Origin of the sequence: Neorhizobium descurainiae (assembly GCF_051400715.1) — a bacterium.
Lineage (GTDB): Bacteria > Pseudomonadota > Alphaproteobacteria > Rhizobiales > Rhizobiaceae > Neorhizobium.
In genome coordinates this window covers 56,102-159,721 of sequence record NZ_JBLFFK010000012.1, presented here as the reverse complement: position 1 = coordinate 159,721, position 103,620 = coordinate 56,102, and the positions used below count along the sequence as shown (strand labels likewise).

The following is a 103,620-nucleotide window of genomic DNA, read 5'->3' as shown; positions in this document are numbered from 1 at the left end:
ACAGCATGCTCGGGCCGTTCCTTAAGAGCTACGGCATCGAAATCCTCTTCGCCGTGCCGGGCATCGTGCTCGCCACCGTCTTCGTCACCTTTCCCTTCGTGGCGCGCGAACTGATCCCGCTGATGCAGGACCAGGGCACCGGCGACGAGGAGGCGGCGCTGTCGCTCGGCGCCTCCGGCTGGCAGACCTTCCGGTACGTGACGCTGCCGAACATCAAATGGGGCCTGCTCTACGGCGTGCTCCTCTGCAACGCCCGCGCGATGGGCGAATTCGGGGCCGTTTCCGTCGTCTCCGGCCGCATCCGCGGACTCACGAACACCATGCCGCTGCATGTCGAGATACTTTATAATGAGTATAACATGGTCGCGGCCTTCGCGGTGGCTTCGCTGCTCGCGTTCCTGGCGCTCGTCACGCTCGCGCTCAAAACATTTCTCGAACTTCGGTTCGGTGCCGGTGCCACCGGCGGCAGGCATTAAGAGGTCCTATGGAAGTCACCATCAGCAATATCCGCAAGGAGTTCGAACGCTTCCCGGCGTTGAACGACGTGTCGCTCAAGATCGCCTCCGGCGAGCTGATCGCGCTGCTCGGCCCCTCCGGCTCCGGCAAGACGACGCTTCTGCGGCTGATCGCCGGGCTCGATTTTCCGACCGGCGGCAAGATATTCTTCGGCGAGGAGGATGCGTCGCACCGCTCGGTGCAGGAGCGCAATGTCGGCTTCGTCTTCCAGCACTATGCGCTTTTCCGCCATATGACCGTCGCGGAGAATGTCAGTTTCGGCCTGAAGGTGCGCCCTTCCTCGAACCGTCCGCCGAAGGGAGAGATCCGCCGCCGCGTTCTGGAGCTCTTGGACATGGTCCAGCTCGGCGGGCTTGAAAAGCGCTACCCGCACCAGCTTTCCGGCGGCCAGCGCCAGCGCGTGGCGCTCGCCCGCGCCATGGCGATCGAGCCGCATATCCTGCTTCTCGACGAGCCTTTCGGCGCTCTCGATGCGAAGGTGCGCAAGGAGCTGCGCCGCTGGCTGCGTGAGTTCCACGACCGCACCGGCCACACGACGGTCTTCGTCACCCACGACCAGGAAGAGGCCCTGGAGCTCGCCGACCGCGTCGTCGTCATGAGCCAGGGCAGGATCGAGCAGGTCGGTTCGGCGGACGACGTCTACGATCGCCCCGGCTCGCCCTTCGTCTTCTCCTTCATCGGAGAGTCCTCGCAGCTGCCGATCGAGGTCAGGGGCGGCACGGTCCTCTTCCAGGGACAGCCGATCGGCATCTCCGATGCGGCCGGCGGAGAGGGGGAGCTGTTCTTCCGCCCCGAGGACGTGGTGCTCGTCGATGCGCCAGACGCGCTGTTCGGCAAGGTGACCGCCTGCCGCCGCCTTGCCGGCACCCGCATTGCCGAGATCGACATCGCCAATGACGGTCATGCGCCCTATCACGTCGAGGTGGAGGTGCCGCTGCATGCGCCGGTCGAACTGCGCAGCGAATTGCGCTTCCGCCCGACCCGCTGGAAGATTTTCCGCAAATAGCCGTGTTCAGGCCCGCCAGGCTCCTGTGCGCGGGCGGGCCCGCAGACGATGAACTGACATTCAATAAGGTGTGAAACCTCTGGTCATCGGTGGCGGCTTCCACATCTTCCGGGATATGATCGCCGCAAAAGGAGAGCCGTCATGCCCAGCCCTTCGATCACCCGCATTCTTGCCGGAGTTGCCATGGCCGCGGCCGTTGCCGGCTCTGCCGCCGCCCATCATGGCTGGTCCTGGGCCGAGGCCGACCAGATGGAGCTCAGGGGCACCATCCATTCCATCTCGTTCGCGCCGCCGCATCCGACGCTGGAGGTCCGCGCCGAAGACGGCGTCTGGCGCGTCGAGCTCGGCAATCCGAACCAGACGCAGCGGGCGGGTTTCGTCGAGGGCCAGGCCAAGGTGGGCGACGAGATCGTCGCCACCGGCAACCGCTCCGAAGACCGCGACGAAAAGCGCATGAAGGCGGTGCGGATCGTCGTCGCCGGCAAGACCTTCGACATCTATCCGGAACGTATCCGGACGAACTGAGCCAGGAACAGTATCCTATATGGAGTTTCTCGCCCCGCTTGCCGAGACGCCGCTCGCGCGGGCGCTGATCTCGTCCTCGACGATATATCTTCTGGTCAACGCAGCGCACATTCTCGGAATCGGCATGCTGTTCGGCGCGATCCTGGCGTTGGATCTCAGGCTCCTGGGGCTTGCGCAGGCCGTGCCGCTGCCGGCCGTCGCCCTTTATCTGTCGCGCATGGCCGGCGCCGGCGTCGTGCTGGCGATCGTCACCGGGCTCTGTCTCTTCACCGTCAAGCCGGTGGAATATGTCCGCAACCCCGCCTTCCTCTTCAAATTGGGGCTTGTTGGGCTAGGCCTCGTCAACGTGATGATCGTCCATTTTGGCGCCGGCTGGAAAGCGATGCTTGCGGGAGAAAAGCCGAGCGCCATCCTTCGTCTATCAGCTGCGTTTTCCACGCTGATCTGGATCGCCGCAGTGATCGCGGGGCGGTGGATCGGGTTTCTGTAGTCGGACTTGATAACAACATGCATCACATGCATATTGCATCGCAATTGCGATGCATGGAGCAATGTCATGAAAACTGCGACGATCCCCTCTCTGCGCGTCGATCCGGAACTGCGTGCCGCTGCCGAAAGCGTGCTCAAGGAAGGGGAGACCTTGTCCGCTTTCGTCGAAGAGTCCTTAAGGCGACAGATCGACTATCGAAAGACTCAGACGGAATTTATCGCTCGAGGGCTAAAGGCTCGTGAGGAAGCCAAGCGTACAGGAATATATTACAGCTCAGAGGATGTGCTGAACATGATGCGTGAGAAATTGGAAAAGGCAAAGGCGCGCCGAGCTCAATGAGTCGTCGCCTTCGATACACGCCCGAGTTTTATGAGGACTTCGAGAGGTATTATGGCCATCTCGCTGAAATCGACATTCAGCTCGCTGAGCGGGCCTTCGATGCCATGCAGAAGGCTATGAGGGTGCTGGAGGACTTCCCTTTCGTAGGGCGTAGGGCTTTAACCGATAGTATTTTTGCGCGGGAGTTGATCGTTCCTTTCGGCTCTAGCGGATACATTCTGCTCTATGAAGTGGAGGATGAAGAAACCGTCACAATCCTCGCCGTTCGTCATCAGCGCGAAGAAGACTATCACTGATCACCGGTCGCTCACCGCCGCGCGCGGATTGACCCAGGGCTGCTGGTTGCTGCGCGGCAGGGGCTGCTTGCCGAGGATGTGGTCGGACGCCTTCTCGCCGGTCATGATCGAGGGGCCGTTCAGGTTGCCGTAGGTCACGTGCGGGAAGATCGAGCTGTCCGCCACCCGCAACCCGTCCACGCCGATCACCCGGCATTCGGGATCGACCACGGCGAGAGGATCGTCCGCCCGGCCCATGCGGCAGGTGCCGCAAGGATGATAGGCGCTTTCCAGGTGCTCGCGCAGGAAAGCATCGATCTCCTCGTCGGTTTGCACCTTCTCGCCCGGTTGGATTTCCGGGCCGCGATATTGGTCGAAGGCCTTCTGGCCGAAAATCTCGCGCGTCAGCCTCACGCAGTGACGGAATTTCTCCCAGTCCTCCGGATGGCTCATATAGTTGAAGCGCAGCACCGGATCGGCCTTCGGATCGGGTGAGCGAAGCGTCACGCTGCCGCGGGATTTCGATAGATTATATCCCACATGCACCTGGAATCCGTGGGTATTGGCCGCGGCACGCCCGTCGTAGGAAATCGCCACGGGCAGGAAATGGTACTGGATGTCCGGCTGTTTCAGCCCGGCTTGGGAGCGCAGGAAGGCGCAGGCCTCGAACTGATTGGAGGCGCCGAGCCCGCTTTTCGACAGCAGCCATTGCGCGCCGGCCACGCCCTGCCAGAACCACGGCAGCCAGGAATAAAGCGACACCGGCTTCAACGAGATCTGCTGGAAATAGAATTCCATATGGTCCTGCAGATTGGCACCGACGCCGGGCCGATCGGCCTTCACCTCGATGCCCCTCTCCTTCAGATGTTCGGCCGGGCCGATGCCGGAGAGCATCAGGAGCTTCGGCGAGTTGAAGGCGGAGGCGGAGACGACGACCTCGCGGTTCGCGCGAATGATTTCCTTCACGCCCCGCCGCTCGATCTCGACGCCCACCGCGCGGCCGTTCTCGATCACGATCCTGTTCGCGAACCCATGGACCAGCTCGACATTCGGCCGTTTCAGCGCCGGCTTCAGATAGGCATTGGCCGCGGACCAGCGGCGGCCCCGATGGATGGTCTGCTCCATCAGCCCGAAGCCTTCCTGCTTCGAGCCGTTGTAGTCGTCGGTCAGTTCGAAGCCGGCTTGGCTGCCAGCCTGGATGAAGGCGTGGAAGAGCGGGTTCTTCACCGGCCCGCGCTTGACATGCAGCGGCCCGTCGGTGCCGCGCCAGCCTTCCTCGCCGCCCTCGGAATTCTCCATCCGCTTGAAATAGGGAAGTACGTCGGCATAGGCCCAGCCGGTCGCGCCGAGCTCCTCCCAGCGGTTGAAATCCTCCGCGTGGCCGCGGACATAAACAAGTCCGTTGATGGAGGAAGATCCACCGATCACCCTGCCGCGCGGCGCGGTGATGCGGCGGTTGTTGAGATTGGGTTCGGGTTCGGAAAGATAACCCCAATTGTAGCGCTTCATGCTCATCGGCCAGGCGAGCGCGCCGGGCATCTGGATGAACGGCCCGACATCCGATCCGCCCGCTTCGATGACGATCACCGAATGCCTGCCGTCCTCCGACAGGCGGTAGGTCATGGCGGAGCCCGCCGAGCCCGAACCGATGATGACGAAATCTGCCTGAAGCATGTCAGTTCTCTCCAGACCGTCTCTCTATGTCGTGCCGTGTCAGCCCCCCTCTGGCCTGCCGGCCATCTCCCCCACAGGTGGGGAGATCACAGGCCGCTTGGCCTTCCCGCCACGTGAACGGTGCGCTCGCTGCCGCGGCTTTTTGTTTGGGGAAGCCGGTGCGCCCATCCAATCTCCCCACCTGTGGGGGAGATGGCCGGCAGGCCAGAGGGGGGCGATCTTGCGCGACGGCCATAGTGAACATCAATACGGCGCCTCGACTGGCCCCATGCCCACATAGACCGTCTTCAATTCCGAATAATGCTCCAGCGCGGCGAGCGAGTTCTCCCGCCCGAAGCCGGATTGTTTTGAACCGCCGAAGGGGATTTCCACCGGGCAGAGATTGTAGCTGTTGATCCACAACGTACCGGCCTGAAGTTGGTCCACCACCCGGTGCCCGCGCGAAAGATCGGCGGTGAAGACGCCTGCCGAAAGGCCGAATTCGGTGGCATTGGCCCGCGCGATCACCTCGTCTTCGTCGTCGAAATCGAGCACGCACATGACCGGCCCGAAGATTTCCTCCCGCGCGATGGTCATCCCATCCGTCACATCGGCAAATACGGTCGGCTGCACGTAATAGCCTTCGCCGGTCACGTGGTTCGGAATGCCGCCGCCGGTGACGAGCGTCGCGCCCTCGGCCTTGCCCTTGTCGATATAGGAAAGCACCTTCTGGCGCTGGTCGAAGGAGACCATCGGCCCGAGCTGCGTCGCCTCGTCCATCGGGTCGCCGATGACGATCCTCTCGGTCCGCTCCTTCAGGCGCGACAGGAACTTCTCCTTCACACCGCGTGCCACGAAGACCCGCGTGCCGTTCGAGCAGACCTGGCCGGTCGAGTAGAAATTGCCGAGCATGGCGCCGCCGATGGCGCTGTCGAGGTCCGCATCCTCGAAGACGATCAGCGGCGACTTGCCGCCGAGCTCCATCGTCACATGCTTGAGGCTGCCGGCGGCGGCGGCGGCCACCTTGCGCCCGGTCGGCACGGAACCGGTGAGCGACACCTTGGCAACATCCGGATGGTTGACGAGCAGCGGTCCGGTATTCCGGTCGCCCTGGATGACGTTATAGAGCCCCTTGGGAAGGCCGGCTTCCACCAGGATTTCGGCGATCTTCAGCGCCCCGAGCGGCGTATTTTCCGATGGTTTGAAGACCATCGCATTGCCGGCCGCCAGCGCCGGCGCGCCCTTCCAGCAGGCGATCTGCTGCGGATAGTTCCAGGCGCCGATGCCGACGCAGACGCCGAGCGGCACACGCTTGGTATAGGCGAAGTCGCGGCCGAGCGGGATATAGTCGCCGTTGAGGCCCGCCGCGATCACGCCGCCGAAGAATTCGAAACTGTCCGCTCCCGAGGTCGGGTCGGCGACGATCGTCTCCTGGATCGGTTTGCCCGTATCGAGCGTCTCCAGTTCCGAAAGTTCGCGATTGCGCTTGCGCATGATCTCGGCGGCGCGTTTCAGGATGCGGCCGCGGGCCGTCGGGCTCATCGCCGCCCATTCCGGCTGGGCGCGCTTGGCCGCCGCGATCGCCTTCTCGACGATCGCAGGCGTCGCCGCATGCAGCCTTGCGATGACCTCCCCGGTCGCCGGATAGAGGCTTTCGATGACGGCGCCGGCTTCGTCCTCGACATAGTCGCCGTCGATGAAATGGCTGGCGATCGGCTGGGCTTTCATCTCATTCGCCTCTCGGGTAACGCTTCGATTCCTCGAGATTGTCGAGGTTCATGTGGTTGCGCATATAGCGCTCGGATGCCTTTTGCAGAGGCTGGTGATCCCAGGGGTAATAGGCACCGTTCCTGAGCGCCTCGTAGACCACCCAGCGGCGCGCCTGGCTTTCGCGCACGGCGGCGTCGAAGGCGGCCATGTCCCATTTGGCACTTCGCTTTTTCCTGAACCCTTCGAGGATATCGGCAAAGGCGGGATCGCCGGCAAGGTTCGTGAGCTCCTTCGGGTCGGCCTCCAGATCGAAGAGCTGTTCCGGGTCGAGCTCGCAATGGATGTATTTCCATTTGCCCTCGCGGACGGCGACAAGCGGCGCGTGAGAAGCCTCGGCCGCATATTCCATCAGCACCGGGCTCGTGCGCGGTGTGCCGTCCATCATCGGCTTGAGGCTTTCACCGTCCGTCCAGGGCTCGATCTCCTCCATGGAGATGCCGGCGAGGTCGCAGAGCGTCGGCGTCACGTCGAGATTGGAAACCGGCGCCGTATGCAGGGCAGGGGTGATGCCGGGGCCGGCGATCATCAGCGGCACGCGGGCCGAGCCTTCGAAGAAGTTCATCTTGAACCAAAGGCCGCGCTCGCCCAGCATGTCGCCGTGGTCGGAGCAGAACAGGATCAGCGTGTCGTCCAGCATCCGCGTGCGGGTGAGCGTATCGATCAGCTCGCCCACCTTCTCGTCGATATAGGAGATGTTGGCGAAATAGGCCCGGCGCGAGCGGCGGATATCTTCTTCCGTCACATCGAAGCTCTTGTAATCGCAGGAGAGGATGATCCGCTTCGAATGCGGGTCCTGGTCTTCGATCGGGATTTCCCCGGCCTGGGGAGCCAGGTGCTCGCAATCCTCGTAGAGGTCCCAGAACTTTTTCCGGGCCACATAGGGATCGTGCGGATGGGTGAAGGAGACGGTGAGGCACCACGGCCGCCGGTCCTCGTCATCGTTCTCCCGCGCGAGCTGATAAAGTTTCTGGCCGGCGAGAAAGGCCACCTCGTCGTCATATTCCATCTGGTTGGTGATCTCGGCGACGCCTGCACCCGTAACCGAACCGAGATTGTGGTACCACCAGTCGATCCGCTCGCCCGGCTTGCGGTAATCCGGCGTCCAGCCGAAATCGGCCGGATAGATGTCGGTCGTCAGCCGCTCCTCGAAGCCGTGGAGCTGGTCCGGCCCGACGAAATGCATCTTCCCCGAAAGCGCGGTGTAATAGCCGGCGCGGCGCAGGTGATGCGCATAGGTCGGGATCGAGGAGACGTATTCCGCCGCATTGTCATAGACGCCTGTCCGGCTCGGCAATTGCCCGGCCATGAAGGAGGCGCGCGCCGGCGCGCAGAGCGGCGAGGAGGTGTAGTTGTTGGCGAACCGCGCCGATCGGGCCGCAAGCGCCTTCAGGTGCGGAACATGCAGCCAGTCCGCCGGCCCGTCCGGAAAAAGCGTGCCGTTCAACTGATCGACCATGACGATGAGGATATTCGGCTTGGTCATGCGTATGGTCCTTTAATAGCCCGATCGGCATATGGTGGATCGAAGCTGTTGCCCACGGCGGACATGTTCACACAGCTCGTCTGTGGGCAGATCCTCGGGACAAGCCCGAGGATGACGGAGTGTATGGCGCGGGCTGGCAGGACAAGAGCCGTCGCAACTTGCTCAAGGCTCTCCAAAAGGACCTGAGGCACGGTCTCTCCGCCGTCATCCTCGGGCTTGTCCCGAGGATCTACCCACAAACAATGCTGGAGATAGATCGCGATGTCGTACGTGCTAACCCTACCCCTGAGGCGAAGCATTGGTATGCATTGCCGTCCTGCTGTGACCATATTGAAATCGCCTTAGATTCCCTCAGCAAATTGAGTTATTTTCGATCTCGACGGCAATCAAGAATGGTTTGCGAACCTTCCTGTCTCAAAAACGCAGGCTGTGGCACATGATCATGCTGATGACCAAGCGTAAGCCGGCGACGGTCGGGGAAATCCTTGTCGAGGAGTTCTTGGAGCCCATGGGCTTGACCCAGGGCGCCTTGGCCGAGGCCATGGGCGTGCCGCGCAAGCATGTGAACGAACTCTGCAACGACCGCCGCAACATCACCGCGCCGACCGCGCTCATTCTTGCGCGGGTATTCGGCAACAGCCCGGATTTCTGGTTGAACATCCAGCGGCGCAACGACCTGTGGAATACGATGCACAATCCGAAGGAGCTTGAGCGGATCGGGCGTGCCCGCCCGATCCATCACGCCGCATGACGAGTGCCGTTGACCTCCGTCAAGCCTGCTCCACATCTTATCCGATAGCTTCGGGTAAGGCTTTGCGGAAAGGGGATGGACATGACATTCGGTCTGGATACGCCATCGATCTCGATGGTTCGCGATAAATGGGGCTGGTTCCTCGCCCTCGGCATTCTTCTTCTCGTCTTCGGCATCATCGCTTTCGCCAATCTCTTCGTGGCGACGGTCGCTTCGGTCTTTTATATCGGCATGATGATGCTGATCGGCGGCGTCGCCTATCTCGTCCATGCCTTTCAGGTGAAGGGCTGGGAGCAGATCCTGTTCTGGGCCTTGAGCGGCGTTCTCTATACGATTGCCGGCCTGCTCGCCTTCTGGAACCCGGCCCTGACGGCGGTCGTGCTGACCTTCCTCATGGCGGTGGCGCTGGTGGTCGCCGGCATTTTCCGCCTCTGGATAGGCTTCAAGATGCGTCCGATGAAGGGCGCCGGCTGGGTCATCGTCGGCGGCGTCGTCACCATCCTGGCGGGCCTGATCATCGCCATCGGCTGGCCGGTCAACAGCCTCTGGATACTGGGGCTTTTCCTGGCGATCGACCTCATCATGCAAGGTTGGGCGCTCATTGCGGTGGCTCTCGCCGCAAGAAACGGGGGCGCTGCGCCTCCCGTTGCCGATAAGTCTCTATAATATTGAATAAAAACGGATTTTTCCGTCATGAAACTTTCACTGAATCGTCATCATTGGGAAAGGGATTTTTGACGAATTGCTGTGAGCCTGACATTCGTGTTTTAGGCCATTGCGCAGTGGAGTAGTGAGTATGTCGTCTGCGGCCATTCTTGAACCGGGCGTCTTCCGGCGATACGCGAGCGACCAGCTGGTCACCCTTGCGAAGCTGGTTCTGGAAAATGCCTTCCAGCCGATCGTCGAGGTGGGGACCGGTTCCGTTTTCGGATACGAATCCCTGTTGCGCGGCCAGGAACGGATCGGCTTCTCCTCACCGCTCGAACTGCTCGACCAGGCCCAGGAGACCGGCCAGCTCCTGGCTCTGGAACAGATGATGGCGAACCGGGCGCTGGCGAAATTCGCCAGCCTGCCGGATTTCTCCTCCGCGACGCTCTTCCTCAATCTCGATGTGCGGCTGATCCGCCATGGCCAGTATTTCCTCGAAAAGCTGGTGCAGCACCTGCGCAAGGCGAATATCGCGCCGTCTTCCGTCTGCTTCGAGTTCTCCGAGCGGTTCGACAACACCAGCGTGCCGGAATTCGCCGATCTGGTGACGCAGATGCGGAAGGAGGGCTTCAAGCTCGCGATCGACGATTTCGGCGTCGGACACGGCGAGATGAAGCTGCTCTGCGACTATCCCGTCGATTATCTCAAGATCGACAGGCACTTCGTCGCCGGCATCGACAGGAGCCCGCGCAAGCGCCATCTCGTCAAGAACATCGTCAACATCGCCCATGTGCTCGGCATCCGGGTGATCGCCGAGGGCATCGAGACGGAAGCGGAATTCCTCGCCTGCCGCGAATATGGCGTCGATCTCGTGCAGGGCTGGTTCATCGCCCGGCCGACGACCTTCGTCTCCGAACTGCAGACGTCCTTTCCCTATCTCGCCGATATCGGCCGCAGCCGCCGCTCCAGCCAGTCGCTCGACGAGATCCTGATCCGCAAGCAGATCGAGCACCTGCCGACGGTCTACGAGAACGAGAGCATCGACAGCGTGTTCGAACTCTTCCGCCGCAATCCGCGCCAGGCCTTCTTCCCCGTGCTGAATGCCAATGGCGAGCCGCGCGGCGTCATCAACGAATATCACCTGAAGGAATACATCTATCAGCCCTTCGGCCGCGACCTGTTGAAGAACAAGGTCTACGAGCGTTCCATCTCGCATTTCGTCGATCGCGCGCCGATCATCGGGCTCGATGCGGAAGCCGAAGAGCTGATGAGCCTTTTCGCCAATATGGACAACAGCGCCTGCGTCATCCTCACGGAAAACATGCGCTATGCGGGCGTGGTCTCCGCCGCCTCGCTCATCAAGGTCATCAACGAGAAGCAGTTGAAGATCGCCCAGGACCAGAACCCGCTAACGGGCCTGCCGGGCAACCGCGCCATCCGCGATTTCATGCAGGAGGCCGGTCGCGACGACGAGGAAACCCGTTTCTTCTGCTATTGCGACTTCGACAACTTCAAGCCGTTCAACGACCATTACGGTTTTCACATGGGCGATCATGCGATCTCCCTCTTCGCGGCCCTGATGAAGCGCTACTTCTTCTCGGATGGCGATTTCCTCGGCCATGTGGGCGGCGACGACTTCTTCATCGGGGTGCGCGACTGGACCCGCGAGGAATTGAACGAAATCCTCGAGCGGCTGCTGTCCGATTTCCACGACGATGTGGCCGAACTTTATTCGCCGGAAGAGCGCGCCGCCGGAAAGATCCGCGGTCACGACCGCTCCGGCGCCGAGCGGGATTTCCCGCTGCTGCGCTGCTCGATCGGGGTTCTGGAATTGCCGCAGGGCCTGCTGCTCGACGATTTCGGCCGCATCGGCGCCGAGATCGCCGCGGTCAAGGCCGAAGCCAAGGACAGCGAGGGCGGCCTGGTCTTCGCCGCCTTCGGCGAGACGAAATGAGCGCATGACCTTTTCATGGCGCGGCGCCGTTGCGGCGGTCGGTCGCCTTCCTATGATGGCGGGCATGTCCTAAGTCAGTGATTCAGCCACTGAGAGGAGACCTCGTCATGCCGCTTCCCGCCGAAATGCGTTTCATCGATCTGCCGTCCTTCGGAAAACCGGAGGCCATGACCGTCGCCAGAGGGCCGCTGCCGGCCGTCAGGCCCGGCGAAATCCTGGTCAAGGTAGCGGCGGCCGGCGTCAACCGGCCCGACGTGGCGCAGCGCCAGGGAACTTATCCTCCGCCGAAGGACGCAAGCCCCATCCTCGGGCTGGAGATCGCTGGCGAAGTGGCGGCGCTTGGCGAAGGCGTCACCGAATTCAAGCTGGGCGACCAGGTCTGTGCGCTGGCGAATGGTGGCGGTTATGCCGATTATTGCGCTGTGCCGGCCGGGCAGGCGCTGCCTTGGCCGAAGGGATATGACGCCGTCAAGGCGGCCGCGCTCTGCGAGACCTTCTTCACCGTCTGGGCCAACCTCTTCCAGATGGCCGGACTGACGGAAGGCGAAAGCGTGCTGATCCATGGCGGCACGAGCGGCATCGGCACGACCGCGATCCAGCTTGCGAGAGCCTTCGGCGCGACCGTCTATGCGACTGCCGGGTCCAAGGAAAAATGCGAGGCTTGCGAAAAGCTGGGTGCCACGAGAGGCATAAACTACAGGACCGAAGATTTCGCCGAGGTCATCAAGGCGGAAACCGGCGGCCGGGGCGTGGACGTGGTGCTCGACATGATCGGCGCCGCTTACTTCGAAAAGAACCTGTCCGTGCTGGCGAAGGACGGCTGCCTGTCGATCATCGCCTTTCTGGGGGGCAGCATGGCCGAAAAGGTCAGTCTCGCGCCGATCATGGTGAAGCGCCTGACGGTGACCGGCTCCACCATGCGGCCGCGTACGGCGGACGAGAAGCGCGCCATCCGTGACGATCTTCTGGCTCAGGTCTGGCCGCTTTTGGACGAAGGCAAGGTCACGCCGGTCATCCACGCGGTCCTGCCGTTCGGCGAGGTCGCCGAGGCCCATCGGCTGATGGAGACCAGCAACCATATCGGCAAGATCGTGCTGAAGCTTTAGCCGGCTTGTAAAGTAGAGGCCGATTTCGGTATGACGGCATGGGAAAGGATTATTTTCCGTCACCTCGGGATCAATTGGGCATGGCTTCCGGTCAGACAGACAATTCTCTCATTCATAATGAGCGAATGAAACTGCTTGCTACGTTTCTCAATGGAATAGCGGTTGCGATCTTTGCCGTTGGCGGCCTCGCACCGCTGTTCTCCAGCCTATACGTCGCAGAGCGTGGCCCGACGCTGTTCCTTATGTTCGTGAGCGTCGTTTGTTTTTTGACGACATGTATACTACATTACGTGGCGAGCCTGGTGCTCAAGAGGATGCGACCATGACATCGCTCGAAATGACATCGCTGTTGCTGATGCCTGTTGCCGGTTTGATCATTGGCGCTGTTGCGCTGTATATCGTCACGTCGCACGAAAATCGCCGTCGGCATCATCTGCATCCCGGCGAATAATCCACCCCGTCGCCATCATAACCGATACCCTTGCTGACGTCGCGAGGCCTTGTCCAAGATCCTCATCCACTGAGCGAGGCAGGGGTGTTGGGAAGCGCCTTGTCGTTCGGGCGAGGCTTTCCATTTGGTCTTCCAGGCGGTCCGGTAAATTAATTGCGCGTTTATTCACATAAAGTGCCTTGCAGACTCGGATATCCCTGCCTACCTTGCTTTCATCGTCAACGTAACGAAAGGAAGGTGATCCAATGTCTAGTGAGATTTCGGTCTGCGTAACGGGCAATGGAAAGGTGATGGTCTCGACGGGGCAGCCCTCGGCCTGAACTTCATCTTCCTTCGAGACGTTCGAGAAACGGCTCGGGTTCGTTCAACCGGACCAAACTCATGGAAGGGTCGCCTCGTGCGACCCTTTTCCTTTTTGGGGTGATGTCCTCCTTTTTCCGCTCTTCCCTCGATCGATATGTCTGACCCTATGCGTTTAGCGCATGGGTGGCGTGTAAGTTGAGCACTTTTAGAGCAATCGGGATGAGCCTACATACCGGCCATCGAAGCAACTGAGAGCGCCAAGGACTGGCAGCTAGGCTTCGAAAATCCCAGGAAAGGGGAACCATCATGAACGTCGCACGCACTCTCAACAATTGGCGCAAATACCGTCAGACGGTTGCCGAACTGGGCCGTATGACCCCGCGCGAACTGAGCGATCTCGGCATTGAGCAGAACGACATCCGCCGCGTCGCACGCGCCGCCGTCGGCTTCTGATCGCAATCCGAGCAGCATAGTGGGAAACGCCTGCGTCATCGCGGGCGTTTTGCATTTTATGCATAGCTGCTCTTCAAATTCCGATGCGCCCAACGGCCGGCACCTTGATGCCGGGGTTTGCGAAGTCGAGACCAGCCACCAGCCCCAGGAAATGCACTTCGAAGCCGCTGCGCAGACCCGCCGAAAAGCCGACCAGGCCGCGTAAGGTCACGTGCAGATCCCTCCAGTCGTCGTCGAGATGCACGAACTCGCCGTCCGGCAGGTAGTCGCGCCCGACGGCATGCGGCGGCAGGACGGCGTCGAGCTCCGGCACGCTGCGCAGCACATGGGCCACGAACGTGTTGGAATTCGGTCCCGGCCAGATCGTGTAGCCGCCCGGCTCCGCGTAAGGGTAGGCGGCGATCGCGCCCTCGATCTTCGGGATCAGCAGTTCGGCCCTTGATCCAGTCACCGAGGTCACGAGCTCGGGCGGATTGGAGTACCAGTAGGCATCCGGCGGCCGGTGGTTGCGGCGGATCGGCGTGCCCCAGCCGACCTTGTCGTAGCGCGTATAGCTGTTCGCGCCCTTCTCCTTGATGACGATCCAGGCATGGCTCGCGACCGCGCCCTTGAGCCCGCCGGTCATGGCCGAGAAGATGTAGACGGCCGCGTCCCCGTTCGCCGAAGCTTTCGGCAGGATACCGGCCGAGGTCCAGCGCGCCTCGCTCCAGCGGGCCGGCCGGTCTTTCATCGCCCAGAGCCCTGCCGAGGCGAAAGTCGGCGCCAGATAGACGACGAAGATCGCCAGAAACAGCCGTTTAACCGATTTCATGCTAGGTCCCCGATGAAAATCCCGCCGGACTCGTTTATGAGCCCGTGATGGGCATCATTGAAAACGGCAAATTCAGGATCGGCCATGCAAAATCCCGTTACCGTCGAAGTCACCAGAGGCAAGCTGGTCGAGAGCCGCCACCGCGGCATGGGCGTGGTCGTCGATGGCGACGGCAAGACCGTCTTCTCCTTCGGCGAGGCGGAAGCGGCCGTTTTCCCGCGCTCGGCCTGCAAGGCCATACAGGCCCTGCCGCTTGTCGAAAGCGGCGCGGCGGATGCCTACGGCTTCGGAAACGTGGAACTGGCGCTTGCCTGCTCTTCGCACTCCGGCGAGGATGCGCATGTGGCGACCGCCGCCGCCATGCTGGCGAAGGCCGGCCGCGACGACGGCGCGCTCGAATGCGGCGCCCATTGGGCCTCGGACCAGACGGTGCTGATCCATCAGGCGCGCACGATCGAAAAGCCGACCGCTCTCCACAACAACTGCTCGGGAAAACATTCCGGGTTCGTCTGCACCTGCATCCATTCGGGGCTGGAGGTGAGGGGCTACGTCGGTTACGACCATCCGCTGCAAGCGGAAATCCGCGGCACGATGGAAGTGCTGACGGGGTCGATTCTCGGCCATCAGAACTGCGGCACGGACGGCTGCTCGATCCCGAGCTATGCCGTGCCGCTCAGGGGGCTGGCGCACGGTTTCGCCAAGATGGCGACGGGCAATACCCTGTCCGCCGAGCGCGCCAGAGCATCGCGCCGGCTGATGCAGGCCTGCATGGCCGAACCCTTCTATGTCGCCGGCACCAATCGCGCCTGCACCAGGCTGATGCAGGTGGCGCCCGGAAAGATTTTCGCCAAGACCGGTGCGGAAGGCGTCTTCGTCGCGGCGCTGCCGGACGAGGGCCTCGCCATGGCGGTCAAATGCGAGGACGGCACGACGCGCGCCGCAGAGGCCATGATCTTCGCACTGATCTCCCGTTATTTCGAAAAGGGCGGCGAGGTGCACGCGAAACTTCTCTCCATGGCCAACAAGTCGATGAAGAACTGGAACGGCATCCATGTCGGCGATATCCGCGTCACGGATGCGCTGTTCGCTTGATTGCAGCCCCGTCGTTTGAGGCTTTCCGCTTCGGGAAACCGTGCTAGAACAACGCGGTCAATCGGAGGGTCGTCATGTATACGCTGTTCTTCTCGCCCAATGCCTGCTCGCTCGCCAGCCACATCGCGCTCGCCGAATCCGGCCTGCCCTATGAGATCAGGCGGGTGAAATTCGCCGAGAACGAACAGCAGTCGGAAGCCTATCTGAAGATCAATCCGAAGGGCCGCGTGCCGGCTCTGATGACGGACAGGGGTGTCTTGACCGAAACCGTCGCGATCCTCGCCTTCGTCGCCCAGGCCGCGCCGGAGGCGAAGCTTGCGCCGCTTAACGATCCGTTCCTGTTCGGCAGGATGCAGGCCTTCAACGCTTATATCGCCTCGACGGTGCATGTCGCCTATGCCCATTGGCGCCGCAGTTACCGCTGGGCGGACAGCCAGGCATCCTTCGACGACATGATGGCCAAGGCGCCGAAGAATTTTCACGACTGCTTTCAGCTTATCGAGGACGATTTCCTCGAAGGCCCCTATGTGCTCGGCGAGGCCTATTCGGTCGCCGATCCCTATCTCTACCTGATGACGAGCTGGCTGCCGAACCTGAAGCTCGACCGTACCGATTTCCCGAAGGTGAACGCCCATTTCGAGCGGATGAAGGAGCGCCCGGCCGTGCAGCGCGCCGAAGCCGAGCAGGCGGCTGCGGCTTAGCCTCCATAGCCGGCGAGCCTCCTCGGTCGTTCGACGATGGAGCCGGCGTCTTCCGCCTTGGGAGCCTCAGGCGCATTTCGCGAGCGACGCCTTCCCGCAGGGCAATTCTTCTCGGAAGATGCCGGGGAAGGGCAGGTCGGCAAGCTGCCGGAGGTTCATCTCGCGAATGTCCGGATGGCGGAAAGGGTCGTCCGCCTGCATCTCCGCCTCGGTTGCCGTTGCTTCGAGCCGGGCTTTCAGGTTCAAGAAAAACTTCAGCGGTGTCATGGGTGTCACCTCGCAAATTTATATCATTTGCCTGGAGAATATCGGCCTGAAAGCGTGATCTTTCAATTGAGTTCTTGAGCCTCAGGCTTTAGAAAATCTATATGAACAACCTGAACCTGGTGCATCTCAACGGCTTGCGTGCGCTGGAAGCGGTGGGCCGTCTCGGTTCCCTGCAGGCGGCGGCGGTGGAGCTCGGCGTGTCGGTCGGCGCGGTCAGCCAGCAGGTCATCAAGGCGGAGGCCCAGCTCGGCCAGCCGGTCTTTCACCGCCTGCCGAAGGGCATGGTGCCGGTGGATGCGGCACGGCCCATGCTGGCGCGGCTGACCGAGGGTTTCCATTCGCTTTCGGAGGCGGTGGGGATCGGCAAGCGGCGCGACGATACGCTGCTGACGATCTCGGTGGCGCCCGTCTTCGCGGCCCGTTTCCTCGTCCACCGGCTCGACCGGTTCTCGGCGCTCCATCCGGATATCCGGCTGCGCATCGATGCGACGACGGCCATGGCCGATTTCGTTACGGATGGGGTGGATCTCGGCATCCGCGTCGGAGCGGGCAGGTGGCCGGGCGTGGATGCGCAGCTCCTGCTGCCGCAGCTCGTCTTTCCCGTCTGCGCGCCGGCTCTGGCCGCGAAGCTGAAGGAGCCGAAGGACGTCCTGCAACTGCCGGCGATCATCGACGGCCCCTCGATGTTTTCCTGGGATGTCTGGTTCGAGGCGGCCGGCATCGAGCCGAGGCCGATGGCGGTGCGGCACGTCTTCAACGAGGCTTCGCTGTGCCTCGACGCGACGATGGCGGGCGAGGGCGTGATGCTCGCCTGGCAGACGCTGGCGGCCTATGCGCTCGACCAGGGAAAGCTTGTCGAGCCGTTCTCGATCCGGGCGGCGACCGGCTTCGGGCACTATTTCGTCACCCGCGCCGGCACGCGTCCGCCGCCCAAGGTCAGGGCCTTCCATGTCTGGTTGAAGGCCGAGCTCGCCAAGCTGGAAGAGCCTGGGTAGCGCGGGATGCCGGAAACCGTGTGTGGTTTTCGGGAGCCATCCCGCTCCAAGACCGGATTACGCCGGTTCGGCGGTGCGCTTCTCCCACATCGCCTTGAAGCCGGGGCGTGCCTGGGCCGCTTCGATCCAGGCCTTCAATGCCGGGCGGCTTTCGAAGAGCGGCGCGTGGCCCTGGGCATAGCGCACGACTTCCGCGACATTGATATCCGCGGCGGTGAAGCGGCCGCCGACCATGTGGCCGTTCTTGGCAAGATGCTTTTCGAGCACGTCGAAAGGCCGCTTCAGGAGGCGGGCGGCGACGTCGATCTCCGTCTTGCCTTCCTCGGCATCCTGCTTGCCGCCGGCGACCGTCGAGGAGATCTTGAGCGCGGGCGTCTCGATGCTGGTCGCGCCGAACAGCGACCATTGCACCATCAGCGCCTCTTCGCCGATGTCCTTCGGGCCGAGCTCGCCGCCGTATTTGCGGGCGAGATAGAGCGTGATCGCAAGCGACTCGTGCAGCACGAAGCCGTCGTCGTCCATCGAGGGGATCGAGCCCATCGGGTTGATCGCCAGGAATTCCGGCGACAGCGTGTTGATCCGCGCGCCGGGCGCCATGGGTTCCGGCAGGCGGTAGCCCTGGATGATCGGCACATGCTCGAACGGGATTCCGAGTTCCTCGACGAGCCAGAGCGGGCGCGTGGCCCGCGAGCGATAGACACCATAGATTTTCAGCATTCGACATTCCTTCTTGGGCATGCCGTGCGATCACGACATGCAAAAATGCCATCTGGGGCGCGCTGGATGGTTTGCCTTCCCGCATCGCGCCTCCAATGGAGACCGCAAGCTAGGGGCATGCGTTGCGAAACGGAAGTCCAATCCGCGTTGGACGGTGATGAAAGTTTTCGATGATTGGGGCAGTTAGGAGATCCGGTTGTTCTCGATCGTCAGATGCTTGAAATCCCGGTTCCCGCCGCGGCCGAGTTCGGTGGTGGAGGGCGCCTTCCACCGGTAGCCGATCACCGCGCCATCCGTGACCTGTTCGAACAGATTGCCCGAGATCATGGCGCTGCCCGCGCCCTCGACCACGGTCACCGCGCAGCCGACTCTCGCCTGCCGCACGATGTTGCCGGTCGCGATGACGTTGCGCAGATAGGGGCCGAAGCCGAGCGCGATTCCCCAGAGCGGCACGTTCTCGATCACATTCCCGCTGACCGCCGTGTCCGCCTCGACGCTGATGCCGACGCCGAAGATCGCCCCGTCCAGCACATAGGGACCGGTCGGTTGCAAGTTGCGGACGATATTGTTGGCGACGGTCGCGAGCCGCCCGCCCTCGTTGAAGTTGACGACCGAGATGCCGTTGGCGGCACCATCGATGATATTGGCGGAAACCATCGCGCCTTCGAAGGCGAATTCCGCGTAGATCGCCGTTTCACCGGAGGCGAGGCACTGGTTGTTGGCGATCTGGGCGTTCGAGGCGCTGTTGGCGCGGATCGCCGAAAAGGCCGATTGCGAGATGTGGTTGCCCGTCACCATCACGTTGTCGGCACGGAAGAGGTTGATCGCATTGCCGTATTGGCCGGTGCCGCCGTTGGTCGCCCCGATCCGGGCGATACGGTTGCCGGAAACGATCGTGCCGTCGGCGCCCTTCGTCCAGCGATGGATGAGGATGCCGCCGTTGCCGCAATCGAGGACGGTGTTGCCGGTGACGGAAAGGCCCGTGCTTTCGACGGCGAAGAGGCCGTATTCGGCGGCGCCTGAAATGCGGCTTCGCTCGATCCGGCCGCCGGAGCGTTCGAGCTGCACGGCAGTCTTGCGCGAGCCGATGATCTCGCAATTGTCGATCGTCACCTCGCCGACGCCGCGCATCTGGACGAGTGCCCGGCTCTGCTCGTCGAGCCGGCGGTTCGCGCCGTCGATGACGAGGTTGGAAAGTTCTATGCGGCGCGCACCCTCGGCCCTGATGAGATATCCGTCGCCCGAATAGATGAGCCTCGAGGCGCCTGGCACGCCGGTGATGCGGGCGCCTTCGGGCAGGTCGAGATTGGAGACCTGGTAATTGCCGGGCGGCAGGAAGACCTGCATGTTCTGGCGCGCCGCCTTGGCGACGACCTCGCCGAGCTTGCGGCTCTGCCCGTCGCCGCCTTCCGGCACGACGCCGTGTTCGCGGGCATCGATCGAGCCGCGCAGGTCGATCGTCGAGAAACCCTCGGGCGCCGAAAGGGCGCGGCGCGGCAGGATGCCGGCGGCGGTGCCGGCGATCGTCGTCAATGCTGCCCGTCTCGAAATCATCCAGTGCTTCTCCCTGTCGTCAACGAAGCATTTTCCATGCCGGCCCTTTGCATGGTCGTTATGCGAAATAGCTTGCAGTGAGCGAGTGGAATAGACTTTTGTACAAACTTCAAGCGTGGCAATTTCACGATGTTTTTAAGCAACGATAAGGAACTCTCCGCCATGCTATGGAAGCAACAGGCGGCGGGTTTTCGTGCATTTTTCTGATGAAAAAGGAGACGCAGGGATGGTGGAACCCCTGTCACATGGCGTGCCCCTGGCCTTTTCCGCCGATCCGCTGGAGGAACTGTGCAGCCGTCTGCTCCGTATTTCCACCGAGAGCGACGACGATTTCGACGTAGCGCTTGTGAGGCGCGAGCTTGAGACGGGCACGCTTCTCGATCATCTTCCGGATTTCGTTTATGTGAAGGACCGCCGCAGCCGTTTTGTCTTCGCCAATGCCGCCGCCCGCAACGGCAGGTTCCACCTCGGCTCGGACATGATCGGCAAGACCGATTTCGACATTCTCGATCATGGAACCGCGCGTGAGCTCTTTGCCGTCGAACAGGAGGTCATGTCGACGGGCGTGGCGGTCGAGGGCCGGGAGGAACGGGTCAAGCTTTCCGATGGACGCGTGCTGTGGCTCATCACGTCGAAGATGCCGTTGCGCAATCCGGACGGCCAGATCGTCGGCCTGGTCGGCATCTCGCGGGACATCACCGAGCGCAAGCGCCAGGACGACCGTCGCCATGGCCATGCCCGTCTGCTGGAGATGATCGCCCGCGGCCAGCCGCTTCAGGCGGTGCTGAATGCGCTGGTCCATACGGTGGAGGACGAACTCGACGGCATCACCGCGTCCGTCCTTTTTCTTGAGGAGGATCGCCTGCGCCACGGAGCCGCGACCAGGCTGCCGCCGGCCTATGTGAAGCTTATCGATGGCATTCGGATCGGCCCCAGGGTCGGTTCCTGCGGCACGGCCGCCTGGCGGCGCTCGCCGGTCTTCGTCAAGGACGTCCTGGCCGACCCTCTCTGGCAGGATTACCGCGAACTCGCGATCAGGTTCGGCTTCCGCTCCTGTTGGTCGACTCCCATCCTGGCGCCCGATGGCCGGGTGCTGGGCACGTTCGGGCTCTATTCCGACACTCCCCGGGAGCCGACGGATCTCGAACTCGAACTGACGGCCATGGCGACCGATATCGCCGGCATCGCCGTCGAGCGCGCCCGCAACGAGGAGCGTATCCGGCATATGGCCCATCACGATCCCCTGACCGGCCTGCCGAACCGGACGCTGTTCTGGACGCAATTCGGCCGCGCCCTGCATGAGGCCCGTCGCGAAAACCGCAAGGTCACCGTCGCCTATATCGACCTCGACAATTTCAAGCGGATCAACGATACGCTCGGCCATGCTGCCGGAGACGAAGTGCTCAAGACGCTGGCCTCCCGCATGGTGGGCTGCATTCGCGCGACCGATCTTCTGGTCCGTCTTGGAGGCGACGAGTTCGCGATCGTCTTCAGCAATCCCAACCAGGACGAAGCGGGCGTGCTGCGCCGGTTGCAGGATCTGCGTGCCGCAATCGCGAGTCCCGTCGCCATCGAAGGGAAGAGCGTCGTCGCGACGTGCAGCATGGGGATCGCCTTCTTCCCGCAGGATGGCGACACGCCCGAAGCCCTGCTCGCCCGTGCCGACCGCGCCATGTACGAGGCGAAGGACATGGGCCGTGACAGGCTGTGCGTGTCGGCAGGCGAGGGGGGGTAGCCTTCGTCTTCGGCTTCGGTATCGATGCCGAAATGCTTTTCGGCATCGCGATGGCTTTCGAGGATGTTGACCACCTGAAAGCGGTTGCCGGCGTAGCGGAAGTAAATGCTATATCCCCGGTGCGCGACACTTCTTAAATCATGCCCGAGCTCGGAGCGGTCACGGCCCATGGTCCCGGGCAAGCTGGCCAGATGCCGACATTTTTGCCGAAGGGCTTCAACAAATTTCTGTGCGGTTGCGATGCTGCCGCTTTCTCTGGCGACATAATCGAAAATGTTCCCGAAATCCGCGTGAGCGCTATCGAGATATTGAACGCGAGGCACTCAACGATAACCTTCCTTGCGCAGTTCTTCTGTGACTGCTTCAAGCGAAGCATCGAGCTCTTCTTCGCTGACGTCGCCGCCCGCCTCGATCGACCGCTGCAGCGTCTCCCTGAGCGCCGAAAGCTTTGCCTCGCGCTCTTCGACGAGCCGCAGGCCTTCGCGCACGATTTCGCTGGCGGAGCCGTAGCGGCCGTCCTGCACCGCTTCCTCGATGAATTTTTCCCAGCGGGGACCGATCGAAACGTTCATGCTCTTGCCTCCGATCTTTTCCCTTCAAGAGTACCGGAATGCTAATTTATGCGCAATCTCTGACATCGTCAGGAGGCGTCGGAAAGCTGCAGCTCCGGGGGCTTCTCCGCCGTCACGTAAAGCGCTTCGAAGCGCGAGACGAACTTATCGAACAGCAGCGAAAAGGCGCTGAGCTCGTCTTCCGGCCAGTCCTCCAGCACGCGGGCGAGCAGCGCGCGTTTGACGGCGCGGATCTCGGCCAGCAGGTTGTCGCCGAATTCCGTCCTGACGACGAGGGAACGGCGTCCGTCGGTCTGGGATGCGTCGCGGCGCAGGATGCCGCGGGCGACGAGATCGGCCACCAGCCGGCTGCCGCGGGAGGGGTCGATGCGCATGGCTTCGGCGATCGCTCCGACCGTCACCTCGCCCTCGATGCGGCGCATCACGTCCAGCACGTCGAGATGCGAGATTTCCAGGCCGGGCGCGATATTGGCGATCGCGGTGCGGCCGATGATGCGCCGGCCGATCAACAATCGCATGCGGCCGAGTGTTTCGCTGATGCGTGCCACGTCTTCCTGGGAGGGGGCGGCCGCGGTTTCCTGGTTCAAGAGGCTCTTGGTCGTCATCCTCAAATCATACCAGAGCATCCGCCTCATTCCAACAGTTCCTTGCTTTTCACATCAACGTGCCATTGACAATCATATGCATAAGTCACATAAATTTTGGATACTTTGGATTGACCTATGGATATGACCCGCCCGGCCCACGTGCCGCTCGTCGCCAGCCACCGTCAGCGGCTGGCGATCTTCTGCTTCTTGCTGACTGCGCTGTTCATGGCGACGCTGGACAATCAGATCGTCTCGACCGCCCTGCCGACGATCATCGGCGAGTTCGGTGAGCTGGAGCGTTTCGGCTGGGTCGGCTCGGCCTATCTTCTTGCCAGCAGTGCTTCGATGCCGATCTACGGCAAGCTCGGCGATCTTTTCGGCCGCAAATATGTGATGCTGGCGGCGATCGTCATCTTCACCATCGGATCTTTGACCTGCGGGCTCGCCTGGTCGATGGATTCGCTCATCGCCTCGCGCGTGCTCCAGGGCCTCGGGGGCGGCGGCATCATGGTGTCGATCTTCTCGATCAATGCGGATCTCTTCGAGCCGCGCGAACGGGCGAAATACCAGAGCTATTCGAGCCTCGTCATCATGGCGTCCGGCAGCCTCGGCCCGCTGCTCGGCGGCACGATGAGCGAACTTTTCGGCTGGCGGTCGATCTTCCTCATCAACCTGCCGGTCGGCATCGTCGCGCTGACCGGCATTTCGCTCCTGCTTCCCTATAGCCGTCCCGTCCGCAAGCCGAAGATCGATTATCTCGGCGCGCTGCTCCTGGCGGGCACGGTGGCGAGCATCGTCGTCTGGGCCGACAGCGTCACCCTGTTCGGCTCTCTGGTCGCCTGGCAGTCCATGGTCGTCGTTGCTGCGGGTGCCGCCTGCGCCATTCTCTGGGTTTTCGTCGAGGGCCGGGTGCCGGAGCCGATCGTGCCCCTGAAGCTCTTCCGGGATTCGACCTTTTCGCTCTTCCTTGTCGTTTCCTTCTGCACGGGATCGGTGGCGATCGGCATGGCGAACTATTTCGCCCTCTTCCTGCAGACGACGACGGGCCTTTCGCCGACCGCCGCGAGCTTCTGCTTCGTCGCCACCACCGTCGGCATCGTCATCGGCTCCATCTCCACCGGCCGCCTGATCTCGATCACCGGCCGTTACAAGCCTTTCACGCTCATCGGCCTGTCGATGAACGTCGTGGCGCTGTTCATCTTCTCGCAGCTTCCTGTCGGAACCCCGGTTCCGGTCATCCTTGGCTTCATGCTGATGCAGGGGCTGGCGATCGGTTTCGGCCAGCAGGCGCCGATCATCGGCGTGCAGAATTCCGCGCCGCGGGAAGACGTCGGCGCGGCGACCGGTGCCGTGACGCTGATGCGCATGGCCGGCGCCTCGATCGCGATCTCCATCTACGGCGCGATCGTCGCCGCCGGCATCCGGGGCGTCGGCACCAGCATTCCCGGTGTGGCGGATATCGGCTCCCTGACGCCCACGATGATGCTGGCACTGCCGGAAGCGTCGCGCATCGCCGTTCACACGCTTTATACGAACGCGTTCATACCGGTCTTCCTGACCGGGAGCGTGATGGCGGTGATCGGTCTCGTTGCCGGCTGCATGCTGAAACCGGTCCGCTTGCCGCCGGCTGTGGTGCGGAGCGAGAGTCCTTCCACGTCTGCAACTTGATGCAACCAAAAGTTATTTATTGATATATTTAAAACTATAAGTATAATTACCCTCTGCTTTGAGCGGGGGCTTTGCAATGGCTAACGATGATCCTGGCCAGGATGCTGGCGGCAACGGCAACGCCGCCGATCCTCAGAACCCGGCACCGAACGGGCCGGGAGGCGGAGGGGGTGGAGGAAATGGACAGGGGCCGGGCGGCGGCGGAATTCCTCCCCATCTGACCAGCATAGCGATCGCGGTCGGGCTGCTGATGATCGTCGGAGGTGTGTCCGCCGGCTTTCTCGATCAGAAATCCCTTTTGACGACATTGATTGCCTGTGCCGGCGTGGCGGTCGTCCTGTCGGCCTTCGGCGCTCAGGCGCAGGGGGCCTGGCGGGGATGGACGATGGGCGGATCGGTTGCGATAGCGTTCGCCATGTTCCTGCTTCTGCAGGCCTATGACACGCCGCCCATGCTCTACAAAACCGGTTCGATCAGCGGCGACATCGACAAACTGAGCGACCTCGTCATCCTCGATGACGATCCGATGTACCAGTATCGTGATCACAACGCCAAGGAGATCAAGTTCATCCTGACCAATAACGGCTTCCGGAAGTCGAACATCCGCATCAGGGTGACCACGCTCGACAGCGGTCAGCCCCGTTCGGAATTCACGATGGTCGCCAGCGCCGACCGCATCGCCAAGGCGCATCTGGGGCCGCTTTTCGGCAACAACAAGAATATCGATTGGGACTTCGACCTCGGCCGCCGGGTGGTGACCGAAAATGGCGAGGCCGTCTTCAAGGAAGTGCGCTCCCTGCAGGATCTGGCGATCGCCATTCCTGCAGTCGCTGCTCCTTCCTCCCGCATTTGCCCAGTTCCTGCCGCTGTACATCGATCCGGCGATATTCGATCGTCTGCAGGACGACGACGCCTCCATTCGCCGCAGCACGCGTGACAATCTGGCGGCACTCGGCCCGGCGGCGGTCCCGGCCATGCTGCGGCACCTGAGGCAGGATCAGGACGATTACCGGACCAAGCTCGGCATAACCTACGCGCTGGCCGAGATGATGCGCCGCTCGCCGACGGCCGAAACGAGGCAGGCCATATCCGCCAATCTCAAGGAGGAGGATTTCCCGATCCTGGTGGCGGCGGCGCAGGATGACGACGACACCGTCCGGCTGCAGGCGGGAGAGTTTCTCTATCTCCTGCAGGATCAGCGGTCCATCCGGCCGAGCATCGATGCGGCAGCCTCGGCATTGGATGAGATCAAGGCGGCGGACCAGGTATTGATCATCCGCGAGGCCGGCAAGAACCTTTCCTCGGACGAGAAGCTCAGGGTCATCGAATCCCTGAACGACCCGGGTGCGGTCAACAACCTGATCAAGAACAAGGATGCGCTGACCAAAATCCTGAAATGGCAATAGCGTGCGGTCGGCGCGGCCGGTCTGGCGTCATGCCGTTTTTGCCCTATCTTCAAGGACATGAAACCCGAGGCGCTGCTTCATCCCACCCCGGCCGGGCTGTTCTGTCCCATCGGCCGCTTCCATGTCGATCCGGTGCGTCCCGTCGAGCGGGCGTTGATCACCCATGGCCATTCCGACCATGCCCGTGCCGGCCACGGCGCGGTGCTGGCGACCCGCCAGACGCTCGACATCATGCGGCTGCGTTATGGCGACGGCTTCTCGGGATCGGAACAGGCCGTCGCCTTCGGTGAGGAGATCGACCTCGATGGCGTCCGGATAAGCTTCCACCCCGCCGGTCACGTGCTCGGCTCGGCGCAGATCGCCATCGAGAAGGATGGACTGCGCATCGTCGTTTCGGGCGATTACAAGCGCAGCACCGACCCAACCTGCGCGCCGTTCGTGCCGGTCGCCTGCGATATCTTCATCACCGAGGCGACTTTCGGATTGCCGGTCTTCCACCATCCCGACCCCAGGGCCGAGATCGGAAAGCTCTTCACCTCGCTCGAACAGTTTCCGGAACGCAGCCATTTGATCGGCGCCTATGCGCTCGGCAAGGCGCAGCGCGTGATAAGGCTGATCCGCGATTGCGGCTATTCCGAACCGATCTTCATCCACGGCGCGCTGGCGAAGCTTTGCGACTATTACGCCGGGCAGGGGATCGATCTCGGCGACATAAGGCCCGCGACCACGGAAAAGAGCGACCCTTCCGCCTTCAGGGGCGCCGTCATCGTCGGCCCGCCCTCTGCCTTTCAGGATCGCTGGGCGCGGCGCTTCAACGAGCCGCTGATCGCCTTCGCCTCCGGCTGGATGCTGATCCGCCAGCGGGCGAAACAGGGCGGCGTCGAACTGCCGCTGGTCATTTCCGACCATTGCGACTGGCCTGAACTGCTTGCCACCATCGAGGAGATCGGCCCGTCCGAGGTCTGGGTCACCCATGGCCGCGAGGAGGCGCTGGTGCGCTGGTGCGAGCTCAAAAACATCCCCGCCCGGCCGCTGCATCTCGTTGGTTATGAGGATGAGGGGGATTGATGGTGGTTCGCAGCGTTTCCACCTCCGATGAGAGAAGCCCTCGTCAAGGAAGCCCCCCTCTGGCCTGCCGGCCATCTCCCCCACAAGGGGGGAGAAAACCTGGGGCGCGACCTGACCTCCATTTCGACGGGAGCGCGAGGCAGCAAAGCCCCTCCCCCTTGTGGGGAGGGGTTGGGGAGGGGATATTTGGGGAGGCGCCACAATGAAACCCTTCGCCACCCTCCTCGACCGCCTCGTGCTCACCCCGTCGCGCAACGGCAAGCTCACCCTTCTCGCCGACTACTTCCGCGATACGCCCGATCCGGACCGGGGCTATGGTCTCGCCGCACTCGCCGGCGCGCTGGACCTGAAAAGCGTCAAGCCGGCCATGCTGCGTGATCTGGTGCTGGAGCGCATGGACCCGATCCTCTTCCAGTATTCCTACGACTATGTCGGCGATCTCGCCGAGACCATCTCGCTCGTCTGGGATGGCGGCCGGAAGGATACGATCGACGACGAGCACCAGCCGCGCCTCGGCGAGGTGGTGACGCGCATGAACTCGCTCGGCCGCACCGAGGTTCGCTCGGCCGTCCGCGACCTGCTCGACCGGCTCGATACGTCGAGCCGCTTCGCCTTCCTGAAGCTTGCCACCGGAGCGCTGCGCATCGGCGTTTCGGCCCGGCTCGCCAAGCAGGCGCTGTCGGACATGAGCGGCCCCGGAGAGAACAAAAAGGATGTGACCGAGATCGAGACCCTCTGGCACGGGCTGACGCCGCCCTACGAGCCGCTCTTCGCCTGGCTGGAGGGCAGGGCGGAAAAGCCGGTGCTCGCGACGCCCGCCATCTTCCATTCCGTCATGCTGGCCAATCCGGTGGAGGAGGGCGATCTCGAAAAGCTCGATCCGGCCGATTACGCCGCCGAATGGAAATGGGACGGCATCCGCGTGCAGATGTCGAGCTACGGCGGCACGCGAAAACTCTATTCCCGCTCCGGCGACGACATCACCGGCGCCTTTCCGGACATCGTCGGCGCGATCAATTTCGAAGGCGTCATCGATGGCGAACTGCTGGTCGGCGGCACGGCGCGCTCCAACAGCCCGACGCGCACCTTTTCCGACCTGCAGCAGCGGCTGAACCGAAAGACGGTGACCGGAAAGATGCTGGACGATTATCCGGCCTTCGTGCGCGCCTACGACCTGCTTTTCCGGGGCGACGAAGACATCCGCGCCGAGACCTTCTTCGAGCGCCGCCGGCACCTCGGCGACGTCATCGAGAAGGCGCCGCACGACCGTTTCGACCTTTCCGAACTCGTGCCTTTCTCCACCTGGGACGAGCTCGACCGGCTGCGCATCGCCCCGCCCGATCCGGTCATCGAAGGCGTGATGATCAAGAAGAAGGACAGTTCCTATCAGGCCGGCCGCCTCAAGGGGCCGTGGTTCAAGTGGAAGCGCGATCCCTACAATATCGACGCGGTGATGCTCTATGCCCAGCGCGGCCACGGCAAGCGGTCGAGCTACTATTCCGACTTCACCTTCGGTGTGTGGGCGCAGACGCCGGACGGCGAGGAACTGGTGCCGGTCGGCAAGGCCTATTTCGGCTTCACCGATGCGGAGCTCGAAGTGCTCGACAAGTTCGTGCGCGACAACACGGTCGATCGCTTCGGGCCGGTGCGGGCCGTGCGCGCCGAACCGGATTTCGGCTTCGTGCTGGAAGTCGCCTTCGAAGGCATCAACCGCTCGACCCGCCACAAATCCGGCGTCGCCATGCGTTTCCCCCGGATCGCCCGCCTGCGCCAGGACAAGCTGCCCCGCGACGCCGACCGGCTTTCGACGTTGACGGCCATGGTGGAGGCGAGGGAAGGATAATCATTGCCTGATATCGTATATGATATTACTATAGGTGTATGATTGTAGCGGATACCAACGTGATCGTCAGAGGCATCCGCTCTCCGCAGGGCGCATCCGGCCACGTTCTCAAGGGGATGCTGAGAGGCTCGACACCCTTTGCGATCTCTCCGGCTGTCGTCTTGGAGTATGAGGATGTCCTGTTCCGGGCCGGCATGCTCGGAGAGCCGCCGGTTGCTTCGAGAGAAGAGGTCGATATCATCATCGATGCCATCTGCACGATGGCATTCAAGGTATCCTCCTACTTTCGGTTTCGCCCGTTTCTGGACGATCCAAAGGACGACCTGTTCGTGGAATGTGCCTTTGCTGCCGGCGCAAGGATTATCGTGACGGATGACCGGCATTTTCGGTATGGCGCGCTTGACGCATTTGGCGTGAGAGCGATGAGCGCCCGCCAGTTCATTTTGGAAATGAGACCAGGAGAGCAATGATGAGCCAGTACCCCCTCAGGGTTCCCGATTATCTGATGGAGCAGGCCCGCACTGCTGCTGAAGAGGAGAACGTCTCAATCAATCAACTGCTCGTTTCGTTCATCGCTGAAGGCATAGGGCAACGTAAAGCTTGGAGGGCCTTGCAGAAGAGAGCCGGTCGTGGCGATCCCAAGAAGGCTCTGGCTATTCTCGAATCCTTGAATGGACAAGCGCCCGAGCCAGGTGATGATATGCCGGATATTTCGAAACGCTGATCAGGCCCGGCAGATATGGCAGACGACCGCATCTTCTCCTCGAAACCCTCTTCGGAAAATGGCGGTCTGAGCCGCCGCACGTTGCTCGCTGCGGCCGCCGGGCTCTCGGCCGTGGCGATGCTGCCGGCTGCGGCGCTGGCCGACTTTCCCATTCCGGAAGTCCCGCCGCTCGAACGGCTGGATTACGGGGAGGCGAGGAAGCGGTTCCATACGAACCTTTTGCGGAAGGGGCCGTCGCCGGAGAAGTCCGAGCCGCTCGGCACGCCGTCCGGAGCAAGGCGCGTCACCTACCACGGTGGGCCGGACGGTTCAATCGAACTGATCGCCTGGATCTCGCCTTACGAGCCTTCTTCGAAGCTGAAGCCCGCGGTGCTCTTCCTGCACGGCGGCAACGCGACCGGAGACGGCCACTGGGAACTGATGAAGCCCTATTGGGAGGCCGGCTTCGTCGTCATGCTGCCCTCGTTCCGTGGCGAGAACGGCCAGGCGGGCGATTTCTCCGGCTTCTACGACGAGACGGCCGATGCGCTGGCAGCCGCCGGCTATCTGGAGCAATTGCCGGGGATCGACAGGAACCGCCTCTTCCTGGCCGGGCACTCGAATGGCGGCACGCTGGCGCTGCTTGCCGCCATGAGCCGGACGTTCCGCGCCGCCGCGCCGATTTCGGCGGGCGTCAATTCCTGGCGGTTCTTCAACCGTTACGAACGGGAAATCCGCTTCGACGCAAGCGATCCCAAGGAGTTCGTCATGCGCTCGTCGGTCTGCTTCAGCCCGAGCCTCAAATGCCCGACGCTTTTGCTGCGCGGCAGCGAGGAGCGGCCGTTCGACAAGGACCACCAGCTCCTGATCACCCGCGCCCGCTCGGCCGGCATTCCGATCGAGGCGAAGACATTGCCGGGAACCCATAACGGCGTGGTACCCGGCGCCGTTGCCGAAAGCATCCGCTTCTTCGGTCAGGTGGCGGGATAGGCCCGGGTCTGTCTTTTCCCTGGTTTTCGCACTATGTTTCGGAAATGGAAACCGCGCAGGACCGCACTATTGTCCCCGCTGACTATCCGGAGCTGAAACAGCTCGTCTGGAGCCGCGACCCGTTGCGCCCGATTCCGGCCGGGGAGGTCCTCGCGATCTACGAGCGCAACTGGCGTTTTGTCGATGAGGAGCGCCTGACGAAACGGGAGGCCGACCTCATTCGCGATCTGGTCGCCGAATTCGGCCACGGCGTCTTGCTGAAATCCTGATGAAGACATTTCTGCGCCCCGAGCACCGGATCATTGCCGAAGCGCTGGCGCTGATGGATCACGCCTGCCTGCTGGCAAATGAATGCTGGTTCGGTGGCGGAACGGCGATTGTACTCAAGTTCGGAGAATATCGGCATTCTCTGGATATCGATTTTCTCTGCGCGTCGGCGGCGGGTTATCGCGAGCTTCGCACTGCTGCGACGGAGCGGGGCCTTGCCGCTTTTTTCCCGGAGACTGTAAAGGGACTGCGGGATTCAGGATCGATCAATACGGGCTCAGGACGATTCTCGAGTTCAAAGGGCAGCAGATCAAATTCGAGATCATTCGCGAAGCGCGGATTGCCTTAAGCGGTGGAATGGATTCCGATCTGGGCGTGCCGGTCCTTGGGCCGGAGGATATGTTTACCGAGAAGCTGCTTGCCAATGCGGATTGGTGTCAGGACCGTTCGGTCGCCTACAGGGATGCCTTCGATCTCGGCATGCTGGTCGAACATTTCGGCGCGCTTCCGGCCGGGGCCGTCGAAAAGGCGGCGGCCGCTTACGGGGCGGATGTCGAGCGGAAGCTGGCCTGGGTGGTGAACCGGCTGCGGGATGAGGCAGAGCGGAATGCTGCCGCCGACGCCCTGACCATGCAGCGTGAAAGGGCGTCGGATGCCATCTCCGCGCTGCGCCGTGAGGTCAGGCGGCTTTGGCCCCGGCTTGAAGTCCGTGCCTGAGCATCGCTCGTCTGGCCTCAGCCGGTTGCCAAAAAGCATCCGCTAGAACGCCCCGAACATCAGGAAGCGATGTGCCGCGGTTCCTGCCATCGCACCGTCCCCGACCGCGAGTGCCACCGATCCCGCGGCCCGGGCTGCATCGCCGCACGCGAAGACGCCGGCAATGCTGGTCTGCTTCGTCTCGTCGGTGCGGATGAACCGCCCCATCGGGCCGTCCTCCAGAGCGCAGCCGAGCTCTTCGGCGATCGGGCTGCCGATCTCGGTGCGCGGCATGGTGAAGAGCCCCGCGAAGGAAAGCGTCCGGCCGTCCTGCAGATGCACGTCGGCATGGCCGCCGATGGAACGGATCGGGCTTTCCTCGATCCTCGTGCCGCGTCGGGAAAGCTCGCGCAGTGCCTTGCCGTCGGGCTGGAACGCGCCGTTCAGCAGCAGCGTCGTCGGTCCCCAGTCCGGCAGCATCAGGCCGTGGTGCAGCGATGCGGGCGAAACCGCGATCACGCCGACCGCCCCCTGGTTCAGTTCGTAGCCGTGGCAATAGGGGCAATGGAAAACGCTTCTTCCCCACCGTTCCCGGAGCCCCGGTATCTCCGGCAGATGGTCCTTCACGCCGGTCGCGAGCACCAGCGCCTTTCCGGCCATGTCCTTGCCTCCGATGGAGACGGCGAAGCCGTCGCTTTCCTTGCGGGCGCTGTCCGCGCGTCCATCGATCCAGTCGACGGTCGGATAGGCCATAAGCTGCGCGCGCGCCTTTCCGGCGATCGCGCCGGGCTCTTCGCCGTCCTGCGTCAGGAAACCGTGCGAGTGCTCGGCAAACCGGTTGCGGCGGATGCCTTCGTCGATCACGAGAATCCGCCGGCGGGCGCGGGCGAGGGGAAGGCCCGCGGAGAGGCCGGCATAGCTGCCGCCGACAATGATGGCGTCATAGGTCATCGGTTCGCTCCTTCGAAATGTCTCGATACTCATAAAGTTACATGAATAGCCTTATGTCAAGCGATTTGTAACTTATCTTGTTGCGTGATGTTTCTTGAGCTAGAATGGTGAGGTGAGATCGATAAGGGAAGAACCCGATGAGACATGACGGCCGCCTTTCGCGCATGCTGCACGTGCTGATCCATATGGACCGCCACCAGGGAACGGCGACGTCGGAGACGATCGCCGCAATGCTGAATACCAACCCCGTGGTGATCCGCCGCACCATGGCCGGCTTGCGGGAGAAGGGATATGTCCGTTCCGAAAAGGGCCATGGCGGCGGCTGGACACTCGACCGCCGCCTGGAGGAGATGACGCTTCTCGATATCTACCGCGCGGTGGGCGAGCCGCCGGTTTTTGCCGTCGGCCCTGCCTGTGACAGGCCGGAATGCCTGGTGGAGCAGGCGGTCGATGCCGCCCTTGCCGATGCCTTCGAAGAAGCGGAAAGACTGCTCCTGGAGCGCTTCGCCCATGTGACGCTGGCGGACATCGCCCGCGATTTCGACAGCCGGATGTCGAGGCGTCCGGCAGCCCCGGCGGTCCCGGCCGGCGCCGACTGCCCTTCGTGAGCCTTTCCATAAGCTTCGCGCCAGCCGCGCCTGCCATTGTCGCTTGGACGTCATCTGCCGGAAGCGGGTTTCCATGCCATTTTCTTCTCAGCCTTTCCGCCGAATCCCCGGCCTCTCGCTGGTCGTTGCCGCGGCCGCCGCCTTGGCCGGTTGTCAGGTCCCTTTCGTCACCGATACGAGCCGGATGAACCCGGATGTCTTCGTCCAGGAGACGGCGCCGGTCTTCTATATCCCCCCTTACGAGGACCCGCCGAGCAATCTGCCCCCGCCCATGCCGGGCGGAATTCCGCACAAGCGTCAGCTCTACCCGTCGGATTTCCATCAGAAATATGGCCTGCCGGTCTCCAACCCCGTGCATCGGATGATGTACGGCGTCGTCCGCGACGAAGGGCACACGCTTCCGGAGATTCCCTATTCCCGCATAGACGCCCGCTATCTGCGCCAGGAAGTCGATTACCGCACGAACGAGGCGCCGGGCACGATCGTCGTCGATACCCGCGCGCATTTCCTCTATCTCGTCCAGCCGGAGGGCAGGGCGATCCGCTACGGCGTCGGTCTCGGCAAGGCGGGCTTCGGCTGGTCGGGCCGCGGCGTCATCCAGCGCAAGGCGAAATGGCCGCGCTGGACGCCGCCGGACGACATGGTCGCGCGCCAGCCGGAACTGCGCCAGTTCGCCGCTTCCAACGGCGGCGCCGATCCCGGCCTCAACAATCCGCTCGGCGCCCGCGCGCTTTATATCTTCCAGGACGGCAAGGATACGCTCTACCGCGTCCACGGCACGCCGGACTGGCAGTCGGTCGGCAAGGCGACGTCCTCCGGTTGCGTGCGCATGCTCAATCAGGATGTGATCGATCTCTTCGACCGGGTTCCGTCCGGCACGCCGATCGTGGTCATCTGACGTTGATGCAGCCCAAGCATCTAAGACGTTGATCTTGCAGATCCTCGGCACAGGGCCGAGGATGAGGACGCGTGTGTGCCGAAAGGTTTGTCAGCAGTCTGGCAGCGGCTTCGGCCGCTCTTTTCGTTTTTCATCCCGCGAGTTTGAAACGTCGTGTAGGTGTCGTGAATAGTTGCTTAATTACCGCAGACCTATGTTTTGAAGGCTGCGGAACGGGTTAGGAACCTTTAAGCCACCTTTCCGTTGAAGTATGCTTTTTGCTGTCCACGCGTTTTCATCGAGCGGTTCTCCACACATGATCCTGAACACTCCCTATTCCCGCCGAGGCTTTCTTTCTCTCCTGGGCGTGGGCACGGCATCGACCTTGGCCGGCTGCGCTTCGCCGGGCCCCGCACCCGGCGACACGATCATCAGCTATCGCGATGGCGGCAGCATCCGCCGGCCGGCCATCCTCCCCGGCAGCTCCCCGGAACTGGATCAGATGTATGGCACCGTCGTCGATGGCGGCTTCGTCATTCCGGCGGTCCCCTATCAGCAGATCAACCCGCGCTATTATCGCCAGCGGGTGGTGGACCCGACCGGCGAGCGTCCGGGCACGGTGGTGGTGGATACGCCCTCCCGCTTCCTCTATCTCGTCGAGCCCGGCGGTTCGGCGATGCGTTATGGCGTCGGCATCGGCCGCGAGGGTTTCTCCTGGTCGGGTGACGGCGTCATCCAGTGGCGGCAGAAATGGCCGAAATGGACGCCGCCGAACGAAATGATCGCCCGCCAGCCGGAACTTGCGCGATATTCGGCGGACAACGGCGGCATGCCGCCGGGTCTCACGAACCCGCTCGGCGCCCGCGCGCTCTATATCTTCCAGAACGGTCAGGATACGCTTTACCGCCTGCACGGATCGCCGGAATGGAATTCCATCGGCCGCGCGGTTTCGTCGGGCTGCGTGCGCCTGATGAACCAGGATATCATCGATCTCTACGACCGCGTGCCCCAGAAAGCCCGCATCGTCGTCTGGCAGTAGTCCGGCCCGCTGACGGGTCAGGAGGATATTGCCTGCCGAGGCTGGAGATGTCGCCCATGCTTGAGATCGATGCGCCGCTTGTCGAAAGGCTGGTAGCCGCGCAGTTCCCGCATTGGGCGCATCTGCCCGTCCGGCCCGTCGCTTCCGGCGGCTGGGATAACCGCACCTTCCACCTCGGCGACGAGATGTCGGTGCGCCTGCCGAGCGCGGAGCGTTATGTCGCCCAGGTCGAGAAGGAGCACCGCTTTCTGCCGGCGCTCGGCGCCCGCCTGCCGCTTCCCGTTCCGGCTCCCGTTGCGCTCGGCAAACCGGGAGAAGGCTATCCCTGGCCCTGGTCGGTCTATCGCTGGATCGAGGGCGAGACGGCGAAGCGCGAACGGATCGCCGACATGGCCCGCTTCGCCCGGGACCTGGCGGATTTTCTCATTGTGCTGTGGAGGATCGATGCCGCCGCGGGGCCGGCCGCCGGCACGCATAATTTCCACCGTGGCGGATCGCTTGCGGTCTATGACGAAGAGGCGCGGCGTTCGATCGAAATCCTCGCCGGCGAACTCGATGCGCCGCTGATGACCGAAATATGGGAGAGGGCGCTGGTCTCGAACTGGGCCGAGAGGCCAGTCTGGGTGCATGGCGATATCGCCGAGGGCAATCTGCTCGTCCGCGACGGCAGGCTTTCGGCGGTGATCGATTTCGGCAGTTCCGGCGTGGGCGATCCCGCCTGCGATCTTGTCATCGCCTGGACCCTGTTCGACCGGCCGGCTGCACAGGCGTTCCGGGAGCGCGTGGCGCTCGATCCCGATACCTGGGAAAGGGCGCGCGGCTGGTGCCTGTGGAAGGCGCTGATCACGATCGCCGATCTCAGGGAGAAAGACGGGAAGAGAGCCGATCTCCACCGCCGCTGGATCGAGCGGATCGTTTCGGATCACCTCGCCGCAGCCTGATCTTTGCCGGGAACCACCCCTGGAACTTTCCCGTTACAGGGCGTGACATTTCTGGAGAGAACCCATGCAGCAGCATTCGTTGTGGCGGGCCTACAGCTACGCCTGGATCACTCTTGCCTTCTTCGTCTTCAGCCTCGTGGGTCATTGGCTGTTCGGCTGGTTCGCCTTCGTCCAGGAACAGGCCGAACACGGCCAGCCGATCGAGCTTTCCGGCTATCTGGTCGAGATGCTCAGGGATACGTTCGAGAACTGGCAGTCCGAATTCCTGCAGCTTCTGTGGCAGGTGGGCGGGCTGGCGTTCTTCCTCTTCCTCGGCTCGCCGCAATCGAAGGAAGGCTCCGACCGGCTGGAGGCGAAGATAGACGTCATTCTCCGCAAGGTGGACCCCGAGGACGGGGAAGGGGTCATCCGGGATCTGGACGAGCGCTATTCCGGCCGCCACACGGACGAGCCCCACGCCCATAGGCCCTGACCTCGGCCATCATCCCTCAGGAGGCGGACAGCAATCTTTCCTTCAGCGCAACCAGGCCGTCGCGCAGCTCTGCCGCTTCATCGAGGCTGCAGCCGAGAGCCTTGCCGATCGCCTGGGTCACGCCCGCGGCCCGGCTCTTCAGTTCCGCGCCTTTCGCCGTCAGCGTAATCCTCACCTGCCTTTCATCGTCGCGGTCGCGCTTGCGGGCGACGAGGCCGGATTGCTCCAGCCGCTTCAGAAGAGGGGAGAGCGTGCCGGAATCGAGGCCGAGCCTTTCGCCGATCGCCTTCACCGGCTGGCCGTCCTCCTCCCAGAGCGCGATCATCACCAGATATTGCGGATAGGTGAGCCCGAGCGGGTCGAGCAGCGGCTTGTAGGTGCGGGTGAAGGCGTGCGCGGCGCCATAGATCGCAAAGCAGAGCTGTGCGTCGAGCCTGATCTCCACATCTTTCACGTCGCGCGCTTTTTTCTGCATGGCCGGTCCTGTCTTCACGTATCCGTGCTCTATGTTTTCCTCGTCCGGCATTTTCGCAGGCTTGACGCCGGATTGCAATGCGCGTAACTAGATTGTGCGCAACTTAATTGCGAACAAGTTATCAACCCAAGGGAGTTTGAACCATGCCCATTCTCTACACCACCAAGGCTTCCGCCACCGGCGGCCGCGCCGGCCATGCCCGTTCCGCAGACGGCGTGCTCGACGTGAACCTCACCGTTCCGAAGGAACTCGGCGGCGACGGCGCCACCGGCACCAACCCGGAACAGCTTTTCGCGGCCGGCTACTCCGCCTGCTTCCTCGGCGCGCTGAAATTCGTCGCCGGCAAGGAGAAGGTGAAGATCCCGGACGACGCCAAGGTGACGGCGACGGTCGGCATCGGCCCGCGCGAGGATGGCGGCGGCTTCGGCATCGAGGTCTCGCTGCTGGTCGACATTCCGGGCGTTGAAAAGTCGGTCGCCGAAGACCTCGTCGCCAAGGCGCATATCGTCTGCCCCTACAGCCACGCCATGCGCACCTCGACCGAAGTTCCGGTCTCGGTCGCCTGATGTAGCACTCAGGGGGAGCCGTCCTCGGTGTCGGCTCCCGTTCAGACCTGGCGCATCCGTCTGTCGCAGGCGGGCGTGCAGGCGATCCGTGATTTTCCGCTCACGCGGCTCGGGTTTTCGAGAGAGAATTTTGTCGCCGATCCGCGGATCGCCTCGATGCTTACCTGATCGAATTCAGCGTTGCCCTCAGCCGGTCCGACTCGCCCTCGCCGAGCTCCGCATCGATCTCGGCATGCACGCGCGTCCAGATCGGCAGCGCGGCGGAAAGCATGGTCGTTCCGTCATTCGTCAGCCTCAGAAGACGGCCGCGGCGGTCCTTGGGATCGACGGTCGTCTCCACGAGCCCGCGCCGCTCCAGCACTTTGAGTGCCGCCGTCAGCGTCGTGCGGTCCATGGCGAGCAGCTTGGCGACCGAGCCCATCGGGGCGGGCTGCGGCCGGTTCAGCGCCATCATCAGCGAGAACTGCCCGTTGGTGAGCCCGATCGGCTTCATGGCCTTGTCGAAACGCCGCGCCAGCGCCCGGGCCCCCCGCTGCACACACAGGCACAGGCACGTGTCGCGCACATGCAGGGTTGTCGAAAAAGGAATCACGTCGATGTTTTGAATGTTTGACAGCATGGAAAGACTATGTTGATATCAACATATCTTGTCAAGGATAGGAGGAGGCCTGTCATGGACGCCATCGTTTCACCGAAGACCCCATCGGAAAATCCCGTTGTATCCCGAGAGGAATGGCTGGAGGAGCGCCGCAAGCTGCTGGCTCTGGAGAAGGAGGAGACGCATCTGCGCGACAAGGTACGCGCCGAACGCCGGGCGCTTCCCTGGGTGAAGGTCGACAAGGACTATGTGTTCGACACGCCGGCAGGGAAGAAGACGCTTGCCGAACTTTTCGACGGCCGCAGCCAGCTCGTCATCTATCATTTCATGCTCGGTCCGGAATGGGAGGCCGGCTGCCCTGGCTGCTCCTTCCTGTCCGACCATTTCGACGGCACGCTGCCGCATCTCAACCATCACGATGTGACGCTGATTGCCGTCTCCCGCGCGCCGCTCGAAAAGATCGAGGCCTACAGGAAGCGCATGGGCTGGAAATTCCCCTGGGTCTCGTCCTACGGTTCGGATTTCAACTTCGACTACCACGTATCCTTCACGAAGGAGGATCTGGCGAAGGACAAGGTCTTTTATAACTTCACCGCCATCCCGCCGGAACAGGCGCATGACGAACTGCCGGGCCTTTCCGCCTTCTACAGGAACGAGAAGGGCGAGGTCTTCCATACCTATTCGAGCTATGCCCGCGGCGGCGAGGAACTGATCGGCACGCTGATGATCCTCGACCGGGCGCCCTTCGGCCGCAACGAGGACGCGACCATGAATTTCGTCAAGCGCCACGACGAATACGAACCGAAGCCGGAGGAGACAGGTTCATCCTCTTGCCATTAAGTGGGCTCATGATCGGCTATCACAGGGAGGAACAGCCATGGAAATGGAATTTGCCAAGCCGCAAGCCGAGCACGGTTTTCTGGAAAGAATGGTCGGCATCTGGGAGGTCACGTCCACCAGCATGGGCAATGACGAGAAATGGGTGGAAGTGGTCCGCTCTCTGCACGGCATCTGGTTCGTGGCCGAAGGCAACGGCGACATGCCGGGCGGCGGGTCCGCCACCACGGTCCTGACGCTCGGCTACGACCCCGCCAAGGGCAAATATGTCGGCAGCTGGATCGGCTCGATGATGACCCACATGTGGGTCTATGAGGGCGAGGTCTCCGCCGACGGCAGCACGCTCAACCTTTATACGACCGGCCCGGATTTCACCGATCCCGGCAAGACCGGCGAATACCGCGAGCAGATCATCTTCAAGGACGACGATCACCGCGTCTTCAACTCCAGCGCCAAACAGGCGGACGGCACCTGGAAAGAATTCATGGAAGCGCAATATGCGCGCAAGCGGTGAGCTTGCCTGCGCCAAAAACCGATCTCGCGGAGGAGACGACCATGTCGCAGACCGTTTCGGGGTCCCGTTCGGAGACCCATGGCAAATTCATCTGGTGCGAGCTGATGACGCCCGACACCGATGCCGCCGGAAAATTCTATTCGTCGGTGGTGGGCTGGAAGGTCACGAAGGCCGAGATGCCGGACATCGACTTCCCTTATTTCATGTTCGAGATGGGCGAGGGCGACAATTGTCCCGGCATCGGCGGCATGATGAATTTTCCGCCGGAGCTTGAAGGCAATATCCCGCCGAACTGGACCGGCTATGTCGCGGTCGACGATTGCGACCGGACGGCGAAGGATTTCGCGGAGAATGGCGGCCGCGTGCAGCGCGAGCCGGAGGACATCCCCGGCATCGGCCGTTTTGCGGTCGTCGCCGATCCGCATGGCGCGGTCATCTGCATCATGACGCCGATCCCGCCGGAAAACCCGCCGCAGGAACTGGCGCCCGATGCGGTCGGCAATGTCGGCTGGCGGGAGCTCTATGCCGGCAACGGCCAGGAAGCCTTCGACTTCTACTCGAAAATGTTCGGCTGGACGCTGGACCACGATTTCGACATGGGTCCGATGGGCGTCTACAAGGTCTTCGCCCATAACGGTCGGCAGACCGGCGGCATGATGACCAGGCCGGAGCAGGTGCCCGTGCCCTGCTGGTGCTATTACTTCAACGTCGATGCGATCGACGCGGCGGTCGAACGGGTCACGGCCGGCGGCGGGCAGATCCTCATGGGCCCGATGGAAGTCCCCGGCGGAAGCTGGATCATCCAGGGCCAGGATCCGCAGGGCGCATTCTTCGCGCTGGTGGCGGCGAAGAGATAGACCCAAAAACCGGAGTGCTGCGGAGACGCCCTTTCGCGAAGGGCAGGGGCGTTCCTGCGGCCACCGCGTATCGAAAACCTGATGTCTGCCAGGCGCCGCAGCGCCTGAATTCCTCGCGATGGCCGCATCCCGGATTTTTTCGCATGCCCCCTGTCGGCGCGGCGCGGGCTCGCTCGTCCTGTGGGCATCAAATCCGAGATGGAGGACAGGAACATGCGCAGGATTGTGATTTCAGCTTTCGTCAGCGTCGATGGCGTCATGCAGGCGCCCGGCGCGCCGCAGGAGGATACGACGGGCGGCTTCGCCCACGGCGGCTGGCTGGCAGGACTGCAGGACGAGGAGATCGGCCATGCGGTCGGCGAAATGTTCGTCAAGCCCTTCGACCTGCTGCTCGGCCGCTGGACCTACGATATTTTCGCCGCCTACTGGCCCTATATCGAAAGGAACCCTTCGGCAGACGGTTACCACGAAGGCACCGCCAGGATCGCCGAACTTTTCGACAGGGTCACGAAATTCGTCGCCACCCACCGCCCCGAGACGCTCACCTGGGCGAACAGCCGGGCGCTGGGCGAAGATGTCGCGGGCGCGCTGCGCAGCCTCAAGCGGGAGGACGGGCCGGATCTTCTCGTGCAGGGATCGACCGAGATCATCCAGATCCTGCTGGAAAACGACCTGCTCGACGAGATGACGCTGATCGTCGCGCCGATTGTGCTCGGCAAGGGCAAGCGGTTCTTCGGCTCGGGCGCCGTTCCGGCCGGACTGGAGCTCGTGAAGTCCGACGTCACGCCGAAGGGCACCATCATCGCCAGGTACCGCCGGGCCGGCGATGTCGAAACCGGTTCCTTCGCGCACCAACCGCCGAGCCCGGCGGAACTCGAACGTCGGGAGAAGATGGCGAAGGGCTGAGAATGGCAACCGGCGCTGAAGCCTCCCGGTTTCGCCGCGACCCGCCCGATACTCTCTCTGCCGGGGTAGGGTCATTGCATATGAGCAGAATATGCTGAAGCTTCCGTGGAATGATGAGGCGGCGGGGCGCTCCCCTTCTCCCCAGCGGGGAGAAGGTGGTCCGAAGGACCGGATGAGGGGGGCGAAGCCAAAATCCAGCACTTCGTTTGCCGCGTGTACACCCCCTCATCGCCTCGCTTTGCTCGGCACTTCTCCCCGCTGGGGAGAAGAGGGCGCAAGCCGAACTTGCTCGGTTCCTCATATGCGATAGCTCTGCCGCGCGGCCCCGCCGGAGCCCGGTTGGCCCGCCTATCGTTTCAGGCTTCCCAGAATGCCGCGGACGAGTGCCCGGCCGACCTGCGTGGCGACGGTGCGCGCGACGCTCTTCATCGCCGCTTCGACAACCGTTTCGCGCTGGTAGCCCGAGCGGCGCGGCTGGGCGCGGCCCCGTCCACCGCCCTCGTCGTCGCCGGTGCCGAAGCCCGGCAACGTCCAGCCGCCCGTCTCGCCGGAACCGCCAGGCGGCGCGGTCTGCAGCTCGTCCTGCGCCTTTTTCGCGGCAGCCGCATCGGCCGCCTGCTTGGCGCGGGCGGCCAGGATTTCGAAGGCCGATTCGCGGTCCAGGTCCTCGTCGTAGAGGCCGAGCACCGGGCTCCTGTCGATCACCGCCTGCCGCTCCTGGTCGGTCAGCGCACCAATGCGGCCGGATGGCGGGCGGATCAGCGTGCGTTCCACCATCGAGGGCGCGCCCTTGCCTTCGAGCGTCGAGACCAGCGCCTCGCCGGTACCGAGATTGGTGATCGCCTCGGCGCAATCGAAGGCCGGGTTGGGGCGGAAGGTGTCGGCTGCGGTCCTCACCGCCTTCTGCTCGCGCGGCGTATAGGCGCGCAGCGCGTGCTGCACCCGGTTGCCGAGCTGTGCCAGCACGGTTTCCGGCACGTCGAGCGGGTTCTGCGTCACGAAATAGACGCCGACGCCCTTGGAACGGATGAGGCGGACGACCTGCTCGACGCGCTCGGTGAGCACCTTCGGCGCGTCGTTGAAGAGCAGATGCGCCTCGTCGAAGAAGAAGACGAGCTTCGGCTTGTCCGGATCGCCCACTTCCGGCAATTCCTCGAAGAGCTCCGAGAGCAGCCACAGCAGGAAGGTCGCGTAGAGCCTCGGATTCATCATCAGCTTGTCGGCGGCGAGCACCGAAATCTGCCCGTAGCCGTTATTGGACGTGCGCATGATGTCGGTGATCTTCAGCGCCGGCTCGCCGAAGAAATGCTCCGCCCCCTGCTGTTCCAGCACCAGCAGCGCGCGCTGGATCGAGGCGACGGACGTCTTGGAAATCAGTCCGAACTGGCTGGAAAGCTCGCCGGAGTTTTCCGCCATGTAGTTGAGCAGCGAGGCGAAGTCCTTGAGGTCGAGCAGCGGCAGCCCCGCCTTGTCGGCGATCTTGAAGGCGATGTTGATGACGCCTTCCTGCGGTTCGGAAGCGTCCATCAGCCGGGAGAGCAGAAGCGGCCCCATCTCGGCGATCGTGGTGCGCACCCTGTGGCCCTTTTCGCCGAAGAGGTCCCAGAAGATCACCGGAAACTGCTCGAACTGGTAGTCGGCAAGGCCGATCTGCTCGGCGCGTTTCAGGAGGAAATCCTTCGGCTCGCCCTTGGCGGCGATGCCGGAGAGGTCGCCCTTGATGTCGGCGGCGAAGACGGGCACGCCGGCCTTCGAAAAGGCCTCGGCCAGGATCTGCAGGGTCACCGTCTTGCCGGTGCCGGTGGCGCCGGTGATCAGGCCGTGGCGGTTGCCGAACTTCAGCTCCAGATATTCAGCCTTGTTCAGCGAATCGTCCGGCTTGCGGCTGCCGCCGATGAAGAGCTTTCCCGTATCGTCCATGCAACTATGCGCTCCCTCGCCGCGTTGTTCGCCAATCACTTATAAGCCGTGCCGCGACGCCGGGCAACGGTGACGAGATTGCCGCGAAGCGACCGCGCGGGAAGGCTGGGTGAGGCATGACGACCGGCGAAACGGCCGCTCCATCGGAAAAGGGCAGGGGCCGCGAGGCCGGCTCCCCGGGCGAAATCCCGTCCCGCGGGTTGAAGGACGTCTTCTGGCGCGTCTATGCCGCCATCACTGAGGACCGTGTCATGCTGGTGGCGGCCGGCGTCACCTACTATCTTCTCCTGGCGCTCTTCCCCGCGGCCAGCGCATTGGTTTCCCTCTACGGCTTCGTCTCGGACCCGGCCGCGATCGCCGAACGGGTAGCCTTCCTGAGCGCCATCATGCCGGCGGATGCTCTGAACATCTTCCTGGGTCAGGTGCGCGGCCTGAGCGCGGAGCGCAACACCACGCTCTCGATCGGCCTGATCGGCGGCCTGCTCCTGGCGCTCTGGAGCTCCAATGCCGGCATGAAGGCACTGTTCGAGGCGATGAACGTGGCCTATGCGGAACAGGAGAAGCGAAGCCTCGTCCGGCTGAATCTCGTCTCGCTCCTCTTCACCCTCGGCGCCCTGATGCTGGCCATCGTCATCCTGATCGCCATGGGCATCGTACCTGCCGCTCTCAAATATCTCTGGCTCGATCGCTTCACCGAGGTCATCATACGCTTCGCGCGCTGGCCGGTGATGATGCTCTTTGTGGCGGGCGGCATCATGATGCTCTATCGCCTGGGCCCGAGCCGCGAGCCCGCAAAGCTCAGATGGCTCACCTGGGGTGCGGCATTCGCGACCGTCGCCTGGCTCCTGGCCTCGGTCGCGGTTTCCTTTTATCTGGGGAATATTGCCGATTACAACGCCACCTACGGGACGCTCGGCGCGCTGATCGGCTTCATGGTATGGACATGGATCTCGGTCATTATCGTCATTGTCGGCGCCGAAATCAATGCGGAGCTGGAGCATCAAACGGCCCGCGATTCGACGACCGGTACCGAAAAGCCGCTTGGGGCGCGCGGCGCCTACATGGCCGACACGGTGGGCGAGCGCTCCGACAAAGCCTGAACAAGAGCCTGCTCCCTGTTGGCTTCGGCAGGGACTGTGTGTATTACCTTGACGTGAACGTCAAAACCCCGAGGAGAGATTGATGAACGAACTGGTTTCCCGCGTCGCCGAGAATGTCGGCATTGCCCCGGACGTCGCCGAAAAGGCGGTCGGCATGATGCTCGGTTTCCTGCAGCGCGAGGCCGATGACGGCGCGGTCGCCCGGATGATCGAGGCCATCCCGGGTGCCCCGGAACTGGTCGCTCAGTTCAACGGCGAGGGGGCTGGCAATGGCGGTCTGCTCGGCGGCCTAATGTCGAGCTTCGGCGGCGGCGTCATGGCGCTTGGCCAGCAGTTGATGAGCCAGGGCCTCGGCATGGGCGAGATCACCGCGCTCGCCAAGGAGACGATCGCGATCGCCCGCGAGCATGCCGGCGACGAGGTGGTCGACACGGTCGTCGCCTCCGTTCCGGGCCTCAGCCAATTCGTCTGATGCGCCCGCCTGTGCGGTGCAAAAAGCGTTTGACTTTTCTCCGCTTTGGGCGCATCCCAGCGCGCAAGTGACGCCCGTTCGGGCGTCGCTCTTTCAAAGGACAAGAGAGATGAACCCCGACAGTCGAAGTTCGACGTCAATACACCGACCCGTCCTTTCGGGGCTCTGATCCTTTCTCGAAGGATACGCGCTCCTGAAGGACCGATGGTCCGAGAAAGGAGCTGTCATGCTGCGTATCCATGCCTATGACTTCGACCGCCTTGTGCTGGTTGCGTCCGATACGCCCGCCGTCGCCATGGCGCCCGCCGTTGCAGGAGATGCCGCAGTCGCGCTCGACGCGAATGCGCCGCCGCCCGTCGTCTGGTACGATCTCGTCAACCCCACGCCGGAGGAAGAACGTTCCGTCGGCGAGGCCCTCGGCATTGCCGTGCCGACGATGGACGAGATGGAGGACATCGAGCTTTCCGCCCGGCTCTATCAGGAAGGCGGGGCGGAATTCATGACCATGACGGTGCTGACGCGGCCCGATGCCGGCACGCCGCGCAAGGTTCCCGTCACCTTCATCGTCAAGGGCCAGGTTCTCGTCACCGTGCGTCACGCGGAGCCGCGGCCTTTCGATGCGTTTCTCGCGCGCGCCCGTCGCGGCAATGGCGCCGGCCTGCATTGCAGCAATGGCGAGCTCATCATGGCGGGGCTGATCGAGGCGGTGATCGATCGCATGGCCGATACGCTGGAGCGCCTCGGCAGTGATATCGACCAGATTTCCCAGGAGGTCTTCAGCGCCAAGGCCGCGAAGGTCAACAAGAAGACGCGCGACCTTCAGGAACTGATCCGCGAGATCGGCCAGACGGGTGAGTTCCTGACGGTCGTGCGGGAAAGCCTGGTCAGCGTCTCACGCGTGGTGGCCTATTACAGTGCGCTCGACGGCGTCGACCGCAAGCTCGCGAAAGAGCTTCGCCAGCGCCTCAAGCTCCTGCAGCGGGACGCGGCCTCGCTCGGCGATCACTCGGCGTTTCTGTCCGGCAAGATCAATTTCCTGCTGGATGCGACGCTGGGCCTGATCAACCTCGAGCAGAACCAGATCATCAAGATCTTCTCGGTTGCGGCGGTGGTCTTCCTGCCGCCGACGCTGGTCGCCTCGGTCTACGGCATGAACTTCGAAGCCATGCCGGAGCTGCAATGGCGCTACGGCTATCCGATGGCGATCGTCATGATGATCATCTCGATGATCCTGCCCTATCTCTACTTCAAGAGGAGAGGGTGGCTTTAAGGGCTTTGCCCCTCTCCCCGTCGTAATGGGAGAGGGGCAAAGCCGGTGAAAAGCACCTCGGGAGAGGGCTGGATCCGGCTCCTTCTCAAGCCTCACGGACCTCACTTATCCCAAACCGGTGCCAGATGCCCCGGGCTGACGATGCGGCCGTCCGGCTTGGCCAGGCCGTGGATCGCTTCCATCTCTTCGAGCGACAGCGCGAAGTCGAAAACGTCGAAGTTTTCGGGAAGGCGGGAGACGGTCGCGGTCTTGGAAAGCGCCACCACGTCCTTCTGCTGGATCGCCCAGCGCAGCGTCACCTGCGCCGCCGTCTTGCCGTGCCTGGCGCCGATTTCCTTCAAAAGCGGGTCCTTCGGCACCTTGCCGTCGGCCATCAGGTAATAGGCGGTCACCGACATGCCGGTCTTGCGGGCCTCGGTCAGAACCTTGGTCTGGTCGAGATAGGGATGGTATTCCACCTGGTTGGTGGCGATCGGCGCGTCGGAAAGCTTGACGGCTTCGGCCATCAGCGCGGTCGAGAAGTTGGAAACGCCGATATTCTTCACCTTGCCGGCCTGTCTGAGCTCGTTGAGCGCGCCGATGCGGTCGGCGAGCGGCATCTCGCTCTGCGGCCAGTGGAGCAGCAGCAGGTCGACGTAATCCGTCTTGAGCTTCTTCAGGCTCTCGTCGACCGAGGCGATGAAGGCGCCGTGGCCGACCTTGTCCACCCAGACCTTGGTGGTGAGAAAGATATCGGCGCGCGGAATGCCGGAGTTGGCGATCGCTTCGCCGACGGAAGCCTCGTTGCCGTAGATCTGCGCGGTGTCGACATGGCGGAAGCCGAGCTTCAGGGCTTCGGGCAGCACGCGAGCCACGTCTTCGTCGGGCATGCGGAAGGTGCCGAAGCCGAGGGCAGGAATATTGGCGCCGTTGGCGCTGACAGTGAACATCGATGGAACTCCTATGGGAAACCCGGGCCAAAGTGTAAGAATGGCGCCGGAAAAATGAGGCCCTTACTACATGGGCCGATTTGATGACGGATCAACCTCCGTCTTTTGGGGTGCCGCTCAGCCGGCGACGGGCGGGTTCAGACGGGCGAAACCCTCCTGCCGCCGGTAGGGAAAATGCGGATAGGGCGCGGTGACGGCGCTGGCCCGATCGAGCTTTTCGATCTGCGCCGCACTCAGCGACCAGCCGACGGCGCCGAGATTCTGGCGAAGCTGCTCCTCGTTGCGGGCGCCGATGATGACGGAGGAGACGGTCGGGCGGCTGACGAGCCAGTTGATCGCCACCTGCGGCACGGTCTTCCCCGTCTCCGCCGCGATCTCTTCCAGGGCATCGACCACCCGGTAAAGCAGTTCGTCCTCCACCGGCGGGCCGAAATCCGCCGTCTCGTGCAGGCGGCTGCCTTCCGGGATCGGCTTCTCCCGGCTGATCCTGCCGGTGAGCCGCCCCCAGCCGAGCGGGCTCCAGACGAGCGCGCCGAGGCCCTGATCCTGACCCAATGGCATCAGGTCCCATTCGTAGTCGCGGCCGACCAGCGAGTAATAGACCTGGTTCGCCACATAGCGCGTCCAGCCGTATTTGTCGGCGGCCGCCAGCGATTTCATGATCTGCCAGCCGGAGAAGTTGGAGACGCCGACATAGCGCAGCTTGCCGTCCTGCACGAGCCGGTCGAGCGTCGAGACGACTTCCTCGACGGGCGTCGAGGCGTCGAATGCATGCAGCTGGAAGATATCGATATGGTCGGTGCCGAGCCGCTTCAGCGCCGCCTCCACCGACCGGATCAGCCGCGAGCGGGAAGAGCCCCAGTCGTTCGCCCCGTCGCCCATCGGCAGGCTCGCCTTGGTGGAGATCAGCACGGCATCGCGCCGGTCCTTGATCGCTTGCCCAAGCACTTCTTCCGAAGCGCCGTTCGAATAGACGTCGGCCGTGTCGAACAGGTTGACGCCGGCTTCGATGCAGATGTCGACAAGGCGGCGGGCCTCTTCCACATCGGTCGTGCCCCAGTGGCTGAAAAGCGGGCCGGAGCCGCCGAACGTGCCGGCTCCGAAGCTTAAGACCGGTACCTTGAGGCCGGATGCGCCGAGATTGCGGTATTCCATGGTCGTGGTCCTTTGCTGGAGATTATTCCGCCGGGCAGCTCAGCGCCGCTGAGGCCATGCCTTCGCTGCGCTTGTCGAGCCGGATCGCGAGGAGCGCGACCGCAAGGGCGGCGATCGGGACCAGGCCGGCGACGAACGTGACCGAGCCGAGGCCGGGACCGTGATCGATGACGACTCCGCCGAGCCAGGCGCCGATCGCGTTTCCGAGATTGAAGGCGGCGATGTTGAAGGACGAGGCGAGGCCCTGGCCGGCGCCCTCGGCTTGTCTCAGCACCCACATCTGCAGCGGCGAGACGGTCGCGAAGGCTGCGGCGCCGAAGAGGCCGATGGCGATCACGGCGAGAGCCGGCTGGTGGATCGCGGCGGTCATGGCGAGAAGCACGACGGAGAGCGCCACGAGGCTGCCGACGATGGTCGAGACGAGACGCCGGTCCGCCAGCCAGCCGCCGAGAAGGTTGCCGACCACGAGCCCGCCGCCGAAGACGAGCAGGATCGGCGAGACGGCGGCTTCCGAAAAGCCGGTGATCTCGGTCAGGATCGGCGCGATATAGGTGAAGCCCGCGAAGACGCCGACCCAGGAAAGCACCGTCATCAGGAGGCCGAGGACCACGGCGCGGCGGCCGAGCACGGCAAGCGCGCCCTGCGAACCTTCTTCTTGCCTGTCGTCGGCGGCCTTGTCCTTCGGAACGAGAGCCGCGATCACGGCGAGAGCCACGAGGCCGATGACCGTCACGGCGAAGAAGGTCGAGCGCCATCCATAGGCCTGGCCGAGCCAGGTGCCGAAGGGCACGCCGAGAATGTTGGCGACCGTCAGGCCGGTGAACATGATGGCGATCGCGGACGCCTTCTTGTTCGCCGGCACGAGGCCGGTGGCGACGACGGAGCCGACGCCGAAGAAGGAGGCATGCGCGAAGGCGGTGAGAACGCGGGCCGCCATCAGCGTCCAGTAGTCGGGCGCGAGCGCACAGGCGAGGTTGCCGATGGTGAAAACCACCATCAGGCTCATGAGCAGCGTCTTTTTCGACCATCTGCCGGCGATGGCGCCGAGCAGCGGCGCGCCGATCACGACGCCGAGCGCATAACCGGAGATGAGCAGCCCGGCCGCCGAGATCGATACGCCGAGATCGGCGCTGACATCGATGAGCAGGCCCATGATGACGAATTCCGTGACGCCGATCCCGAAGGCCCCGGCCGTCAGGGCATAGAGAGCAAGTGGCATGAGGGTAGTCCTTGTCCTGGGGAGGAATTGATGCGCCGCAATATCGTCGCGGGGGACTTGCCTGTGTAGCAGGGGAGGTGGATAATCATTTGTGAAATTGTTTCACAGATAGAGATACGTTGTGCCGAGCCGCCCCCCACCTGGCCTCCGCTACGCTCGGCCACCACCCGGGGACGGGTCGACGGCCCCGTCCCGTCCTCCGCCCCCCGAGGGGAGAGGAGGGAATAGCGACGGCGCGGCAAATCTCTTCTCCCCCTCGGGGAGAAGGTGCCGGCAGGCGGATGAGGGGGCTGCGACGGTTACTAAGCTTAGGAGAACCACTGATGGACAACCGCGCCGGCGAAATGGAAGTCTTCGTGCTTGCCGCCGAGCTCAAGAGCTTCTCGGCCGCCGGCCGCAAGCTGAAGCTCTCGCCCTCTGCGGTGAGCAAGCTCGTCACCCGGCTGGAAAACCGGCTCGGCACCCGCCTCGTCGTGCGCTCGACACGTCTTCTGCAGCTCACGCCGGAGGGCGAGACCTATCTCGCGCGCGCCCAGCGCATCCTGGCCGAGATCGCCGACACGGAAGAGGTGGTTTCCGGGGGAGGGCGCATGCTGCCGCGCGGGCCGCTTGTCGTCAACGCCTCGGTCGGCTTCGGCGAGCGCTATATCCTGCCGCTTGCGGGCGAATTCCAGCGGCTCTTCCCGGACGTGCAGCTCGATGTCACGCTCACCGACGACGTCGTCGATCTGATCCGCGAGCGGGTGGATATCGCCATCCGCCACGGGCCGCTGCGCGATTCGTCGCTGATGGCGAGGAAGCTCGGCGAAAGCCGGCAGGTGGTCATGGCCTCGCCCGAATATCTCGACCGTCGCGGCACGCCGAAGACGCCGGACGATCTCGCCCATCACAATTGCATCAATTTCAATTTCCGCAGATCGGTGGAAGGCTGGCCCTTTCGTGATCCGCAAACGGGCCGGCGCGATCTCCTTCCCGTCTCGGGCAGCCTCAAGGCGAGCAACGGCTCGATCATCCGCCAGTTCTGCCTGGCGGGGCTCGGCATCGGCCGCGTCGGGCGTTTCCATGTGGAGCCGGATATCGAGGCCGGCCGCCTCGTGCCGGTTCTGGAGGATTTCAACCCCGAGGACATCGAGGTCATCCACGCCGTCTATGCCGGCCATGAACATCTCGCCGTGCGCATCCGCACCTATATCGATTTCCTCGCGGCGCGGCTTTGACCCCAATCCCGATCACATTGATCGTCAAACGTGTCTTCTGCGCCACAGATTTGCCTTGCTTTGGCCGATTTCCCTCTCCAAATCCATGGGTTAGGAGAATCTCACCCATGAATGACCAATTGAACGAAATCATCGCCCGCATCCGGGCGGAGGTCACCGCCGGTTCGGCCGAGCGTCCGCATCTCAGCGTGCCGACGGAGGATCTCCGGCTGCTGGTCCAGAGCTTTGAAATCCTCCATTCGGAGAGGGAGGAACTGCGCCGCCGGGTCGATCAGCACGCGGATGTCATGGAGGCGGTCGTCGTCTTCATCGAAGCCTATCGCGACAAGTACAAGAACTACGGCAGCGGCGGCGTGCGCCCGAGCGCGGTCCTGCGCCGCGAAGTGTGGCGGATCTGGGCCGCCATGCATGGCCATGCCATCGTGACCGACAGCAGCTTCTGATTCCCGTCAGTCCCGGTCCGGCGCGCCGAGCGGGAAGAGCGGCCGGTAGGGGCGTGCCTCGTCGACCGCGCGGGCGAAGGAGGGGCGGGAAAGCAGCCGCTCCCGATAGGCCCTGACATTCGCGAACCGCTCGCCGATCGGGTGCGTCCAGTCGGCATAGAAGAGCGCCGGCGCAGCCGCGCAATCGGCCAGGCTGAATTCGCCGCCGGCAACCCATTCGCGGGCTCCCATATGCCGGTCGAGCCAGCCATAGGCGGCGTCCAGCATGTCGCGTGCTTCCGTGACGCCGTAGGCGTCTCGCCGGTCTTCCGGGCGCAGCGCGTTGAAGACGACCTTCTGCTGCGGGCCGGAGATGTAGTTGTCGAAGAAGCGGTCGAGCATCCGCACCTCGATCGCCCGGTCCGCATCGTCCGGGATCAGCCTCGCCGGGCCGGGATAATGGACCTGCAGATATTCGATGATGATCGTCGCCTCGAAGACCGGCTTTTCCCCATCCATCAGCATCGGGAAGCGTTTTACCGGCCAGAGCGCGCAGAGCTCCTCATAGGCCGAGGGGTCCTCGGGCCCCAGCATGCGCGTGTCGAATTCGGTGCCGTTCTCGTAAAGGGCGGTGAGCACCTTCTGGCAATAGGACGAAAACGGGTGCGAATAGAGGATCGGACGCATGACGGCCTCCCAAACCGATTGCAAACTGAAACTGGTGCATGGGTAGCTCAACTGCTCTGGTTTTGCAATCGGTTTATGCGAGCATCCCTGCAATAGGGTGATGGTGTGATTCTGCTCTCACCCCCCTCTGCCCTGCCGGGGGGTATCATGGGGGAAGCACTCTCCGAAAAAATCACGCCTCGACAGCGACCGCTTCACGCGCATGGATCGCCCGGATTTCCCTCGCCACCATATCCTGCAGCCGCCAGAGGTTGCGGTCGCGGATGCCGAATTCGGCCAGATGCACGACGGTGTTGTAGAGATATTCGGCACAGGAGCCGCGATGGCCGCAGGCGCGCGCCAGAACGGGCGCCACCTCGGCGAGCGGCAGCAGCGGGCGGATGATCCTCTGGCTGGTTCCGCCGGCCCAGAAGGTGAGCGCGCGAACCGTTTCGCCGCTCTGCGTCCTCACCGGCATCCAGCGCATCGAGGCGAGGGCTTCGCGATTGCCGACCTCGCGGCGCAGCGCCTTTTCCATCTGCAGGCGCTTTTCCTCGTCGGCCACCCGGTAGATCACTCCGTCGCAGCGTCCGCCGCGCGACAGCATCATCATCAGTCCGGGCTGGTCCGGCGTGCCGCGGCCGCGCTCGATTTTCAGGGAGAAGGACCGGTGCCAGCCATGCAGGGTGGCGCGCTGGCAGGCGACCGAATCGAAGCCCGGCTTCCAGATCAGCGATCCGTAGGCGAAGATCCACAAGGGAGCGTCGCCGAGTTCCTGCGTCAGCTTCTCGGCGAGCTCCGCGTAATCCTGGTCGCCGAGCGGTACCCAGGAGGGCGGCGGGCCGGGGTCGGCCTCCTCGCGGAAGCAGAGATCGACCAGCTCCTGTGTGAGCGACATGACGAGCGATTTCGGCATGATTCCGAACGATTTTGGGGACAAGGCAGCGAAACGGTAAGCCGAAACGTGCAGGCGGATTACCCCCGAGTCAACCCGTTTTGCTGTCCCGCCTCATCGAATGAATGATCCCCTCTGCCATAAAATGGTCACGGAATATCTCAGGCTGAAAGACGTCTTGAAGGGGGACCGTCTGACGGAGAGAGGATCATGGACACGATGACCGGTGCCCGCCCGGATATGGTGCGGGTCAGGCACAAATGGCTCGATCTCGACGGAATGAGGGTCTTCTACCGCGAAGCGGGAAGAGAGGGCGCGCCCGTCCTGCTCCTGCCGCACGGTTACCCTTGCTCGTCCTATGAGTTTCGCGAGCTGATGCCGCTGCTCGCCGACCGCTGGCATCTTGTCGCGCCGGATTTTCCCGGTTGCGGCTACACCGACACCCCGGACGATTTCCGCTACGATTTCGACGGTTTCGCCGGGTTTCTGGATGACTTCGCGGAAAGGCTCCGCCTCGGCCGGTTCGCCATCTACCTGCACGATTTCGGTTCGCAGATCGGCCTTCGCCTGGCGATCCGGCGCCCGGAAAGGATCGCCGCGCTGATCATCCAGAACGGCGATATCTACGAGGACGTGCTCGGCCCGAAATATGCGGGACTGCAGGAATACTGGCGCAACCCCACCGAGGAGGGGCGCCGCAAGATCGCCGATGCGGTGCGCGAGGAGGGCTTCAGGGAGGAGTTCCTCAATGAGGTCCGCCCGGAACTCGCCGAGCGCATTCCGCCGGACCTCTGGAGGCTGCACTGGTCGCTGATGGACGAGCGGCGCCGGAGGATCGCCGTCGATGTCATCGCGGGGCTCCGCGAAAACGCCGGATGGTTCCCGCGCTACCAGCAATATCTGCGGGATCATCAGCCGCCGGCCCTGATCGTCTGGGGTCCGCAGGACGGCTACATGCCGGAGGAATCCGCCCGCGCCTTCCTGCGCGACCTGCCGAAGGCGGAACTGCATCTCTTCGACGGCGGCCATTGGCTGCTGGAAACCAGCCTGCACGAGGTCGTGCCGCCGATCCGCGGCTTCCTCGGGCGGGTCCATGCGGCGTAATGCTGAGAAAAGGAGTGAGCGGACTGATGCGTTGGCTTTTTATTGCGGTACTGGCGATTCTGGTCGGTTGTGTCCTGAGCATCATCTGGATGAATGATGACGGTCAATGGCCACAAGGCGACAGCCGCATGGAAGGGGCGCAGCCTCCGCCGCAGAACCCGCTTTCGCCGCCGCCGGCCAATCCCTGATCAGGCTTTTACGGCAACGACGAAGAGGCGCGGGAAGCGCAGAAGCACCCGCCCGTCGGCCATGGGCGGATAGGCCCTGGCGATGCGGGCCGTGTAGTCCGCCGTGAAAGCCTCCGCATGGGCCGGGCCGGCGGCGTCGAGATAGGGCCGGAGGCCCGTCCCACGGACCCATTCGATGATGGCAGGCGCGTCGGCGAGCGGATGGTAATAGACCGTGTGCCAGACGTCGACGCGGCTTACCTTCGGCATCAGGGCATCGAAATAGGCAGATGGCGGGGGGAGGAGGGGACGCCGCACCCTGCCGCCTTCGAAGGCCGCGGCCCAGGGGCCGGCGGCGCCCGTCTCCTCCATCAGCATGTGGCTCGGCTCGGTCAGATTGTCCGGCATCTGCACCGCCAGCACGCCGCCGGGTTTCAGATGATCCGTCAGCCGGGCGAGCACGGACAAATGGTCCGGCACCCATTGGAACACGGCATTGGCATAGAGAAGGTCGGCCGGCTCATCCGGCACCCAGGTGTTGAGGTCGGCCTTGAGGAACTCCGTGCCGGGCAGGCGCTTGCGGGCCGCGGCCAGCATGTTGTCGTCGCTGTCGAGGCCGGTGACGTTCCTGGCGCCGAAGCGCTCCGTCAGCAGTTCCGTGGAATTGCCCGGTCCGCAGCCGAGGTCGTAAGCCCTGGTCGCGGAGCCGAGAGGCACCTGCGCGATGAGATCGCGGGCCGGCCGGGTCCGCTCGTCCTCGAATTTTACATATTGCTCTGCCGACCATGCCATTTGCGAAGACTCCTATCGATTCTGCCGGAGCAAAATGGCACCTTGCTGAAGGCGTCTCCATGACAAAAAATATCAATTTTTGTGATGACTCATCTCATATTATCGCTTGACCTCGGCAGGCGGGCGGGCCTTCACTCACCCCCGCAATTTTGAAGAGCCGCCCTGGAATGCCGAAGGAGACCGTTATGCCCGTGAACACCGCCGCCCGCACCGCCACCTGGACTTTCGTGGATGGCGAATGGCTGGAAGGCAACCCGAAGCTCGTCGGCCCGACCTCGCATGCCATGTGGCTGGGCTCGACGGTGTTCGACGGCGCCCGCTGGTTCGACGGGATCGCGCCGGACCTCGACCTGCATTGTAAGCGCGTCAACCGCTCTGCGAAGAACATGGGCATGACGCCGGTGATGGCGGCGGAAGAGATCGAGGCGCTCGCCTGGGAGGGCGTGAAGAAGTTCGACGGCAAGACGGCGATCTACATCAAGCCCATGTACTGGGCCGAGCACGGCATGCCGTTCAGCGTCGTTACCGCCGATCCGGACTCGACCCGCTTCGCGCTGTGCATGTTCGAGGCGCCGATGGCGACGGCCAAGGCCACCTCGCTCACGGTCTCGCCCTATCGCCGCCCGAACCCGGAAGTGGCGATGACCGGCGCCAAGACCGGCAGCCTCTATCCGAACAGCGGCCGCATGATCCTGGAAGCCCGGAACCGCGGCTTCGACAACGCGCTTGCCCGCGACATGAACGGCAATGTCGCCGAGACCGCGTCCTCGAACATCTTCATGGTCAAGGACGGCGTGGTGATGACACCGATCGCCAACGGCACTTTCCTTGCCGGCATCACCCGTGCGCGTGTCATCGGTCTCTTGCGCCAGGCGGGCTTCGACGTGCGCGAGACGACGCTGACGGTCGAGGATTTCACGGATGCCGACGAGATCTTCACCTCCGGCAACTATTCGAAGATCGTGCCGATCAACCGTTTCGAAGATCGCCAGTTGCAGGAAGGCCCCGTCGCCCGCAAGGCGCTGGACGTCTACATGGACTGGGCGCGCTCCAGGACCGGTGACGACGCCTGAGGCGTTGGGCGGACGGCGGCGTTTCTAAGACAGGTCTTCGTCTTCGTCTTCATGGCCAAGGCTCTTGCCGCGATGCAGGATGCGCATGATGACGACGAGGTCATCGTCGATCCGAAAGACAATGCTCGCCTTGCGCTTGACGCCGACGATGCGAATGCCGGGGCCGATATCGTCATGCCTCATTCAGGGAAGCGATTTTCTCGATCGCGCGCATCCATATGGGCTTCGATGCGCCGCCGGACTTCCTCGATGGGAAGGGCTTTCGAAGGGTCGTAGGCTTTTAGCGTCGGCACGACCTCGTTTCGCAGCCATTGCTCGATCTCGGCATCGTGGTCCGCGAGATAGCGCAGACCTTCGGCGACGACTTCGCTTTCATCCGCGAATTCGCCGGACGCGACCTTCTTCTCGACGAGTTCGGCCATGTCTTCCGGCAGCGAGACGGTGATGGATCGGTTCGCGCGCATGCTTGGCTCCTTGTCTATCGGTTGTAGCACGCAGACGGGCTGATCCGATAGGCCTCACTCCCGCCCCGCCGGTCCGGTATATCTCATGCGCATATAGGCATTGCCGGCCTTGAGCTCGTCGAGCATCTGGCGGATGCGTCTTTCGCGGGTGTCGGCGCGCCTGGCCCGCGCGATCCAGCCGAGATAGTCGTTGCGCTGATAGGCCGGCCGCACCGCGTAGGCTTTCTCGACGCCCTCCCGCTTCAGCCGCTCGGCTATGTCCTGCGGCATGGGCTGGAGTTCGCGCTTCAGGTTTTCCGTGCCGGGAAATGTCGTCATTCTCCGCCTCCCTCAGACGAACCGCACCGCGGCGGTGCCGATGATGATCATCGAGACGGCGATCATCAAGGGCTTGACGGGCAGTTTCCTGACGATGACGGCGCCGAGCGGCGCGGCCAGTATGCCGCCGAGGATCAGTCCAAGCGCGGGGGCAAGTTCCGACCAGCCGAGCGCCAGGATGAAGGTTGCCGAAATCGTCGTGGTGACGGCGAATTCGGTGAGGTTGGTGGAGCCGATCACCTTCTTGGGGTCGTGGCCGCGGCCGAGCAGGCTGCTGGTCACGATCGGTCCCCATCCGCCGCCGCCCATGGCGTCCAGCAGCCCGCCCGCGCCGCCGATATAAGGGACGATCCAGTCGTGCACGTCGCGCGGAAATTTCGGCTGGAAGGCCTTGTAGAGGATGAAAAGGCCGACGGCGATAAGATAGGCCGAGACCAGGGGCTCGATCGCCTCGCCGTCGATATTGGAGAGCACATAGGCGCCGATCGCTCCCCCGAGCATGCCGGCCGGCGCAAGCCGCAGCACCAGCCGCCAGTCGACGTTGCGGTGGTAGAGATGCGAGAGCCCGGAGGCCGCCGTGGTGAAGCATTCGGTGACATGCGTCATCGCGCTCGCCGTGGAGGGTGCGATGCCGATCGTCAGCAGGCTGGTGGTCGTCAGCACCCCGAAGGCCATGCCGAGCGCGCCGTCGATGATCTGGGCGAGGAAACCGATGAGAACGAAGATCAGGAAGTCGGGCGTCAGAAAATCGAACATCGGCTCCTCGGGCTTGTTTGATCCCAGCCCGGGAAATCCCTTGCCCTTCAAAAGGTTCCGGCGAAAATCCGGCGTCGCGCCGGAGCGGGATTCATTCTCCCGTCTTCACCATCAGTTCGTCGCCCGAAATCTCGCCGCCGATCTCGGCGGTCTTCGCCTTCTTGTCGAAGACGCAGATGGCGCTGATCGTGGCATCCGCGCCGACCGCCTTGCCGGAGACGACGGCAAGCCCGTAGTTCTCGCTGCCGAACGGATCGACGAGCGCCTTGCCGTTTTCGATAAGGCCTTTAGCGGCGGCAACGCAGGCATCGGCAACCTCCGTCCGGAACTCCGCCCACGCGTCGTCCGACGCGGCTTGCACGGTGGTGACACCGGCCGAAACAAGGGCGGCGGCGAGAAGGAGTAGGGTCTTCATGGGCGGGCTCCGGTTCAGTGATCCGAGCGTTTCTTGTAGACCCAAAATTCGGAAACGTCTTGGTGGCGGCGGCCTGATTTTTGGCAAGATCACCGTTGCCTCTTGGCTGTTGCGCTCCTATGTTCCGGCACGACGCTTGTTTCAAGGTGTTTGCCGAAAAGGAGTAAGACAATGGCCTTCGAACTTCCTGAACTCCCCTACGATTATGAAGCGCTTTCGCCGTACATGTCGAAGGAAACGCTGGAATTCCATCACGACAAGCACCACAAGGCTTATGTCGACACGGGCAACAAGCTCGCGGCCGAAGCCGGTCTCGGCGACCTGTCGGTCGAGGAAGTCGTCAAGAAGTCCTTCGGCACCCACCAGACCCTCTTCAACAACGCTGCCCAGCACTACAACCACATCCATTTCTGGAAGTGGATGAAGAAGGGCGGCGGCGGCACCAAGCTGCCGGGCAAGCTCGAAGCGGCCGTCGCTTCCGACCTCGGCGGCTACGACAAGTTCAAGGCCGATTTCATCGCCGCCGGCACCACGCAGTTCGGCTCCGGCTGGGCCTGGGTCTCCGTCAAGGACGGCAAGCTCGTCATCTCCAAGACGCCGAACGGCGAGAACCCTCTGGTCCACGGCGCAGAGCCGATCCTCGGCGTCGACGTGTGGGAACACTCCTATTACATCGACTACCGCAACGCCCGCCCGAAATACCTCGAAGCCTTCGTCGACAGCCTGATCAACTGGGACTACGTCCTGGAGCGCTACGAAGCCGCGACGAAGTAATCCGCGGTCATCGCTGATTCTTTAAAAACATCCGGCGTCGCAAGGCGCCGGGTGTTTTTGTTTCGAGGCTATCCCGTCACACGCCTGTCACAGGCGCAAAATACTTGCCTCCCATGTCCCGCGAAAAGCCGCTTCTCCGCTTCGGCGTGATTGCCGATCCGCAATATGCCGCCCTGCCGCCGAATGTCGCGATGAACCGCTATTTCGAAAACAGCCTCGCGAAGCTGAGGGAGGCGGTCGGCGTCTTCAATGGCGAAGACCTGTCCTTCGTCGTGACGCTCGGCGATCTCATCGATCGCGGCTGGGAGAATTACGAGGCGGTTCTCTCGATCTATAAGGACCTGCGCCACGAGAGTTTCCTGCTGCCCGGCAATCACGATTTCCTGCTGGCGCCGGAGCGGCTTTCCGAGGTGCATGCGCGGCTTGGCATGCCGGCGGCCTGGCACGATTTTTCCCGCGGCGGCTTCCGCTTCGTGGTGATCGACGGCAACGAGATCAGCCTGTTTTCGTCTCAGAAAGGCGATCCGCGCCACAGCCTCGCCAGGGAGCGTCTGCGGGCGCTGAAGGCGGAAAATGCGGTGAACGCCCAGGAATGGAACGGCGGCATCGGCGACGAGCAGTTCGCCTGGCTGGAAGCCACGCTCGCGCGGGCGGATGCCGCGGGCGAGAAGGTGATCGTCATGGGCCACTATCCGCTCTTCCCGGAAAACGAGCACAGTCTCTGGGGCTATGAGCGGCTGACCGGGCTTTTCGCCAGCTCCGGCAACGTCATCGCCTATCTGAACGGTCATAACCATGCAGGCAATCTCGGCCATGACGGCTCGACTTGGTACGTGAACTTCAAAGGCATGGTCGATACGGAGAGGGAAAATACCTTCGCCGTCGTGGAGATCTTTGCCGATTGCATCGAGATCACCGGTTACGGCCGCGAGGAAAGCCGCAGGCTGCCCCTCTAAGCCGTGTCGGCTGATGGGGTGACGGTCCACCCCTCGATCCAGAGCTGGCGCAACCTTTCCCCTTCGCCGCGGAAGAAGTCGTCGACCGGTTCGCAATGCTCCACCCGGTCGGTGCGGAAATTGCGTATCGCCTCGCGAAGCTCGCACCAGGCGACGATATTGGCCGTCTGCGAATAGTAGATGAGTGCGATCGGCCGGATCGTCCGCTCCGTGGCGCGCCCATGTTCGTCGCGATAGTCGAGCGCCAGCTTCCGCTCGTCGCGGATCGCCCGGCGCAGCATGGCGAGGTCGACCGCCTCCGGCACCGGCGCCACTGTTCCCCAGGCATGCAGCGCATTGGCGGAAAAGATGCCGGAAAGCGGTAGGGGCACGACGGCGGCGATCTTGCGGTTCACCTGTTTTGCTGCCTGCTTGAGCTCCATGTCGCCGGTGCGTTCGAGAAGCGCCAGCGCCAGCACGATCGCCTCCGTCTCCTCGATCGAGAGCATCAGCGGCGGCAGGGTGAAGCCGGGCCGCAGGATATAGCCGATGCCGCGCCCGCCCTCGATCGGCACGCGCATGGCCTGGAGCGCCGCGATGTCCCGGTAGATCGAGCGCACCGTCACCTCGAGCTGCGCGGCGATCGTGGCCGCCGTCACCGGCCTTTTCGCGAGCCGAAGTATCTGGATGATCTCGAAGAGGCGCGAGGCCTTGCGCATGCCGTTTTCCTTCGCCGCTGGACAACCGCTCCTGACAATACGCTGTCAGTTGGGCTCCTGTATAGCGCCGGATATCCGATTGAAAAACCATGGCTCCTTCATCCGAGCCTGTCCTTGCAAGGCCGACAAACTGACATGACATACACGGAAAATCTCTGGCTCTACTTCACCTTGCTCTTCGGCATCATCGTCGTTCCGGGCATGGACATGATCTTCGTGCTCGCCAACGCGCTGACGCGCGGCCGCGCGGCGGGGCTGGCGGCCACTGCCGGCATCATGCTGGGCGGCCTGGTGCATTCCATTTACGGCGCCCTCGGCGTCGGCCTGCTCGCCACCCTCATGCCGGTGCTCTTCAAGCCGCTGCTCATCGTCGGCGCGCTCTACATGGCCTGGATCGGGGTGAGCCTGATGAAAAGCTCGATCACCGTCGATCATGTCGGCCCGGCCGATACGCGTTCCAACTGGGAGGCGTTCCGCCGCGGCGCGGTGACCTGCCTCATCAATCCGAAGGCCTATCTCTTCATGCTCGCCGTCTATCCGCAGTTCCTGCGGCCGGATTTCGGGCCGCTCGGTCCCCAGGCGGCGGTCATGGCGGCGATGACGGCGGGAACCCAGCTTGCGGTCTACGGCGGGCTGGCGGTGGCGGCCGGCCGGGCGCGAAAACTGCTGGTCGGCAACGGCAGGGCGACGATCTGGGTCGGGCGCATCGCCGGTCTGCTGCTGCTTGCCGTCTCGATGCTGACGCTCTGGGAAGGGATCAAGGCGTGAGCCGCGCCGCGGTCTTGGGATTTGCCGGGCGCAGGAGACTGAGGCGGCGGCTAGCGGTTTGATTCCCCTGACGTTCTCACCTTTTTGTTACTTCATTGTCATCGGTCCGGAAGACATTGTGCGGCGCATCATCGTGGCCCCTGGATTCGATGTCAAAGAGGAGAATGTCTGCATGCGCCTGAAATCCATAGTCCTCGCAGCTGTTGCCGGCTGTCTTGGTTTGTCTGTCGCCGTCGCTCAGGAGGAGCCCCAGGCGCTTCGCCAGAGCCAGATGAAGGCCGTCGGCGGTGCGCTCAGCGCGCTGGGCGGCATCGCCAAGGGCCAGAAGCCCTATGAAGCGGCGGCCGTGACTGCCGCGCTGACCACGATCAGCACGACGATGAAAGCCTTCCCGAACCAGTTCCCGGCGGGTTCGGAAGCCGGTTCGGAATCGGAAGCCGCGCCGGCCATCTGGCAGAACAAGACGGATTTCCAGGCCAAGGCGGAAAAGCTGGCCGCCGAAGCGGATAGCCTGCTTGCGGCCGTCCCGGCCGATGCGGCAGGCGTCGGCGCGGCGATGAGGACGCTTGGCGGCACCTGCAGCGACTGTCACCAGACCTACCGTCTGAAGAAATAGCCGGTCGGGCGGGGAGCGGTGCGTCCGCTCCCGCCATCCTGCCGTAGAACCTCCAATATTATCACTGCCTTGTTACTTCCTCCGGCCGTGCGCACATCGCATCGTGAACTGTCGTCAACAGCCCGGCCGTACCGGGCTCTATGGGAGGAACGTGCACATGCGGTTGAGGTCTTACGTCATTGCGGCTGGCGCCGCCTGTCTCTGTCTGTCCGCGGCGTTCGCGCAGGACGGGCCGATCGCAGCCCGCCAGGCCTTGATGAAGGAGAACGGGCAGGCGGCCGGCGCGCTTGGCGCAATCGCCAAGGGCGAAAAGCCGTACGACGAGGCGGCGGTAAGGTCGGCGCTGACGACGATCAGCACCAATATGAAAGCCTTTCCGGACCAGTTCCCCGCGGGCTCGGACACGGGGAAAACCAAGGCGCTGCCGGCTATCTGGCAGAACCCGGATGGATTCCGCGCCTTGTCGGCCAAGCTGGGGTCGGAGGCCGACGCTCTGGTCGCCACGCTGCCGGCGGACAGGGCCGGTGTAGGGGCCGCCCTGGGACGGCTGGGGCCGATCTGTTCCGAGTGTCACAAGACCTACCGGGCTCCCGCCAACTGAACGGCGGACCGGGCGCCGGCGGCCGGCCCGCCGCCGGCTTTTCATGAAAACCTTCGAAGGAGAAGAGCATGGCGTCTCGATGGGCGAAAGTCTTGAGTGCCGGCGCGGTCATCGTCGCAATCGGCGCCGGGATAGCATGGGCGCTGACGAAGCCCGATCCGTTTCCGGAAAGCTATTGGGCCGGCCTCGGCGAATCGGACCTCGCCAACGGCGAGCAACTCTTCTGGGCCGGCGGCTGCGCAAGCTGTCACGCCGCGACCGGGGCGCAGGGCGATGCGCTGAAGGTGCTTTCCGGCGGCCGCGCGCTGCCGACCGCCTTCGGCACGTTCCACATTCCCAACATTTCGCCCGACGCGCAGGCCGGCATCGGCAACTGGACGCTGGCGGAATTCGGCAATGCCATGACCCGCGGCGTCGGGCCGGATGGCGAGCATCTCTATCCGTCCTTCCCCTACGGCTCCTATGCCCGGTTGTCGGCCAGGGATATCAACGACCTCTTCGGCTACCTGAAGACGCTGCCGGCGAGCAGCAACGTCGCGCCGCCGCACGAATTACAGTTTCCCTACAATATCCGGCTGGCGGTGGGCGGCTGGAAATACCTCTATTTCAACGATGAGCCGCGGGTTCAGCTTGCCTCCGCCGACGAGAAGGTCAGGCGCGGCCAGTTCCTGGTCGAGGGGCCGGGCCATTGCGGCGAATGCCACACGCCGCGCGACGCGCTCGGCGGCTTCCAGCCGGACCGCTGGCTTGCGGGCGGCCCGAACCCGGAAGGGCGGGGCAACATCCCGAACATCACGCCGGGTTCCCAGGATATCGGCACCTGGAGCGAGGGCGATATCGTGAGCTATCTCGAAACGGGCTTCACGCCGGACTTCGATTCCGTCGGCGGCTCCATGGTCGAGGTGCAGCAGAACGTGGCGCACCTGCCGAAGAGCGACCTCGAAGCGATTGCCGCCTATTTGAAGGCGGTGCCTCCTGTGAAGTGAAATGCTTGCAAGAAGTGCCATCATCCAGTGAATTGCTTGCATGAACGGCAAGCACCGTAGGACGCTGGAAGCTGTCTTTAGAGATCCTGTATCCGGAACGCTCGAATGGGCGGCGATCGAAAGCTTGCTTGTTGCAGCCGGTTGCGCCGTCATGAAGGGAGCGGCTTTCGCGTCCGCTTTGACAGGGACGGGGAGATCGAAACCTTCCACCGACCGCATCCGGCCAAGGAAGCAAAGCGCTATCAGGGCGTGCTGCCCGCGCTTACTTGATCCGGCTAGGGGATAATGCCATGACGAATGTGATGACCTATAAGGGCTACTCCGCCCGTATCGAATACGACGACGAGGACGGCATCCTGTTTGGCCAGATTGCCGGCATCCGCGACGGTGTCGGCTTCCACGCGGATAGTGTCGACGAACTCCGGACTGCCTTTCGTGAGGCGGTCGACGATTATATCGAGACTTGTGCCAAAGTCGGCAAAGAGCCGCAGAAACCCTATTCCGGCAAGATGATGTTTCGCGTCAGCCCCGAGGTCCACCGGCGCGCCGCCCAAGCTGCCGAGCTTGCCGGCAAGAGCCTCAACCAATGGGCAGGAGAAGTCCTGGCCAAGGCCGCCGGATAGGCCCTGGCCGGTTTTTTCCTCACGCCAGCGCCTGCATGTAGCGCATGCCGGTGACCGGGCGCGGCTTGAAATCCAGTTGTTCGTAGAAGCGGTGGGCGGCGAAATTGCCGGTGGCGGCGCTGACCGAAAGATAGTCGCAGCCGGCATTCCTCGCGATTTCGCGGGCGCGTGCGACCAGATGATGGCCGATGCCGTGGCCGCGATGGCCGTCGCGCACGAAGAGATGGTGCAGGTCCATGCCGCGCGTGCCCTCCTGCGCTCTGTAGAGCGGCACGAGGATGGCGTAGCCGATCAGTTCCGAGCCGGTATCCGCGACGAGGGCGGTGATCCACGGCATGGGGCCGAACAGGTCGCGTTCGAGCTTTTCGGGCGTGATGGCGGCCGGATCGTTGTGATGGGCGGCAAGCGCCGCGATCATCCCGTTGAGTTCGGGCAGGTCGCGCGGCTTGGCGCCGCGGATCGTCACGACGGGCGGGCGCGGCAGTGAGATTTCGGTATCTTCAATAGTGTCTGGGGTCATTTCCGGCATCCTTTTCGGTCTTTTCGCCGTCAGGTGCCGTCTGAAACAACAAAGCCGCCTGACGGCGGCTTGTTGACATGGTGATCTGTCGGCCGCCCCTTAGAGGTAGGCCCAAAAATACGAGCAGGCGATGGTGGTGCGCGTCTTGATCATGGCCGCTCCAATGCTCCCGTTCGCGAAGCTTGTCAAGCGCAATCATCCGAAGGCGAGCATTCGCCCCGCGAAGATGATCGCCACCCATAGCGTGAGCGACGCGAGGCCGCAGATCGCTCCCGCGGCCTGCCGCGCGTTCCGGCCGTCGAGCATGCGCAGCAGGACTGCATTGCCGCCCGCCGCGAGAAGAAGCACGAGCTTCAGCCGGAAGAACGGGCTTGCGAGATATTCCCGCGCCGCCGGCGCAAAGAGCAGCGCCCCGGTCACCGCCGCAAGGCAGAAGCCGGCGATCGCGACGGGCACCAGCGAGCGCCGCACGGCCTCACGGTCGAGTTTCCTCATCAGCCCGAGCAGGTGCAGATCGACGGTCGCGATCGACCCGAACACCAGCCCGATGCCGACAATATGCAGTCCGCTGACGATGGGATAGGCCCAGACGGAGCTTCTCAACGCTACCACGAGATCGAGATTTTCGAGCGCTGCAAGCACGGCCTTACCCTCGCGGATCGCCGCTGCAGCCGGCGGGGAGGGCAACCGATTGCTGCCGCACCCCGATCCCGTCGAGCACGATCAGCGCGGGCCGGGCGACGCCGTCCTCGCTGCAGGAGGGAAAGGCGATCGCGGTGACGACGTCGCCCTCCCTCGGCTCCCGCGGCAGGCCCCAGGCCTGCAGCCGGTTGATCGGCGCGAGATCGAGCACCCACCGTTCCGCTTCCGCCGCCGGCCGGACGCGCTGGAGCGTCGCATCGAAATCGAGCTCGGCGAGTTCGTCCGGCACGGGCAGATCGTTCCAGTTCGGCGGAAGCGCGCCGGCCCCGTTCTCGACGGTGATCTCCGGATGCGGATTGCGCCAGGTGACGGCGGTGACGCGGCCGGAAAGATAGATCGGCCGCGCGGTATCGTAATAACCCCATCCGTGATGGGCCAGCACCTGCGGAACGCCCGCAAGACCCGCGGCAAGTGCAGCCGCCAAAAGCTTCGTCTTCATCGCTGCCTCCTGTCAAAGTGATGACAGGGAGATAGACGCAGCGGGATCGATACTTCAATGATGCGGGCTGGTCTTGTTCAATACCAAAGTTGATATCGATGGACTTCAATCAGATCCGGTATTTTCTCGTGCTCGCCGATGCGCTGCATTTCGGCAGGGCGTCGAAGGCGGTGGGGATGGCGCAGCCGCATTTCAGCCGGGCGATCGCCCGCCTGGAAGAGGAGCTGGACGTCCGGCTGTTCGCGCGCACCAGCCGGCGCGTCGAACTGACGGCCGCGGGAGCCGCTTTCCGTGAGGAGGCGCGCGCCATTCTGGCGGCCGAGGAGCGTGCCCGCCAGTTCGCGAGACATGCGGCCCGGAATGCGGGCAACCGGCTCCGGATCGCCTTCGTCTCTGCAGCGCTCTATCACGTCCTGCCCGCGGCGATCCGGTCTTTGCGCGAAGCTGATCCGGCGATCGGCTTCGACCTTCGCGAGGCGACGACCAACGAGCAGGCGGAACTGATCGCCGCGGGCAGGATCGATCTCGGGCTCGGCCATCCGCCGGTGGAGGAGCAGCCGCGGCTTTCCGCCGAAACCCTTTCCCGCGACCGTTTCGATGCGGTCCTTCCCGCCGATCATCCGCTTGCGCGGCAACCGGATGTCGATTTCGCCGGATTGGCCAGGGAGCCGATGGTGCTGTTTCCCGAAGAGCAGGGGCCCGCTCTTTATGCGGCGATCCGCGACCAATGCCGGCTGGCGGGACATCCGCTGCAGGTCGCGGCCACGGCAAGCCGCCTGCACAGCCAGCTTTCCCTGGTTTCGGCCGGTCTCGGGATCGGCCTGGCGCCGGTCCAGTCGCGAAGCATCGATATTTCCGGCACCGTCCGGCGCCGGATCGAGCCCTATCCCGCCTCGCTGACGCTCAGCCTCGCCGCGCTCTACGATCCGCGCAACCGCTCGCCGGCGCTGCACCAGGCGCTTGAGGTGCTGAAGGCGACAGGCCCGTCCGGCTAGAGGTTTCAGGTCGACGTGCGGCCACGTTCAGCCGATTGTCAAATTCCGTCTTTGCCGGTCGATGTTGATGGGGTATATTACATCAGCAATTGCGGGACGGCGGATGGCGCAAGCGATACTGGTTCAAAGGACGCGCAGCTATCTCCGTGAAGGCGTGTTCGTTGAAATCGTCGTCTGGCATGTGCCGGCCCCGCTGCGCGGAAGCGCTCACGGCTTCAAGTACAGCATGGCGCTGGTGGCCGGAGGCGAATGCGTTCTGCGATACGACAACGAGGCCGGCAAGGGCGATCACAGGCATTTCGGTGTCGAGGAAGCGCCCTATGTTTTCATGGGTATCGATGAGCTGCTGGCGGATTTCGGCGCCGATGTGAGAGGATGGCTGCGTGACAACCCTTAAGGTGAAGATCGAAACGTTTGATCAGTCCATGGCCTCTGTCTTGGAGGCGGTCAAGGCAGCGGAGGCCGGTAAGTCTAAGCCGGCCGAGAGCATCCTGTCCTTTCCGTCCTGGGAAGCGCTTCATCGTGTCCTGGCGCCGAAACGGCTTGAAGTCGTGCAGGTGATGACCGGCCAGGGACCGCTGAGCATCCGCGAAATCGCCCGTCGTGTCGGCAGGGACTTCAAGGGCGTTCACAGCGACGTGGATATGTTGCTCGGCAGCGGCGTGATCGACAGGGCGGAGGGCGGCGGAGTGGTGTTTCCCTACGACCGTATTCACCTCGAATTCGACATCGAGGCTGCGGCCTGATCGAAGCAACCCCATTCGCGGTGCAGTCACCTGCCAGTGCAGCTCTCAATGCTCGCTCTCGCACAGCCGGTGATCCGAAAGCGCGCGGATCACGTGGCAGTCCTCGATCGAGTGGCCGCCGTCGCATTGGGAGACGATGCGTTCGAGCTCATGCTCCAGCCTTTTCAGCTTCTCGATCTTTTCGCGCACTGCGGTGAGGTGATCGGCGGCGATCCTGTCGGCATCGGCGCAGGGTTCTCCCGGATGCTGGCTCAGCGCGATCAGCTCGCGGATCGCCGGAATGTCGAGGCCGAGATCGCGCGCATGGCGGATGAAGGCGAGCCGTTCGAGATCGCTTCTCTCGTAGCGCCGCTGGTTGCCTTCGGAGCGCTCCGCCGCCGCAAGCAGGCCCATCTGCTCGTAATAGCGGATGGTCGGCACCTTGACGCCGGTGCGTTTCGAAAGATCGCCGATCGACAGCATGCTGAAAGATCTCCTGAAGCTCTAGTGACTATAGCAATTATCTAGGTCGTCACCCGCGTCGAGGCAATGGGAGAGATGACATGGCGGTTTGCGGCAATTTGCCCATTGGTGATCGGCATCGCGCGGTATAGGGTATCCCCCTATATTATATGGAGCGGCCAATGGCTCATACCATCCGGGAAAAGGCAAAGCTTCTGGCGCGCGCGCGCCGGCTGAGAGGGCAGATGGAAGCGGTCGAGCGGGCGCTGGAAGCCGAGGCGCCATGCGGCGAGGTGCTGCAGCTGCTTGCCTCGATCCGCGGCGCGCTTGCCGGGCTCACCGGCGAGGTGATGCAGGACCACCTGCACGAGCACGTCCTGCATGCCGGGGACGAGGAAGAGCGGGCGCAGGCGGCCGAAGAGCTCGCCGAGGCCCTTCGAACCTATATCCGCTGAGCGGGTTTGATGAGGAAAAGGAGAAATCCATGGCGCATTCCGTCGAGGACATGAAGCACGACCATGTGTTCCTGGGCGCCGATCACGAGCGCAACGAGCGCAAGGTGTGGCTGGTCATCGCGCTGACGGCGGCCATGATGGTGGCGGAGATCGTCGCGGGCTCGATCTTCGGCTCGATGGCGCTGACGGCCGATGGCTGGCACATGTCGACCCATGCGGGCGCGATGCTGATCGCGGCGCTCGCCTATCTCTATGCCCGCCGTGAGATCCGCAATCCGCGTTACACGTTCGGCACCGGCAAGCTCGGCGATCTCGCCGGTTTCGCGAGCGCCATCGCGCTGGCGCTGATCGCGCTGCTGATCGCCTGGGAAAGCGTCGTCCGTCTCGCCGATCCGGTGGCGATCGATTTCGACCAGGCGATCTGGGTTGCCGTGCTCGGGCTGGCGGTCAATCTCGTGAGCGCCTGGCTGCTCAGGGATGAGGATCATCATCATGACGGGCATCGCGGCCATCACGGCGCCCATGGTCACGACGACCACCACGGACACCATGGCGGGCACGGCCATGCCCATCGCGCCGAAGACCACAATCTGCGCGCCGCCTATCTGCATGTGCTCGCCGACGCGCTGACCTCCGTCCTGGCGATCGCGGCGCTTCTTCTCGGCCGCTCCTATGGCTGGGTCTGGCTCGATCCGGTGATGGGCGTCGTCGGCGGACTGGTGATCGCCCGCTGGTCCTGGGGCCTGATCCGCGCCACGGCGACGGTGCTTCTCGACGCGCAGCCGGACGACGAGGCGCTGGCGGACGAAATCCGCCGGAAGGTGGAAACGGAGGAAGACCGCATTTCCGACCTGCATGTCTGGCAGGTGGGGCCGGGCCATCATGCGGCGATCGTGGCATTGGTCACGCCGAAACCCCAGGCGCCGTCCTTCTACAAGGAAAAGCTCCAGGGCATCCGGGATCTGTCGCATGTCACGGTGGAGGTCACGCCGGCGGAAGCGGCATGACACGAGGAGAGGCTCAGGCGAATTCCTGGTAGATGCCTTCGACCCAATCCTGCGGAACGGAGGGCATCTGCCCAGCCGTGCTCTCCGAGGCCGCGTCACCGCTTTCCACGACCCACAGGGCGTTGGCGAGCGAGGAGGAGAGCAGTGTGCTGCTGCCGGTCAGCGCGTTGGGAGAGCGCTGAAATGTCGGCGTTTCGAGTTGCGGCGCGTCTTCGATTTTACGAGCCATGTCGAGTGCCCGGTTGGGGTAGTGATAGCCGTTGAGGCCGCTATCGATCTTCATGGCGGAACGCCCGTGTTCAGAATGGTTAACGAATGGTTAACGTCTGAAGCTTGCGCGAGGCTTGCCGCGATTGCGCCGATTTGATGGCGGGGGCTTGACAGGAAGGTGCAACCGATGCGTGCTTCGCTACGGCCGATGCAGGGCAGAGGGGGCTTGCACGGCACGCCCCCGACATCTCACATCTTCCCCGCCACCTTGATCGCGAACGCATATTCGAAGGCGATCTCTTCGAGCCGCTGGAAACGGCCGGACTTGCCACCATGGCCGGCCGCCATGTTGGTCTTCAGGAGATAGGGGCCGGCCTCCGGCGCGTTTTCCCGCAGCTTTGCCACCCATTTGGTCGGTTCCCAATAGGTGACGCGCGGATCGGTGAGGCCGGAGAGAGCGAGGACCGGCGGATAGGGCTTGTCCGCAACATTGTCGTAGGGGGAATAGGCCGCGATCCACTGGTATTCTTCGAGCGATTCGATCGGATTGCCCCATTCCGGCCATTCCGGCGGCGTGAGCGGCAGCGTGTCGTCCAGCATCGTGTTGAGCACGTCGACGAAGGGCACGGCGGCGATGATGCCGGCGAATTTCTCCGGCGCCATATTGGCGACGGCGCCCATCAGCATGCCGCCCGCCGAGCCGCCCTCGGCGAGGATGTTAGCGTAGGACGTGAACTTCTCTTGATTCAGATAGTCGGCCGCGGCGACGAAGTCTTTGAATGTATTCTCTTTGTGCTCCATCTTGCCGTTTTCGTACCAGGAAAAGCCCTTGTCCTTGCCGCCGCGGATATGGGCGATGGCGTAGACGAAGCCGCGGTCGGCGAGCGACAAAATGTTGGTGTTGAAGCCGGCCGGAATGGTGATGCCGTAGGCGCCGTAGCCGTAGAGCAGGCAGGGGGCCGAGCCGTCGAGCGGCGTGTCCCTGCGGTAGAGGAGCGAGACCGGCACCAGCTCGCCGTCATGCGCCGGCGCCATCACCCGGCGGGTGACGTAGTCGTCCGGATTGTGGCCTGACGGCACTTCCTGCGTCTTCAAAAGCACCCGCTCGCGGGTCACCATGTCGTAGTCGAAGAGCTGGGAGGGCGTCGTCATCGAGGAGTAGGAGAAGCGGATGACGTCGGTATCGTATTCCGCCGCTCCCTGCAGGCCGAGCGAATAGGCCTCTTCCGCAAAGGCGATCGCGTGTTCCTCGCCTGTCTTTCGGTCGCGGATGATGATCTGCGGCAGCCCGTCCTTGCGCTGCAGCCAGACGAGATGGCGCCGATACGCCATGTGGGAGATGATCAGCCGGCCCGGCTCGTGCGGCACGACCTCGGTCCAGTTCTCCTTGCCCGGCGCATCAACCGGTGCCTGCATGATCTTGAAATCCTTGGCATCCCCGTCATTGGTGAGGATGTAGAAGACGTCGCCGCCTTCCGTCATCGAATATTCGATGCCTTCTTCACGCTCGGCGACCAGCATAGGCTCGGCAGTCAGGTCCTTGGTGGAAAGGATGCGGTATTCCGAGGTCTCGTGGTCGTGGATGTCGATATAGATGAAGTCGTCGATGAGCGAACCGCCGACGCCCATGAAGAAGCCCGGATCCTCTTCCTCATAGACCAGCCGGTCTTCCGACTGCGGCGTGCCGACGATGTGGTGGAAGACCTTTGACGGCCGGTGGTTCTCGTCCTGCAGGGTATAGAAGAAGCTCTTGCCGTCCGGCGCCCAGACGCCGCCGCCGGCGGTGTTTTCGAGTATGTCGGCAAGGTCCTCGCCGGTCGAAAGATCGCGGATGCGCAGCGTGAAATATTCCGAGCCCTTGTCGTCGTAGCCCCAGATGCCGAACAGGTGGTCGTTGGTGTGGTCGATGCCGGAAAGGCGGAAATAATCCTTGTCCCTGGCCTCCTCGTCGCCGTTCAGCAGCACCTGCCTGTCGCCGCCGTCGCGCGGCGTGCGGAAATAATGCGGCTGCTCGCCGCCGGTCACGTAGAGCGTGCCATAGGCGAAGGGCCCGTCCTTCATCGGCACCGAACTGTCGTCTTCCTTGATGCGGCCGCGCATCTCGTCGAAGAGCGTCTTCTGCAGCGCCTTCGTGTCGCCCATGGCCGCTTCCATATAGGCGTTCTCGGCCTCCAGATGGGCGCGGATCTCCGGGTCCAGGATCGACGGGTCCTTGAACATCGCCTGCCAGTTGTCGGCCCTCAGCCAGGCGTAATCGTCGGTGCGGGTGATGCCGTGGCGGGTGTCGGTCACCGGCTTCTTGGCGGCGACGGGAACTGCGGGAAGATCGGCGAAAGGCGATTTCGGGGAGATGGCCAAGGAAGCACTCCGGATTTCATGAGAGGAGTGCCAGAGATAGGCGGGGCTTGACGAAGAGGCAAGCGGGGAAGGGGAAGGAGGATTATTTCTTCCTCGGCTTCTGGTTCGGCAGCACGCCGTCGCGCCAACTCTGCCAGAAGACAACGCCGACCACCATCGCCAAGCCGACGATAGGCGTCAACAAAAGAATGAGCTGCTCCGAAGTCATTTGCTGAGTCCTCTCAGGATCCAACCTGCAGCCAAATGTAATGCGATGCCGAGTAGAAACAACCCAGCGGCGACCCTGCTAGCCCCACAACGCTGATCTGCCCGTTGATATCTCCGTAAATCAGACGCACGACCGGCGTGAACACGCCGATCAGGATCACGCCGATCCCGATATTGTTCAAAAACGTCGCGCGCAGCTTGATCTGCTCTTTCTTCGCATCCGAAAGCGCCTCATCCGTCATTGCTCTGCATCAACCCCATCCCCATCACATCATCCTAATTCGCGCTCCGGTAGGTGGTCAATTGTCCGACCATCTCCTAGTTTCCGCGCCGTCCTGAGTCGTCTTGGATGGGAATGACGTGAAGAAAACGCTGTCGCTGGTGGCTTTCGCCCTGCTTTCCGCTTCAACCGCTCACGCGCTGGATGCCCGCATCGTCAGGCAGCTCGATGCGCTTGCGCCCGATGAACGGCGGGAGCAGCGCTGCGATATCGAGGCGATGGACCGGATCCGCAAGGAGGGAGATTTCCGGCCCGACAAGGTGATCGCCTACACGTTCGCCGACCCGATCGAGAGCGGCAATTCCATCCGTGCGCCGGGTGCCGTCTTCCGCAGCCGCGGCGACTGGTACCGCCTCAAATATAAATGCGAGACGGGCGACAAGGGCTTGGAGATCATGTCCTTCGATTACAAGATCGGCTCCAAGATCCCCCGCGCCGAATGGGAGCAGCATTACCTTTACGACTGAGCGCGCCTCAGCCCGGCAGATGCGGCGTCGCCTTCCGCTCGGGGAAGAGTTCGGAAAGCACGGTCATCATGATGAGCGACAGCGGCAGCGCCAGCATGGCGCCGACGGCGCCCCACATCCATGTCCAGAACAGGATGGCCAGGAAGACGATGAAGGGATTGATCTCCCATTGCCGGCCCATGATCGCCGGGAAGATCAGGTTCTCCATCACGAGATGCAGGCCGAAGAAGATCACGGCCGGGACGAGGCCGAGGATCAGCGCGTCGTGGGTGAGGATGCCGGCGATCGCGACCGAGATCGTCATCAGCGTGATGCCGAGGAAGGGGATGAAGCTCGAAAGAAAGGCGAACATGCCCCAGAGCACCGGCATGGCGAGCCCGCCGAAATAGGCGATCAGCGTCATGCTGACCCCGAGCCCGAAATAGAGGACGCTCGCGGTGGCGAAGTAGTAGCCGAGCACCTGGTCGATCGCGTTGAGCACCCGGATCGCCACCAGCCGCTGCCGCCGTGTCGGGAAGGCGAGGATGATGGTGCGCCGGAGCCTCAGCCGCCCATAAAGGAAGAGCAGCAGCGCTGCGAAGAAGATCAGGCCCTGGACGATCGCCGGCGTCAGGTTGGCGGTGACGACGCCGAGGATGTTGCTGGAATTCTCGATCAGCGACTGCATCGACATCGGCCCCGTCTCGAACGTGGAGGGCGAGATGTGCAGCCATTCCTGGCTTTCGAGGAAGGGCATGACGCGGTTGACCGTCCGCTCGATGAAGCTCGGCCCTTCGCTCACCAGCGTCGCGACCGGTTCGGCGAGCGAGTTGATGAGCAGGAAGAGGACGGCGAAGACCAGCATCGAAAGGATAAGAGCGATGCCGAAGCGCGGCACGCCTGCCTCGCCGAGCCTGTCCGCCAGGAGGCCGAGGATCAGCCCGACCACCACGGCCAGCGTCACCGGGATCAGGATCAGCGACATGTAATGGAGGATGGCGAAGAAGGCGATCGCGAAGAGGCCGATCACCGCCCAGGCCATCGCGACCTCCAGCGCCTCGCGGCCGAGCCGATGATGTGGTTCGGTGAGGTCGAGATCCTCGGAGTTCAGTGCCGCATCCTTGCGCGCAGCTCCCGCAATGTCGACCGGATGTTTCTTCGGCTTGCCGATGCCGCGCGCGCTGATGATGGCCATGGTTGTCCCCGAAATCCCCCGCTACGAGCACTAGAACGCAAGAGCGGCGTTCCGGTTCCGGAGCGCCGCTCTTCGTGCGGAGGATGCTGGAGAGATCAGGCGGCGAGCGTCAGGCCGATACCCCACGGGTCCTTCAGCGAAAATCCCTCGGCGGTCTTCGTGGTGACGATCTCTTGTGTATCGAGGGCGGCGAGCGCCTTGTCGAGCGCCGCCTTGTCGTTGAAGCGCAGGGCGTAGTCCGAAAGCCCGGTCATATTCTTCTCGCGGGTCCCGGCGCCGCGGCTGTTCCAGATATTGGCGGCGATATGGTGGTGGTAACCGCCGGTCGCGAAAAAGCTCGCGCCCGGATAGCGGGCCATGATCGTGAGGCCAAGGACGTCGCGGTAGAAGGCGTCGGCTTCAGGAATGTCGCCGACCTGGAGGTGGATATGGCCGATCGCCGTGCCGTCCGCCATGCCGTTCCAGTTCTCTTTCGGGGCGCTGTCGTAAAGCGCCTGCAGGTTCAGACGTTCCGTCGCCATGGCGACGGTGCCGTCCGGATGATAGGTCCATTCCTCGGGCCTCCGGTCGCGATAGATCTCGATGCCGTTGCCTTCCGGGTCGGAAAGGTAGAGCGCCTCGCTGACGAGATGGTCGGACGCGCCGTCGAGCCGGACATCGTTTTCCGCCGCATGCGCCAGCCAATGGGCGAGCTCCTGCCGGTTCGGCACCAGGAAGGCGGTATGGAAGAGGCCGGCGGCATTGCGCGGCGCGCGGGCGACATTATTGCCGGTCGTCAGTGTCAGGAGCGGCTGGCCACTCTCTTCGACACCCAGCACTTCGCCGCTCGCGGTCTTTTCGAGAACCTTGAGGCCGACGATCTTCCGGTAGAAATCGGAAACGAGGCCGAGATCGCCGACGACGAGATGGGCGCCGCGCACATGGGCCGGCCGGGTCAGCGCAAAGGGTTGAGCAGCATCGGACATGGTGAAATCCTCGTTGGACAGGCGCTTCGAAGCGCCGCTTCCAGATCTATATGGTCGCTTCCCATCGTTCACGATAGGGCACGAAATGGCGATTGATCGTCTCCGAAATGGAAACGGAAATCCCTTGACCTTCGTCAAGGCAAGGCGAAGCATACACGTCTGCGAAAAGTGAAAAATGGCAGAGGAAACGACATGTACAGCAAGATCATCGTGGCGGTGGACATCGCGCAGCTGGAAAAAGCCGAGCGCATATTCCGCAAGGCGTCAACGCTCCTCGATGCGGGCGGTGCGCTGCTCCTGCTCAACGTGGTGGAGGATCTTCCGGGCTATCTGGTCTCCGATCTCACGGTCGACATGACGGTGAAGGCCAGGCAGGAGGCCGAGCAGGTCCTGTTCGATCTGCGGGAGAAGGTCGGGATCGCCGCCGAGATCGAGATCCGCCAGGGCTCGCCGGCGCGGGAAATCCTCGCGGCCTCGCAGGAGCGGGGGGCGGACCTCATCGTCGTCGCTTCGCACGTGCCGGATCTCTCGAACTATTTCATCGGCGCCACGGCCGACCGGGTCGTCCGCCACGCGGCATGCTCGGTGCTGATCGATCGCTGAGAAGGGAGGAAGCCATGGACACCGCGAAATACGAAACCATTCTTCGGACTCGGAAGGCGGAGCTGGAAAGCCGCCTGAGCCGAATCGAGCAGGACTTCACGACGCCGCGCAACCCGGACGACGACGACCGCGCCGTCGAGCGCAACAATGACGAGGTGCTGGAGGAGCTCGGCGAGACCGGCGAGCGGGAGCTTGTGGCGATCGACGCGGCGCTGGCCCGCATCGCCGGAGGCACCTTCGGCATCTGCGCCCGCTGCGGCCGTCCGATCTCGGAAAGGCGGCTCGATGCCGTGCCCCACACGCCGCTCTGCCAGACCTGCGCGGAAGAGGTTTCGAGAAAAGGTTAATGCGGGAAACCGAATGTGAATCGCTGTGCTCTTGCCTTCCGCCTTCGCCGCCATCATTCTGGGCGGGGAGACGAAAGAGGGTGGATGAGCGAGCTCTTCAATTTCGGCCGGCATTACGATTTTAACGAGATTGTCGTGGATGGCATCGTCAACGGCATCGGCATCGTCTTCGCGCTCGTCGGCGCCACCGCGCTGATCTTCTACGCCACCGCCTGGTCGAGCCATGGCGAGATCGCCGCCGCCTGGATCTACGGCCTCGGCCTGGTGCTCTGTCTGTCGATCTCGTTTACCTACAATATCTGGCCGAAATCCCGCACCAAGTGGATGTTAAGAAGGCTCGACCATTCGGCGATCTTCATCCTGATCGCCGCGACCTACACGCCCTTCCTGCAGCGGGGTGCTGAGGATCCGTGGATTTTCGCCATGCTGCTGGCGATCTGGGCGACGGCGCTCATCGGGATTGCGCTGAAATGTGTCTTTCCCGGCCGTTACGACAAGCTGGCGATCCTGCTCTACCTCGCCATGGGCTGGAGCGGCGTCATGATCATGGAGCCTGTCTCGCGATACCTGCCGCCGGTCACGGTCTGGCTGATCCTCATCGGCGGGCTCATCTATTCGCTCGGCGTCGTCTTCCATGTCTGGGAAAGGCTGCGCTTCCAGAACGCCATCTGGCACGGTTTCGTGGTGGCCGCCGCCGCCGTGCATTACGGTGCGGTGATGACCTGCTTCAGTCTCTCGGGCAGCCTCTGATCGTCGGGAAAGCAGCGCCGGCGGCGCTTTGACACGGGCTTTCCGTCTGCTAAAGTGGACGAAAACATATCATAATGGACAAAGACCATGACTGAGCCTCTGGTGCGCGACGCCGCCGAAGCCGATCTCCCGGTGATCATGGAGATCTATAACGACGCGGTCGCCAACACGACGGCGATCTGGAACGAGGTCCTGGTCGATCTCGAAAACCGGAGAGATTGGTTTTCGGCCCGCAGGGCGCGGGGCTTTCCGGTTCTCGTGGCCGAAGTCGACGGCAGGGTTGCCGGCTATGCCTCCTATGGCGACTGGCGCGCCTTCGACGGCTACCGCCATACGGTGGAGCATTCGGTCTATGTCCACCGCGAGTTCCGCGGCGGCGGCCTCGGCAGGCTCATGATGCGGGAACTGATCGCGCGGGCCGCCTCGAACGGCGTTCATGTGATGATCGCCGCGATCGAAACCGAAAACGCCGCCTCGATCCACCTGCACGAGAAGCTCGGCTTCCGCTTCGCCGGAAAATTCTCCGAGGTCGGCACCAAGTTCGGCCGCTGGCTGGACTTGACCTGCATGGAGCTCAAGGTCTCGGGCTGAGCGTTGATAACGGGTGGCGGGCTTGGTATTCTCTCCGCAAAGGAGCAACGCCATGGCCGCCAGCGCGAATCTTGGAAAGCATCTCGAAGACTATGTCGACGAGCTGGTGAATACCGGACGCTATGAAACGCGCGACGATGTCCTGCGGGAAGGCCTCCGCCTGCTGCAGATCAAGGAGCGTCGCCTTGCCGAACTCGATGCGGCGCTCGCCCGCGGATTGGCTGACGCTGAGGCGGGTCGGGTAAAGCCGATTGAAGAGGTGGCAGCGCGCTTGAAAGCAAAATATGCCGCAATGGCGAAAGACCGCAGCCGGTGATCGTTGTTATCACGGACGAAGCGGAAGAGGATTTCGAACGTATCGGCGACTACATTGCTCAATACAATCCGACGAGGGCCAGAGCTTTGCCGATGAATTGCTTGCTCGCTGTATGAGGCTCTCGAACATGCCGTTGAGGTTTTCCCTCGTCCCGCGCTTCGAGCGAACTGGAGTTCGACGCGTGCCGCACGGAAACTACGTTGTCTTTTACCGTGTGGAGGAGGAACGTGTCGAAATTCTCCGCATCCTCAACGGCGCGCAGGACTACGAGAAGATCCTGTTCCCTGATGAAGAAAGCCTTTAAGGTTTCGCCGGCCACCCATCCGGCAGCACGGCCATCACGAAATCCGCGAGGTTCCTGCGCACATGCACGTCGATCGGGCCGGTGGGATCGAAGCCCCACCAGGTGAGGCAGCCCTGCCATTGGGAAGCCATCAGCATGCCGATTGTCTCCGGTGCGCCGGGCGTCGATGCGAAGCATTCGGCGATGGCGCGGGAAAGCACCTGGCCCCAGATCGCGCCGCGGGCGCGTAAGCGGGAATCGCGAAAATCCTCGCGCAGCATGAGCAATCCTTCCGCATAGGCTTCGATGCCGCCGTAATCGCCGGAAAGCGCGACGAGGATGTCCACCGCGCCCTGCGGCGTCTTCGGCGCGGCGGCGATCGCCGCTTGCGTTCTCGCGTCGAGCTCGTCCCAGGCAAAGAGCAGAGCGGCGCGGGCAAGCTCCTCCTTGTTCTTGAAGCGCTGCACCAGCGTCGAGGGCGAGAGGCCCGAAACGGCCGCGAGCGAGGCGAAAGTCAGCGCGTCGGGGCCTTTCTCGTGCATCAGCTTCAGCGCCGCGGCGAGCACCGCGCGGTCCGGCATGGTTTTGGGTCTCGGCATCTTGCGTCTCGAATAATAAACGAATAATCGTTTATATATTGTCGTGGATGAGGAGGCCAGTTCTAACCGGCCGATGCAGGAAGGGAAGGAGGCTGCAATGGTAAATCTCCCGAAAAGGCCGCTGGACGGGAAAATCGCGCTGGTGGCGGGCGCCACGCGCGGCGCCGGCCGCGGCATCGCGGTGGAACTCGGCGCGGCAGGCGCCACGGTCTATTGCACCGGCCGCACGACGCGCGAAAGCCAGTCGGAATACCGCCGGCCGGAAACCATCGAGGAGACGGCCGAACTGGTCACGCAGGCGGGCGGCGAGGGGATCGCCATTCCCCTCGATCATCTGGTTTCGGACGCTGTCGCGGCGCTGATCGAACGCATCCGTACCGAACGCGGCCGGCTCGATATCCTCGTCAACGACATATGGGGCGGCGAGCTTCTCGCCGAATGGGACAGGCCGGTCTGGGAGCACGACCTGGAAAAAGGCCTGCGCATGCTCAGGCTGGCCATCGACACGCACCTCATCACCGCCCACCATGCGCTGAAGCTGATGGTCGAAAGGCCGGGCGGCCTGCTGGTGGAAGTCACCGACGGAACGGCGGAATACAATGCGGAACATTACCGCCTGTCGCCTTTCTACGATCTCTGCAAGACCGCGGTTATCCGGCTCGCCTGGGCGCATGGCAAGGATCTCGAAAAGCATGGCTGCACGTCGGTTTCGATCACGCCCGGCTGGCTGCGGTCCGAGATGATGCTCGACATCTACGAGGTGACCGAGGCGAACTGGCGCGACGCGATCGCCAGGCAGCCGCATTTCTGCATCTCGGAAACGCCGCGCTTCATCGGCCGGGCGGTGGCCGCGCTCGCCGCCGATCCGGATCGCGCTCGCTTCAACGGCCAGTCGCTGTCGAGCGGCGGGCTCGCCAAGGTTTTCGAATTCGACGACGTGGACGGCTCGCGGCCGGATTGCTGGCGCTATCTGAAGGAGGTCCAGGAAGCGGGCAAACCGGCCGACGCCACCGGATACCGGTAAAAGGCATATGCGCACCGAGCCTTTGCTCGCTTCCCTTCCCCCCGCGGGGAGAAGGGTGCCGGCAGGCGGATGAGGGGTTTGCTTCATGGCAACGCCCCGAGGACCGATCTGCGAAAAAGCCTCACCCGCCCATCGCCATCCTGCCGGCAGGCGGTGCATTTGTAGATGAGCCAGGCGTCCAGCCGCTTGCCGCTGGCGTTGAGGCGGATGCGCCCGCTGGAGCGAAACGGTCTCTGGCTGCCGCAGCCGGCGCAGGAAAGGATCGGTCGGGGCGGGGATTTCGGTATCACAGTCCATTCAACACGAAGGATATCGCACATGCCGTTTTGATCTTCCGGTCGGGAAGTTCATGCAGGAAACGGCACTTGAGGAAGCCCTTGGCGGGCGCGGCGTGGCGAAGGTCCGGACTTGAAGAAAGCGGGCGTCGGATGTCTCAGGGCGGCATGAAAGAGCAGCCTTGGCAGAACAATGCCAAACCGGTCTCAAGCCGCCACCCGATGAACAAGTTTCCGCACGACGCGGCTTTTCGGCCTGCCCGTGCGGGGGGTGAACCTGTCGAGACCGGGGATTACTTAGGCAAAGTGAACCTCAAAAGCCGACGCTCTTCGGTTGCAATGGATATCAAATCGCATCGGGAAATCAAGCCGCCGGGCATCGCCCTCCCGCGCGGCTGCCTATATTAAAGGACAAACCACCCGAACAGCGAGGACAGGACCATGGATATCAAGCGCAGCGGCTCCCGGCCGTCCACCAGGCCGGAGCAATATTTCACCGGTACCGTCCGGCTCGATCCGATCGTCGAGGCGCCCGAACCGGCGCGTGTGCGGGCGCTTGCCGTCACCTTCGAGCCCGGCGCCCGCACCGACTGGCACACCCACCCGCTCGGCCAGACGCTGATCGTCACCGCCGGTTCAGGCCTCGCGCAGGTCTGGGGCGAGCCGATCCGGGTGATCCGCCCCGGCGACGTCGTCTGGTTTCCGCCGGGCGAAAAGCACTGGCACGGCGCTTCCGCCATCACCGCCATGACCCATATCGCCATCCAGGAATCTCTGAACGGCAGCACGGCGGAGTGGTTCGGGCCGGTGACCGACCTGCAATATTCCGCAGGCACCGCCGAAGATTGAGCGATGCCGGCGGGCGAGCCCCGGCGTCATTGAACGGAAACGCCGGGCAGGCAAAGATAGGCCATGATTCCGAAACCAGGACGAGGAGCGATCCATGCCCGCCGTAACCCGCATCGCAAACCGGCATCTGACCGTCGACGTCTCCCCGCTCGGCGCGGAAATGCAGGCGCTTACGACCGCCGACGGGCGCTCCTTCCTCTGGAACGGCGACGCGGCCTTCTGGACCGGCCGTTCGCCGGTCCTCTTTCCGATGGTCGGCAAGGCGCCGGAAAACCGCATCACCGTCGAGGGCAAGTCCTACGAGATGGCCCAGCACGGCTTTGCCCGCAGGACGGAGTTTTCGCTCGCCGCCTCGACCGGAACCCTGTGCCGCTACGAGCTTGCCGCCTCCGATGCGACGCGGGCGGTCTATCCCTTCGAATTCCTGCTGGCGGTGGAGCATGCCCTTGAGGACCGCAGGCTGACGGTTTCGGCGGAGGTGGAAAACCGCGACACGCGGCCGATGCCCTTCGGCCTCGGCTTCCATCCCGCCTTCGCCTGGCCGCTGCCGGGGGCGGCGGGCCGCCCCCACACCGTGACCCTCGACAACGGGGCGGAACCGGCGCTCGTCCGCCTCGAAGGCGGGCTGGTGAAGCGGGGAAAGCTGCAGTCGCCCTTCAAATCGGGCCGTCTGACGCTCGATCATGCAATGTTCGAGGCGGATGCGATGATCTTTCCGGAAGGGGCGGGCGCGGGGCTGACCTATGCCGCGGCCGGCGGGCCGGCGCTGAAGTTCTCCTTCGAGAACCTGCCGAACCTGGCGCTCTGGCAAAAGCCCGGCGCGCCCTTCATCTGCATCGAGCCCTGGCACGGCACGGCGGCCGAACTCGGCGGCTCCGACGATCTGGCGAAACGCCCCTACGGCGTGACGCTGCCGCCGGGAGAGAGGGCGCGGTTTGCGTTCACGGTGGAGGTGCCGGGCTGAGCGGTTTTGCAAGGGCGCGGCGAACGCCAGATGATCTCCCCCACAAGGGGGGAGATCGGCTGGGCGCACTGTCTTCCCGCATGCGCCTCTTCTACTCCAACGGCTCGAACGTCATCGCGTGGCCGTTGATGCAGTAGCGAAGCCCGGTCGGCGGCGGGCCGTCCGGGAAGACGTGGCCGAGATGGCCGCCGCAATTGGCGCAGCGCACCTCCGTGCGGAGCATGCCGTGCGAGGTGTCGCGGTGCTCGGTCACCGCCCCGGGCTTCGCCGGCTCGAAATAGCTCGGCCAGCCGCAGCCGGAATCGAATTTGGTGTCGGAGATGAAGAGCTCCTCGCCGCAGCCGGCGCAGCGGTAGAGGCCCTTTTCCTTGCTGTTCCAGAAGGGGCCGGTGAAGGCGCGTTCGGTGCCGGCCTGGCGCAGGATGCGGTATTGCTCCGGCGAAAGCTGCTCGCGCCATTCCACATCGCTCTTGCGTATTTTCGGGGCGGTGACATCGGACATCGTGAAGCTTCCTTTCGTTTTCTCCATAGATAGGCTTGCCCCCGCGGAAGGAAAAGGCGCGTTTCTGTGTGTTTTGCCCGGTTTTGCTTGAGGCTAGGGAATCTTTCCCCTAGAAAACCAATTCCCTCCGAACGGTCGGGCGGAGCATGCAAAATCTCAAACGGGGAGGCGACATGGCTGCCGATGCGCCGGCATTGACGTTCATCGCGCTCTTCCTGCCCTTTCTCGGTGCCGTCCTTGCTCCTTTCCTCACCCGCCGGCTCAAGCACAATGCCGCCTGGCTGCTGGCGCTCGCGCCGCTCGCAGCCTTCCTGCATTTCTGCGGCTTCCTTCCCGAGATCGCCGCGGGCGAGGCGGTGACGGGCGGTTACGCCTGGGCGCCGAGCTTCAACCTCTCCTTCTCCTGGTTCCTCGACGGCCTGTCGCTCACCTTCGCGCTTTTGATCACCGGCATCGGCACGCTGATCGTCGTCTATTCCGGCGGTTATATGAAGGGCCATCCGGATCAGGGCAGGTTTCTCGCCTTCATGCTTCTCTTCATGGGAGCGATGCTCGGCCTCATCGTCTCCGACAGTTTCCTGATGCTCTTCGTCTATTGGGAGCTCACCTCGATCACCTCCTTCCTGCTGATCGGCTTCGATCATGAACGGGAGGCGGCCAGGCGCGCGGCGCTGCAGGCGCTGGTGGTGACGGGCGCGGGAGGCCTCTGCCTTCTCGCCGGCCTCGTCTTTATCTGGAACATGACCGGCGTCACCCAGCTTTCCCTGCTCGTCAACCTGGAAGGCGGCTTGCGCGAAAGCCCCTTCTATCTCGCGGCATTGCTGCTCGTGCTCGGCGGGGCCTTCACGAAATCGGCGCAGTTTCCCTTCCATTTCTGGCTGCCGAACGCCATGGAGGCGCCGACGCCCGTCTCCGCCTACCTGCATTCCGCGACCATGGTGAAGGCCGGCGTCTATCTCCTGATGCGGCTGAACCCGGTCATGGGCGCGACGCCCGCCTGGGAAATCCTGCTCCCCTTCTTCGGCGGCATCACCCTGATATCAGGCACCTTGCTCGCCGTCCGCCAGACGGACCTGAAGCTGATGCTGGCCTATACGACCATGGCCTCGCTCGGGCTTCTCACCATGTTGACCGGTTTCGGCTCGGCCCATGCGGTGGAGGCGGCGGTGCTCTATCTCGTCGCCCATTCGCTCTTCAAGGGCGCGCTCTTCATGGTCGCCGGCACGGTGGACCACGAGGCGGGCACCCGCGACGTGACCCGGCTCGGAGGCCTGCGCGCCGCCATGCCGGTCACGTTCGGCGCGGCCCTGCTTGCGGCGCTTTCGATGGGCGGCCTGCCGCTCTTCTTCGGTTTCCTCGCCAAGGAGGAAATCTATGCGGCGCTCTGGGCCGGCAATCCGAGGGCGGTCTTCTTCACGATTCTCGCGGTTGCCGGCAACGCACTGATGTTCGCGATCGCCTTCGCCGTGGCGCTGAAACCCTTCGCCGGCGCCCGCCTGGAGACGCCGAAGCACGCCCATGAGGGACCTGTGACCTTATGGCTCGGTCCGGCCGTCCTCGCCGCGCTCGGCCTGCTGGGCGCGCTCTTCTCCGGCATCGCCCATCGATACGTCTCCTCGCCGATGGCGAGCGCCGTCATGGACGATGCCGTGACGATCTATATCACCACGGTACCCCATCTCGGGATGCCGCTTCTGCTCTCGGCGGTTACCGTCCTATTCGGCGCGCTCGTCTACTGGCGGCTTGACGGCGCCCGGGCGCTGATGGTCCGCGTGCTGGAAAATCTCGGCCCCGGACCGGACCGCGGCTTCGACCATTTCGTCTCGGACCTGGTGCGGTTCTCCGTCGCCGTCACCCGCTTCATCCAGCCGGGGCGGCTGGAGATCTATATCACCGTCGCCTTCATCCTCCTGGCGCTGACGCTCCTCGTTCCGCCGGTCGTCTTCGGGGAACTGCCGGGCATGCCTGCCTGGCCGGACGACATTCTGGTGCAGGAGGCCGCCTTCTTCCTGATCGCCCTGATCGGCATCGTCGCCGTGTTGCGCGCCCGCGACCGGCTGACGGCGATCGTCTCGCTCGGCATCCAGGGCTTTGCCGTGGCGGTGCTCTTCCTGCTCTTCGGCGCGCCGGACCTTTCCTTCACGCAGTTCATGGTCGAGACGCTGTCGGTCGTCATCCTGGCGCTGGTGATGACGCGGCTCAGGCTTTCGCCCACGGATCACCGGCCTGCCGGCCAGCTGTTCGCCGACGCCACGATCGCCGCCGCCTGCGGGCTCGGCTTCACGCTCCTGCTGCTGAAGTCGGTCGAAGCGCCGTTCGACACCCTGCTGACGGATTTCTTCAACGCCTATTCCAAGGTCGTCGCCCACGGCGCCAATGTGGTGAACGTCATCATCGTCGATTTCCGCGGCACGGATACGTTGGGTGAGATCGCCGTGGTGATGATCACCGGGCTTGCGGTTCTGGCGCTGATCCGGGTGCGGGCGGGGCGGAAGGGGGACGTGAAGTGATGAACTGCGCCCCACACCCCCCTCTGCCCTGCCGGGCATCTCCCCCACAAGGGGGGAGATCGGCTAGACGTGCCGGCTTCCCCGAACAACGAGCGTTTTCAACGGGCACACGGTCAATTTGGCGGGAAGGTCATGCCGCTTGTGATCTCCCCACCTGTGGGGGAGATGGCCGGCAGGCCAGAGGGGGGCGATCTTGCTCAACCGCGGCGGTCTTGCACGCGATGGAAGGTGTCCGCCCATGAACACCCTCATTCTGCGCACGGTGGCGCCCTCTCTGACGGCCCTGATGCTGCTCTTTTCGGTCTTCGTGCTGTTGCGCGGCCATAACGAGCCGGGCGGCGGCTTCATCGGCGGGCTGATCGCGGTGTCCGCGCTGGCGATCTACGGCATCGCCTTCGGGGTCAGCGCCGTGCGCCGCGCGATCCGCTTCCACCCGATGGCGATCGCCGGCGCCGGGCTGCTGCTCGCGACCCTCTCCGGCCTCCTCTCGATTTTCTTCGGCGTGCCCTTCATGACGGGGCTCTGGGTCTATCCGGTGATCTTCGAGGTCGAGGTGCCGCTTTCGACCGTCATGTCCTTCGATGTCGGCGTCTATCTGGTCGTGGTCGGCGCCATCACCTCGATCGCGCTCGCTCTCGAACAGGAACCGGGCCCCGAACTCGGCGGGGAGGAGGATTGATGGAGACGCTTTTCGCCATCCTGATCGGCCTCTTCTTCGCCGCCGCCGTCTATCTCATGCTCTCGAAGCATACGGTGCGGATCCTCTTGGGCATCGTGCTGCTCGGCAATGGCGTGAACCTCACGCTTTTCACGGCCGGCCGGCTGACGCGCGAAGTGCCGCCGATCATCCCGAACGGCACGGACGCGCTTGCCGCGGGCGCCGCCAATCCCCTGCCGCAGGCCCTCATCCTGACGGCGATCGTCATCTCGTTTTCCTTCTTCGCATTTCTCCTGGTGCTGACCTACCGGGCCTATCAGGAGCTCGGCACCGACGATACGGACGAGATGCGCCTTGCCGAACCGCGGGATGAGCAGCCCCCGCCCATGGGGTATTGAGGGCGATGAGCGTACTTCCGATGTTTGTCCCAAAGACCCCTCCCCAACCCCTCCCCACAAGGGGGAGGGGCTTCACTGCCTCGCTTTTCCGTTTCGGAATTGGCAGGGGCGGTGCGGCATCGGTAACCCTCCCCCTTGTGGGGAGGGTGGTGAGCGCAGCGAACCGGGAGGGGTTTCTTGGCCGCAAACCGGCAGGAGACCTCCACTGATGGCCACGCCCGCCACCGTCCCCATCGATCTCTCCGCAGCCCTCGTCCTCGCGCCGACGGCGCTTGCCGACTGGCTGGCGGTAGCCCCCGTCGCGCTGATGATCGGGTTCGGTGCGGTCCTGATGATGGTCCGCAAATCCGTCCGCCTGCACGGCGCGATCGCGATTACCGGCCTTATCCTGCTCGTTCTGCTGAATGCGGCACTCCTCTGGCGCGTCTCCGCCCATGGCCCGGTGACCATGGTGATGGGCCGCTGGCTGCCGCCTTTCGGCATCGCGTTCACCGCCGATCTCTTCGGCGCGGTCATGGCGCTCGCCTCGGCGGTGGTGGCGCTCGCGGGCGGCATCTTCGCGCTCCACGACATCGATGCGGGCGGTCGCCGCTACGGCTTCTTCCCCTTCCTCATGCTGCTGATGGCCGGCGTCTCCGGCGCGTTCCTCACCGGCGACATCTTCAATCTCTACGTCTGGTTCGAGGTGCTGCTGATCTCCTCCTTCGGCCTCCTGATCCTCGGCTCCGAACCCGAGCAGATCGACGGCGCGCTGAAATACGCGATCCTCAACCTGATCGGCACGACGCTCTTCCTGATCGCGATCGGCTATCTCTATGCGATCTTCGGCACGCTCAACATGGCCGACATCGCCGTGAAGGCGGCCGCCCTGCGCGACACCGCTCCGCTCACCACGCTGACGGCGCTTTTCATCCTGGCCTTCGCCATGAAGGCGGCCGCCTTCCCGGTGAATTTCTGGCTGCCCGCCTCCTATCACACGCCGCGCGTGGTGGTGTCGGCGCTGTTCGGCGGCCTCTTGACCAAGATCGGCATCTATTCGCTCGTCAGGGTCACCGTCATGCTCTTCCCGGTCGAGCGCGAGGAACTGAGCCTGGCGATCGCCGTCGCGGCGGCGCTGACCATGGTCGTCGGCGCGCTCGGCGCGCTCGCGCAGAGCGATGTCCGGCGGCTCGTCGGCTATCTCGTCATCGCCGGCATCGGCAACATGATGGCAGGCGTGGCGATCGGCACGCCGGCGGCCGTCAGCGGCGCCATTCTCTATGCGCTCCATTCCGTGGTGACGATGACCGCGCTCTATCTCCTGGCGGGCGAGGCGGCCCGGCTCGGCGGCGCCTGGTCGCTTTCGGGCCTCGGCGGGCTCTGGCGGCAGTCGCCCTGGTTTTCGGGCGTCTCCTTCCTGCTCTTCCTCGCCGCCGCCGGCCTGCCGCCGCTCTCCGGCCTCTGGCCCAAGGTGGCGCTCCTGAAGGCCTCGCTCGATATCGGCGCCTGGTGGCTGGCCGCCGCCATCCTCGTCTCCGCCTTCCTGATCACGCTGGCGCTCGCCCGCGTCTTTCTCTTCGCCTACTGGCGGCCGAGGCCGGAACCTGCCGTCGAAGCCGTCGCCGGCGACTGGCGGATTTCCCTGCCGCTTGCCTGCCTGACGGCGCTCGTCATTCTCTTCGGCCTGCTGCCCGAGCCGCTGCTCGATCTCGCCCAGCGCGCCGCGGCCGGCCTTGCCGATCCGGCGGCCTATGTGGGATCCGTCTTCCCCGAGGCGACGATGGAGCGGGGTGCCGTCAGATGATCACTTTTCTGCTGTCGCTGGTCTTCGCCTTCATCTGGGTCGCCATCACCGGCAGCGCGACGCTGCACAACCTGATCTTCGGCTTCGCGCTGTCGACGCTTTCGCTGTGGGTCGTCCGCGGCGAGGTGGGCGCCCGCGGCCATTGGCGGCGGCTCGGCCGCATCCTCTCGCTGCTCGCCCTGTTCTTGAGGGAACTGGCGCTGTCGGCCTGGAAGGTGGCGGTGCTGGTCGTGAGCCCGCGCATGGACCTGAAGCCCGGCATCTTCGCCTTTCCGCTGACGGTCGACCGGGATTTCGAGATCACCCTGCTTGCCAATCTCATCACGCTGACGCCCGGCACGCTGTCGGTGGATGTCTCCGAGGATCGCAAGACGCTTTTCGTGCATGCGATCGACTGCTCCGATATCGAGGCGACGAAGCGGGATATCGCGAACGGTTTCGAGAGGAAGATCATGGAGGCTTTCCGATGACGGCCGCCGACGCGATCCTTTCCTATGCCGTCTGGCTGGCCTTCGCGGTGCTCGCCGTCGCCTTCCTGCTGACGGTCTGGCGGGTCGTGAAGGGCCCGACGCTTCCCGACCGGGTGGTGGCGCTCGACATGCTCACCGGCATCGTCATCGGCTTCATCGCGCTCATCGCCATCCGCACCGGCTTCACCCTCTATATCGACATCGCCATCTCGCTCGGCCTTGTCGGTTTTCTCGCGACCGTTGCCTTCGCCCGCTTCGTCCTGTCGCGCGGCACGGGCGGCGGGGCGCCGAAGGAAAGCGGGACGGCGGCGCCTCTTGCGGCCGTCCCCGCGCAGCGCCGCAAGCCGAGGACCAGGCGGACGGGCAGCGCCGGGCCGGCCGTCCGGCGAAAGGCAAGAAAATGACCGAGACGCTCGTCGCCATCCTCACCGCTTTCTTGATCCTGGCCGGGGCCGGTTTCGCGCTCGTGGCGGCGATCGGCCTCAACCGCCTGCCGGACGTCTATACCCGCATGCATGCGGCCTCCAAGGCCGGCACGGTCGGTTCCGGCCTCCTGCTGCTCGCGGTCGGCCTGCATGCGGGCGATCTGCCCACGTTCGCGCGGGCGCTTGCCGGCTTCTTTTTCTTCGTGCTGACGGCGCCGGTTTCGGCCCATCTGCTCGCCATGGCGGCGCACAAGGTGGGTTATCCACTGAGCGCGCAATCCATTCGCGATGAAATGAAAGAGCGTGAATAAACGAATATAATCTGTCAGAAACGAGTTATAACCCTGTCATGATTGAAAAAATTCCCATCTATTCATCAGTAGAATTGATTTTGGTCCGCTATAGCGGGCAGAATGGTCGATATGTATCAAATTTCGCACTTTGACATTCAGCGAAGCGGTGCTACTTCATTGTAAGTAGAGTGCAGATGTTGTTCTGGATTAAACGCCCCCTCGTCAATTCGATAAGTTCTTCCATAGGGAAGAAGAATGCAAGGCCGATTGCGAGGCATGTTCAATCGAAGGCAATGTCCGGTGGAAACCGCTTTTCTTCCGCATGAAGCTTAGGGGTAGGCTTCGGTCGCAAGACGGTGTGGAACCAGAGGGTTTTTCTCCGGGAAACTCTACGAACGGACAGGTGCGCGGAGGTCGCGGGCCTGCTCTATTGTTTGAACAGGAGACAGGAAATGACAGACATCGCATTGGGCAAAGGCCAGGATCTGCTGGTGGAACTGACTGCGGATATCGTGGCTGCCTATGTGAGCAATCACGTGGTCCCCGTCAGCGATCTTTCGCACCTGATCGCGGACGTGCATACGGCGCTGAGCAGCACCTCTTCGCCGGCCCCGGTCGCGGCGGCCGTCGAAAAGCCGAAGCCGCCGGTTCCGATCAAGAAGTCGATCGAGGACGACTATCTGATCTGCCTTGAGGACGGCCAGAAGTTCAAGTCGCTCAAGCGGCATCTCATGACCCATTACAACATGACGCCGGAAGAATACCGCGAGAAGTGGGGTCTGCCGGCGGATTATCCGATGGTGGCGCCCGCTTACGCGGAAGCCCGTTCCAGGCTCGCCAAGGAAATGGGTCTCGGACAGCGCCGCAAGCGCGGCAAGGCCTGAGCCGGGGCGCAGACCCCGAACGGTCGCGAGGAGGATTTGAAACCCGACCGATGAGGACCGATCGCGCAGGCGACGGGCGGTTGAGGTTTTCACTCAAATGGGAATGCGGATAAGAACCGGGCCGTCCAGCGCCCGGTTTTTCCGTTTTGGGGATCGCTGCTGCGGGGATGGGGAGAGGAAAAAAATCCCATTATCTTTCCGCTGCTTGTCAAAAATATCAATGATTTCAGCAATAGGTTGCAGGCATTCGGTTTCTTGCATCCCCGTTCTTGCTCTAAGGTGTATGAATTAATTCCTATTCATTGAGGAGTTGTCATGCCTTTGGAGAAACATTCCGAGCCATCCCCGACGCCGGTTGCCGCATTGATCGCGGCCGATGCGTTCGCCCCTCCGCCGCGGCTTCCCGCAAGCCTGCCGCTTCGGTCCGTCTGCCGCGTCGTCCGGCAGATGGTGGCGGAACTCATCCCGCTTTTCGGCGACCGGGTGATGCTGCGCCGCGACCGCCGGCGCCAGGCCTGCCATGTGCGGCAGATCGCCATGTATGTCTGCCACGTGTCGCTCCGCGTTTCGATGAGCGACATCGGGGATGCCTTCGGGCGCGACCGCACCACGGTCAGCCATGCCTGCCATGTGGTGGAGGATCGCCGCGACGATCCGGCCTTCGACGATTTCGTCGCGGCCGTCGAGCGCATCGTCACCGCCGTCTTCGGCGTCTCGGAGGTGGCGGCTCATGATTGAGGCTATGACTGAGAGGAAATCCAACCCGTTGCTCAGGAAGCAGCTTCTGCGGCTGATCCGCCAGCTTGCCCGCGGCGACTGCGCCATCCATCAGGGAGCGGCGGGCGGCGAGGCGAGGCTGACTGGGTCGGAAGAGCGGCTTTATCCGCAGGCCGTCATTGCCGAGGCCCGCTCGCTGGGGCTGGTGCATCTTTCCGAGGGGCGGATCGCCGCAAGCGCCGAGGCCTCCGCCTTCCTGCGCCGGGCGCTGGTGACGGGCGAGGAGGCTTTCGCCGAACAGCATGGCGAGGTGGTCGCGGCGACGGTCGACGTGGAGGGCGTCCGCCAGCCGGTCCGCCGAAACCTGCAGGAATCGCCGCTCGGCGCCGTCGCGCGCCTGAAGGACCGCGACGGCAGGGCCTTCCTGCCGGACGAGGCGGTCGAGGCGGGAGAGCGGCTGCTGGCCGATTTCACCCGCGGTCAGTTGCAGCCGCGCGTCACCGCCTCCTGGGAGCCGAGGCTCTCCAGCCGCGCGAAAGGCCAGGCCGGCGGCCAGGCCGAGATCGCCGACAGCGCGATCGCCGCCCGCAACCGTTTTTCGCGGGCCATGGATGCCATGGGGCCGGAGCTTTCCGGCGTCGCGGTGGATGTCTGCTACTTCTCGAAGGGATTGGAGACGGTGGAGCGGGAACGCCAGTGGCCGGCGCGGTCGGCCAAGCTCATGCTGCGCGCAGCCCTTCTGGCGCTCGCCCGCCACTACGCCCCGCCGCGATCCCCCTCCCGCCGCCGGAGCCATCGTTGGGGGGCGGAGGATTACCGCCCGGCGCTTTGACCTTTGCCCCTCCCGGCCTGCCGGCCACCCTCCCCACAAGGGGGAGGGAAACAAGCGGCGATGCCTCGCTCCCTATCATCCGCTGCGAAACTATGGTTCTCGCGATGAGAGGGCGGCATATCTCCCTCCCCCTTGTGGGGAGGGTGGCCGGCAGGCCGGGAGGGGTGGCGTTGGGATAGATCGGCTCCGGACGGGTTGACCATCCGTGTCCGGGCACCAAGTTCTCTCTGGGCGCCAAATCATTGCTTGCAAGAGAGGATGGAGGAACCATGCCGACCTATATCATCGAGCGCGATATTCCGGGCGCGGACAAACTCATGAAGGACGATCTTTGCGCCATATCGGCAAAGTCGAACGATACCGTTGCGGGGCTCGGGGTCCCCTATAAGTGGATCACCAGCTACGTGGCCGGGGACAAGTTCTATTGCATCCACGAAGCGCCGAGCGCCGACGACATCCGGCGCCACGCGGAGCGCGGCGGCTTTCCCGTCAACAGCATCACCGAGGTTTCCGCGGTCATCGGCCCCTGGACCGCGACCGAAAAATAATGCTCACGCCGCCTGCTTCATCCGTGCTTCTTGGCGGATGCGCTTGACCATCGAGCGAAGCCCGTTGGCGCGCTGCGAGGAAAGGTGCTCGACGAGGCCGATGCGGTCGAAGATCTCGATCGCATCGGTCGCTGCTATCTCGGAGGCCCGCTTGCCGGAATAGACGGCGAGCACGATGGCGACCAGCCCGCGCACGATATGGGCGTCCGAATCGCCCTCGAAGGTCATCACCGGGTCGGCGCCGCCGTCGATATGGCTGACCAGCCAGACCTGGCTCGCGCAGCCCTGCACCTTGTTCTCCGAGGTCTTCTTCTCGTCGGGAAGGTCGGGCAGTTCCTTGCCGAGCTCGATGACATAGCGATAGCGGTCCTCCCACTCGTCGAGGAAGGCGAAATCGTCGATGATCTGCTCGAGGCTGGCCATGGGCGCTCCGGTCTGTCTGGGCTCCATATAGGCATTGTAATGCGGGATGAAAGAAAAAAATACGCCGTGAGGAATTCATTCCTCACGGCGTCAGCAGGATGCTGAATTGCAGGGCAGGCAGGTCCGGCGCCGGGACCGTGGCAATCAGGGCCCGGCGCAAGCTTTGAAACTCGGTATCGGCAGGTGGTCGTGCCGGGATGAAATCAGTGTGCCGGACGCTTCTGCGGCACCGGCACCGTGCCGGTGGAGATCGCGTCGGCGGGAACGGCGGCCGTCTCGGCCGGCTTTGCGGGGAAGGGCGTCGGGTCCGGATCGGCAACCAGCGCGGCTTCCTTGCCGTCCGGCTGCCCGTTGCCGAATTGCTTGTCGAGCAGCTCGAATGCGACGCGGGCGCCTTCCTTGGCTCTCACGCCGAGCGCCGAGAAGGTCTCGGCCCCCTTTACGCAGACATCCGGCTTTTCGGCGCAGATGGCGCTCACATATTGATAGGCCTCGGTCGCGGCGGCGAAAGCATCGCCGACCTCGAGCGCCGAGGCGCTCTGGGGCTCGGTCGCCGGCCGGTTGCTGAAATAGGAAAGCACCACCAGCACGGCTGCGAACCAGAATGTTCCCTTGATGAGAAACCACATCGTCCTGTCCACCTGTTTTTCCCACAGCTCTCTTCCTGCCGCAGGCGGCCGGGTCTGTGCCGGTCTTGAACACGGGTTGTACCGGCTGGAAGCAAACATCGCTTTGACGCAGCCGTTCGGTTTTTCGGCAAATTTATCTAAAATGCGAAATACCTGTCTCCGCCAGGCCCTTTCCCTCGCATTTGCATCGAAGTTTAGCGGCCGATGTTAAGCATAATTGCGGCGGGCGCCCTGAATCCTTGCATTTGTCGCTCAGGCTTTTGCCACAAAGGTTAACGTCTGAGTAAAAACCGAGGTAAATCCGTCGCTTACGCCCCGTTAACCAAAAGCGGAGAAGGCTCGGGTCCGGTGTGCCAAAGCCGGATTTCGGGCTTCCGCAAGGGGCTCCGGCGCCCCATGTTTTATCCTTTCCTTAAGTCGGGGAGGCCTATTGTCGCCCCGAACAAAACGAGTCTCAGGGTATAGCGTGCGCGTATTGAGTAACATTGCCGGAAGGGCGGTCCTGCTGGTCGACGAGACCGCAACCCGCTGGCTCACCCGCCTTGGCGAAGGCGAGGCGGCCTGCGCCGGCGAGGTCGTGCTCTTCCGCCGGCTGGCTTTGGCCTGCCTGACGGCGCTGGTCGCCGCGCCGGCCGGCCTGACGCTGATCCTCACGCCGGCTCTGGCGCTGCCGGTCGGCGCCGCCCTGGTGCTCTCCTTCTTCCTTCTGCTCGTCGCGGCCGTCTTCGCCCTGCCGCGCCATGCCGTCCCCTCCGTCGGCGGTACGCAGCCGGAGGATCTCGCCTTCGACGCCTGCCCCGGCCTCTCGCTCGTCCTCGACCCGCAGGGCCAGGTGGTGAAGACCGGCGGCCGCGACCGCGATGCCTTTCCCGCAAACCTGCGCGATGCCGCCGGCTATCCGCTGGCCGAGATCGTCCATGTGTCGGACCGGATCGGCTTCGTCCAGGCGTTCGACGCGTTGCGCCGGGGTGCTGCGAGCGGCGTCGTCGACATCCGCATCGAGCGGCCTTTCTCCGCCGCCGGCCGCCAGTTTCTGCCGGTCCGGCTCGACATGACCGCGATCCGCGACGGGGAGGGAGATCTCGTCTCGGTCTTCGCCCAGGCGCGCGACATGTCGGAGGAGGAGCGGCTCCGCTCGGAAGCCGCCGCCCACGTGGCCGAGGCCCGGTCCGCCCACGAGGCGAAATCGCGCTTCCTCGCCGCCGTCAGCCACGAGCTGCGCACGCCGCTCAACGCCATTCTCGGCTTTTCGGACGTGCTGGCCGGCGAATATTTCGGCAGGCTGGAGAACGACCGCCAGCGCGAATATGTCGGGCTGATCCGCCAGTCGGGCGGCCACCTGCTCTCCGTCGTCAACACGATGCTCGACATGTCGAAGATCGAGGCCGGCCGCTACGAACTCATCGCCGAACCCTTCGCGGTCGCCGAAGCCATGGAGGCCTGCCGCGCCATGCTGGATCTTTCGGCGCGCGAGAAGGGCATCACGCTGACGAGCCGCGCTTCGCGGGGCCTGGGCGAGATCGTCGCCGACCGCCGCGCCCTGCAGCAGATCCTCATCAATCTCGCCGGCAATGCCATCAAGTTCACGGGGGCGGGCGGCGTCGTCTCGATCGACGCGGTCCTCTCCGGCGACAATGTGGTGATTTCGGTGAGCGATACCGGCATCGGCATCGCACCCGAGAAGCTGGAATTCATCGGCCAGCCTTTCATGCAGGTTGAAAATGCCTATACGCGCAGTTACGAAGGGACCGGTCTCGGCCTCTCTCTGGTCAAGGGCCTCGTGGCGCTGCATGGCGGTCGCTTCTCGATCGCCAGCCGTCCGGGCGAAGGAACGGTGGTGACCGTTTCGCTTCCCGCCGACGGCTCGGGCATTGCGGGCAGGCGGGAGGAGACCCGGGAGGAAAGGATCGAGTTCCCGCCGCGGCTGATGAAGGCCCGGCAGACGGCCATGACGGACGAACAGGATTTTACCGATGCCCGCGCGGAAGCGAAAATCGCCTGACAGGAGAAAGCCGGCCAAGGGGCCGGGCCTTCCGTTTCGCCTCTTGGCTGCGGCGGGACGCGCCGCCGCGCGCCATCCGAAGCCGGTGCTCGGCGTCGCGGCCTTCGGCGTGGTCTTCTCCTTCGTCGCCGCCAATGCGCTCTGGTATCAGCCGGGCGGCCACCCGGCCCCCTTCCTCGCCACCCGCGATGCCCATGATCCGAATGCGATCGCCGGCTACCGTCCGGTACGGCGCGTCGCCCCCGAAGACGTGACGACCTTCCGCATCGAGCGCGCCGATCCGGATGCGCCGGCGCAAATTGTCCGGTCTCCGGCCGAGGAGCCTGCCTCGGCTCCCGTATCCGGCCCGGTCCCGGCTGCCGTCCCCGTGGTGACGCCCGCGCCGCGTCCGCAGGAGCCGGTCCGGCAGGCGGTATCCGAGCCCGCATCCGCGGCGCCGAAGCCTGCGCCTGTCGAGACGGCCAGGGCCGCACCTGTAAGGCCCGCCCGCCCGGCGTCGTCCCCGTCGCCGAAGGCGGTTTCCGCGGGCCGTCCGGCGGAAAACGTCGCGGCACGCGGCGAAGACCCGGTGGCGGCGGCGATCCGCGCGTCCGAGCGGGCCCCTGCCATGCGCCCGCCCGCCGATATTCCCAACCCGAATACGGGATCGAATCCCCGCCGGCCCATTACGCCCGTCGCCCAGAAGCCGGCCGCGTCTTCCCCCTCGACCGATCTCGTGCTGCAGATCCAGCGCGGCCTGTCGAACATCGCCTATGCGGATGTGGAAGTGGACGGGGTTGCCGGCGCGCAGACCAAGGCGGCGATCCGCCGGTTCGAGAAGCACTACCGCCTGCCGGAAACCGGCGAGCCGAACGAAATGGTGCTGAAGAAGCTTAAATCGATCGGCGCGCTCTAGTTTCCTTGTGGAGTTGCCACCGCTTTCTTCTCCCGGAAAGCGCAGTTGCCTGAACTGCCCCTCATCCGCCTGCCGCCACCTTCTCCCCGCACGCGGGGAAAGGTTAGGGTGAGGGGCAATTGTTGGAGTGAGGGCAATCCAATCCTCCGACATCACCAGCATTTGCCCTTCTCGCCGAACCGCCGTAAGACAGGCCATGCGCCTGAAATCCGATATCTTCGTCTCCGCCCTGATCCGCCGCGTCTTCGGGCTCGGGGGCTTTGCCGCCGTGGAGAAGAAGGGGGCGGAAGAGGCCGGCGCGATCTTCATCCGCCAGCGTTTTCGCGACGGGCTGGAAACGCTTTATGCGCCGGCCCCGCAGAACTTCTTCGGCGAGGACGACGGCCAGCGCAAGTTCGAGGCGCGGGCGGAAAAGGCGGAAGCCGATGCCGTCCGCGACATGCTTGCCCGCGAGCTGCGCTTCGATCCGGATCTCTGGCTGGTGGAACTGGAGACCGACGACGTCGACGGCCTCTTCGAGATCGTCAAACCGTCCTTCTAGCGCGCCTGGTCAGCGTGCCCGGCGCAGCGGCCGGCGCACGCTCGCGGTCGTGCGGATCAGCCGCGGCATGGCCTCGTATCCGTCGGCCGCGCGGTCCCCGGAGGCGGCCGATCGGGGCTGCGGCTCGGCATAGGTATAGCGGTCGGCCCGGCGCCAGGCCTCGACGCGCTTGCCGCATTCGCTCTCGTCGAGCGAGTTCCAGAGCGCTTCGGCCCGTGTTGCGCCGTCCTCGGAGGTGCCGAGATGATCGTAGAGCCGCTGCAGGATGAAGACGGCGTCCTCCGCGCCCATGGCGAGGCCTTTCAGCGTCGTGGCGAGCTGCTGGCCGGAAATATCGAGCATGATCCGTTCGGAGAGCCAATGGCTGGCCGAGAGCGCGTCGGCGAGCACCGTTGCGAACAGGCCGGCCTCGCGGTGGCGGGCGAACCGCACGAGCAGCGCCTCCTGGATCGGCGAGAGGTTGCGCAAGCCCAGCCGGTCCCCGGCCGGCCGGTCGATATGGCCGGCAAGCGCCCGGAGGCGCCGGCGAAGGTCCTCCTCGCGCGCCAGCCGTTCTTCTTCCTCCGTCATCTCCGCCGCCGGCTGGTCCGGTGCGGAGCCTTCCGCGCCGGCTGCCGAACCGCTACGCTTGGTGCGGTCGTGGCGCAACCCGACAAGCGCGTCGATCACGGTCGGCGACAGCGCCTCGCGCAGAACGATGGCGCGGGCATGCGCTTCGCCCTGCGTGCGGGCGATGGCGATCAGCGCATCGTCGCTGAGGCATGTCGAGGAGCTGAGGAAGGGCGCGGCGATCGCGATCGGCTGGCTGGCGATGAAGAAGGCGACGGCGGGCGGCACGTTCCTGCATTGCGACAGCGCCGCGACGGCATCCCGGCGGGCCTTCTCCGAGGAGGCGGAGAAGAGCGGCGCGAAAAGTTCCGCGAACTGTCGAAGCTCCGACCGCGACGGATGCGGCAGACTTTCGAAGCTCGTCACGGTGGCCATCAGCACCACATCCTTCTTGCGCATGGCCTGGGGCCTTTCAAGGTCTCGAAACTCGTTCGTCACGGGCAAACTCACATCGACGCAATACAAATCCGGTGGTGCCGCGAAGCGCTCAGGTCCGCCCGCAAGGCTCGCCTGATGGCTGTCATCGTACCTTGCCTGGGAAAACTCTCCCTCCGGCGCGGCCGCTCACGCAGCTGTGAAAACATCTGCCGGAAGGGGCGCCCTGGTTTAACCGGATGCTAACCCTCTGAGGGTTAACGGTCGGTGAAAACGGATCGTTTTGATACGCCTGTCATTTTCTTGGAGTTCCGGTGTGCCGGTCCGGGAGCGGGTTTTCCTCCGCCGGCATCGCCTTCGGAAGTGAACCGAATGACCCGCTTGTGCGTTTCGATGCGGGTGCCAGACATGCATCGGTGGCAAATGCTATATTAGCATTTATTCATTGTTAACGCTGCTCTGGCTGAATTTGCGAAGTACCGGCGCGTTATTGCCGGATTCGGGTTCCGGAGGGCCCCCTGCGTTTCCTGGCCGGCCTGGTTCCAGGCTCGGCCTTGGGGGCCCATCCTTTCATCTCCGGCCGGTTCGGCAGAGCCGGCCGTCAATGCCGAAATGTCGCTGCGCTTTTTCGGAGGCGCTCAGACGAGAAAGGCGCGGATGCCCGGAGCTAGCCTTCGGGAAGCGCCGGCCCTCGCAAAGAGGGCAGGGTGAGATCGGTCCGTCTTCATCCGTCTCGAATTCCTGAAAACGGAGACGAGCATGGCAGAGATCGTAGTGTTGAACAGATGGAGAGCCGAGCATGCGCGCCGGCCTCAGATCAGGATCGGCGAAAAGGAAGACGCCGGCCGGCTTCTGCTGTTCACGGGGGTGCGTTACGAACGTTTCGACGACCGGGGGGACCGCAAGGCCGAAAACCACGCCGTCCGCGCCGACTGAACGCTTCATCGAACTTTATTCCCCGTCAGAACCGGCTTCTGGTACGCCATTCGAACGGTGTGCAGGTCGCCTGCGACAGGAATTGCGATGCGATATCCGCAAAACTCGGCTGCGGCGTGAGGCTTCTCAGCACCATATATCCCTCCGCCTGCGTCGTCTCCACGAGGATGGACTGGGAGAGCGCCTGAGGCTGCGCCTTCCGCAGCGTCGTGAGCTGCACCGGCGTGGCGATCACCACGTCCGGCATGCCGCCGGCCGAGGTGCGGTCGTTGATGCTGAAGACCTCGTTGGAGGACTGGTCGTAGACGGCAAGCGACCAGAAGGGCACGCCGCCATTGGGTGCGGTGAGCCGCACCGGCCCTTCGGAGACGTCGAAGGCGCAGACCGCTGCGTCCACGAAGGGGTCGTCCTTGGAAAGCCCCGCCCGGTCCGGCTTTTCGCCGAGGCGGTAGAAGCGGTGGATCTCGCCCTCCGCCAGCACCCGCGTATAGGCGTCCCGCTCGCTGAAATCCGGCAGCAGCAGCACGATGACGAGATGCAGCAGCGCTGCGCCGATGAGGCCTGTGACGACGGCGAAAAGGACCTGCAGCGCGAAAATTCTAGGCATTCCCGCACCCGGTTCTCTCGATGCGCGGCATGGAAAGATCGATGAGGCCGGAACTGCCGGCCGTCGGCGTATCGAAGAGCGTCAGCGTCAGCCGGAACACGCCGGCTTCCGGCACGGCGAGCCAGTTGCCGGGCCTGGCGGTCGCGGAAATGGCGATGTCGAAGCCGCCGTCTTCATTGCGCAGGACCATGCGGGAATTGAGCGCCCTGGGCAGGTCGGATTGCGCCGAAGGCGGCGCGGCGCCGGGGGCGGCGGCGAACAGCGTCCAGAAGCGCGCCGGCGGCGTGTGGCCCGTCAGGCGGTAGGAGCAGTTTCCCGTAAGCCGCGCGCCTGTTTCGTCGACGGCGGCGGTGAAGACGAGGCCCTCGGCGCTCGCATAGAGCAGCTTGCCGGCATTCGCCCGGTGCGATCTCGCGTAAGGATCGGCTTTCGCCGTCTGCGCTTCCGGGAAGGCTTCCCAGGCGCCGAGCCTGATGGCGCCGAACCCGACGGTCGCATCGAGCGCCACGAGTGTGGACCAGATCCCGCCGCCGAAGGCGATGGCAAGCGCGATCGCGATGAGGAAGGGAACACGGAACACGGGTTTGCTTGAGCCCTCGGGATAGCTGTGTCAGAGGGTTAGCATTGATTCCCGCAGGGGGGAATGGGCGGAGAGCAGGAAACTACTCCCATTGCAAACTATAACGCGTTACGTTATGAATTTACATGATCACAGATTTCGCGGATCGTGAAACAGAGCGGATTTGGTCGGCTTGAGAAGCCGCAGATTGCCGTCGGACATTCAATCGATAGCGCTCAGAAAACTGCGTTTGCTCAACCAGGCTCGTGAACTGTCGGATTTGCGGATTCCCCCGGGAAACCGTCTTGAAGCTTTAAAAGGTGATCGATCAGGGCAGTTTTCCATCCGCATCAACGATCAATGGCGTATTTGTTTTGTCTGGACCGAAGGAGGGCCTGCCCATGTCGAAATCGTCGACTACCACGGCTGATACCGAATGGCTGCACAACCCCCATCCCGGAGAAATCCTTCTTGAGGATTTCCTCAATCCGATGGCGCTCAGCCAGAACGGCCTGGCGCGTGCCATCGGCGTGCCGCCGCGGCGCATCAACGAGATCGTGCTGGGCAAGCGTGCAATCACGGCCGATACCGATCTCAGGCTGGCCCGCTATTTCGGCATGTCGGAAGGTTTCTTTCTGGGGCTTCAGGCCGATTTCGATCTGATGCGGAGGCGCCGTGAACTCGGCGAGGAACTCGGTCGTATCCGCCCGCGCGCCGCCTGACACTACCGCCGCAATTCCACATTCGCTGTCGTTGCGGTGATGGCGGGTGGTTGGGCCGGCCCGTTTTCGCCGGCGTCGGCCACCTTCGTGCCGGCGGGGGCGAGCGGGCCGGCATTCTTGAAGCTTTCGGCGATCTGTTTCAGGACGCGGGTGGATTCGGCCGAAAGCGAGCGCGGCCGCACGAGCGCCGGCAGGACGGGTTCGCCTTCCTTCTTCGCCACGGCGGTTCCCTTGTGGTCGCCGGTCGGCAGCGGATCCTTGATGCCGGGGATGGGTTTCAGTTCGATGCCCTGATGGGCGTAGTCCATCACGGTCTTGAAGGTCATGGCCGGCAGCGCGCCGCCCGTCATGTCCTTCATCGGCGTGAAGTCGTCGTTGCCGAACCAGACGGCGGTCGTGTAATTGCCGGTAAACCCGATGAACCAGGCGTCGCGATAGCTCTGCGAGGTGCCGGTCTTGCCGCCCGTGACGATGCCGCCGTCGAGTGCCGCCCGGCGGGCGGTGCCGATCACCGGGATCTGCGTCAGGATGCGGTTCATCGACGACATCGCCTGCTCGGAGAGAACGCGCTTGGCCGGCGGCTCGTCGCGGTTGAAATCGTAGAGCACCTCGCCGCCGTAGCCCAGCACCTGTTCGATGCCGTGGCGGCGCGACTGCATGCCGCCCGCCGGCATGACCGCATAACCCGTCGCCTGGTCGAGCACGGTCACTTCGGACGTGCCGAGCGGAATGGTCTTGTCGGTCCTGAGCGGCGTCTCGATGCCCATCGCCTTGGCGGTCGCGGCGATCATCTCGGTGCCGAGATAGTCCTTGGCGAGCCGCACCGGCACGGTGTTGAGCGACTGCGCCATGGCCGAAAGCAGCGTCACCTTGCCCTTGTAGGAGCGGCCGTAATTCTGCGGCGACCAGCCGCGCCAGGTGATCGGCGCATCCGAGATGACCGATTCCGGCGTGAAGCCGTTCTCCATGGCGGCGGAATAGGTATAGAGCTTGAACGAGGAGCCCGGCTGGCGCAGCGCCCTGGTGGCGCGGTTGAACTGGCTTTCGCCGTAGTCCCGGCCGCCGACCATGGCGCGTACGGCCCCGCCGTTCTCGATCATGACGAGCGCGCCCTGCTTGACCTTGTAGGCCTCGCCGTATTCGCGCAGGCTCGATTCCATCGCGGCGTCCGCAGCCTGCTGCAGGCCCATGTCGATCGTGGTGCGGACGACGACGGAATGTTCGCGGATCTTGCCGGCGGCGGCGAGCCGCTGCACCTCCTCGAAGGCCCAGTCGAGGAAATAGTCGGGCGCCTTGACGTCCGCGCGGTCGACTACGGTGGCCGGGTTGCGGCGCGCCGCGATCACCTGGCCCTCGGTCATCATCCCGCCCTGCACGATGTTGGAGAGGACCTCGTTGGCGCGGCCGCGCGCCGCCGGCAGGTTCACGTGCGGGGCATATTTCGCCGGCGCCTTGAAAAGGCCGGCGAGCATGGCGGACTCGGCGAGGTTCACTTCCGTGATGTTCTTGCCGAAATAGAACTGCGCGGCGGCCGCCGCCCCGAACGTGCCGGCGCCCATATAGGCCCGGTCGAGATAGAGCGACAGGATTTCCTTCTTGGAAAGGTTCGCCTCCAGCCACACCGCCAGGAAGGCTTCCTTGATCTTGCGCTCGATCGACCGTTCGTTGGTGAGGAAGAGGTTCTTGGCGAGCTGCTGGGTGATGGTCGAGCCGCCTTGCACGACGCCGCCGGCCTTGGCGTTCTCGGTCATCGCGCGGGCGAGCCCGATGAAATCGATGCCGTAATGGTCGAAGAAGCGGCGGTCCTCGGTCGCCAGCACGGCCTTGATCAGATGGTCGGGCAGCTCGTCGATCGGCACGGAATCCTCGTGGATGATGCCGCGATGGCCGATGACGTTGCCGTATCGGTCGAGGAGCGTGACGGCGAAGTCGCCGCGGTTTCTCCAGTCTTCCTTGGTTTCCTCGAAGGCGGGAAGGGCAAGCGCCAGAAGGGCCACGAAGCCGGCCGTGCCGAGCGTCATGGCTTCGCCGGCAACCTCGAAGACGGCTCGCTTCCAGCCGCGGACGCGGAAACGGCGGGAGAAGATGGTGATCTCTTCCCACATTTCGCCGAGCTTGAAGCCGAGATTCCAGACGGTGGAGTCGATCCAGGAATCGATGCGCAGCAGGAAGTGGCGCTTCCTGCGCGGCCGCCCGGGAGGCAGCTCCTCGGATGACTTTGGCTCGTCCTGCACAGTGCAATAACCCCCGCCCGTTGTGAGATGTGCTTGACGCCGTCCCGCGCAGGGATCAAGAGCATGAGCCTCTCACCGTTATTCAGCAATAGCTGACAAATGGTTGATACGCGATAGCCAAATCGCAACAGGGTAAAGGGCAGTGCGGGCATTTGTTCCACGTTGCCGCAAAAGTGATCCGAAGAATGACCGACGAACCTTTCTGGAAGACGAAGCGGCTCACCGAGCTGACCCAGGATGAATGGGAAAGCCTCTGCGACGGCTGCGGGCTCTGTTGTCTCAACAAGCTGGAGGACTGGGATACGGGGGAGGTGGCCTTCACCTCCGTCGCCTGCCGGCTGCTCGACGGGACGAGCTGTCGTTGCAGGGACTACGAGAACCGCCAGGCGACGGTGCCGGACTGCATCCAGCTCACGCCGGAGACGGTGGAGGAGATCACCTGGCTGCCGCCCACCTGCGGCTACCGGCTCGTGCGCGACGGCGAGGATCTCTACTGGTGGCATCCGCTCGTCTCCGGCGATCCGGAGACGGTGCACCAGGCCGGCATTTCGGTCCGCGGCCGCACGGTCAGCGAAACGGAGGTCGATGTCGACGACTTCGAGGACTATCTGGTGGAGTGGCCGCTGACGGTCGGCGGCAGGGGTTAGCCGGGCGCCGGCGGGCGCTCTGTCCCTCCGTTCGGTAATATGCCGTTCGGTAATATATTGAAATCGGCTGTGATTTCACTTCTACGTAATTTGCCGGATATACCTTTTCTTGCATGCAGTTTAATTCTGACCCTTGGTCCACCGTTCGATGGCATCCATGACTGAAGGTACATTGTCAGATCGCCTTTACGAGGCAGCCCTCGTCCCGGAACTCTGGACCGAGACCTGCGAGCGGCTGGCGGGCGAAGTGAAATCCAGCACCGCGTCGATCTTCACCATCGACCACCAGGGAACCCACCGCTACGTCACGACGCCCAATCTGGCCGAGACGTTCGTGCGGTTTGCCGGAAGCGATCTGCGGTTCAGCAACCTGCGCCCGGAGCGGGCGATGCAGCGGTTTCCCTTCTCGTTCGCGCGCTCGACCGATATTCTGACTACAGAGGAATATGCACGCGATCCCATCCAGCGGGCGTTCATCGAACCCGCCGGCATGGAGTGGGAGGCGGGCTGGGTCTTCCAGGAGCCCACGGGGCATACGGTTGTCATCACCCTGATGCTTGCCAAGGGGCTCGACAATTTCTCGGACGAGCAGCTGGCGCGATTGAACGTCCTGAAGCCGGATATCGCCAGGGCCGCCTACATGTCGTCGCGCCTTGCCTTCAACGAGGCGCGGTCGATGACCGAGACGCTTTCCCTGCTCGGCCTGCCGGCGGCGGTGATCGGCGACAATGGCCGGGTGATCGCCATGAACCCGGAGATCGAGGCCTTGAGCCCCCGCATCCGCACCGGCGCCGAAGACCGGCTCATACTGGAGGGGGCGGGGGCCGATGCCCTGCTGTATGACGCGATCCAGCGCTACAAGGCTCAAGCTCTGCCGAAGGTGCAATCTCTGCCGATGATGTCGCGCCACGGAGCGCCGGCCCTCATCCTGCATCTCCTGCCGATCCGCCGGGCGGCGCGCGACATCTTCTCCCGCTCCATGGCGGTGGTGGCCGTGACGGAGGTCGGGCAGGTCGGCCCGCCGGACATGCGGGTGCTCTGCGGCCTTTTCGACCTGACGCCGGCGGAGGCGCGCGTGGCGCGCAGCATCGCCATGGCCGAGAGGCCGGAGGCGATCGCCGCCTCGCTCGGCATCTCGCTCGAGACCGCCCGCTCGCATCTGAAGCGGATCATGAGCAAGACCGGCACCACCCGCCAGGCGGAACTGGTGCTCCTGCTTTCGGGACTTTCCGCGCCGATATTCGGGAGTGGGGCGGACAAGTAACGGCTAGCCGCGGCTGCCCCAATCTTCCGTCCGTTCCGGAAAGGAAGGCATCACCTCCGGTTCGGCTGTCGCCCGCCTGAGCTCAAAGACCTGGCGGGGATAAGGCTCACGCCTGAGAAATCTTGCGAGCGGCTCTTGACCTTCCCATGATGGGAAGGTCCACATAGGGCGGGAAATG

General features: G+C 63.8%; 131 protein-coding genes and 3 pseudogenes (1 of these 134 running past the window's edge). 88 read left to right on the top strand and 46 right to left on the bottom strand.

What is annotated here, in order from left to right:
- The 6 genes from cysW to ACMGE0_RS20555 form a co-directional block, all read left to right on the top strand.
- Window positions 1–476: the 3' portion of a sulfate ABC transporter permease subunit CysW gene (cysW, locus tag ACMGE0_RS20580; RefSeq protein ID WP_436817742.1), read on the top strand. It extends 403 nt beyond the left edge of the window; 476 of the gene's 879 nt are visible here — the last part of the coding sequence; its start codon lies off the left edge, out of view; it ends in the stop codon at window positions 474–476.
- Window positions 477–484: 8 nt separating this feature from the next.
- The gene (locus ACMGE0_RS20575) at window positions 485–1,522 is read left to right on the top strand and encodes a sulfate/molybdate ABC transporter ATP-binding protein (RefSeq protein WP_436817741.1); all 1,038 of its coding nucleotides are present in this window, start codon (window positions 485–487) and stop codon (window positions 1,520–1,522) included.
- Between the two features lie 141 nt (window positions 1,523–1,663).
- Entirely contained in the window at window positions 1,664–2,047 is a 384-nt protein-coding gene (locus ACMGE0_RS20570) for a DUF6152 family protein (protein WP_436817740.1), read from the top strand.
- 19 nt (window positions 2,048–2,066) lie between these two features.
- Window positions 2,067–2,537, top strand: a complete 471-nt coding sequence (locus ACMGE0_RS20565; protein ID WP_436817739.1) for a DUF6644 family protein — start codon at window positions 2,067–2,069, stop codon at window positions 2,535–2,537.
- Between the two features lie 66 nt (window positions 2,538–2,603).
- Window positions 2,604–2,876 (top strand): YlcI/YnfO family protein, encoded by a 273-nt coding sequence (locus tag ACMGE0_RS20560; RefSeq protein ID WP_436817738.1) that lies wholly within the window; start codon window positions 2,604–2,606, stop codon window positions 2,874–2,876.
- Window positions 2,873–3,172, top strand: coding sequence for a type II toxin-antitoxin system RelE/ParE family toxin (locus tag ACMGE0_RS20555; protein WP_436817737.1), 300 nt, complete (start codon window positions 2,873–2,875; stop codon window positions 3,170–3,172). Before ACMGE0_RS20560 ends, ACMGE0_RS20555 begins: the two co-directional genes overlap by 4 nt.
- Here ACMGE0_RS20555 and betA read toward each other — a convergent pair whose 3' ends face one another.
- From betA to betC, 3 genes are all read right to left on the bottom strand, one after another.
- Window positions 3,173–4,825: a choline dehydrogenase gene (betA, locus tag ACMGE0_RS20550; protein WP_436817736.1), complete on the bottom strand. Its 1,653-nt coding sequence runs from the start codon at window positions 4,823–4,825 to the stop codon at window positions 3,173–3,175.
- 243 nt (window positions 4,826–5,068) lie between these two features.
- Window positions 5,069–6,532, bottom strand: a complete 1,464-nt coding sequence (gene betB / locus ACMGE0_RS20545) for a betaine-aldehyde dehydrogenase (RefSeq protein ID WP_436817735.1) — start codon at window positions 6,530–6,532, stop codon at window positions 5,069–5,071.
- A gap of 1 nt (window position 6,533) precedes the next feature.
- Window positions 6,534–8,057 (bottom strand): choline-sulfatase, encoded by a 1,524-nt coding sequence (gene betC, locus ACMGE0_RS20540; protein ID WP_436817734.1) that lies wholly within the window; start codon window positions 8,055–8,057, stop codon window positions 6,534–6,536.
- 442 nt (window positions 8,058–8,499) lie between these two features.
- Here betC and ACMGE0_RS20535 point away from each other — a divergent pair, with 442 nt between their 5' ends.
- From ACMGE0_RS20535 to ACMGE0_RS20510, 6 genes are all read left to right on the top strand, one after another.
- Entirely contained in the window at window positions 8,500–8,808 is a 309-nt protein-coding gene (locus tag ACMGE0_RS20535; RefSeq protein ID WP_436817765.1) for a HigA family addiction module antitoxin, read from the top strand.
- An 81-nt stretch (window positions 8,809–8,889) separates the two neighbouring features.
- Window positions 8,890–9,474, top strand: a complete 585-nt coding sequence (locus ACMGE0_RS20530; protein WP_436817733.1) for an HdeD family acid-resistance protein — start codon at window positions 8,890–8,892, stop codon at window positions 9,472–9,474.
- A gap of 130 nt (window positions 9,475–9,604) precedes the next feature.
- Window positions 9,605–11,410: a bifunctional diguanylate cyclase/phosphodiesterase gene (locus ACMGE0_RS20525; protein ID WP_436817732.1), complete on the top strand. Its 1,806-nt coding sequence runs from the start codon at window positions 9,605–9,607 to the stop codon at window positions 11,408–11,410.
- Window positions 11,411–11,517: 107 nt separating this feature from the next.
- Window positions 11,518–12,516, top strand: a complete 999-nt coding sequence (locus ACMGE0_RS20520; protein ID WP_436817731.1) for an NAD(P)H-quinone oxidoreductase — start codon at window positions 11,518–11,520, stop codon at window positions 12,514–12,516.
- 322 nt (window positions 12,517–12,838) lie between these two features.
- Window positions 12,839–12,967, top strand: a complete 129-nt coding sequence (locus tag ACMGE0_RS20515) for a hypothetical protein (RefSeq protein ID WP_436817730.1) — start codon at window positions 12,839–12,841, stop codon at window positions 12,965–12,967.
- A gap of 609 nt (window positions 12,968–13,576) precedes the next feature.
- On the top strand, window positions 13,577–13,723 hold the full coding sequence (locus ACMGE0_RS20510) for a DUF1127 domain-containing protein (protein WP_085422640.1): 147 nt from the start codon (window positions 13,577–13,579) through the stop codon (window positions 13,721–13,723).
- Window positions 13,724–13,796: 73 nt separating this feature from the next.
- Here ACMGE0_RS20510 and ACMGE0_RS20505 read toward each other — a convergent pair whose 3' ends face one another.
- A complete protein-coding gene (locus ACMGE0_RS20505) occupies window positions 13,797–14,534 on the bottom strand; it encodes a DUF3750 domain-containing protein (RefSeq protein WP_436817729.1) in 738 nt (245 codons plus the stop codon).
- 84 nt (window positions 14,535–14,618) lie between these two features.
- On the opposite strand from ACMGE0_RS20505, the gene ACMGE0_RS20500 reads away from it, so the two are divergent.
- Both ACMGE0_RS20500 and ACMGE0_RS20495 read left to right on the top strand, forming a co-directional pair.
- On the top strand, window positions 14,619–15,626 hold the full coding sequence (locus ACMGE0_RS20500; protein ID WP_436817728.1) for an asparaginase: 1,008 nt from the start codon (window positions 14,619–14,621) through the stop codon (window positions 15,624–15,626).
- Between the two features lie 74 nt (window positions 15,627–15,700).
- Entirely contained in the window at window positions 15,701–16,327 is a 627-nt protein-coding gene (locus ACMGE0_RS20495; RefSeq protein ID WP_436817727.1) for a glutathione S-transferase family protein, read from the top strand.
- A 66-nt stretch (window positions 16,328–16,393) separates the two neighbouring features.
- Here the strand turns inward: ACMGE0_RS20495 and ACMGE0_RS20490 are convergent, their stop codons facing one another.
- Window positions 16,394–16,594 carry a hypothetical protein gene (locus ACMGE0_RS20490; protein WP_436817726.1) on the bottom strand — a complete coding sequence of 67 codons (201 nt, stop codon included), beginning with the start codon at window positions 16,592–16,594 and terminating at the stop codon, window positions 16,394–16,396.
- Between the two features lie 101 nt (window positions 16,595–16,695).
- On the opposite strand from ACMGE0_RS20490, the gene ACMGE0_RS20485 reads away from it, so the two are divergent.
- Window positions 16,696–17,589 carry a LysR substrate-binding domain-containing protein gene (locus tag ACMGE0_RS20485; RefSeq protein WP_436817725.1) on the top strand — a complete coding sequence of 298 codons (894 nt, stop codon included), beginning with the start codon at window positions 16,696–16,698 and terminating at the stop codon, window positions 17,587–17,589.
- 57 nt (window positions 17,590–17,646) lie between these two features.
- On the opposite strand, the gene ACMGE0_RS20480 is transcribed toward ACMGE0_RS20485, so the two are convergent.
- Both ACMGE0_RS20480 and ACMGE0_RS20475 read right to left on the bottom strand, forming a co-directional pair.
- Window positions 17,647–18,306 (bottom strand): glutathione S-transferase family protein, encoded by a 660-nt coding sequence (locus tag ACMGE0_RS20480; RefSeq protein WP_436817724.1) that lies wholly within the window; start codon window positions 18,304–18,306, stop codon window positions 17,647–17,649.
- A gap of 183 nt (window positions 18,307–18,489) precedes the next feature.
- Window positions 18,490–19,860: a TIGR03808 family TAT-translocated repetitive protein gene (locus ACMGE0_RS20475; RefSeq protein WP_436817723.1), complete on the bottom strand. Its 1,371-nt coding sequence runs from the start codon at window positions 19,858–19,860 to the stop codon at window positions 18,490–18,492.
- A 226-nt stretch (window positions 19,861–20,086) separates the two neighbouring features.
- Between ACMGE0_RS20475 and ACMGE0_RS20470 the strand changes: the two genes are divergently transcribed.
- Window positions 20,087–21,595, top strand: a complete 1,509-nt coding sequence (locus tag ACMGE0_RS20470) for a diguanylate cyclase domain-containing protein (protein ID WP_436817722.1) — start codon at window positions 20,087–20,089, stop codon at window positions 21,593–21,595.
- 56 nt (window positions 21,596–21,651) lie between these two features.
- Here ACMGE0_RS20470 and ACMGE0_RS20465 read toward each other — a convergent pair.
- The 3 genes and pseudogenes from ACMGE0_RS20465 to ACMGE0_RS20455 all read right to left on the bottom strand — a co-directional run.
- Window positions 21,652–21,918, bottom strand: a pseudogene (locus tag ACMGE0_RS20465) (type II toxin-antitoxin system RelE/ParE family toxin); the annotation flags it as partial.
- On the bottom strand, window positions 21,919–22,167 hold the full coding sequence (locus ACMGE0_RS20460; protein WP_436817721.1) for a type II toxin-antitoxin system ParD family antitoxin: 249 nt from the start codon (window positions 22,165–22,167) through the stop codon (window positions 21,919–21,921).
- Between the two features lie 68 nt (window positions 22,168–22,235).
- Entirely contained in the window at window positions 22,236–22,772 is a 537-nt protein-coding gene (locus ACMGE0_RS20455; RefSeq protein ID WP_436817720.1) for a MarR family winged helix-turn-helix transcriptional regulator, read from the bottom strand.
- A 117-nt stretch (window positions 22,773–22,889) separates the two neighbouring features.
- Between ACMGE0_RS20455 and ACMGE0_RS20450 the strand changes: the two genes are divergently transcribed.
- From ACMGE0_RS20450 to ACMGE0_RS20400, 11 genes are all read left to right on the top strand, one after another.
- Window positions 22,890–24,422 carry an MDR family MFS transporter gene (locus ACMGE0_RS20450; protein ID WP_436817719.1) on the top strand — a complete coding sequence of 511 codons (1,533 nt, stop codon included), beginning with the start codon at window positions 22,890–22,892 and terminating at the stop codon, window positions 24,420–24,422.
- 76 nt (window positions 24,423–24,498) lie between these two features.
- Complete coding sequence (locus ACMGE0_RS20445) at window positions 24,499–25,359, top strand: hypothetical protein (protein ID WP_436817718.1); 861 nt, start codon at window positions 24,499–24,501, stop codon at window positions 25,357–25,359.
- A 37-nt stretch (window positions 25,360–25,396) separates the two neighbouring features.
- Window positions 25,397–25,828 (top strand): hypothetical protein, encoded by a 432-nt coding sequence (locus ACMGE0_RS20440; RefSeq protein ID WP_436817717.1) that lies wholly within the window; start codon window positions 25,397–25,399, stop codon window positions 25,826–25,828.
- 57 nt (window positions 25,829–25,885) lie between these two features.
- Window positions 25,886–26,896: a ligase-associated DNA damage response exonuclease gene (locus ACMGE0_RS20435; RefSeq protein WP_436817716.1), complete on the top strand. Its 1,011-nt coding sequence runs from the start codon at window positions 25,886–25,888 to the stop codon at window positions 26,894–26,896.
- A gap of 202 nt (window positions 26,897–27,098) precedes the next feature.
- Window positions 27,099–28,739: a cisplatin damage response ATP-dependent DNA ligase gene (locus tag ACMGE0_RS20430; RefSeq protein WP_436817715.1), complete on the top strand. Its 1,641-nt coding sequence runs from the start codon at window positions 27,099–27,101 to the stop codon at window positions 28,737–28,739.
- A 38-nt stretch (window positions 28,740–28,777) separates the two neighbouring features.
- Window positions 28,778–29,209, top strand: coding sequence for a PIN domain-containing protein (locus ACMGE0_RS20425; RefSeq protein ID WP_436817714.1), 432 nt, complete (start codon window positions 28,778–28,780; stop codon window positions 29,207–29,209).
- Entirely contained in the window at window positions 29,209–29,463 is a 255-nt protein-coding gene (locus ACMGE0_RS20420; RefSeq protein WP_436817713.1) for a hypothetical protein, read from the top strand. The genes ACMGE0_RS20425 and ACMGE0_RS20420 overlap by 1 nt, the downstream gene beginning before the upstream one ends.
- Window positions 29,464–29,478: 15 nt before the next feature.
- Window positions 29,479–30,432, top strand: a complete 954-nt coding sequence (locus ACMGE0_RS20415) for an alpha/beta hydrolase family protein (RefSeq protein WP_436817712.1) — start codon at window positions 29,479–29,481, stop codon at window positions 30,430–30,432.
- Between the two features lie 44 nt (window positions 30,433–30,476).
- Window positions 30,477–30,701 carry a hypothetical protein gene (locus ACMGE0_RS20410; RefSeq protein ID WP_436817711.1) on the top strand — a complete coding sequence of 75 codons (225 nt, stop codon included), beginning with the start codon at window positions 30,477–30,479 and terminating at the stop codon, window positions 30,699–30,701.
- On the top strand, window positions 30,701–31,048 hold the full coding sequence (locus tag ACMGE0_RS20405; RefSeq protein ID WP_436817710.1) for a nucleotidyl transferase AbiEii/AbiGii toxin family protein: 348 nt from the start codon (window positions 30,701–30,703) through the stop codon (window positions 31,046–31,048). Before ACMGE0_RS20410 ends, ACMGE0_RS20405 begins: the two co-directional genes overlap by 1 nt.
- Window positions 30,961–31,416: a nucleotidyl transferase AbiEii/AbiGii toxin family protein gene (locus ACMGE0_RS20400; RefSeq protein WP_436817764.1), complete on the top strand. Its 456-nt coding sequence runs from the start codon at window positions 30,961–30,963 to the stop codon at window positions 31,414–31,416. Before ACMGE0_RS20405 ends, ACMGE0_RS20400 begins: the two co-directional genes overlap by 88 nt.
- A gap of 42 nt (window positions 31,417–31,458) precedes the next feature.
- Here the strand turns inward: ACMGE0_RS20400 and ACMGE0_RS20395 are convergent, their stop codons facing one another.
- Window positions 31,459–32,346, bottom strand: a complete 888-nt coding sequence (locus ACMGE0_RS20395) for an NAD(P)/FAD-dependent oxidoreductase (protein ID WP_436817709.1) — start codon at window positions 32,344–32,346, stop codon at window positions 31,459–31,461.
- Between the two features lie 137 nt (window positions 32,347–32,483).
- On the opposite strand from ACMGE0_RS20395, the gene ACMGE0_RS20390 reads away from it, so the two are divergent.
- The 5 genes from ACMGE0_RS20390 to ACMGE0_RS20370 all read left to right on the top strand — a co-directional run bounded on the left by ACMGE0_RS20390 (window position 32,484) and on the right by ACMGE0_RS20370 (window position 36,283).
- Complete coding sequence (locus tag ACMGE0_RS20390) at window positions 32,484–32,954, top strand: Rrf2 family transcriptional regulator (protein ID WP_436817708.1); 471 nt, start codon at window positions 32,484–32,486, stop codon at window positions 32,952–32,954.
- 73 nt (window positions 32,955–33,027) lie between these two features.
- Window positions 33,028–33,852 (top strand): L,D-transpeptidase, encoded by an 825-nt coding sequence (locus ACMGE0_RS20385; RefSeq protein ID WP_436817707.1) that lies wholly within the window; start codon window positions 33,028–33,030, stop codon window positions 33,850–33,852.
- Between the two features lie 295 nt (window positions 33,853–34,147).
- On the top strand, window positions 34,148–34,870 hold the full coding sequence (locus ACMGE0_RS20380) for a L,D-transpeptidase (RefSeq protein WP_436817706.1): 723 nt from the start codon (window positions 34,148–34,150) through the stop codon (window positions 34,868–34,870).
- A 47-nt stretch (window positions 34,871–34,917) separates the two neighbouring features.
- Window positions 34,918–35,811 (top strand): aminoglycoside phosphotransferase family protein, encoded by an 894-nt coding sequence (locus ACMGE0_RS20375; RefSeq protein ID WP_436817705.1) that lies wholly within the window; start codon window positions 34,918–34,920, stop codon window positions 35,809–35,811.
- Between the two features lie 64 nt (window positions 35,812–35,875).
- Window positions 35,876–36,283 carry a DUF6766 family protein gene (locus tag ACMGE0_RS20370; RefSeq protein ID WP_436817704.1) on the top strand — a complete coding sequence of 136 codons (408 nt, stop codon included), beginning with the start codon at window positions 35,876–35,878 and terminating at the stop codon, window positions 36,281–36,283.
- Between the two features lie 16 nt (window positions 36,284–36,299).
- Here ACMGE0_RS20370 and ACMGE0_RS20365 read toward each other — a convergent pair whose 3' ends face one another.
- Window positions 36,300–36,758, bottom strand: a complete 459-nt coding sequence (locus ACMGE0_RS20365) for a MarR family winged helix-turn-helix transcriptional regulator (protein ID WP_436817703.1) — start codon at window positions 36,756–36,758, stop codon at window positions 36,300–36,302.
- A 143-nt stretch (window positions 36,759–36,901) separates the two neighbouring features.
- Here ACMGE0_RS20365 and ACMGE0_RS20360 point away from each other — a divergent pair, with 143 nt between their 5' ends.
- Window positions 36,902–37,324 (top strand): organic hydroperoxide resistance protein, encoded by a 423-nt coding sequence (locus tag ACMGE0_RS20360; RefSeq protein WP_085422665.1) that lies wholly within the window; start codon window positions 36,902–36,904, stop codon window positions 37,322–37,324.
- A gap of 27 nt (window positions 37,325–37,351) precedes the next feature.
- On the top strand, window positions 37,352–37,492 hold the full coding sequence (locus tag ACMGE0_RS20355) for a hypothetical protein (RefSeq protein WP_436817702.1): 141 nt from the start codon (window positions 37,352–37,354) through the stop codon (window positions 37,490–37,492).
- Here the strand turns inward: ACMGE0_RS20355 and ACMGE0_RS20350 are convergent.
- Window positions 37,485–37,931 carry a MarR family winged helix-turn-helix transcriptional regulator gene (locus ACMGE0_RS20350; RefSeq protein ID WP_436817763.1) on the bottom strand — a complete coding sequence of 149 codons (447 nt, stop codon included), beginning with the start codon at window positions 37,929–37,931 and terminating at the stop codon, window positions 37,485–37,487. The two genes, ACMGE0_RS20355 and ACMGE0_RS20350, sit on opposite strands and share 8 nt — an antisense overlap.
- A 66-nt stretch (window positions 37,932–37,997) precedes the next feature.
- Here ACMGE0_RS20350 and ACMGE0_RS20345 point away from each other — a divergent pair, with 66 nt between their 5' ends.
- The 4 genes from ACMGE0_RS20345 (at window position 37,998) to ACMGE0_RS20330 (ending at window position 41,036) form a co-directional block, all read left to right on the top strand.
- On the top strand, window positions 37,998–38,762 hold the full coding sequence (locus ACMGE0_RS20345; RefSeq protein WP_436817701.1) for a DUF899 domain-containing protein: 765 nt from the start codon (window positions 37,998–38,000) through the stop codon (window positions 38,760–38,762).
- Between the two features lie 43 nt (window positions 38,763–38,805).
- Window positions 38,806–39,273: a DUF1579 domain-containing protein gene (locus ACMGE0_RS20340; protein ID WP_436817762.1), complete on the top strand. Its 468-nt coding sequence runs from the start codon at window positions 38,806–38,808 to the stop codon at window positions 39,271–39,273.
- Between the two features lie 41 nt (window positions 39,274–39,314).
- On the top strand, window positions 39,315–40,130 hold the full coding sequence (locus ACMGE0_RS20335; protein WP_436817700.1) for a VOC family protein: 816 nt from the start codon (window positions 39,315–39,317) through the stop codon (window positions 40,128–40,130).
- Between the two features lie 213 nt (window positions 40,131–40,343).
- A complete protein-coding gene (locus ACMGE0_RS20330; protein ID WP_436817699.1) occupies window positions 40,344–41,036 on the top strand; it encodes a dihydrofolate reductase family protein in 693 nt (230 codons plus the stop codon).
- A gap of 348 nt (window positions 41,037–41,384) precedes the next feature.
- Here ACMGE0_RS20330 and ACMGE0_RS20325 read toward each other — a convergent pair whose 3' ends face one another.
- Window positions 41,385–42,956: a helicase HerA-like C-terminal domain-containing protein gene (locus tag ACMGE0_RS20325; RefSeq protein WP_436817698.1), complete on the bottom strand. Its 1,572-nt coding sequence runs from the start codon at window positions 42,954–42,956 to the stop codon at window positions 41,385–41,387.
- A 116-nt stretch (window positions 42,957–43,072) separates the two neighbouring features.
- Here ACMGE0_RS20325 and ACMGE0_RS20320 point away from each other — a divergent pair, with 116 nt between their 5' ends.
- The 3 genes from ACMGE0_RS20320 to corA all read left to right on the top strand — a co-directional run bounded on the left by ACMGE0_RS20320 (window position 43,073) and on the right by corA (window position 45,798).
- Window positions 43,073–44,056: a YihY/virulence factor BrkB family protein gene (locus ACMGE0_RS20320; protein WP_436817697.1), complete on the top strand. Its 984-nt coding sequence runs from the start codon at window positions 43,073–43,075 to the stop codon at window positions 44,054–44,056.
- A gap of 82 nt (window positions 44,057–44,138) precedes the next feature.
- Window positions 44,139–44,528 (top strand): hypothetical protein, encoded by a 390-nt coding sequence (locus tag ACMGE0_RS20315; protein WP_436817696.1) that lies wholly within the window; start codon window positions 44,139–44,141, stop codon window positions 44,526–44,528.
- A gap of 226 nt (window positions 44,529–44,754) precedes the next feature.
- A complete protein-coding gene (gene corA / locus ACMGE0_RS20310) occupies window positions 44,755–45,798 on the top strand; it encodes a magnesium/cobalt transporter CorA (RefSeq protein ID WP_436817695.1) in 1,044 nt (347 codons plus the stop codon).
- Between the two features lie 101 nt (window positions 45,799–45,899).
- Here the strand turns inward: corA and ACMGE0_RS20305 are convergent, their stop codons facing one another.
- The 3 genes from ACMGE0_RS20305 to ACMGE0_RS20295 all read right to left on the bottom strand — a co-directional run bounded on the left by ACMGE0_RS20305 (window position 45,900) and on the right by ACMGE0_RS20295 (window position 49,101).
- A complete protein-coding gene (locus tag ACMGE0_RS20305; RefSeq protein ID WP_436817694.1) occupies window positions 45,900–46,727 on the bottom strand; it encodes an aldo/keto reductase in 828 nt (275 codons plus the stop codon).
- Between the two features lie 117 nt (window positions 46,728–46,844).
- A complete protein-coding gene (locus ACMGE0_RS20300) occupies window positions 46,845–47,882 on the bottom strand; it encodes an aldo/keto reductase (protein WP_436817693.1) in 1,038 nt (345 codons plus the stop codon).
- Between the two features lie 22 nt (window positions 47,883–47,904).
- A complete protein-coding gene (locus ACMGE0_RS20295) occupies window positions 47,905–49,101 on the bottom strand; it encodes an MFS transporter (RefSeq protein WP_436817692.1) in 1,197 nt (398 codons plus the stop codon).
- Between the two features lie 323 nt (window positions 49,102–49,424).
- Here ACMGE0_RS20295 and ACMGE0_RS20290 point away from each other — a divergent pair, with 323 nt between their 5' ends.
- A complete protein-coding gene (locus tag ACMGE0_RS20290; RefSeq protein ID WP_436817691.1) occupies window positions 49,425–50,318 on the top strand; it encodes a LysR family transcriptional regulator in 894 nt (297 codons plus the stop codon).
- Between the two features lie 107 nt (window positions 50,319–50,425).
- Window positions 50,426–50,761 carry a hypothetical protein gene (locus ACMGE0_RS20285; RefSeq protein ID WP_436817690.1) on the top strand — a complete coding sequence of 112 codons (336 nt, stop codon included), beginning with the start codon at window positions 50,426–50,428 and terminating at the stop codon, window positions 50,759–50,761.
- A 6-nt stretch (window positions 50,762–50,767) separates the two neighbouring features.
- Here ACMGE0_RS20285 and ACMGE0_RS20280 read toward each other — a convergent pair whose 3' ends face one another.
- Window positions 50,768–51,427, bottom strand: a complete 660-nt coding sequence (locus ACMGE0_RS20280) for a glutathione S-transferase family protein (RefSeq protein ID WP_436817689.1) — start codon at window positions 51,425–51,427, stop codon at window positions 50,768–50,770.
- A gap of 172 nt (window positions 51,428–51,599) precedes the next feature.
- Window positions 51,600–52,304 carry a gamma-glutamylcyclotransferase gene (locus tag ACMGE0_RS20275; RefSeq protein ID WP_436817688.1) on the bottom strand — a complete coding sequence of 235 codons (705 nt, stop codon included), beginning with the start codon at window positions 52,302–52,304 and terminating at the stop codon, window positions 51,600–51,602.
- Window positions 52,305–52,520: 216 nt separating this feature from the next.
- Here ACMGE0_RS20275 and ACMGE0_RS20270 point away from each other — a divergent pair, with 216 nt between their 5' ends.
- The gene (locus ACMGE0_RS20270) at window positions 52,521–53,405 is read left to right on the top strand and encodes an alpha/beta fold hydrolase (protein WP_436817761.1); all 885 of its coding nucleotides are present in this window, start codon (window positions 52,521–52,523) and stop codon (window positions 53,403–53,405) included.
- A 14-nt stretch (window positions 53,406–53,419) separates the two neighbouring features.
- Window positions 53,420–53,593 (top strand): hypothetical protein, encoded by a 174-nt coding sequence (locus ACMGE0_RS20265; protein ID WP_436817687.1) that lies wholly within the window; start codon window positions 53,420–53,422, stop codon window positions 53,591–53,593.
- Here ACMGE0_RS20265 and tam read toward each other — a convergent pair whose 3' ends face one another.
- Window positions 53,594–54,364, bottom strand: a complete 771-nt coding sequence (gene tam, locus ACMGE0_RS20260; protein WP_436817686.1) for a trans-aconitate 2-methyltransferase — start codon at window positions 54,362–54,364, stop codon at window positions 53,594–53,596.
- Window positions 54,365–54,549: 185 nt separating this feature from the next.
- On the opposite strand from tam, the gene ACMGE0_RS20255 reads away from it, so the two are divergent.
- Window positions 54,550–55,437: a branched-chain amino acid aminotransferase gene (locus ACMGE0_RS20255; RefSeq protein WP_436817685.1), complete on the top strand. Its 888-nt coding sequence runs from the start codon at window positions 54,550–54,552 to the stop codon at window positions 55,435–55,437.
- Between the two features lie 24 nt (window positions 55,438–55,461).
- Here ACMGE0_RS20255 and ACMGE0_RS20250 read toward each other — a convergent pair whose 3' ends face one another.
- The 5 genes from ACMGE0_RS20250 to ACMGE0_RS20230 form a co-directional block, all read right to left on the bottom strand.
- Window positions 55,462–55,620, bottom strand: coding sequence for a hypothetical protein (locus tag ACMGE0_RS20250; protein WP_436817684.1), 159 nt, complete (start codon window positions 55,618–55,620; stop codon window positions 55,462–55,464).
- Window positions 55,617–55,901: a ribbon-helix-helix domain-containing protein gene (locus ACMGE0_RS20245; RefSeq protein WP_436817683.1), complete on the bottom strand. Its 285-nt coding sequence runs from the start codon at window positions 55,899–55,901 to the stop codon at window positions 55,617–55,619. Before ACMGE0_RS20245 ends, ACMGE0_RS20250 begins: the two co-directional genes overlap by 4 nt.
- A 54-nt stretch (window positions 55,902–55,955) precedes the next feature.
- Window positions 55,956–56,219: a YdeI/OmpD-associated family protein gene (locus ACMGE0_RS20240; RefSeq protein ID WP_436817682.1), complete on the bottom strand. Its 264-nt coding sequence runs from the start codon at window positions 56,217–56,219 to the stop codon at window positions 55,956–55,958.
- A gap of 12 nt (window positions 56,220–56,231) precedes the next feature.
- Window positions 56,232–56,975 carry a sulfite exporter TauE/SafE family protein gene (locus ACMGE0_RS20235; RefSeq protein WP_436817681.1) on the bottom strand — a complete coding sequence of 248 codons (744 nt, stop codon included), beginning with the start codon at window positions 56,973–56,975 and terminating at the stop codon, window positions 56,232–56,234.
- Between the two features lie 91 nt (window positions 56,976–57,066).
- The gene (locus tag ACMGE0_RS20230) at window positions 57,067–57,390 is read right to left on the bottom strand and encodes a hypothetical protein (protein WP_436817680.1); all 324 of its coding nucleotides are present in this window, start codon (window positions 57,388–57,390) and stop codon (window positions 57,067–57,069) included.
- A gap of 171 nt (window positions 57,391–57,561) precedes the next feature.
- Here ACMGE0_RS20230 and ACMGE0_RS20225 point away from each other — a divergent pair, with 171 nt between their 5' ends.
- Together ACMGE0_RS20225 and ACMGE0_RS20220 are read left to right on the top strand one after the other, a co-directional pair.
- Complete coding sequence (locus ACMGE0_RS20225) at window positions 57,562–58,164, top strand: superoxide dismutase (protein WP_436817679.1); 603 nt, start codon at window positions 57,562–57,564, stop codon at window positions 58,162–58,164.
- Between the two features lie 113 nt (window positions 58,165–58,277).
- A complete protein-coding gene (locus ACMGE0_RS20220) occupies window positions 58,278–59,120 on the top strand; it encodes a metallophosphoesterase (RefSeq protein WP_436817678.1) in 843 nt (280 codons plus the stop codon).
- Here the strand turns inward: ACMGE0_RS20220 and ACMGE0_RS20215 are convergent.
- The gene (locus ACMGE0_RS20215; RefSeq protein WP_436817677.1) at window positions 59,117–59,818 is read right to left on the bottom strand and encodes a helix-turn-helix transcriptional regulator; all 702 of its coding nucleotides are present in this window, start codon (window positions 59,816–59,818) and stop codon (window positions 59,117–59,119) included. The genes ACMGE0_RS20220 and ACMGE0_RS20215 overlap by 4 nt on opposite strands.
- 135 nt (window positions 59,819–59,953) lie before the next feature.
- Here ACMGE0_RS20215 and ACMGE0_RS20210 point away from each other — a divergent pair, with 135 nt between their 5' ends.
- From ACMGE0_RS20210 to ACMGE0_RS20190, 5 genes are all read left to right on the top strand, one after another.
- Window positions 59,954–60,586, top strand: coding sequence for a LysE family translocator (locus tag ACMGE0_RS20210; protein WP_436817676.1), 633 nt, complete (start codon window positions 59,954–59,956; stop codon window positions 60,584–60,586).
- A gap of 172 nt (window positions 60,587–60,758) precedes the next feature.
- A complete protein-coding gene (locus ACMGE0_RS20205; RefSeq protein ID WP_436817675.1) occupies window positions 60,759–61,202 on the top strand; it encodes a c-type cytochrome in 444 nt (147 codons plus the stop codon).
- Window positions 61,203–61,359: 157 nt separating this feature from the next.
- The gene (locus ACMGE0_RS20200) at window positions 61,360–61,803 is read left to right on the top strand and encodes a c-type cytochrome (protein WP_436817674.1); all 444 of its coding nucleotides are present in this window, start codon (window positions 61,360–61,362) and stop codon (window positions 61,801–61,803) included.
- A gap of 68 nt (window positions 61,804–61,871) precedes the next feature.
- The gene (locus ACMGE0_RS20195) at window positions 61,872–62,789 is read left to right on the top strand and encodes a c-type cytochrome (RefSeq protein WP_436817673.1); all 918 of its coding nucleotides are present in this window, start codon (window positions 61,872–61,874) and stop codon (window positions 62,787–62,789) included.
- Between the two features lie 290 nt (window positions 62,790–63,079).
- Window positions 63,080–63,412 (top strand): type II toxin-antitoxin system HicB family antitoxin, encoded by a 333-nt coding sequence (locus tag ACMGE0_RS20190; protein ID WP_436817672.1) that lies wholly within the window; start codon window positions 63,080–63,082, stop codon window positions 63,410–63,412.
- Window positions 63,413–63,431: 19 nt separating this feature from the next.
- Here ACMGE0_RS20190 and ACMGE0_RS20185 read toward each other — a convergent pair whose 3' ends face one another.
- The 3 genes from ACMGE0_RS20185 to ACMGE0_RS20175 form a co-directional block, all read right to left on the bottom strand.
- Window positions 63,432–63,932, bottom strand: a complete 501-nt coding sequence (locus ACMGE0_RS20185) for a GNAT family N-acetyltransferase (RefSeq protein ID WP_436817671.1) — start codon at window positions 63,930–63,932, stop codon at window positions 63,432–63,434.
- 195 nt (window positions 63,933–64,127) lie between these two features.
- Window positions 64,128–64,574 (bottom strand): hypothetical protein, encoded by a 447-nt coding sequence (locus ACMGE0_RS20180; RefSeq protein ID WP_436817670.1) that lies wholly within the window; start codon window positions 64,572–64,574, stop codon window positions 64,128–64,130.
- Window positions 64,575–64,578: 4 nt separating this feature from the next.
- Window positions 64,579–65,073, bottom strand: coding sequence for a DUF6152 family protein (locus ACMGE0_RS20175; protein ID WP_436817669.1), 495 nt, complete (start codon window positions 65,071–65,073; stop codon window positions 64,579–64,581).
- A 98-nt stretch (window positions 65,074–65,171) separates the two neighbouring features.
- On the opposite strand from ACMGE0_RS20175, the gene ACMGE0_RS20170 reads away from it, so the two are divergent.
- From ACMGE0_RS20170 to ACMGE0_RS20160, 3 genes are all read left to right on the top strand, one after another.
- On the top strand, window positions 65,172–66,068 hold the full coding sequence (locus tag ACMGE0_RS20170; protein WP_436817668.1) for a LysR family transcriptional regulator: 897 nt from the start codon (window positions 65,172–65,174) through the stop codon (window positions 66,066–66,068).
- A 103-nt stretch (window positions 66,069–66,171) separates the two neighbouring features.
- Window positions 66,172–66,465, top strand: coding sequence for a toxin-antitoxin system TumE family protein (locus ACMGE0_RS20165; RefSeq protein ID WP_436817667.1), 294 nt, complete (start codon window positions 66,172–66,174; stop codon window positions 66,463–66,465).
- Window positions 66,452–66,814, top strand: a complete 363-nt coding sequence (locus tag ACMGE0_RS20160) for an HVO_A0114 family putative DNA-binding protein (protein ID WP_436817666.1) — start codon at window positions 66,452–66,454, stop codon at window positions 66,812–66,814. The genes ACMGE0_RS20165 and ACMGE0_RS20160 overlap by 14 nt, the downstream gene beginning before the upstream one ends.
- A 45-nt stretch (window positions 66,815–66,859) precedes the next feature.
- Here ACMGE0_RS20160 and ACMGE0_RS20155 read toward each other — a convergent pair whose 3' ends face one another.
- Complete coding sequence (locus ACMGE0_RS20155; RefSeq protein WP_436817665.1) at window positions 66,860–67,276, bottom strand: MerR family transcriptional regulator; 417 nt, start codon at window positions 67,274–67,276, stop codon at window positions 66,860–66,862.
- Between the two features lie 161 nt (window positions 67,277–67,437).
- Between ACMGE0_RS20155 and dmeR the strand changes: the two genes are divergently transcribed.
- Window positions 67,438–67,710 (top strand): Ni(II)/Co(II)-sensing transcriptional repressor DmeR, encoded by a 273-nt coding sequence (dmeR, locus tag ACMGE0_RS20150; RefSeq protein ID WP_436817664.1) that lies wholly within the window; start codon window positions 67,438–67,440, stop codon window positions 67,708–67,710.
- 29 nt (window positions 67,711–67,739) lie between these two features.
- Window positions 67,740–68,717, top strand: coding sequence for a CDF family Co(II)/Ni(II) efflux transporter DmeF (dmeF, locus tag ACMGE0_RS20145; protein ID WP_436817663.1), 978 nt, complete (start codon window positions 67,740–67,742; stop codon window positions 68,715–68,717).
- 13 nt (window positions 68,718–68,730) lie between these two features.
- On the opposite strand, the gene ACMGE0_RS20140 is transcribed toward dmeF, so the two are convergent.
- The 4 genes from ACMGE0_RS20140 to ACMGE0_RS20125 form a co-directional block, all read right to left on the bottom strand.
- Window positions 68,731–69,000: a hypothetical protein gene (locus ACMGE0_RS20140; RefSeq protein ID WP_436817662.1), complete on the bottom strand. Its 270-nt coding sequence runs from the start codon at window positions 68,998–69,000 to the stop codon at window positions 68,731–68,733.
- Window positions 69,001–69,176: 176 nt separating this feature from the next.
- A complete protein-coding gene (locus ACMGE0_RS20135) occupies window positions 69,177–71,285 on the bottom strand; it encodes a S9 family peptidase (RefSeq protein ID WP_436817661.1) in 2,109 nt (702 codons plus the stop codon).
- 82 nt (window positions 71,286–71,367) lie between these two features.
- Window positions 71,368–71,493 carry a hypothetical protein gene (locus tag ACMGE0_RS20130; RefSeq protein ID WP_436817660.1) on the bottom strand — a complete coding sequence of 42 codons (126 nt, stop codon included), beginning with the start codon at window positions 71,491–71,493 and terminating at the stop codon, window positions 71,368–71,370.
- A gap of 13 nt (window positions 71,494–71,506) precedes the next feature.
- Entirely contained in the window at window positions 71,507–71,734 is a 228-nt protein-coding gene (locus ACMGE0_RS20125; RefSeq protein WP_436817659.1) for a hypothetical protein, read from the bottom strand.
- 118 nt (window positions 71,735–71,852) lie between these two features.
- Here ACMGE0_RS20125 and ACMGE0_RS20120 point away from each other — a divergent pair, with 118 nt between their 5' ends.
- The gene (locus ACMGE0_RS20120; protein WP_436817658.1) at window positions 71,853–72,239 is read left to right on the top strand and encodes a DUF930 domain-containing protein; all 387 of its coding nucleotides are present in this window, start codon (window positions 71,853–71,855) and stop codon (window positions 72,237–72,239) included.
- 7 nt (window positions 72,240–72,246) lie between these two features.
- Here the strand turns inward: ACMGE0_RS20120 and ACMGE0_RS20115 are convergent, their stop codons facing one another.
- Together ACMGE0_RS20115 and ACMGE0_RS20110 are read right to left on the bottom strand one after the other, a co-directional pair.
- Entirely contained in the window at window positions 72,247–73,413 is a 1,167-nt protein-coding gene (locus tag ACMGE0_RS20115; protein WP_436817657.1) for an AI-2E family transporter, read from the bottom strand.
- Between the two features lie 95 nt (window positions 73,414–73,508).
- Window positions 73,509–74,378: a VOC family protein gene (locus ACMGE0_RS20110; RefSeq protein WP_436817656.1), complete on the bottom strand. Its 870-nt coding sequence runs from the start codon at window positions 74,376–74,378 to the stop codon at window positions 73,509–73,511.
- A 192-nt stretch (window positions 74,379–74,570) separates the two neighbouring features.
- Between ACMGE0_RS20110 and ACMGE0_RS20105 the strand changes: the two genes are divergently transcribed.
- The 6 genes and pseudogenes from ACMGE0_RS20105 (at window position 74,571) to ACMGE0_RS20080 (ending at window position 77,289) form a co-directional block, all read left to right on the top strand.
- Window positions 74,571–74,981 (top strand): universal stress protein, encoded by a 411-nt coding sequence (locus tag ACMGE0_RS20105; RefSeq protein WP_436817655.1) that lies wholly within the window; start codon window positions 74,571–74,573, stop codon window positions 74,979–74,981.
- A 14-nt stretch (window positions 74,982–74,995) separates the two neighbouring features.
- Window positions 74,996–75,328: a TraR/DksA family transcriptional regulator gene (locus tag ACMGE0_RS20100; protein WP_436817654.1), complete on the top strand. Its 333-nt coding sequence runs from the start codon at window positions 74,996–74,998 to the stop codon at window positions 75,326–75,328.
- Window positions 75,329–75,412: 84 nt separating this feature from the next.
- Window positions 75,413–76,078: a PAQR family membrane homeostasis protein TrhA gene (trhA, locus tag ACMGE0_RS20095; protein ID WP_436817653.1), complete on the top strand. Its 666-nt coding sequence runs from the start codon at window positions 75,413–75,415 to the stop codon at window positions 76,076–76,078.
- Window positions 76,079–76,165: 87 nt separating this feature from the next.
- A complete protein-coding gene (locus ACMGE0_RS20090) occupies window positions 76,166–76,669 on the top strand; it encodes a GNAT family N-acetyltransferase (protein WP_436817652.1) in 504 nt (167 codons plus the stop codon).
- Window positions 76,670–76,721: 52 nt separating this feature from the next.
- Complete coding sequence (locus tag ACMGE0_RS20085; RefSeq protein ID WP_436817651.1) at window positions 76,722–76,985, top strand: type II toxin-antitoxin system ParD family antitoxin; 264 nt, start codon at window positions 76,722–76,724, stop codon at window positions 76,983–76,985.
- Window positions 76,982–77,289, top strand: a pseudogene (locus tag ACMGE0_RS20080) (type II toxin-antitoxin system RelE/ParE family toxin). Before ACMGE0_RS20085 ends, ACMGE0_RS20080 begins: the two are co-directional and overlap by 4 nt.
- On the opposite strand, the gene ACMGE0_RS20075 reads toward ACMGE0_RS20080, so the two are convergent.
- Window positions 77,286–77,867 (bottom strand): TetR/AcrR family transcriptional regulator, encoded by a 582-nt coding sequence (locus ACMGE0_RS20075; protein WP_436817650.1) that lies wholly within the window; start codon window positions 77,865–77,867, stop codon window positions 77,286–77,288. The pseudogene ACMGE0_RS20080 and the gene ACMGE0_RS20075 overlap by 4 nt on opposite strands.
- A 97-nt stretch (window positions 77,868–77,964) precedes the next feature.
- On the opposite strand from ACMGE0_RS20075, the gene ACMGE0_RS20070 reads away from it, so the two are divergent.
- Window positions 77,965–78,891: an SDR family oxidoreductase gene (locus ACMGE0_RS20070; protein WP_436817649.1), complete on the top strand. Its 927-nt coding sequence runs from the start codon at window positions 77,965–77,967 to the stop codon at window positions 78,889–78,891.
- A gap of 83 nt (window positions 78,892–78,974) precedes the next feature.
- Here ACMGE0_RS20070 and ACMGE0_RS20065 read toward each other — a convergent pair whose 3' ends face one another.
- Window positions 78,975–79,211: a DUF1062 domain-containing protein gene (locus ACMGE0_RS20065; protein ID WP_436817648.1), complete on the bottom strand. Its 237-nt coding sequence runs from the start codon at window positions 79,209–79,211 to the stop codon at window positions 78,975–78,977.
- 45 nt (window positions 79,212–79,256) lie between these two features.
- Here ACMGE0_RS20065 and ACMGE0_RS20060 point away from each other — a divergent pair, with 45 nt between their 5' ends.
- The 3 genes from ACMGE0_RS20060 to ACMGE0_RS20050 all read left to right on the top strand — a co-directional run bounded on the left by ACMGE0_RS20060 (window position 79,257) and on the right by ACMGE0_RS20050 (window position 80,979).
- Complete coding sequence (locus ACMGE0_RS20060; RefSeq protein WP_436817647.1) at window positions 79,257–79,574, top strand: hypothetical protein; 318 nt, start codon at window positions 79,257–79,259, stop codon at window positions 79,572–79,574.
- 33 nt (window positions 79,575–79,607) lie between these two features.
- On the top strand, window positions 79,608–80,015 hold the full coding sequence (locus ACMGE0_RS20055; protein WP_436817646.1) for a (R)-mandelonitrile lyase: 408 nt from the start codon (window positions 79,608–79,610) through the stop codon (window positions 80,013–80,015).
- A 94-nt stretch (window positions 80,016–80,109) separates the two neighbouring features.
- Window positions 80,110–80,979, top strand: coding sequence for an aldose 1-epimerase family protein (locus tag ACMGE0_RS20050; protein WP_436817645.1), 870 nt, complete (start codon window positions 80,110–80,112; stop codon window positions 80,977–80,979).
- 91 nt (window positions 80,980–81,070) lie between these two features.
- On the opposite strand, the gene msrB is transcribed toward ACMGE0_RS20050, so the two are convergent.
- A complete protein-coding gene (msrB, locus tag ACMGE0_RS20045; RefSeq protein WP_436817644.1) occupies window positions 81,071–81,481 on the bottom strand; it encodes a peptide-methionine (R)-S-oxide reductase MsrB in 411 nt (136 codons plus the stop codon).
- A 173-nt stretch (window positions 81,482–81,654) separates the two neighbouring features.
- On the opposite strand from msrB, the gene ACMGE0_RS20040 reads away from it, so the two are divergent.
- From ACMGE0_RS20040 to ACMGE0_RS20005, 8 genes are all read left to right on the top strand, one after another.
- Window positions 81,655–83,991, top strand: coding sequence for a putative monovalent cation/H+ antiporter subunit A (locus tag ACMGE0_RS20040; protein WP_436817643.1), 2,337 nt, complete (start codon window positions 81,655–81,657; stop codon window positions 83,989–83,991).
- A 238-nt stretch (window positions 83,992–84,229) separates the two neighbouring features.
- Window positions 84,230–84,670: a Na+/H+ antiporter subunit B gene (locus ACMGE0_RS20035; RefSeq protein WP_436817642.1), complete on the top strand. Its 441-nt coding sequence runs from the start codon at window positions 84,230–84,232 to the stop codon at window positions 84,668–84,670.
- A complete protein-coding gene (locus tag ACMGE0_RS20030) occupies window positions 84,670–85,047 on the top strand; it encodes a Na+/H+ antiporter subunit C (protein WP_436817641.1) in 378 nt (125 codons plus the stop codon). The genes ACMGE0_RS20035 and ACMGE0_RS20030 overlap by 1 nt, the downstream gene beginning before the upstream one ends.
- A 208-nt stretch (window positions 85,048–85,255) precedes the next feature.
- The gene (locus ACMGE0_RS20025; RefSeq protein WP_436817640.1) at window positions 85,256–86,830 is read left to right on the top strand and encodes a Na+/H+ antiporter subunit D; all 1,575 of its coding nucleotides are present in this window, start codon (window positions 85,256–85,258) and stop codon (window positions 86,828–86,830) included.
- Window positions 86,827–87,300, top strand: coding sequence for a Na+/H+ antiporter subunit E (locus tag ACMGE0_RS20020; protein ID WP_436817639.1), 474 nt, complete (start codon window positions 86,827–86,829; stop codon window positions 87,298–87,300). The genes ACMGE0_RS20025 and ACMGE0_RS20020 overlap by 4 nt, the downstream gene beginning before the upstream one ends.
- Window positions 87,297–87,704 carry a cation:proton antiporter gene (locus ACMGE0_RS20015; protein ID WP_436817638.1) on the top strand — a complete coding sequence of 136 codons (408 nt, stop codon included), beginning with the start codon at window positions 87,297–87,299 and terminating at the stop codon, window positions 87,702–87,704. The genes ACMGE0_RS20020 and ACMGE0_RS20015 overlap by 4 nt, the downstream gene beginning before the upstream one ends.
- Window positions 87,701–88,036: a monovalent cation/H(+) antiporter subunit G gene (gene mnhG / locus ACMGE0_RS20010; RefSeq protein ID WP_436817637.1), complete on the top strand. Its 336-nt coding sequence runs from the start codon at window positions 87,701–87,703 to the stop codon at window positions 88,034–88,036. Before ACMGE0_RS20015 ends, mnhG begins: the two co-directional genes overlap by 4 nt.
- A gap of 434 nt (window positions 88,037–88,470) precedes the next feature.
- On the top strand, window positions 88,471–88,902 hold the full coding sequence (locus ACMGE0_RS20005) for a Ros/MucR family transcriptional regulator (RefSeq protein ID WP_436817636.1): 432 nt from the start codon (window positions 88,471–88,473) through the stop codon (window positions 88,900–88,902).
- Between the two features lie 93 nt (window positions 88,903–88,995).
- Here the strand turns inward: ACMGE0_RS20005 and ACMGE0_RS20000 are convergent, their stop codons facing one another.
- Window positions 88,996–89,163, bottom strand: coding sequence for a hypothetical protein (locus tag ACMGE0_RS20000; RefSeq protein WP_436817635.1), 168 nt, complete (start codon window positions 89,161–89,163; stop codon window positions 88,996–88,998).
- 54 nt (window positions 89,164–89,217) lie between these two features.
- Between ACMGE0_RS20000 and ACMGE0_RS19995 the strand changes: the two genes are divergently transcribed.
- From ACMGE0_RS19995 to ACMGE0_RS19985, 3 genes are all read left to right on the top strand, one after another.
- Window positions 89,218–89,640 carry a helix-turn-helix domain-containing protein gene (locus tag ACMGE0_RS19995; protein WP_436817634.1) on the top strand — a complete coding sequence of 141 codons (423 nt, stop codon included), beginning with the start codon at window positions 89,218–89,220 and terminating at the stop codon, window positions 89,638–89,640.
- A gap of 4 nt (window positions 89,641–89,644) precedes the next feature.
- Window positions 89,645–90,451 (top strand): DUF6456 domain-containing protein, encoded by an 807-nt coding sequence (locus ACMGE0_RS19990; protein WP_436817633.1) that lies wholly within the window; start codon window positions 89,645–89,647, stop codon window positions 90,449–90,451.
- A 269-nt stretch (window positions 90,452–90,720) separates the two neighbouring features.
- Entirely contained in the window at window positions 90,721–90,999 is a 279-nt protein-coding gene (locus ACMGE0_RS19985) for a DUF4242 domain-containing protein (RefSeq protein ID WP_436817632.1), read from the top strand.
- Window positions 91,000–91,002: 3 nt separating this feature from the next.
- On the opposite strand, the gene ACMGE0_RS19980 is transcribed toward ACMGE0_RS19985, so the two are convergent.
- On the bottom strand, window positions 91,003–91,422 hold the full coding sequence (locus tag ACMGE0_RS19980; RefSeq protein ID WP_436817631.1) for a SufE family protein: 420 nt from the start codon (window positions 91,420–91,422) through the stop codon (window positions 91,003–91,005).
- A gap of 203 nt (window positions 91,423–91,625) precedes the next feature.
- Window positions 91,626–92,051 (bottom strand): DUF5330 domain-containing protein, encoded by a 426-nt coding sequence (locus ACMGE0_RS19975; protein WP_436817760.1) that lies wholly within the window; start codon window positions 92,049–92,051, stop codon window positions 91,626–91,628.
- 466 nt (window positions 92,052–92,517) lie between these two features.
- On the opposite strand from ACMGE0_RS19975, the gene ACMGE0_RS19970 reads away from it, so the two are divergent.
- From ACMGE0_RS19970 to ACMGE0_RS19960, 3 genes are all read left to right on the top strand, one after another.
- Window positions 92,518–94,053 (top strand): sensor histidine kinase, encoded by a 1,536-nt coding sequence (locus ACMGE0_RS19970; RefSeq protein ID WP_436817630.1) that lies wholly within the window; start codon window positions 92,518–92,520, stop codon window positions 94,051–94,053.
- Window positions 94,025–94,948 carry a peptidoglycan-binding domain-containing protein gene (locus tag ACMGE0_RS19965; RefSeq protein ID WP_436817629.1) on the top strand — a complete coding sequence of 308 codons (924 nt, stop codon included), beginning with the start codon at window positions 94,025–94,027 and terminating at the stop codon, window positions 94,946–94,948. The genes ACMGE0_RS19970 and ACMGE0_RS19965 overlap by 29 nt, the downstream gene beginning before the upstream one ends.
- A gap of 196 nt (window positions 94,949–95,144) precedes the next feature.
- Complete coding sequence (locus ACMGE0_RS19960; RefSeq protein WP_436817628.1) at window positions 95,145–95,489, top strand: DUF1491 family protein; 345 nt, start codon at window positions 95,145–95,147, stop codon at window positions 95,487–95,489.
- 9 nt (window positions 95,490–95,498) lie between these two features.
- Here ACMGE0_RS19960 and ACMGE0_RS19955 read toward each other — a convergent pair whose 3' ends face one another.
- Window positions 95,499–96,536, bottom strand: coding sequence for a DUF2336 domain-containing protein (locus tag ACMGE0_RS19955; RefSeq protein WP_436817627.1), 1,038 nt, complete (start codon window positions 96,534–96,536; stop codon window positions 95,499–95,501).
- A 696-nt stretch (window positions 96,537–97,232) separates the two neighbouring features.
- On the opposite strand from ACMGE0_RS19955, the gene ACMGE0_RS19950 reads away from it, so the two are divergent.
- Window positions 97,233–97,409 (top strand): hypothetical protein, encoded by a 177-nt coding sequence (locus ACMGE0_RS19950; RefSeq protein WP_436817626.1) that lies wholly within the window; start codon window positions 97,233–97,235, stop codon window positions 97,407–97,409.
- 25 nt (window positions 97,410–97,434) lie between these two features.
- On the opposite strand, the gene ACMGE0_RS19945 is transcribed toward ACMGE0_RS19950, so the two are convergent.
- Together ACMGE0_RS19945 and ACMGE0_RS19940 are read right to left on the bottom strand one after the other, a co-directional pair.
- Window positions 97,435–98,016: a DUF1254 domain-containing protein gene (locus tag ACMGE0_RS19945; RefSeq protein ID WP_436817625.1), complete on the bottom strand. Its 582-nt coding sequence runs from the start codon at window positions 98,014–98,016 to the stop codon at window positions 97,435–97,437.
- Window positions 98,009–98,596 carry a DUF1214 domain-containing protein gene (locus ACMGE0_RS19940; RefSeq protein WP_436817624.1) on the bottom strand — a complete coding sequence of 196 codons (588 nt, stop codon included), beginning with the start codon at window positions 98,594–98,596 and terminating at the stop codon, window positions 98,009–98,011. The genes ACMGE0_RS19945 and ACMGE0_RS19940 overlap by 8 nt, the downstream gene beginning before the upstream one ends.
- A 125-nt stretch (window positions 98,597–98,721) precedes the next feature.
- Here ACMGE0_RS19940 and ACMGE0_RS19935 point away from each other — a divergent pair.
- A pseudogene (locus tag ACMGE0_RS19935) lies at window positions 98,722–99,005 on the top strand (type II toxin-antitoxin system RelE/ParE family toxin).
- Entirely contained in the window at window positions 98,977–99,297 is a 321-nt protein-coding gene (locus tag ACMGE0_RS19930) for a HigA family addiction module antitoxin (RefSeq protein WP_436817623.1), read from the top strand. The pseudogene ACMGE0_RS19935 and the gene ACMGE0_RS19930 overlap by 29 nt, the downstream one beginning before the upstream one ends.
- A 2-nt stretch (window positions 99,298–99,299) precedes the next feature.
- Here ACMGE0_RS19930 and ACMGE0_RS19925 read toward each other — a convergent pair whose 3' ends face one another.
- Complete coding sequence (locus ACMGE0_RS19925; protein ID WP_436817622.1) at window positions 99,300–101,531, bottom strand: transglycosylase domain-containing protein; 2,232 nt, start codon at window positions 101,529–101,531, stop codon at window positions 99,300–99,302.
- A gap of 185 nt (window positions 101,532–101,716) precedes the next feature.
- Here ACMGE0_RS19925 and ACMGE0_RS19920 point away from each other — a divergent pair, with 185 nt between their 5' ends.
- Together ACMGE0_RS19920 and ACMGE0_RS19915 are read left to right on the top strand one after the other, a co-directional pair.
- The gene (locus ACMGE0_RS19920; protein ID WP_436817621.1) at window positions 101,717–102,178 is read left to right on the top strand and encodes a YcgN family cysteine cluster protein; all 462 of its coding nucleotides are present in this window, start codon (window positions 101,717–101,719) and stop codon (window positions 102,176–102,178) included.
- Window positions 102,179–102,335: 157 nt separating this feature from the next.
- Window positions 102,336–103,442, top strand: a complete 1,107-nt coding sequence (locus ACMGE0_RS19915; RefSeq protein WP_436817620.1) for a helix-turn-helix transcriptional regulator — start codon at window positions 102,336–102,338, stop codon at window positions 103,440–103,442.
- Window positions 103,443–103,620 lie beyond the last annotated feature (178 nt).

Excerpts from the sequence above, each read along its gene's own strand:
- ACMGE0_RS20575 (WP_436817741.1), top strand. The coding sequence starts at position 485 with ATGGAAGTCACCATCAGCAATATCCGCAAGGAGTTCGAACGCTTCCCG.
- ACMGE0_RS20570 (WP_436817740.1), top strand. The coding sequence starts at position 1,664 with ATGCCCAGCCCTTCGATCACCCGCATTCTTGCCGGAGTTGCCATGGCC.
- ACMGE0_RS20565 (WP_436817739.1), top strand. The coding sequence starts at position 2,067 with ATGGAGTTTCTCGCCCCGCTTGCCGAGACGCCGCTCGCGCGGGCGCTG.
- ACMGE0_RS20560 (WP_436817738.1), top strand. The coding sequence starts at position 2,604 with ATGAAAACTGCGACGATCCCCTCTCTGCGCGTCGATCCGGAACTGCGT.
- ACMGE0_RS20555 (WP_436817737.1), top strand. The coding sequence starts at position 2,873 with ATGAGTCGTCGCCTTCGATACACGCCCGAGTTTTATGAGGACTTCGAG.
- betA (WP_436817736.1), bottom strand. The coding sequence starts at position 4,825 with ATGCTTCAGGCAGATTTCGTCATCATCGGTTCGGGCTCGGCGGGCTCC.
- betB (WP_436817735.1), bottom strand. The coding sequence starts at position 6,532 with ATGAAAGCCCAGCCGATCGCCAGCCATTTCATCGACGGCGACTATGTC.
- betC (WP_436817734.1), bottom strand. The coding sequence starts at position 8,057 with ATGACCAAGCCGAATATCCTCATCGTCATGGTCGATCAGTTGAACGGC.
- ACMGE0_RS20535 (WP_436817765.1), top strand. The coding sequence starts at position 8,500 with ATGCTGATGACCAAGCGTAAGCCGGCGACGGTCGGGGAAATCCTTGTC.
- ACMGE0_RS20530 (WP_436817733.1), top strand. The coding sequence starts at position 8,890 with ATGACATTCGGTCTGGATACGCCATCGATCTCGATGGTTCGCGATAAA.
- ACMGE0_RS20525 (WP_436817732.1), top strand. The coding sequence starts at position 9,605 with ATGTCGTCTGCGGCCATTCTTGAACCGGGCGTCTTCCGGCGATACGCG.
- ACMGE0_RS20520 (WP_436817731.1), top strand. The coding sequence starts at position 11,518 with ATGCCGCTTCCCGCCGAAATGCGTTTCATCGATCTGCCGTCCTTCGGA.
- ACMGE0_RS20515 (WP_436817730.1), top strand. The coding sequence starts at position 12,839 with ATGACATCGCTCGAAATGACATCGCTGTTGCTGATGCCTGTTGCCGGT.
- ACMGE0_RS20510 (WP_085422640.1), top strand. The coding sequence starts at position 13,577 with ATGAACGTCGCACGCACTCTCAACAATTGGCGCAAATACCGTCAGACG.
- ACMGE0_RS20505 (WP_436817729.1), bottom strand. The coding sequence starts at position 14,534 with ATGAAATCGGTTAAACGGCTGTTTCTGGCGATCTTCGTCGTCTATCTG.
- ACMGE0_RS20500 (WP_436817728.1), top strand. The coding sequence starts at position 14,619 with ATGCAAAATCCCGTTACCGTCGAAGTCACCAGAGGCAAGCTGGTCGAG.
- ACMGE0_RS20495 (WP_436817727.1), top strand. The coding sequence starts at position 15,701 with ATGTATACGCTGTTCTTCTCGCCCAATGCCTGCTCGCTCGCCAGCCAC.
- ACMGE0_RS20490 (WP_436817726.1), bottom strand. The coding sequence starts at position 16,594 with ATGACACCGCTGAAGTTTTTCTTGAACCTGAAAGCCCGGCTCGAAGCA.
- ACMGE0_RS20485 (WP_436817725.1), top strand. The coding sequence starts at position 16,696 with ATGAACAACCTGAACCTGGTGCATCTCAACGGCTTGCGTGCGCTGGAA.
- ACMGE0_RS20480 (WP_436817724.1), bottom strand. The coding sequence starts at position 18,306 with ATGCTGAAAATCTATGGTGTCTATCGCTCGCGGGCCACGCGCCCGCTC.
- ACMGE0_RS20475 (WP_436817723.1), bottom strand. The coding sequence starts at position 19,860 with ATGATTTCGAGACGGGCAGCATTGACGACGATCGCCGGCACCGCCGCC.
- ACMGE0_RS20470 (WP_436817722.1), top strand. The coding sequence starts at position 20,087 with ATGGTGGAACCCCTGTCACATGGCGTGCCCCTGGCCTTTTCCGCCGAT.
- ACMGE0_RS20460 (WP_436817721.1), bottom strand. The coding sequence starts at position 22,167 with ATGAACGTTTCGATCGGTCCCCGCTGGGAAAAATTCATCGAGGAAGCG.
- ACMGE0_RS20455 (WP_436817720.1), bottom strand. The coding sequence starts at position 22,772 with ATGACGACCAAGAGCCTCTTGAACCAGGAAACCGCGGCCGCCCCCTCC.
- ACMGE0_RS20450 (WP_436817719.1), top strand. The coding sequence starts at position 22,890 with ATGGATATGACCCGCCCGGCCCACGTGCCGCTCGTCGCCAGCCACCGT.
- ACMGE0_RS20445 (WP_436817718.1), top strand. The coding sequence starts at position 24,499 with ATGGCTAACGATGATCCTGGCCAGGATGCTGGCGGCAACGGCAACGCC.
- ACMGE0_RS20440 (WP_436817717.1), top strand. The coding sequence starts at position 25,397 with ATGCTGCGGCACCTGAGGCAGGATCAGGACGATTACCGGACCAAGCTC.
- ACMGE0_RS20435 (WP_436817716.1), top strand. The coding sequence starts at position 25,886 with ATGAAACCCGAGGCGCTGCTTCATCCCACCCCGGCCGGGCTGTTCTGT.
- ACMGE0_RS20430 (WP_436817715.1), top strand. The coding sequence starts at position 27,099 with ATGAAACCCTTCGCCACCCTCCTCGACCGCCTCGTGCTCACCCCGTCG.
- ACMGE0_RS20425 (WP_436817714.1), top strand. The coding sequence starts at position 28,778 with ATGATTGTAGCGGATACCAACGTGATCGTCAGAGGCATCCGCTCTCCG.
- ACMGE0_RS20420 (WP_436817713.1), top strand. The coding sequence starts at position 29,209 with ATGAGCCAGTACCCCCTCAGGGTTCCCGATTATCTGATGGAGCAGGCC.
- ACMGE0_RS20415 (WP_436817712.1), top strand. The coding sequence starts at position 29,479 with ATGGCAGACGACCGCATCTTCTCCTCGAAACCCTCTTCGGAAAATGGC.
- ACMGE0_RS20410 (WP_436817711.1), top strand. The coding sequence starts at position 30,477 with ATGGAAACCGCGCAGGACCGCACTATTGTCCCCGCTGACTATCCGGAG.
- ACMGE0_RS20405 (WP_436817710.1), top strand. The coding sequence starts at position 30,701 with ATGAAGACATTTCTGCGCCCCGAGCACCGGATCATTGCCGAAGCGCTG.
- ACMGE0_RS20395 (WP_436817709.1), bottom strand. The coding sequence starts at position 32,346 with ATGACCTATGACGCCATCATTGTCGGCGGCAGCTATGCCGGCCTCTCC.
- ACMGE0_RS20390 (WP_436817708.1), top strand. The coding sequence starts at position 32,484 with ATGAGACATGACGGCCGCCTTTCGCGCATGCTGCACGTGCTGATCCAT.
- ACMGE0_RS20385 (WP_436817707.1), top strand. The coding sequence starts at position 33,028 with ATGCCATTTTCTTCTCAGCCTTTCCGCCGAATCCCCGGCCTCTCGCTG.
- ACMGE0_RS20380 (WP_436817706.1), top strand. The coding sequence starts at position 34,148 with ATGATCCTGAACACTCCCTATTCCCGCCGAGGCTTTCTTTCTCTCCTG.
- ACMGE0_RS20375 (WP_436817705.1), top strand. The coding sequence starts at position 34,918 with ATGTCGCCCATGCTTGAGATCGATGCGCCGCTTGTCGAAAGGCTGGTA.
- ACMGE0_RS20370 (WP_436817704.1), top strand. The coding sequence starts at position 35,876 with ATGCAGCAGCATTCGTTGTGGCGGGCCTACAGCTACGCCTGGATCACT.
- ACMGE0_RS20365 (WP_436817703.1), bottom strand. The coding sequence starts at position 36,758 with ATGCAGAAAAAAGCGCGCGACGTGAAAGATGTGGAGATCAGGCTCGAC.
- ACMGE0_RS20360 (WP_085422665.1), top strand. The coding sequence starts at position 36,902 with ATGCCCATTCTCTACACCACCAAGGCTTCCGCCACCGGCGGCCGCGCC.
- ACMGE0_RS20345 (WP_436817701.1), top strand. The coding sequence starts at position 37,998 with ATGGACGCCATCGTTTCACCGAAGACCCCATCGGAAAATCCCGTTGTA.
- ACMGE0_RS20340 (WP_436817762.1), top strand. The coding sequence starts at position 38,806 with ATGGAATTTGCCAAGCCGCAAGCCGAGCACGGTTTTCTGGAAAGAATG.
- ACMGE0_RS20335 (WP_436817700.1), top strand. The coding sequence starts at position 39,315 with ATGTCGCAGACCGTTTCGGGGTCCCGTTCGGAGACCCATGGCAAATTC.
- ACMGE0_RS20330 (WP_436817699.1), top strand. The coding sequence starts at position 40,344 with ATGCGCAGGATTGTGATTTCAGCTTTCGTCAGCGTCGATGGCGTCATG.
- ACMGE0_RS20325 (WP_436817698.1), bottom strand. The coding sequence starts at position 42,956 with ATGGACGATACGGGAAAGCTCTTCATCGGCGGCAGCCGCAAGCCGGAC.
- ACMGE0_RS20320 (WP_436817697.1), top strand. The coding sequence starts at position 43,073 with ATGACGACCGGCGAAACGGCCGCTCCATCGGAAAAGGGCAGGGGCCGC.
- ACMGE0_RS20315 (WP_436817696.1), top strand. The coding sequence starts at position 44,139 with ATGAACGAACTGGTTTCCCGCGTCGCCGAGAATGTCGGCATTGCCCCG.
- corA (WP_436817695.1), top strand. The coding sequence starts at position 44,755 with ATGCTGCGTATCCATGCCTATGACTTCGACCGCCTTGTGCTGGTTGCG.
- ACMGE0_RS20305 (WP_436817694.1), bottom strand. The coding sequence starts at position 46,727 with ATGTTCACTGTCAGCGCCAACGGCGCCAATATTCCTGCCCTCGGCTTC.
- ACMGE0_RS20300 (WP_436817693.1), bottom strand. The coding sequence starts at position 47,882 with ATGGAATACCGCAATCTCGGCGCATCCGGCCTCAAGGTACCGGTCTTA.
- ACMGE0_RS20295 (WP_436817692.1), bottom strand. The coding sequence starts at position 49,101 with ATGCCACTTGCTCTCTATGCCCTGACGGCCGGGGCCTTCGGGATCGGC.
- ACMGE0_RS20290 (WP_436817691.1), top strand. The coding sequence starts at position 49,425 with ATGGACAACCGCGCCGGCGAAATGGAAGTCTTCGTGCTTGCCGCCGAG.
- ACMGE0_RS20285 (WP_436817690.1), top strand. The coding sequence starts at position 50,426 with ATGAATGACCAATTGAACGAAATCATCGCCCGCATCCGGGCGGAGGTC.
- ACMGE0_RS20280 (WP_436817689.1), bottom strand. The coding sequence starts at position 51,427 with ATGCGTCCGATCCTCTATTCGCACCCGTTTTCGTCCTATTGCCAGAAG.
- ACMGE0_RS20275 (WP_436817688.1), bottom strand. The coding sequence starts at position 52,304 with ATGTCGCTCACACAGGAGCTGGTCGATCTCTGCTTCCGCGAGGAGGCC.
- ACMGE0_RS20270 (WP_436817761.1), top strand. The coding sequence starts at position 52,521 with ATGACCGGTGCCCGCCCGGATATGGTGCGGGTCAGGCACAAATGGCTC.
- tam (WP_436817686.1), bottom strand. The coding sequence starts at position 54,364 with ATGGCATGGTCGGCAGAGCAATATGTAAAATTCGAGGACGAGCGGACC.
- ACMGE0_RS20255 (WP_436817685.1), top strand. The coding sequence starts at position 54,550 with ATGCCCGTGAACACCGCCGCCCGCACCGCCACCTGGACTTTCGTGGAT.
- ACMGE0_RS20250 (WP_436817684.1), bottom strand. The coding sequence starts at position 55,620 with ATGAGGCATGACGATATCGGCCCCGGCATTCGCATCGTCGGCGTCAAG.
- ACMGE0_RS20245 (WP_436817683.1), bottom strand. The coding sequence starts at position 55,901 with ATGCGCGCGAACCGATCCATCACCGTCTCGCTGCCGGAAGACATGGCC.
- ACMGE0_RS20240 (WP_436817682.1), bottom strand. The coding sequence starts at position 56,219 with ATGACGACATTTCCCGGCACGGAAAACCTGAAGCGCGAACTCCAGCCC.
- ACMGE0_RS20235 (WP_436817681.1), bottom strand. The coding sequence starts at position 56,975 with ATGTTCGATTTTCTGACGCCCGACTTCCTGATCTTCGTTCTCATCGGT.
- ACMGE0_RS20230 (WP_436817680.1), bottom strand. The coding sequence starts at position 57,390 with ATGAAGACCCTACTCCTTCTCGCCGCCGCCCTTGTTTCGGCCGGTGTC.
- ACMGE0_RS20225 (WP_436817679.1), top strand. The coding sequence starts at position 57,562 with ATGGCCTTCGAACTTCCTGAACTCCCCTACGATTATGAAGCGCTTTCG.
- ACMGE0_RS20220 (WP_436817678.1), top strand. The coding sequence starts at position 58,278 with ATGTCCCGCGAAAAGCCGCTTCTCCGCTTCGGCGTGATTGCCGATCCG.
- ACMGE0_RS20215 (WP_436817677.1), bottom strand. The coding sequence starts at position 59,818 with ATGCGCAAGGCCTCGCGCCTCTTCGAGATCATCCAGATACTTCGGCTC.
- ACMGE0_RS20210 (WP_436817676.1), top strand. The coding sequence starts at position 59,954 with ATGACATACACGGAAAATCTCTGGCTCTACTTCACCTTGCTCTTCGGC.
- ACMGE0_RS20205 (WP_436817675.1), top strand. The coding sequence starts at position 60,759 with ATGCGCCTGAAATCCATAGTCCTCGCAGCTGTTGCCGGCTGTCTTGGT.
- ACMGE0_RS20200 (WP_436817674.1), top strand. The coding sequence starts at position 61,360 with ATGCGGTTGAGGTCTTACGTCATTGCGGCTGGCGCCGCCTGTCTCTGT.
- ACMGE0_RS20195 (WP_436817673.1), top strand. The coding sequence starts at position 61,872 with ATGGCGTCTCGATGGGCGAAAGTCTTGAGTGCCGGCGCGGTCATCGTC.
- ACMGE0_RS20190 (WP_436817672.1), top strand. The coding sequence starts at position 63,080 with ATGACGAATGTGATGACCTATAAGGGCTACTCCGCCCGTATCGAATAC.
- ACMGE0_RS20185 (WP_436817671.1), bottom strand. The coding sequence starts at position 63,932 with ATGACCCCAGACACTATTGAAGATACCGAAATCTCACTGCCGCGCCCG.
- ACMGE0_RS20175 (WP_436817669.1), bottom strand. The coding sequence starts at position 65,073 with ATGAAGACGAAGCTTTTGGCGGCTGCACTTGCCGCGGGTCTTGCGGGC.
- ACMGE0_RS20170 (WP_436817668.1), top strand. The coding sequence starts at position 65,172 with ATGGACTTCAATCAGATCCGGTATTTTCTCGTGCTCGCCGATGCGCTG.
- ACMGE0_RS20165 (WP_436817667.1), top strand. The coding sequence starts at position 66,172 with ATGGCGCAAGCGATACTGGTTCAAAGGACGCGCAGCTATCTCCGTGAA.
- ACMGE0_RS20155 (WP_436817665.1), bottom strand. The coding sequence starts at position 67,276 with ATGCTGTCGATCGGCGATCTTTCGAAACGCACCGGCGTCAAGGTGCCG.
- dmeR (WP_436817664.1), top strand. The coding sequence starts at position 67,438 with ATGGCTCATACCATCCGGGAAAAGGCAAAGCTTCTGGCGCGCGCGCGC.
- dmeF (WP_436817663.1), top strand. The coding sequence starts at position 67,740 with ATGGCGCATTCCGTCGAGGACATGAAGCACGACCATGTGTTCCTGGGC.
- ACMGE0_RS20140 (WP_436817662.1), bottom strand. The coding sequence starts at position 69,000 with ATGAAGATCGATAGCGGCCTCAACGGCTATCACTACCCCAACCGGGCA.
- ACMGE0_RS20130 (WP_436817660.1), bottom strand. The coding sequence starts at position 71,493 with ATGACTTCGGAGCAGCTCATTCTTTTGTTGACGCCTATCGTCGGCTTG.
- ACMGE0_RS20125 (WP_436817659.1), bottom strand. The coding sequence starts at position 71,734 with ATGACGGATGAGGCGCTTTCGGATGCGAAGAAAGAGCAGATCAAGCTG.
- ACMGE0_RS20115 (WP_436817657.1), bottom strand. The coding sequence starts at position 73,413 with ATGGCCATCATCAGCGCGCGCGGCATCGGCAAGCCGAAGAAACATCCG.
- ACMGE0_RS20110 (WP_436817656.1), bottom strand. The coding sequence starts at position 74,378 with ATGTCCGATGCTGCTCAACCCTTTGCGCTGACCCGGCCGGCCCATGTG.
- ACMGE0_RS20105 (WP_436817655.1), top strand. The coding sequence starts at position 74,571 with ATGTACAGCAAGATCATCGTGGCGGTGGACATCGCGCAGCTGGAAAAA.
- ACMGE0_RS20100 (WP_436817654.1), top strand. The coding sequence starts at position 74,996 with ATGGACACCGCGAAATACGAAACCATTCTTCGGACTCGGAAGGCGGAG.
- trhA (WP_436817653.1), top strand. The coding sequence starts at position 75,413 with ATGAGCGAGCTCTTCAATTTCGGCCGGCATTACGATTTTAACGAGATT.
- ACMGE0_RS20090 (WP_436817652.1), top strand. The coding sequence starts at position 76,166 with ATGACTGAGCCTCTGGTGCGCGACGCCGCCGAAGCCGATCTCCCGGTG.
- ACMGE0_RS20085 (WP_436817651.1), top strand. The coding sequence starts at position 76,722 with ATGGCCGCCAGCGCGAATCTTGGAAAGCATCTCGAAGACTATGTCGAC.
- ACMGE0_RS20075 (WP_436817650.1), bottom strand. The coding sequence starts at position 77,867 with ATGCCGAGACCCAAAACCATGCCGGACCGCGCGGTGCTCGCCGCGGCG.
- ACMGE0_RS20070 (WP_436817649.1), top strand. The coding sequence starts at position 77,965 with ATGGTAAATCTCCCGAAAAGGCCGCTGGACGGGAAAATCGCGCTGGTG.
- ACMGE0_RS20065 (WP_436817648.1), bottom strand. The coding sequence starts at position 79,211 with ATGTGCGATATCCTTCGTGTTGAATGGACTGTGATACCGAAATCCCCG.
- ACMGE0_RS20055 (WP_436817646.1), top strand. The coding sequence starts at position 79,608 with ATGGATATCAAGCGCAGCGGCTCCCGGCCGTCCACCAGGCCGGAGCAA.
- ACMGE0_RS20050 (WP_436817645.1), top strand. The coding sequence starts at position 80,110 with ATGCCCGCCGTAACCCGCATCGCAAACCGGCATCTGACCGTCGACGTC.
- msrB (WP_436817644.1), bottom strand. The coding sequence starts at position 81,481 with ATGTCCGATGTCACCGCCCCGAAAATACGCAAGAGCGATGTGGAATGG.
- ACMGE0_RS20040 (WP_436817643.1), top strand. The coding sequence starts at position 81,655 with ATGGCTGCCGATGCGCCGGCATTGACGTTCATCGCGCTCTTCCTGCCC.
- ACMGE0_RS20035 (WP_436817642.1), top strand. The coding sequence starts at position 84,230 with ATGAACACCCTCATTCTGCGCACGGTGGCGCCCTCTCTGACGGCCCTG.
- ACMGE0_RS20030 (WP_436817641.1), top strand. The coding sequence starts at position 84,670 with ATGGAGACGCTTTTCGCCATCCTGATCGGCCTCTTCTTCGCCGCCGCC.
- ACMGE0_RS20025 (WP_436817640.1), top strand. The coding sequence starts at position 85,256 with ATGGCCACGCCCGCCACCGTCCCCATCGATCTCTCCGCAGCCCTCGTC.
- ACMGE0_RS20020 (WP_436817639.1), top strand. The coding sequence starts at position 86,827 with ATGATCACTTTTCTGCTGTCGCTGGTCTTCGCCTTCATCTGGGTCGCC.
- ACMGE0_RS20015 (WP_436817638.1), top strand. The coding sequence starts at position 87,297 with ATGACGGCCGCCGACGCGATCCTTTCCTATGCCGTCTGGCTGGCCTTC.
- mnhG (WP_436817637.1), top strand. The coding sequence starts at position 87,701 with ATGACCGAGACGCTCGTCGCCATCCTCACCGCTTTCTTGATCCTGGCC.
- ACMGE0_RS20005 (WP_436817636.1), top strand. The coding sequence starts at position 88,471 with ATGACAGACATCGCATTGGGCAAAGGCCAGGATCTGCTGGTGGAACTG.
- ACMGE0_RS20000 (WP_436817635.1), bottom strand. The coding sequence starts at position 89,163 with ATGCAAGAAACCGAATGCCTGCAACCTATTGCTGAAATCATTGATATT.
- ACMGE0_RS19995 (WP_436817634.1), top strand. The coding sequence starts at position 89,218 with ATGCCTTTGGAGAAACATTCCGAGCCATCCCCGACGCCGGTTGCCGCA.
- ACMGE0_RS19990 (WP_436817633.1), top strand. The coding sequence starts at position 89,645 with ATGACTGAGAGGAAATCCAACCCGTTGCTCAGGAAGCAGCTTCTGCGG.
- ACMGE0_RS19985 (WP_436817632.1), top strand. The coding sequence starts at position 90,721 with ATGCCGACCTATATCATCGAGCGCGATATTCCGGGCGCGGACAAACTC.
- ACMGE0_RS19980 (WP_436817631.1), bottom strand. The coding sequence starts at position 91,422 with ATGGCCAGCCTCGAGCAGATCATCGACGATTTCGCCTTCCTCGACGAG.
- ACMGE0_RS19975 (WP_436817760.1), bottom strand. The coding sequence starts at position 92,051 with ATGTGGTTTCTCATCAAGGGAACATTCTGGTTCGCAGCCGTGCTGGTG.
- ACMGE0_RS19965 (WP_436817629.1), top strand. The coding sequence starts at position 94,025 with ATGCCCGCGCGGAAGCGAAAATCGCCTGACAGGAGAAAGCCGGCCAAG.
- ACMGE0_RS19960 (WP_436817628.1), top strand. The coding sequence starts at position 95,145 with ATGCGCCTGAAATCCGATATCTTCGTCTCCGCCCTGATCCGCCGCGTC.
- ACMGE0_RS19950 (WP_436817626.1), top strand. The coding sequence starts at position 97,233 with ATGGCAGAGATCGTAGTGTTGAACAGATGGAGAGCCGAGCATGCGCGC.
- ACMGE0_RS19945 (WP_436817625.1), bottom strand. The coding sequence starts at position 98,016 with ATGCCTAGAATTTTCGCGCTGCAGGTCCTTTTCGCCGTCGTCACAGGC.
- ACMGE0_RS19930 (WP_436817623.1), top strand. The coding sequence starts at position 98,977 with ATGTCGAAATCGTCGACTACCACGGCTGATACCGAATGGCTGCACAAC.
- ACMGE0_RS19920 (WP_436817621.1), top strand. The coding sequence starts at position 101,717 with ATGACCGACGAACCTTTCTGGAAGACGAAGCGGCTCACCGAGCTGACC.
- ACMGE0_RS19915 (WP_436817620.1), top strand. The coding sequence starts at position 102,336 with ATGACTGAAGGTACATTGTCAGATCGCCTTTACGAGGCAGCCCTCGTC.